Below are 115,343 nucleotides of genomic sequence, written 5' to 3'. Positions count from 1 at the left end.
ATTGGAAACAGGAAAAATGTCATTTTGGTTGGGCATAGTATGGCAGGGCTTGTGATCAGCCAGGTTGCTGAAGAGATCCCCGGACAAATTCAAAAACTGATTTATCTGGCCGCGTATCTGCCACAGAATGGTGAAAGCCTGCTGGCACTTGCCAATACAGATGCCGACAGCCACGTATCAAAATATCTTCAGATCGATGAGAAAAACGGATCGGCAGCAATTGCCAAAGCGGGTGTAACCGACGTATTCGCCGCGGATGCTCCGGCAGAAGTTGCAACTTACATTGCTGATCATATTCAACCTGAGCCACTTGCACCACTTGCCACTCCGGTAAAATTAACCGCAGCAAATTTCGGTAAAGTATCTAAAGTATATATTTATACCGTTAATGACCATACCGTTGGCCCTAAACTACAGCACATAATGGTAGAAAAGGCCAGAGTTTCGAAAACGTATTCGCTTGAAAGCAGTCACACTCCTTTTGTTTCTATGCCAGGTAAAGTAGCAGATATTATCATAAAGGAATCAAAATAATTGGGCCACAAATTAAGTATACTTAACAGCTTTACAATAGCTATTAAGTATTCAGCCGGTACATCAAATCAGTTAGATTGAAATAAATGACCTAATGGTCATTTATGTCAATCTCAGGTCAGTTTCTTTCTCCTGTTATATAAATGACTTTTCGGTCATTTATATTTGTGCTCATCATAATTTGAATCAATCATGGAAAGAAGAAACTTCCTCAAACAAGGAACTATCGCAGCAGCGGGAATAGCCTTTTTAAACAGCACCGCAGCATTAGCCTCAACATCTGACGGTTCGCACGCCAATGCTTCAAAAGCACCAACTCAATTTATCACGGCTGGCGGTATAAAATTTGCCTATCGCCGCTTTGGTAAAAAAAACGGACTACCTGTTGTTTTCACAAACTATCTTACCGGGACGATGGATAACTGGGATCCGCTCGTACTTAATGCCATCGCAACAGATCGCGAAGTGATCATCTTTGACAATGCCGGTGTGGCTGCTTCAGAGGGACAGACCCCTGATAACATCGCAGCTATGGCTAACGACGCCTTAAGCTTTATTCATGCGCTGGAGCTTAAAAAAATTGATCTGTTTGGTTTCTCCATCGGAGGTATGGTTGCACAGCAGGTTACGCTGGACGAACCAGAGTTGATCCGGCGTCTGATCCTGGTAGGAACAGGTCCCCGCGGTGGCGAAGGTATGCAGGATTATACACCAGAAGTCTGGGCCATGTTCAAAAAGAAATATGAACATGCAGACGAGCTATTGCTGGATACTTTCTTTACCACCTCAGCATCCAGTCAGAAAGCAGGCCGGGCATATCTTTCACGCATACGGGCCAGGGTAAATAAAGAACCTGAGCTGGCGGCCACAGTGGTTCCTGCACAACTATCTGCGATATTCGGATGGGGAAAAATGCCGGCAGAGAATTACACCTACCTGAGTGCAATTACACAACCGGTGCTTGTGCTGCATGGCGACAAAGATATCATTTGTCCGCCAGTGAACGCATACATACTTAAACAGCACCTCCCTGATGCACAGCTGATTATTTATCCGGATACAAACCACAGTCCCCAGAATCAGATGCCGGTTCTCTTTAACGAGCATGTGAAGGTCTTTCTGGATGCCATATAAAATATTCATAGCAGTTGTATTACTTAACACGGGTGAATGACCTGCAACATCTGTTTGATGAAATTTGCTGAATAGCTATTGCAGTACAAAACACCTGTTTGAATATTAATACAAAAATCATATCATGAAAAATTCGAAAGTAATCCTACTGGCAGAGATACCAGTGTTGCCAGAGTTTCTGGAAGAAGTGAAAGAACTATCAACAGCTACAATTGCACCATCACTGCTGGAACCCGGATGTGAAGCTTTTTACCAAACATCAAAAGAGGATCAGCCAAACACTTTGATTATCTTTGAGATTTTCAGCTCTCAGGAAATGTTCGATGTTCATCTTGCGGCAGACTATACAAAGCATTTCATGGCCGGGATACAAGGAAAACTTGCAGGACCACCCCTGATCACACGTTTGAACAAATTTTAATCTGAATAAAAGGGGCGTCCAGGATTTTGTTGGACGCCCCTTTTATTCATTGTAATTTCCTGCCTGCCAGTTCATAGCCCAGGGTGCCGATGATCCGGGGAAGATCCAATTCCAGCTGACTGGGCTTGCCATAACCGCGGTCGCGCAGGATACCGATCCGTTCTAAGGCTTCCGGACGGGCCAGTGCCGTATTGATCGCCGCAAATGATTCATGGAATTCTGCTGCCAGGGGCAAGCCACTGCGCTTATTAATCAGGGCTTTGTTATCAGCTATAGCTTCTTTGCTGAATCCTGCAATGCGTAGTGCAAGGTGCTCTACAAATGCTTCCAGATTATTTTCCGGTAGAGCCCGGTTGATTAAGCCATACATTTCCGCAGTTTTTGCATCAATGGTATCACCACCCAGGACCAGCTCCAGCGTGCGCGACCTGCCGATAAGCCTTGGCATCCATTCCAAGGCACCACCGCCCGGCACAATACTGAACCCAATTTCTGATTGGGCAAACACAGCGCGTTCCGCACTTGCGAATCTCATATCCAGTGCCAGAATAAATTCCTGCCCAATGCCGCGTACACGTTCCCTGATCAAAGCGATAGTAACTACCGGCGAGTTGGCAAATCCAAGAACCAGGTTGGCCCAGTCCTCAACAATGCTTGCGGCGCCAGGAATATCAGGGATTTCTGATGAACGACTGGAATCCAGATGCGCAATAAAGTGGTCGGGGTTCCCGCTTTCAAGCACTACAACCTTTAAGTCTTTATCGTTATTCATTTTGTCCAGTAATAACCTGAATGCTGCGAATAGCTCGGGGTCCATCACATTCAGTGGTGGATTGTTGATCGTTACCCGCCAGTAGCCGGCATTTACCGCTTTAATCTGAAGCGGTGAGATGATAGTTGTCATAATTTTTTTATGTAAGTGAAGAAGTTGTCCCGTTAGATTTTAATTGCGTTGAGTATGATTTCTATATTTAAAGCCCTTGAAATGGTACAGCCTGCTTTAGCAATTTCAGCCAGCTCAGCAAACTCGGCATCGCTTACTCCATCAACTTTTATTTTTGACGTAATATGAGAAGCTTTGATCTGTAACTTTTCCCTGTCATCTCTTCCAAGTTTAATACTTACTGTCGTGTCAATTGATTCTGTGAGATACCCTTTTTGCCCAAAAATATTGGACAGCGCCTGATTGATACAACCCGCATGGGCAGCGGCAAGTAATTCTTCCGGACCTGCACCCTTCGGATCTTCAAAACGTGTAGCATAGGTATAGGGCTGTTCGTCCAGAACTTTACTGTCCGTAGAAATAGTTCCTGTACCCTGCTTCCAGCTGCCCTTCCACATTGATTTTGCTTTTGATTCCATAATTATATAATGATCGTTATAAAAAACAAATAGAATCAAATTGTTTTTAAGAATATTAATACCACTGTCATTTTAATCTTTAAAAAGACCTTTAATCCTACAGAAATGTAATTAAATCGCTAATTCAATATACAGACTTGTCTACCTTATATTTATTTCTACCTTTGCCAAAACAAGACAGACTTGTCTATCATATTATGGCTTCTGTCTAATACTAATTCATATGCAATGAAAACGACCATGAACGATCAAATCAGGGCAAATGCCCTGGCCAGGTTTTTAGCGGCTGGATTAATCTGCCTCTGGTTTCTGCCGGGAAGTGCAAGCGCACAGCAGAACCTCTCACTGAAAGAAGCCTTAAAAATCTCAATTGAAAACTACGGAACCATTAAGGCGAAGGAAAAGTATGCTGCTGCATCAAAAGCCAGCGTACAGCAGTCGCGACTGGATTATTTGCCGAATGTGAACCTTTCCGCACAGACCGATTACGGCACGGTTAGCGGTCAGAATGGCCCCTCCTATGCTTTTGGATCACCGGGTTTTACCTCCTCAGGCCCCGCGCTTGCACAGCAGAACTGGAACGCTGCATTTGGCGCACTTTATCTGACCAATATCAACTGGGATTTCTTCTCTTTCGGAAGATCAAAAGAGCGGATCAAAACCGCTCAAATGGTAGCCAGCCGGGATAACAACGATACGCAGCAGGAGATCTTTCAGCACGAAATCCGGGTATCGGCCGCATACCTTAATTTGCTGGCTGCCCAGCGCCTGACAGCTTCCTATCAGAAAAACCTGGACAGAGCCGATACCCTCAGAAATATCATTGTCCTCAAGGCAAAGCACGATCTGGTGGCCGGTGTAGACTCCTCGCAGGCAAACGCTGAAGTGTCCAATGCAAAAAGCACCTTAATGAAGATGATGAATGCTGAAGATGAACAATCAAAAAACCTGATTCAGTTTCTGGGAATAAATCCGCAAAAGCTAAATATAGATACTTTCTTCATCTCCCGCTTACCGGCAGCAATTCCTTCATCTCCCGATTCTGTTTCCCCTCAACATCCGGTTCTGCAGTATTATAAAAGCAGAATATCGGTCAGTGAAGAACAGGCAAAGTATTATCATACCTTAAATTACCCTACGTTTTCGCTCGGTGGAGTACTGCAAACAAGGGGATCAGGGTTCAGCAATTCCTATGCAAGCAATCAAAATAACTATACCGGCAACTTATGGCAGGGTATCAAACCAGACCGGTCAAACTACCTGGTCGCCCTTGGCGTAACCTGGAATATCATACAGCCACTTCGGATCAAACAGCAGGTGAAAGCACAGCGGCTCAGCACTGAAGGATTAAAGGACGAGATGAATTTAACCCGACAGCAGCTGACCGCCCAACTGGACCTGTCTGAGAAGAGAATAAAGAATGCCATTGCTGATTATTACGAAACGCCCTTTCAGGTAAAAGCGGCAACAGATGCATACCACCAAAAGGAAATACTGTACCGCAACGGCCTAACCAGTCTCGTAGATGTAACCCAGGCGCTATATGCCCTGGTACGAGCAGAAACAGATCGTGACATTGCTTTTAACAACGTTTGGCAGGCTTTATTATTAAAGGCAGCCTCAAGCGGCGATTTTTCCACCTTCTATAAAAACCTGTAATCATCCATTTTTTTAATCTACATCATTATGAACTTAATCCTGTTCGCCTTAAGAAAACCCATCACCATCATGGTGCTGGTAGCGTCGCTGCTATTTTTTGGGATCAACGCAATACGCTCTATCAAGGTGGATATATTTCCAAAACTGGAACTGCCGGTTTTGTATATCGCACACCCTTTTGGCGGTTATACGCCAAACCAGATGGAAACATTTTTTGCCAAGCCTTACATCAACACCCTGCTGTATGTAAATGGTGTAAAAAGCATCGAAACAAAAAACATTCAGGGCTTATCCCTTTTAAAGCTTACATTTTATCCGGGTACAAATATGGCTACGGCGGCTGCAGAAACTTCCGCAGCAAGTAACCGTGCGCAGGCGCTTTTTCCAAACGGGTCCAACCCTCCCTTTATCATCCGTTTTGACGCTTCCACATTACCCGTTGGGCAGGTGATCATCAGCAGCGCCAGCAGAAGCAACAATGAACTGGCAGATCTGGCCAATGTTTATGTGCGTTCTGCATTTACTACCATCCCCGGCCTGCTGTCGCCGCCGCCTTTTGGTGGAAATATCCGTACAGTAGTGATCAAGGTAGATCCGGCATCCCTGCGGGCACACAATCTTACCCCCGATCAGGTAGTTGCCGCGCTCAGGGTAAATAACCAGACCAGTCCTTCGGGAAATGTACGTATAGGCGACAAAAACTATATCACCCCCACAAATTCTACCATTCACAAGATTATCGACTTTGGCAACATACCCCTCTACAAGGGCGGTGTAAAAAGTCTTTACCTCAGGGATATTGCAACTATTGAAGATGCGGCCGATATTACGGTTGGTTATGCGCTTGTGAACGGTAAGCGCTCTGTTTACCTTAGTATTGCTAAAAATGCTGATGCGTCTACATGGGAAGTTGTGCAGCGCCTAAAAAATGCACTACCTAAAATGCAGGCGCAATTGCCTGCCGACGTACAGTTAACTTACGCCTTTGATCAGTCGGTTTACGTGATCAATTCTGTGAAAAGTTTAATCACAGAAGGTGTGATTGGTGCCGTGCTTACGGGATTAATGGTTTTACTGTTTCTTGGTGATCCCCGCGGGGCGATCATTGTGATCCTCACCATTCCAACATCGATCATTTCCGGGGTATTGTTTTTAAGCCTGTTTGGACAAACGATCAATATCATGACCTTAAGCGGTCTTGCACTGGCCATTGGCATCTTGGTAGATGAAAGTACCGTCACGATAGAAAACATACACCAGCACCTGGATATGGGCAAGCCAAAGCGGCTGGCGATCTGGGATGCATGTAAGGAAATCGCCTTTCCAAAACTGCTGATCCTGTTCTGTATCCTTGCTGTTTTTGCGCCTGCCTTTACGATGGGCGGCATTCCCGGATCACTGTTCCTTCCCCTTGCCCTTGCTATAGGTTTCAGTATGATCGTTTCATATTTCCTGGCCCAGACTTTTGTGCCTGTGATGGCCAACTGGATCATGAAAGACCATCCGCATCAATCTGCGCATACCTTTGATAAACTGCAACAGCCTGCACCAGCAGCTCAACTCAGCAGATTTGACAAATTAAGACTGCGTTTTCTCCGCTTTATGGACCGCATGATGCCTTATCGAAAACCCATAGTGATCTTTTATCTGGCAGGAACCGTTGCACTGGGTGCATTCCTCCTTTTCCTGGTTGGTAAAGATGTGCTGCCCAAGGTAAATGGCAGTCAGTTCCAGGTACGGATCAGGGCCAGCGACGGTACACGCATCGAAAGAACAGAAGAAAAAACCCTGAAGACCATTGAGATTGTAAAAAAGATTGTAGGTAAGGAAAATATCGAAGTAACGTCTGCCTATATCGGGCAGCACCCCTCTTTATTTTCTACAAACCCCATCTTTTTGTGGATGGCCGGCCCGCAGGAAGCCGTATTGCAAGTCGCCTTTAAAGACGGTTACAAAACCAATCTTGACGCCCTGAAGGAAAACATCAGAAACCAGGTGAATGCTTCCATGGCTGATGTAAAACTATCATTTGAACCGATAGAACTCACGGATAAAATATTAAGTCAGGGTTCGCCCACTCCAATCGAAGTAAGGTTTTCCGGACGTAATAAAAAACTCAACGAACAATATGCAATTAAGCTAACCGCAGAGCTGAAAAAGATCAGTTACCTGCGCGACATACAAATGGGCCAGTCTACCAAATATCCCTCTGTCGCTATTGAGGTGGATCGGGTACGCGCTTCACAGCTTGGCGTGGATATGGATGATATCACCCGTTCCTTAACGGCATCAACATCCTCTTCACGCTATACCGATAAAAACATTTGGGTAGATGAGAAGACCGGAAATAGTTACAATGTGCAGGTTCAGGTCCCCGAAAATCAGATGAGCAGCCTCAACGATATCGGCGAAATCCCGCTCCTAAAAAATGAAAACAGGCCTGTATTGTCTGATGTGGCCACAATCAAGCCCGATACCACTTATGGCGAAAATGATAACCTCGGTGCCCTGCCTATCCTGTCTGTTACAGCAAATTTAAATGAGAAAGACTTGGGTGCGGCGTCGGCCGATGTTCAGAAAGCGATTGATCAACTTGGCGAACTGCCGAGGGGTCTTACGGTTGAACGTGTGGGTTTGAGCCAGACGCTTACGGAAACCCTGTTCAGTCTCCAAAGTGGTTTGCTGGTTGCGATCGTCGTAATCTTTCTGATGCTCGCTGCTAACTTCCAGTCCTTCCGGGTTTCGGCAGTCATCCTTGCAACCGTTCCTGCCGTGGTAGTAGGCTCTCTTGCAATGTTGCTGCTTACTGGCTCAACGCTTAACCTGCAATCATACATGGGTATCATCATGTCGGTAGGTGTATCCATTTCAAATGCAGTCCTGCTGGTCACCAATGCAGAACAGCACAGGCTGGAAAACGGCAATGCCCTGCAGTCTGCACGTGAAGCTGCAGCACTGCGTTTACGTCCAATTTTGATGACCGCCCTGGCAATGACAGCAGGGATGTTGCCGATGGCCAGCGGATTGGGCGAAGCGGGCGACCAGACGTCTCCTCTGGGCCGCGCAGTTGTTGGAGGGCTGATCGCTTCAACATTTGCAGCGCTGTTTATTCTGCCGCTTGTGTTTGCCTGGGGACAGGAAAAAGCTTCTCTACAATCTGTCTCACTGGAAGCAAATGATCCCGAAAGCGCTAAATTTTTAAACTCATTAACCCATTAATATGAAAACCATAAACACCCCAAAAATATCGATGATCTGTCTCGGATTGCTGCTCACACTGATTGCTGGCTGCGCTGCGCCATCTGATGAGATGGAAGACACCAAAGCAATACAACCGGCACCGGTACCAACTTTTGTGCTCAGCCGGGATAGTATGCCCTCCAGTTTAAAGATCCCTGCAGAACTTATCGCCTATAAACAGGTTGATATCTTTGCGAAAGTAAGCAGCTATGTAAAAAACCTCAATGCCGATGTGGGTTCAAATGTAAAAGCCGGACAGTTACTGGCCAGCCTTGAAGCGCCTGAGCTGGTTGCCCAGGTAGCCGCAGCAGAATCCAAGTACAGATCGCAGCAAGCAATATTCCAGTCGAGCGACGCCACCTACAAGCGTATTATAGAAACCAGTAAAACCCCGGGTACAATCTCCAAAAATGATGTAGATATCGCAGCTGCAAAAAGAAATTCAGACCTTGCACAGCTGCAGGCCGCCAAGGCCGATTTTGTGGCCAGCAGTACGATCCGGGCCTACCTTACCATACGGGCTCCTTTTGCCGGCGTCATCAGTGCCAGAAATGTAAATCTCGGCGCTTACATCGGTTCTTCCGGCAAAGGTGCCGAACTTCCAATTTTTACCCTGCAGGAGCTCAGCCATCTGAGACTGGTGATTTCGGTCCCTGAAGCGTACAAAAATTATATCAAACTGAACGATATGGTCAGATTTACAGTAAAAGCTTACCCAAATGAGCAATTCTCGGCTAAAATTGCACGCAGGTCTGGTGTTATGGACAGTCAGCTCCGCTCAGAACATATCGAACTGGATGTTTCCAACACTAACCTCAAATTGTCTCCCGGGATGGTTGCCGAAGCTACCATCGCATTTAGTGGTGGCAGCAAATCATTTATCGTGCCAAAAACCGCTGTTGTAAACTCTGCGGAGGGGGTCTTCCTTGTGCAGGACCTTCATGGAAAAGCTGTTAAACTTCCGGTTACCAAAGGCCGCGAAACTGACAGCTTAACCGAAGTTTTTGGTGACCGCTTAGTGAGCGGCACCATCTTTGTAAAAAAAGCGAGCGAGGAAATGCATAATGGAAATCCATTGAATTAACTGACAACCCCTCCCTGAATCAAGTACTCAGGGAGTTTTATCATTATATTTGTGTGATGAAAGAATCAGCAGCAAAAAACAGAATACTTGATGTGGCATCAAGGTTATTTTATGAGCAAGGTTATAACTCTACTGGCATCAATCAAATCATTGAGGAAGCGGAGATAGCCAGGGCTTCGCTGTACAACCACTTCCCCTCAAAAAGAGATCTCCTCACTTCATATATTCAGCGTGCAGAAGATATCTGGTTTGAGGAATTGGAAGCGTTTGTTGGACATATTAAAAATCCAAAGAAAAAATTACTGGCGCTCTTCGATCACCGTATCTCCAGACAGCTGAAATTTAATTTTGGTGGCTGCCGCTTTATTAAAGTAGGTGCGGAATTACCCAATGACGATCTCGCAGCATTCGAACTGATAGACCATCAGAAAAGCCGGCTAAAGGAGTATATTCATCAGTTACTGCTAGAAATTAATCCAAAAAATGAGCTTTTACAGAATCTGGAAATGCTTAATGAAACCATCTTTTTATTGATTGAAGGTGCCACAGTAACTGCCGGTATAACCAAAAATCCAGAAGCACTGCAATCCGCAAAAAAAATCGCGGAAACGCTTTTAGGTCAGTAAAGAACGAGCCGGGAACACAAATCTCGCAGTAGAATACTCTATTTTCACAACATTGCAATAATCTGATATGTCACAAAATAATTCTCTTTAAAATCCAAACAATTTATACCGGAAACACGTCCTTAGCATTGAACTTACTAAACATATTACCATGAGTACTACTTATAATACAACCTTCACAATTGGCGGGGATCTCCGCATCAAAAGAATGGGATATGGTGCTATGCGTATCACCGGAAAAGGAATATGGGGACCGCCCGCAGACAGAGAAGAAGCCATCCGTGTACTTAAACGGACAGCAGAACTTGGTATTAATTTTATTGATACAGCAGACAGCTATGGGCCGGATGTGTCTGAAGAATTAATTGCTGAAGCACTATTCCCCTATGCTGATGATCTGGTCATCGCAACCAAGGGCGGCTTTATGCGCTCAGGGCCAAACCAATGGACACCCAATGGAGACCCCAAACATCTGAAAGAAGTTCTTGAGGGCAGCCTGAAACGTTTAAAACTGGAGCGTATCGACCTCTACCAGCTCCACAGGATAGATGCTAAAGTACCGGCAGAAGAAACCTTCGCGTTTCTAAAACAGGCACAGCAGGAAGGAAAGATACGGCATATCGGTTTATCAGAAGTTACTGTTGACCAGATCAAACATGCGCAGGAATTTTTTGATGTTGTTTCGGTACAGAATAAATATAGCGTAGACAACCGCGACTGGGAGTCTGTACTTGATTACACCGCAGAACAGGGTATAGCCTTTATTCCATGGAACCCGCTCAATGCCGGCAATGTGGCAGCACTGGAAAAACTGCAAAAAATTTCGGAAAAAGTTGGCGCAACCGTACATCAGGTGGCACTAAGCTGGCTGCTGCACCGTTCAGAAAACATCCTGCTCATCCCGGGCACTTCCAGTGTAAAACATTTGGAGGAAAATATGGCCACACTGGATGTTCAGTTTACTGATGATCAGCTTGAAGAGCTGGATAACCTAAGTACCACAGTAAAGTCTGAATAAGATCCTACTGCATACAAAAATCAGGCAGGGCCTGGAAATAACGGCCGCATCCTTAACCTCAATCAGTTCAGTTTAAGGGATGCGGCTGTTTTCATCACATCATATCCGGGATTATTCACTCCATGGAGAGTGGAGGATGCAATCGCAGAAATTCTTACGGTGAAAGTTTGGAATCATAAATGCACATACATCAGCCTTGATATTGCCAAATGTAGTTTCTGTTTTGTGTTCAAAACCACCGAAAAACGTTGGGATAATTTTGTTCTTAAAGTCGTTCCTCGGGTAGGCCGCAATAATTTCTTCACGGTGGGCATCGCTCAGGTTTTCATAGTCCTCCCCCATCACATCAAGCCCTACCCCTGCATACAGCAGCGCCACTTCGGGTTCTTTATGTTCGGCAATTCCAATCGTAGTGTGCAGGGCGATGGTGTCCCATACCAGTTGCAGCGACTCTTTTGGCAGGCCATGTCCTTTTAGAAAATCGCGGGCAGCGTTGGCCCCGTCCACCTCAAAGCGCAGATCAGCACTGCTGTAATGCGGCGTTAAGCCAAGATCGTGAAACATTGCGCTTACGTACAGCAGCTCCGGATCGTAATCCCTTTTGTTGCGTTGTCCGTTGAGAGAGCCGAACAGGAATACACGGAGCGAATGATTGTAGATAAATTCTGTACCGTGCGTTAAAAGCAATTCTGTAGCCTGGGTAGCTATTGCACTGTCGGGAATAGTGATCCCCGCCAGAGATTTTAATTTACTTACTGACATATGTATATTTTTATACAAACTTAGCCCGATCGGGTATTCCCGGGAATGTCAATAAAGGACGATCACATGTCAGTTTTTACCAGTCTGCTCCTGTAATGCTGCGGAGACTGGGAGGCATTCTTTTTAAAGAAATGGCTGAATTGTTCTGGCGTAGAGAACCGGAGCTGGTAGGCTATGTCTTTCACAGGATTGGAAGAGAATTGCAGAAACCGTTTGGCTTCCATCATCAGCTGCCTGTTGATCAGGTCTTTTGCACCTTTACCGCTGTATCGTTTGCACAGTGTTGTCAGTTTTCTTGCTGAGATGTTCAGCAGCGCAGCATAATAATCTACTTCGTGCGATACCATAAAATCCTTACTGATCAAATCATAGAACTGCCGGTACTGCTGATATTCATAACCATCAAATCCTTCTTTTAAGGCGGCAGTAACGTTGGCTATTTTGATCATCATAATTTTAAGGTAGGCCGCCAACACATCAGCTTTATTGATATAATCAGGCTTTTGTTCTTCAGCCCACAGCGCAGTAAACATTGGCTCGATCTCCTGGTAATCACTTGTACCGAGCGGAAGCAGCTGATTTACTGCAGCATTATCAAAAAGCACCGATTTGCAGTTACTGGCACTTGCCGGGGCTTTTTCCCAAAAGAACTCGTCAAAATTTAGTTCGTAACCGCTGATAACCGAACCAGCTGCGATATGGAGAATCTGGTCTGTGGCCATCAGGAAAATCTGGTTTGCAGCAATACTGAACTCAAAATCGTCTATCGTCAGCACACCAGAGCCCTGCCTTACAAACAAAATCCTGTTGTGAAACAGCCTTACGGGCGTTTCCTGCTCAAATTTCTTGTTATCGTGATCGCTTATTGAAAAAGCATAAGGGGATTCATTATCTATCATATCAGATTTTCCGGTGTTAAAGGGGTGGACACAGAAACTATTTTCATGAGTATGCGATCATTAAGGGCCTGCCCATATGAGCAAGCCCTCTTTATCCCTTGCAGGAAAAATTATTTTGCGGCTACCAGCTTTACGCCAATTTCAAAATTGTCGTCAATAGCTTTGTCGCCAATTGTATCAAAAAATGATTTTGAACCATATTTGATATCATATTTTGTGCGGTCAACAATGATCTTGCCTGCAAGTGCAGAAACAGTACCGTCAGCATTTACGGATACAGTTGCCGGAAAAGTTAGCGGTTTGGTAATACCTTTAAGCGTCAGGTTACCGGAAACGATGAAATTAGCACCTGCGCCTGCAACCTTAGTGATCACGAAAGTTGATGTAGGGAACTTCTCAGTACCAAAAAAATCATCAGCTTTCAGGTGGCCTTCCAGCTTCGCACTTCCATCAGCATCTTTAATAGTGGTCATATCAATCACAAATGAACCACCTTTTACACTTTTACCATCCACGATCAGCGATCCTGATTTTAACGCAACAGTACCATTGTGGGCGCCGGTAACTTTTTTAGCTGCCCAGGTGATTGAAGATTTGGCTGCATCAACAGTGTAAGTAACTGGCTTAACACCATTGGTAAAGGCTGAGAGGCCGACTATCGCTATCAGCGCAAGAATTGAGTTCACTTTTAATTTCATTGTCTTTAGATTTTTATTTGATATAAAAATATAAATAACATTGAACAATTCTAAATAATATTTTGGCTCTGCGCCAGGAGTAATTTACGTTCAGCAGAGCAGTTTGTAACCCACGCTTCTGATGCTCATGATCTGTATACCTTCTTCGTCTTTCAGCATCCTCCGCAGATGGGTGATAAAAACATTCATACTGTTTGCATTATAGATGTTATCGTCTCCCCAAATTTTGAGCAGCGCCTCCTGCCGTTCCAGCACATCATTTTTGTGCTGCAGTAAGAGCGAAAGCAAGGCTGCCTCCTTGTAAGACAGATCGTATACAGCGGTACTGGTTTTCAGTTGCTGGTTCACGGTATCCAGTCTGCAATGACCAAATTCAAACACCCTTGCCTGCGCAGGCTGGTCCGGTCCTTTGCCAAAACGGATCAGCAGTGCTTCTATACGCACCATCAGCTCCACAATGCTGAACGGCTTTTTCAGATAATCGTTGCCACCGGTTTTAAAACCTTTCACTACATCTTCATCCAGCGACTTGGCGCTCAGAAAGATAATGGGAATTCCTGCATCAAGGCGCCTGATATCTTCTGCCAGCATATAACCGTCCTTCAGTGGCATCATGATATCCAGCAGGCAGAGATCGGGCTTCACCTCATTGAACAGCTCCAGTGCCTTCATCCCGTCAGCAGCCAGAAAAACATCGTAGCCTTTACCGCTCATGTTATCACAAACGATCTGCGCCAGAAAGGGCTCGTCTTCGGCATACAATATTTTATAGCTCATAAGATATGGCAGGTAAGTAAATGATAAAATTGCTGCCGGATCCCGGCTCACTGTGCAGCGTAATCCTGCCGCCATGTTTCTCAACTACCTGTTTTACATAATTCAAGCCCAGGCCTGTCCCTTTCACGTTATGGATATCTGCGGTACCGGCAGGCACCCTGAAATAGCGGTCGAAAATCTGGTTCTGGTAGATCACAAGAATGCCCGGGCCATTGTCTTTAAAACTAATCAGTAATTCTCCGTTCATCATGTGGCAGCTGATGTCCAGCACTATACCTTTACCCCCATATTTTATTGCATTTTCAATCAGGTTGTAAAACACGTTGGCCAGGTGCACCGGGTCGCCGCTCACAAAACAAGGTTCCTCCAGGGGATGCCAATTCAGCGATGCCGAGGCATTCTGCAATTGCAGCTGCATAGAAGCGAATACCTCCTTTAAGCACAATTGGACGTCAAAGAGCTCTGTACGGAGCCGTTCCTGCCCGTTATCCAGCTGTTCAATGTTCAGCACTTTATCAATCATCAGGTTCAGCCGCTTTAACTCGCTGCGGCTAATGTCCAGGTATTTTCTTAACGTGACCGGATCATTTTCAAGTTTATTTTCGATAATCGATTCCAGGGCAATGGCAACAGTGGCCACCGGTGTCTTCAGCTCATGGGTCATATTGCTCGTAAAAGCCAGCCTTGCCTGTGCATAGAGGCGCTGGTTATGCATCAGCCGCAGGATAAACATAAATACTGCACCAGTAAGCAACAGCATCATCACAGAAGAAATCAGGTAATATCGCATCCGGTATAAAACAAGTCCATCGATTGACGGCACTACCAGCTGGAAGGTATGGAAAAATTTAAGGTTGTAGGCATACTGCTGACTCACAAAGGCTGCGTTTCTCAGCACCTCTTCCGTCAGCTGCCCGGTAATTTTATCGTGGTCATAATCCCTGATCGCATTGTAAGCAGTTAACCGGAACCCTATTTTGGCGATTGCTACTTTCATCAGGCTGTCCATGCGCCGCATATCTCTTCTGTCTTTGGCCTGCGTTACATACAGCGGCTCACCAAAGTCAAAGCGCGATACCCGGTTATGGCTCTTTTTCCGCAGTTTGCCATTGTGAAAGCGCAGGCTGATGTCCACAATAGTACTGTCTCCACGGTACTGATCATTAAAACGGCTGCCAATCTGGTTAAAACGCATATTGGTATAGGCCTGTTTAAACTGCGTCCATTCCGGGGATAGAAAAAACTGCTTAAAGTTAGCGTTCCCTTCATGGCCCGGCACCAGGCTCATAAAGCTGCATACTTTTGCTGCATCAGCAGCCATTTTTTCCAGGTCAATCTTCACCTGTTCACGCTGTGCAAGAAAAAGCTGGTGCAGCCAGGCCACCTGCAAGGCAGTGCTCAGCAAAATCGCAAAGATCACCAGCGGATAAGCGTATCGGTTTGAAAGCCACTTCATAAAACGAAATTGGCAATAATTAACTGTTTATCAGCAGTACGCCTTAAGATTTAATGTTATTTAATGTTTCTTAATATTCGTTAATCTTACGCTGATGTAGGTTTGCTGCATGAAAAAGATCCTCTCTGCCCTGCTGTTTTTATTACCTCTTTTCGTTCATGCACAACAGCAAAAGCCGGCCGATTCTGCCAGCAGCCTCAAACAGCCCCAAACAAAACAACTGGGCGTAGTCAACATCTCTGCCCGCAGGCCGATTATCGAAAGAAAGATCGACCGCATCATTTTCAATGTGGAAAACAGCATTCTTGCTTCGGGCGGAAATGCCTGGGAGGCGCTCGGAAAAGCACCGGGTGTCCAGCTGCGTGCAGACAATACGATTAACGTCAATAAAAAAGATGTGAAGATTTACCTTGACGGCAAGCCCCTGCAGCTCTCAGGCGATGATCTGGCCAGCTATCTCCAGGGGATCCCATCAGATCTGATTTCCCGGGTAGAAGTATTTTCCAACCCTCCGGCGATGTTCGATGCCGCGGGCTCCTCGGTGATCAATATCATTACAAAAAAATCAAAACAACTGGGCTTTAACGGTACACTTGGCAGTGCTTACACCCAGTCCGTTTATGGCAGCTATAACGTCAGCAGTACATTCAATTACCGCAGCAGCAAACTGAATGTTTACGGCAGCTACGGATACCGGGACCAGAACAGGGCGCACGACCAGCAGGAGTATGTTATCTATCAAACTGCAGATAACCATTCATTCTGGGATAGTCCTGGCTATAATAAATTTGAATCGAGGAGCCATAACTACCGGCTTGGGGCAGATTACCAGTTAAGCGAGCAGCAAATACTGGGTTTCCTGATCACCGGCAGCAACCGCAGCGGTACAGTTTTGACCAACACCCCTACCTACGTGACCAACAATTATAAGTCGTTCCCGGATTCGGTATTGCAAACAACCGGGCATACACCAAACCGCGGTAATCTTTATGCCTACAACCTCAATTACAATATCAAACTTGATACGGGCGGCAGCAGCCTGAATCTTGATCTGGATTATTCTCCGTACAGAAGTACCCGCGACCAGTATGTAGATAACCAAACTTTTTTTCCTGACGGAACGATGAGCCTAAGTCCCTATCATATCTTTACCCCCACCATTCAGAACATTGATATCTATTCCGGAAAAACCGAGTACAACGATCAGCTCAGCAAAACATGGACGATCAATTCTGGCATCAAGTACAGCAGTATCAGGAGCACCAACATCTTCGATTTCTATAATAACGGAGGATCCACGCCCCAGCTTGTTACTGGAAACTCCGATCATTTCCAGTATACAGAAAACACGGCTGCGGCCTATGCCAGTGTTAACGGCAGCGTTGGCAAATGGACTTTGCAGGGCGGACTGCGCGGAGAATTAACCAATATCCGGGGATATTCCCAAACCCTGGATTCGCTGAACAAAAGAAGATATTTTAAACTGTTCCCAACCCTCTTTGCCTCCTATAAATTTGATGATGATCATCTGCTGCAGCTCAACTATGGCTACAGGATACAACGTCCGGAATATAGCCGCCTCAACCCAGCCCGGCATTATGCAAATCCTTACAGCTATCTTACAGGCAACCCTGCGCTGCAGCCTGCATTTGTTCATAATATTGAACTGGGTTACACCTATCACAAGGATTTTAATGCTACCGCTTATTATACTGTTACGCACGATGTGTTCAGCAATGTCACCGTTCAGGATAATGTGAACAAGATCTTTTATGATACCCATGCTAATGTGGGCCTCAGCGCCTCCGCCGGTATACGCCTTTCCGCTACGTTTCATCCGGCTTCATGGTGGGACATTACCTTTATGGCCCAGGGCTATCACCAGCAGGAAAAATCAGACTACCAGGGTGGCAGTTATGATTATCACCGCTTCTCGTATGACGGCACTACCACACAATCTGTCAGCCTGTACAAAAAAATCGGACTGAGGGCAGAAATTACCGGCACTTATACATCCCCTGTGATACAAACCATCTTTGCTGTGGATCATAACTATGCTGTGGATGCCGGATTGAAGGCAACGGTGTTAAACGGGCAGGGAACCATCAGACTGGCGGCCTCAGATATTTTTTACAGCAATACCTACCGCATCAGCGTAAACTACCTGAACCAAAATAACGGCTTTTATCAACGGAACGATACCCGCAACGGTACGCTGAGTTTCAGTTACCGTTTTGGTAAAAACATTGCCGCTTCGCGCAAACGCAGTACTTCCAGTGATGAAGAAAAGCAGCGGGCGCAGTAACGAATGGATTATTGAAAAGCCTTGCTGATACTGCTAAGGTAGCCTTGGCGGTTAGAGCGCTTAAAAATAATATCGCGGCAGCCGTTAAACTGGACAAACGCTTTGAGGGCTTCCACAATTTTGCTGATCATCTCAGCACTGAGCTGGATCTCCTCAAAGTGCAGGTTATGGACAATCAGTACCTTTTGTTTCCTGTCTGCTTTTGCATCCATACGCGCCACAAATACATCCCCAACCAATACCGGCAGGGAAAAATAACCATACTTCCGTTTTGGTGCGGGCACAAAACATTCGATCTGGTAATCGAAATCAAAAAAGTCTTTTAAACGATGGCGGAAAACATTCAGGATATCAAAAGGTGAGAGAATAAAAGCCTCGCCAGACAGTTCAATCTCCCTGTCCTGATCAGCCAGCATATACAATGCCGCGCTTTTAAGCCCTTCCACACTGATTATCCGCAGCTCTCCTGCAGCAACCATTTCTTCCAGCTGCTGTTTTACGAGGTTTCCCTTTACCCGGCGTGCGCGCCAGGCCATCTCTTTCAGATAGGATATTCCAAGTGCGCCGAGTGTCCGCCGTATCACAAAGCGCGCAAATTCCGCTGCTGATGGTTCAGTCAGTTCTGTTTCAGCCGGAATCAAATTCATCGGCAGATCATAGCGTTTCTGGAACTTGGCCGTCCGCGTGATCATGAGCTTGCCCTCCAGGTACAGCCTTTCCAGCGCAACCTTTGCCGGCCGCCAGTCCCACCAGCCTGTACTTGCCTCCAGCCTGTCGTCCTCAAAATCGCCTACCATCAGCGGCCCCTCACGTTCCACCCTGTCTAGTACCTCCTTCATGAGCCGCGTTTCTGCCGCGGTAAGCGGCTTGCCATTTTTCGCAAAACTCCCCTTCACCGGCAGTGAAAAACGGAAATCATGCATGGGCAGAAAACCAGCATCCGAGGTAAAATATTCAAAGATCTTGCCCTCTTCCGCCAGTTCCGCCAGCCATTCAGGCTGATAACCAGGTACCCGCGCGGCAAACACATGGTGATGTGCCCGTTCCACTACATAATTGGTATCCAGCTGCACAAAACCCAGGTGATCAATAATCCGGTAAACTGCATCTGCACCATAGCCAAACTGCCCGCTATGCGCAAGTCCTGCTGCATGTAAGATAATCCTGCGTGCTTCTGCTTTAGAAATCAGTAATGGTTCCATCGCAGCAAAATAAGAAATTTAAAAGAAAAGCCAGCTGTACCACTTGCAGTACCCCAAAAATTCAGACAATTATAGGGGCAGGGCAATCAGTGCAACTGGCTTTTTTACCTGCTTAATACGCTAACGCATTAAGCTCCATAAATGCCTTTTAAAAAATCTTTCAGGTCCTGTGGTTTTCTGCCCAGCAACTTTGCCAGATCACTGCGACGGGTATCAAACTGCCCTTCTTTAATGGCTTCACCAAAGCCGGCAAAAAACGCCGCGTCACCCTCAGGAACACCGGCCTGTACCAATGCGCCGATATAAGCTTCTTTATCAGGGCGAAGGTACTGCACATCCTTACCGCTGATCTCAGCAATCATTGCTGCAATCTCGTCAAATGAATAAGCAGTGTCTGCGGTAATCGCATATTCCTTATTTTCATGCCCTTCATTGCTCAGCACCACCGCCGCCGCTTCTGCCATTTCAGCCCTTACTGCAAAAGGTATTTTTCCTTCGCCCGCAGGAAAGAAAAGACCCGTTTCCAAAACTTTTTCACCTGCAAACATCGGTACCAGATCAGCGTATAAGCCATCGTTTAGTAAAGTATAGGGAATACCCGAGGCTTTTAGATAGTCAGCTGTATCACTATGGATCTGGCTAACCCCAGGGATCACAGAATCTTCAAAGCTCCTGATGTCGATGCTGGTATAAGCGATATATTTTACCCCATTCTCCTTCGCAGCATTGATCACATTCTGATGTTGTTTAAGCCGCTCGTTCAGATCATTTGACGAAACCAGCAGGAGTTTATCCACTGCCTTTAAAGCTTCTTTTAATGAATCATAATCATGGTAATCGCCGGTCCTGATCTGAATGCCTTTTGCTTTCAGGTCGGCCGCTTTGTTTTCATCCCTTACCAGTGCGGTAATACCGCTGGCCGGGATACCTTTTTCCAGAAGTGCATTGATTGCTGCTTTTCCAAGGTGGCCCGTTGCCCCTGTTATTAATATCATAGTTGGTTTGATTTAAATGAATAATTATCTTTGTTACGCAAAGAAACTAATAACAATTTCAAAAAGTAACTGGTTACGTAAATGTAACAGTAAAAATAGTGGTAAGCTAAAAGTAACTAATGAAAAATAAACCAGATCAGAACGCATGCCCGGCTACCGCAACGATGGCTTTAATCGGCGGACGGTGGAAAACCATCATTCTTTATATCCTGTCAGATCATACCAGGCGCTTTGGAGAGATTGCCGCAAGAATGCCTACCATTTCGAGAAAGGTGCTCACTGAACAATTAAAGGAACTTGAAGCGGATGGATTGATCAGCCGGACACAGTACAAGGAAATCCCGCCCCGCGTGGATTATGCGATGACAGAGCTTGGCAATAGTCTAACGCCAATCCTGAATGACATTGCGGACTGGGGCAAAGAGAAAGTGCTGGGGCAGACATTATAATTCACCGGCACAGGGAGCTGAAAAACAAATTTGTTTATTTCCGTAATTAGATGGAAATTGCTGCCAAGGTGCAATTGAATAAACATCTAGATGCTTTATCATGAAAAAAGTAACGGGTATTGGCGGCGTTTTCTTTAAATGTGAAGATCCGCAAAAAATGAACGAATGGTATTCAAAACACCTCGGCATTCCTGCAGGCCAATACGGCGCAACTTTCGAATGGCGGCAGGATGAAAACCCTGCGCAAACCGGCTCTACATCCTGGTCTACATTTCCGCAGGACACCAAATACTTCAATCCCTCAACCAAGCCCTTCATGATTAATTATAGGGTAGAGAATCTCGTTTCACTGGTAGCAGAACTAAAGAAAGACAATATTACCATTGTAGACGAGATTGCAGAATTTGACTACGGCAAGTTTATCCATATACTGGATCCCGAGGGCAATATCATAGAACTTTGGGAACCTGCCGCAGAACAGGATGGCGAGGCAGGTTAGTTAATTTTCTGAAGATATCCTATCCTCCGGGGATGAAACCACATCTTTCGGCAGCCAGAAGTCGAACATAACGGTAAGTACTATTGCTACTGCACAACCTGTCAGCAATGAGAATACACTTTGCAGAGGCCCGAACCAATGTATTGTACGTTCCTGTTGCAGCAGGACAATCACCAGTGCCGCCAGTGCAGGTTTAATCATTTCACCAAGGCCAGAGCCGTATCCCAGCACCACCACCAGAATTACACCAAAACTGAGCAGCCAGATTCCAGGTAAAGGCAGCAGCAGGAGAAAAAGCGCTATAGCACATCCCAGTACATTTGATAAAATTGCATCCACAGCCTGCTTCCTGCTGTTTTCAAATGATAATCCAAACAACACCGAAATCATAGCGAGGTCAAACTGATATTTTGGCCAAATGTTATAAAGGAAGTAACAGAGCGCAACTCCACTTCCACACTTGATGATAAAGATGGACTCAGCCATTCGCTCAGTCATTCTTTTTTGTCTTGTTTCTGGCATAAGAAAACGTTAAAGTGTCATCAAATTTCGATCTTCTCAAGCCAGGTTCTTCACAAGGAAACTGATAACTCCTATTACCATTCTAATAAACATCCCGCACATAAAACTGTAACTTTATCGAAAATACTTTTTCGAATCATCCTATGAAATTAAAATTTTTACTGGTGGCTGTGGCTACCCTATTGGCTTGTAAACAGCCGGAAAAACCTGTAATTCCCGCAAGAACATCAAAAACCGATACGATCAAAACCGGTGGCAATAAGCTGATCAGCGTTGATGGCAAGTATAAAGTTTGGACAAAAAAGGTTGGTGATGGAAAAATAAAGGTATTGCTTTTACACGGCGGGCCGGGCTTTTCACACGATTACATGGAATGCTTCGAAGATTTTCTGCCTAAACAAGGTATGGAAATCTATTATTATGATCAGCTGGGCTGCGGGAACTCTGATGTTCCGGCAGATACCTCATTATGGAACATCCCCCGGTATGTAGAGGAAGTTGAGCAGGTTCGCAAGGGCCTCGGGCTGGACAACTTTTATATCCTTGGGCATTCCTGGGGCGGACTGCTCGCTATGGAATACCTGGACAAGTACCAGTCGCACGTAAAAGGCGCAGTTTTTTCAAACATGACTGCGGGTATAAAGGATTTCACAGACTACTCCGAGACCCTGAAATCAAAGCTGTTCACAGCAAAAGATAAAGCTCTTTATGATTCTCTGGACAGGCGTAAAGCTTATTCCTCGCCTTTATATACGGACCTGCTCATGAACAAGCTCTACAGCCAGGTCATTTGCCGCATCCCCATAGCACAATGGCCGGAACCCCTGCTTAGAGGATTTAAAAAAGTGAATACAACGGTTTATATGCAGATGCAGGGCGTCGACGAATTCCATGTCACCGGGAATTTTAAGAACTGGGATTTCTGGAGCAGGCTGCCAAACATTAAGATTCCTGTGCTGGTACTGGGCGGACAATATGATGAGATGAATCCTGCAAGCATGAAAAAAGAGGGGCGGCTATTACCTGACAGCCGGACTTACCTTTGCCCCGAAGGGAGCCACATGGCGATGTACGATGATCAGGAGCGCTACTTCAATGCTCTTACCTCCTTCTTAAAGGAGGTTGATGCCGGAACATTTAAGGCAGATCAGAAATAGATAGTGATCAGTTTGAAGCGTACATTGATCACCACTCAGTGGTAATCAATGTATGCAAAAAACGTCTGCTGATACTCCATTTTAAAATTAGCCGATGTCTAATCCATTTCTGGTTCTGCACCATGGGTACCTTGCCCGGCATTTCTAATGATTTTTACTGGTTTTCCTTCCCTTGCAGACTCGTATATGGCTTCCATCAGCAAATGATCCTTCAAGCCTTCTTCGCCTGGTGTAAATGGCCGCTTGTTATTGATGGTACAATCCGAAAAATGGTCCATTTCTGCCGCGAACTGATTGGTCTCCGCAATCCCGATTTCCTCCTGCTTTTCCATTTTGCCTTCAGCATGGGCCGTTTGCAGCTTCTGGCCTTTGTAGGCATAAGCCTTATCCATATTTAACCATCCCTTTTCGCACAATACGCGGTAATGGCGGCTTTCATGAACATTATAGTCAGAGGATGAACTGGCGATTACCCCACTGGGGAATTTCATCTGCCAGGAAATCAATTCCTCTACTTCTGCAAAAAGCGGATTTCCGGGAGTGCTGTACTGGTAGGCAAAAACCTCCGTAGGTTCTTCTCCCAAAATAAACCTGTTGGTGTTCAGGCAGTATAATCCTATATCCGGCAATGATCCGCCGCCGGCTAAAGCTTTCTTGTGGCGCCAGTGTGCAGGGTTGGCACTGCCCTGAGAATTGGAAGCCTCAATATATTTGACCGCACCAAATGTTTTGTTTTGCACAAGCTCGCGTACTTTCCTGTTGTGTGGCTGGTACTGGATCCGGTAGGCAATCATCAGCTTTACTTTTGCAGCATTACATGCCTCTATCATTTCTTCGCATTCCCTGGAAGAGATGGCCATTGGTTTCTCGCACAGGATATGCTTGCCTGCTTTGGCGCCGCGGATTACATATTCTTTGTGGAGGGCATTTGGCAAAACGATGTAAATGACGTCTACTTCTTTATTGCTTTTCAGCTGATCGTAAGTTTGATAGCTGTAGCAGTTTTCAGTCTTGATACCATACTGTGCCGCTACCTTTTTCATTTTATCGGGGCTGCCGCTCACCAGGGCGGTCAGCTTTGATTTTTTACAGATGCTGAGTGCGGGCAGGATTTCCTCAAGTGCCAGATGGCCCAGTCCTACTACGGCGTATCTTATACGACGAGCCGGAGGCAGCGGCGTTGGGGTTGGGCCCGACTGCTGGTCAACATCTGATTTCCAGGCTTCCAGTACAATCGGTTCTTCTACCCCGGCAGGTATGCTTGCAGGGGGCGAAACCGCTTTTTTAGATGTTTGCGCCAATACATCACTTTGCAGGATCCCGGTCGCGATCAACGAACCGGCTGCGCCTGCAGCGACAGATTTTCCGGTCAGTGATAAAAAGTCTTTGCGGGAAATGTTGCCATCTTTGGTGTTAGTTTCATGCTCTTTCATTAGTCAAATCTTCATAGGTTATAAGTTTAACCAATGTCAGAGTTGAATGTTTTGTTACTGCTGATTTCTATTTTCTCACGGTAGCATGGTTTGATTATAAATTTCGGCTAAGAAAATTATTGAAAAGTCAGTAAGGGTAAAGAAGTTTAGGCGTGTTCTAAAGAAAACATAAAATCGATGAGAACACTTAAATTTAAAAATTTCAGTAATAAAAGTATGCAACTACTTGGTACGGCAGTCCTTTTTATGGCTGCCACAGGTTCAGTAAAAGCACAGTCGAGCCCTGATTTTACTTTCGGAGTTAAATCAGGTATCAATCTGTCTACCCTGGCGAACGGATTAATAGACATGTCTGACAGAAAAGGAAAAGCAGGTTTTAATGCAGGAATATTTGCCAGAGTTGGGAGTAAGATCTACTTTCAGCCAGAGCTTAATTATATTACATTTAGTAACGAATACACTTTCAATTCCAAAACCTACACACCTAAATTCAAAGATTTGAATGTTCCTTTGATGGTAGGCTACAGGATCATAGATAAGGGAGATCTGATTCTACGGGCATCAGCAGGGCCTGACCTGTATTACAACCTAAAAGATCAGGTTTCACCAGTTGATTCCAAGTATAAAAGAACAAGCGTAGGTGGCGTGTTAAATGTAGGTATTGATCTGGGCAAGTTTACTATTGATACGCGTAACAGTATTGGCTTCACTAAGCTCAATAAGGATTTTGGACAAAAACCAAATATTTTTAGCCTTAGCGTAGGATACAAATTTTTGTAAAACCTGCCAAAACAGTAATTCTTCAATTTGCCTTTTCTTGCAATAAAATAATTTGACATTACCGGCATTTGCCTGCACCTTGCCGGTGAGTCCGACCTTAGAGCGAGATGATAGCAAAATAGCTGCGACAAAACCCCTAAAAACTCGCTCTAATACCGCTGGCATCTTGCTCCAACCTTGGACTCACCGGCAAGGTACAGGCAACTAACATCTGTATCAAATAAGAACTGATCAATTAATCGTTATACACTTTTACTATTATTGCCCTTCTTTTTCCTCATTTACCCAAGCTGTAATTGATGCCCGAAGTTCATCCTCCGTTTCAGGTAACTGAACTTTTAAGCTATGCTCAACGCGTGCCTGAACGCTCTCCACGAAAGGTTTAAACTGATCATTGTATATTGCAAAAGCACTTTCGTGATCGTCACTGGCATGAAGTGCCTTGGCAAGTAAGGTTGCGCCCTGCATAGCAAGACTGGTACCCATCCCGGTAAAAAAGCTCGGCGCGTATGCGGCATCACCTATCAGCGCTACCCTCCCCTTTGTCCAGCCCGGCATATGAATCTGACAGGCTTCATCAAAATAAAGATCATCAGCATGAAGCATCGCCTCCAGGATTACCGGGATCTTCCAGTTGTTATTACCAGAAAAATATTCGTGCAAAATCTCCCTTGGTCGTTGGCGATCCCTGTAATGCCAGTCCAGTTTGGGCGCCCGGAAAACAAGGATAGCATTTACCCCATTTTGAAACTGATAGAACACGGCCTGTTTGCCCAGCTCGCGATATACAACACCTGCCGATTCTGCTCTGCCTGTTTGTATCTGATCCGTAGCAGCAAATGCAAAGTAAACACCCAGAAACTTTTTAAAGTCTTCCTCAGGCCCGAAAGCAAGTCTTCTTACCGTAGAATGGGTGCCATCCGCTCCGAATACAAAATCAAATGTTTTAGGTTCACCTTTTTCAAAAGATACCTCCACATGATCCTCGTGCTGGACCAATGTTGATATACTATTTCCAAAAATAATTTCAACTTCATCTTTTGGAATAGCCTTATAGATAATTTTTACCAGATCACCACGGTGAATTTCAATATCGCCCAGATACTCCGGCAAATTATTTATTGCAAATTTAACCAGTGTTTGATCTTCAGCATCCACGATCTCATCTGTATGGACAAATTCATGGGCTTTAATCTGGTCATATATCCCCATTTCCCTGGCAATGTCCAAGGCTTCGCCACGTACATCGATAGGTGACCCGGATATTCTGAGTTCATTGCCCGCTTCTATTACGGTTACGCCATATCCAAATTTGTTCAGCCAGTACGCCAAAGTTAATCCCGCAAAGCTGGCGCCGGATATTAATACCTGTTTTTTCATAAATTCAATTTTATTTGACTGTAATTCATTTGTACAAGGCAAAACTAATTGTAGTTTTACGGGTAAAATATTCGATAAACAATTATTTTTAATCGAAAAAAAAAAATGAATCGACAAGAAGACGAATATGCAAATAGCGATATTCAGCAATTCACCAGCAAACTGGGTTTAGTCTTAGAAAATGTATTGCAACATTTTCAGATTAACTTCTTCAAGGGATTTACCTTTATGCCTGAAATGGCCATGCACTTCGGGTCTTTTTTAACCATAAGCGATTTTACCCGTGTAACAGGCCAGTCTGATATCACAGACGGTATCGGTTTTGTGTTTCACAATATCTTTTTGGATCATGTGCAGGGCGGAAATGATCAGAATAAAACCAGCGCTCCCATGGAGCCGCCTTATGTGCGAATCTTTCCATATGAGATCCGCCAAACGATGCATTTTAAAAAAAACACCCAGGTAACACATGTCTCCATCAGCATCAGTGCAGCGTATTTAAGAAGCTTTTTAAAAGAAGAATCTAAACACTTCGAGTACCTTTTTGATAGTGCTAATAGTTTCTGGATAGAGGAACTGATGAACGATGACATTTTACGCAGCGTAAACGACATCGTAAAAAAGGAAGAGCCGGGCACGATGAGTAGTTTTTATTACAAAATCAAAGCGATGGAATTGCTCTTTCACCTTTTTGAGAGCTTGAAAAAGCGTGAAAATTTCGTTGGCCAGCAACTGAACGCGAAGGAGATTCGGGCTATTTATCAGGTTCGGGACAAAATTGTATCGTCATTGAGCCAGCCAAGTACTATAGCTGAATTAAAGCAAATTGCAGGTATGAATGAATTGAAGCTCCGCAAATTGTTTAAGCAGATATTTGGCATGGGGATCTACGATTATTATCAGCACTTGCGTATGATAGAAGCCGCACGGCTTTTGCGCGAAGAAAATTTATCAGTATCAGAAGCTGGCTTTCAAATGGGTTTCGAGAACCTGGGTCACTTTACGAAAGTATTTGAAAACACATAGGGAATAAGCCAAAAAAATATGCTCAGAGTTTCAGCATTACAAGCCCCCGCGGCCACATCCTGACTAAGCCATCCTGATCGGTTCTCCGATGTCTGCTCAATTGCGCTCAAGATGTATATAACCCCATTTCCTCATTTCACGGATGATGGGATATAAGCTTTTGCCATATTCTGTTAGTGAGTATTCTACCCGCGGAGGCACCTCTCCAAATACCTCACGTGAGATAATCCCATCCTTTTCCAGTTCATCCAGTTGCCTGGATATCATCCGCTCACTAATCGTTGGCAATGTCCGCTTCATTTCACTGAACCTGTTACGGCCTTTTTCGATCATTACAATGATCGTGGTTTTACATTTGCCCTTGATCACCTTTAAAAAGGCATCAGACGGACAGGTCATTTCAACATCATTCAATTCTGTCATAAAATTTTCTCGCTGAGTATCAGTAATACTATACTTTGTTTCCGTAACGGAATATTTTGTAAGCTGTTGCTTATCAACGATAAACTGCACAACTTTACAACAAAAATCATGAATTTAACCTACAAAGCACTGCAAGTTACGGAAGCCGGCGGCCAATACCTAACAAATATCGTGACCCTAAACACCGCAGATCTTCCGAAGGCGGACGTGATTATAAAAGTTGACTATTCCTCCGTTAACTACAAGGACGCGCTTTCTGCTTCAGGCAACAAAGGCATAACCCGATCGTATCCTCATGTTCCCGGTGTGGATGCCGCAGGTACAGTCATATCTTCCAACGCTGCCGGTATAAATACCGGGGATAAAGTTCTGGTAACCGGATTTGACCTGGGCATGAACACACCCGGGGGATTTGGTCAGTATATATCTGTACCTGCCGGATGGGTTGTTCCGCTCCCCCCACATATGACTGAGGAGGAAGCGATGAGCCTGGGTACAGCGGGTTTAACCGCCGCGCTTTCTGTTCAACAACTGCTATTGTGCGGCATCAGGCCCGAGGACGGACCGGTTGTCGTGACCGGTGCCGGCGGTGGTGTCGGCAGCATAGCTATCGCTATTTTGAGTAAACTTGGTTACAGTGTTACGGCAGTGACGGGCAAGCCAGATACTAAGTTTTTTAAAGATCTTCTGGGCGCTACTGAAATCATTTCGCGGGAGCAATTTACCGTGCAGCTCGATAAAAAGCCATTGTCTTCCCCCCTCTTCGCCGGCGGTATTGACACCGTTGGTGGCAGCATCCTGTCCGCGCTGCTCAAATCTATAAAATATGGAGCGACGGTTACCTGCTGTGGGATGGTCGCCTCTGCTGACGTAAATACGAGCATTTTTCCTTTTATATTGAGGGGAATAAAGCTTGCCGGTATCGATTCAGTAGAATTACCACTGCATGCAAGGTTGCCAATCTGGAATAAACTTGCAGATGAATGGAAACCCCTGCAATTGGGACAGTTTACCCGCATTATAGGCATTGAAGAACTGCCGGAAGAATTAGACAGGGCCAGGAATGGAAACGCCAGAGGAAGGGTTCTTGTGCAGCACGCACACTGATGATCTGATAAGGGTTCAGCACCACCAGGGACGCCTCGATTTATGACAGACCTGTGTTGGAAACGAAAAGTAACAAAGCTTAAATTTGAATATAAATGAGATCAAATGGAAGAAACTATTGGCTTGCTGGAAAAAATAAGGCACCATGAAAAAGTATGTATTGCACTCAATGAAAATTGTGCTATAGCCTTGCCCGAAGATGTGATCCGGGTACTCCGAAAACCTCACCGGTTGTCATTCTATTATTTCCAGTACCTCGTTAAAGGTACCGCAACATTCAGTACCGACCTTGATGATTTTACCATCAATGACGGAGAACTGGTTTTCGGCCTGCCAAACCAGATCTTTACCAAATTACCTTATGATAAAGATAAGCCGCAATATGCACTTTCCTTTGATGAGGATACGCTGAAACTGCTACCCGTGTCATATCCGTTTCTGCTAAATCCATATAATGTCAATACCATTAAATTTGATCCGGCTGCTCAGCAGCGGATCAAAAATCTGCTATCCGGGCTTTTCCAGTTGCTTCATGCTCCGGGAAAGCAAAAAAAGGCCGACGTAATCCTGGCACACCTGCACACGCTGCTCACAGAATATGATAATTCCTATTTTGAGCAGTACCAGGTTCAGGGAGCAAATACCGGCTTTAAACTTTCAAAATACATTGCTTTCAAAATAGCGGTAGAAGAAACGCTGACAGAGCAGCATGATGTACAGCACATTGCAGATAAGCTGGCGCTGGCCTCCGGTACACTTTATGGGATTGTCAAAGAATATGCCGGCGTGTCCCCTAAAGAATGGATTACCGGTCGTCTGATGCTGGAAGCTCAGCGAAAGCTCCAATACTCAAAGACCTCCGTAAAGGAACTCGCTTATGAACTGGGTTACAACGACCCTGCATATTTCTCCCGTCTCTTTAAGAAAAGCACCGGCAAGAGCGTGAGCCGCTATCTTGCCGACCTGAACGATTTGTCCAGCAATTAAGAAGATTCGTCCAACTTGACTGTTTCCCGCGATACTACCTTCGCCTTCATCAAATTGATATGGATATGAAAACAGCATTGGTAACAGGAGCCAACAAAGGTATTGGCTTTGAAACAGCAAAAATATTAGCGCAGCAGGGATTTTTTGTTTATTTGGGATGCCGTTCCGCTGAGAACGGACAGGCTGCAGTTCAGCGACTAAAGACCGCTGGCTTAAACAACATTGAAGACATTTTACTCGACGTGACCGATCAGCGATCAGTAGACCAGGCGCGGAGGATCATTGGTGAAAAGACGGGCTGTCTGGATGTATTAGTAAATAATGCCGGTATATCAGGCATTTATGAACAATCAGCCTTAACAACACTGCCTGAGGATTACCTGACAGTCTTTGATACAAACGTTTTTGGTGTAGTTCGGGTTACTGAGGCTTTCATTGATCTGCTCAGGGGAGCGGCTGAACCAAGGATCGTGAATGTAACTACAGCTATGGCGTCGCTTACCTTGGCAGCAGATCTTTACGGGAACAGTTACCCGAAAAGGTATGTCGCCTACCAGTCTTCTAAATCGGCATTAAACATGTATACAGTGAATCTCGCTTATGAGCTTCGCGATACAAATTTTAAAGTGAATGCCGTCTGCCCGGGACATACGCAGACAGATTTTACCAGGCAGCAGGGAACGAGCAGCCCTGAACAGGCAGGCCAGCGTATCGCCAAATTTGCGCTGATCGGTCGTGACGGCCCTACCGGTCAGTTCTTCAGCGAGGAATATTTTCCTGAACCGGCAAACTGCCCCTGGTAAATATCAAAACTGAGTTTGCCTCAGTTGAGATAAGTTTTACAACATCAGGCAGCTAACTTATTGAGGCAAGAGAAGTATTTTCAGGAATGAACTTAGTCTGACTATAATCAGCGTGCCGCTATAATAGGAAACTTACGACTTGAAGGGCTTAAGTGATTCTGTTAATCATGAATGCCTGTGATTTAAGGCATCCAGCAGTTTGATCCTGCTCAGAGATTCGGGTTTAATGCCTAAATATGATGCAATATGATACTGAGGAATGACCTGTTCAATTCCGGGATACTGAATGAGCATATCTCTCATACGTTCCGCAGCGGTTTGCTTAAGAAAGGACATTTCCCGCCTGCATTTACGAATCATGATAAATTCCGCGATATACTTGCCCAATCGCAGCCATTCAGCGTCGGCACTGATCAGTTCCTCATATTGCTGGCGGTTAATGCAAAATACTTCACAGTCGGTCATCGCCTCAAAATAGCTTTGTGTTGGTGTCTGCGTAAGAAAACTTGCGTAGGCGCCCACAAAATACTTCTCAAAATAAAAATCTGTATTGCGCTCGTAATCCCCTCTGATCACAAAGGAGCGCATCAAGCCTGAATTGATGAAGGCCATGAAGTTGCAGACAACACCAGGTGAGATCAGCATCTCTTTCCTGCGTATGATGCTAACGTCCATTATTTCTGTAAAATGCTGAAAGTGACTTTCAGTTAAACCGATCTTGTTGATAAAAATGTCATGAAGATTGTTCATCCTGGTATTCTTTTGATGATTTTTATATTAAATCTGCTTATTACCTAACGGTTGCAATCAATAAACATCTCCTGAGACTAAACGTATATTTAGAAGCTCCATGCTCATGTTCTTTTGCAGCATAAAGTTACCAAAAATAACTTTTACACTCCATGTTTGCCACTGCATCTTTAAGCTTAAAAATTTGCATATGGTAGGAAAAAACTTTTATTGAGGAAAGTGGGTATACGCTTACGTAAAAGGATTTTTAAAAGGATCTGATTTATTAACCGAGGTGCATTAACCATAGCTTCTACGATGATAATTTTGTGTCACTATATAATACTTAATACAATGATTATGAAAAACAAAATTTCTTACTCAGTTGCTTCTGCAATGAAACCTAATTTAAAAGCGCCATGAAAACACGCGGATATATAAAGCTGATGAGTTCAGTTGACAGTAATAAAAACAGTACAATTGAGCTTAATATTCTTCCGGGAGAGAGAACTCCCTGGCATTTCCATACTTTATTCTCAGAGACATTTGCGGTCTTAAAAGGAACCCTGGAAGTAGGCAAAGGTAAAGACATCCTCCATTTAAAGCAGGGAGATCTGGCCACCATAAATCCGGGTGAAAATCATTATTATCATAATGTTTCTAACGAAGAATGTATAGTGACTACAACCGTTGATCCAGGAAATAAAAACTTCGAAAATGCGCTGTTTATTTTAAAAGGACTTGCGAACGATGGACTTGCCACAAATGCGGGAACACCTAAAAACTTTTCCGATTTGGTGTTGTTCGTTTACTTAAGCAATTCCAGAATGGTAGGCTTTCAGAAAATTGCTGAGCCAATATTTAAATTCTTTGCCAGGGCCGCTATTAAAAAAGGGCATCTGAACAAATTAATAGAAGAATATTGCAGTCAGGTCGTTTGAAAATAGCATTAGCCAATTATTTATTATAATGAAACGTTTTAATTTTATAACATTAAAAACTAAAATCATATGGATACTTCAAAACAGCCCCCTATTACAGTAGATCCAAAGGGCGGGAAAATATTATCAGTAGTAGGCGGTAATTACAGGATACTTGTTTCAGGCAAGCAAACCAACGGCGCTTTTTCCACTATCGAGATGCTGGTACCGCCACAAAACGGCCCGGGGCCTCATTCCCATGCTGATTTTTACGAATCTTTCTATATTGTTGATGGCGAAGTAGAAGTTCACTCCGAGGCGGGTACCTATACAGCAAAGAAGGGATCTTTCGTATTAGTGCCGGAAGGAGGAATAGTACATTATTTTAAAAATGTCAGCGATAAGGTAGCTCAATTGCTTTGTACAGTAGTGCCCGCCGGACTTGAGGAGTTCTTCGAAGAAATAGGAGAACCCGTAGCTGCTGGCGAGTTTCTTCCACCGCCACCAATGGACCCGGAATCAGTCAAAAGTTTAGGGTCCATTGCACAAAAGCACGGACAAGTGCTGTATCCGCCAAACTTTCTCGATCACAAATAAATAATCAAAGAGAACATCAAAATTCTTCATTTAAGAAGCTGTCTGTTAATAAAGTGAACCCCAACGTTTTTGTCCAACTTTGGGGTTCCTTCATAACCGGATTTATTTTCAAGGCCTGAATTAGAGTCCGGCCAGGTGTTTTTTTGCTAGTGTAACATAAACGAGCCCTATAACTTTAGGATCGTTTCCAGCTTGGGTGATCACGAACCCACACCAGGAATGGCCAACGAGAACTACATTGCCCATGCCTCTAAGTTTGATATATGAGGACAGGTAATCTTATTTCAGGTGTTTCAATTTTATCCATGAGCGTATGGACCTCGTCAGTTCGGCTTTACGTTCAAGGGTTACCCAGTGTCCTGATGGCTGGTCGGTCACGGTAAGGTCCGGACAAGCCTTTCGCATGGGATCTCCAATTTTACTCACATTTATATTTGAAAATGGTTCATACACATCGTTAATATATAAAACCGGCAGGCTTAGTTTTCCGCCATTGATAGCGGTTTTGGCAAAGGATATATTCGCGGCATCGTTCAGATAATAGGAGTCGCATGGACGAAATCCCGTTTTCCTGAACGCTGCAACCAGCACATCAAAATCAGCTCCAGGCCATAAAGCGGGATCAGGCTTTGCAGCTGGTGCGCGGTGTGCCGCTCCATAGCGCCCGCCCTTGGCAGTTACCATGGCTGAGGGCGACAATTTTCCAACTGATGAAGGGTTACCCTTCGTAAAGATAGATGCCAATGTTGCGGGAACATCAGTATCCATATCGCTAACGGCCTGATCAAAATGGGTGAGGTAAAAACGCCAGTAATCCCATTGCCCGTCAGGGTATTTACTGGCCGGATAAAGCTTCCTGTCAACGAAGGGTATCAAGTTCAGTAATGCCCAGCCATTCGGCAAATAGGGTACAGAGACCAGTACCACGCCCCTGCTCATCTTAGGGTAATGCGCTACAAGCGATGAAACTACAGGGCTTCCCCAATCGTGTCCAACCCAGATAGCGCGTTGCCCCCCCAAGTGGCTGTGGAGCTCTACCATGTCATTAACGATTTCTTTTATAGCGTAAGCTCCTTTTGCTGTGGGCACCGATGAATTGCCAAAACCCCGCAGGTCAGGAGCAATACACCGCCACCCTTCGGAAGCTAAGGCTTCCATTTGTGCCCGCCAGGCTAATCCGATCTCCGGCCAGCCGTGCACAAAGATCATTAATGGGCCGTTGGCTGGCCCGGCTTCCCAGTAATGTGTGGTAATGCGTTTAGAGGTATAAGTATGCGAAGTCAATATCGGTGCTTTTGCCTGTATGACAGGAGAATGAAGGAAGGAGATCAGCACTAATAAAAAGATTCTCTCTAAATTTTTCATAGTTTGGAATTTGTAGATTATAAACCAAATCTATCATCTTCCCGGCAGCATCGTACTTAACCTATGTTAAGAGTTTCAAATTGCCATTTATGCTGGAATGTTATTTATATATTCATCATCCTGTTCTGCAAATTTGTCCAGCAGCAATTTCAAAACATTGGATATGATAGGATTATGATCATCAATTCGCCAGTTGAGGTACAGGGCCGTTTTGAACGGTACCCCGATAAACCGTACGCCCGGGATTTCATGATATTTATAAGAGTCGGGTAATATAGCTATACCCAAACCTTTTCGTACCAAAGCAATAATTGCCAAACCATATTGAGAACTAAAATGAACATCTGGTATCATATCATAAAAGCGAAAAAATTGTTGGATAATATCACTATAGCTACTCCCCTCATCCTTTACAGGCAGGATAAACTTTTGGGTGTTCAGCCTTTCCTTTAAAATATCTTCTATGCTTTGAAAGGAATGGCCTTCGGGTACAACGACTGAAAGACTATCCGTGTATATCTTTTTTGACCGGATATCTTCAGCACTATTAATATCCCTTGTTATGGCCAGATCTATCTTATAATTTCTGAGAGAATCCTGCCGGTCTTCGTCACGCACCTGCACCAGCTCGATTTGTAACTGCGGCAATGCCGAGGAAATATAACTCAGCAGTTCCGGCATCAATGATGCAGAAATCGAATCCGGGTGCGCTATTCGGATCGCTCCGTTTTCACCTGAATGTATCTGCCGGGCAAACTGGTGAATGAATTCCAACTTGTTAAGCTCCACCTCCCACTTTTCCTGCAGAAATTTACCAGCGGGGGTTAGCCTGACATTTCTTTTGTTTCGATCAAACAGTTGCACACCAAGCTCAGTTTCCAGTGCCTGTATCTGACGGGTCAATGCAGATTGCGAAATATTTATCTTTTCTGCCGTATTCCAGAAATGCAACTCATGCGCAAGCGTCAAAAAATATTTAATCTGCTGAAGATCCATTAATGCAATATATGCATCAGTTCATGATAAATTAGCATTTTATTGCATTTATCGATCTTGTAAATTTGCACTATGGAAAATTTAAATATAGTACGCGTAACATCCTCAGATATAGAGCAACTGCAAAAAATTAGCAGAGATACCTTTATTGAAGCTTTTGCGGAGTTGAACAGTGAAGAAAATATGCGACAATACCTGGAAAGCAGCTTTTCGGAAGACAGATTAAACAGAGAAGTTGGAAACCAATCGTCCCAGTTCTATTTCGCGTTGCTGAACGCTGAAGTTGTAGGTTATCTCAAACTGAATACTGGTGAAGCGCAAACCGATTTAAAGGACGCATCTGGCCTTGAAATTGAGCGGATCTATATTCTTAAAGCTTATTATGGTCAGAGTGTGGGCCAGGCACTCTATGAGTGGGCTGTAAAAATTGCTATAGAATTTAACGCGGAATATCTCTGGCTTGGAGTATGGGAACATAATGAACGGGCGATCCGTTTCTACACCAGAAATGGTTTTGAGGAGTTTGATAAACATGTTTTTTATCTGGGAGATGATGAGCAGACAGATATCATGATGAAGAAAAGGAAACCCTTTCAGCAATGATAGATTTCCTTTTCGCCTGCAATTATTGTAACGCTTTTTTCAATTCAGATGCAGCCTGAAAAATGGCAGACTGGGCTGAAGGAATTTGGCTGAATGGATTTAAAAGCGCCCAGTCATGCACCATTCCATTGTACCTTGTAGCGATCACATCCACACCGGCTTCATCCAGCTTCCTGGCATAAGCTTCGCCCTCATCACGCAGCACATCGTTTTCAGCAGTTAGAATTAGCGCCGGGGGAAGTCCCCTGAGCTCTTCTGTTTTAGCACGTAGTGGTGATACATATTTGCCGCCACGTTTTTTAGCATCGGGCAAATAGTTATTCCAAAACCAGATCATCACATTTCTAGTGAGAATTGGGTTTGCAGCAAATTGCCTGTACGATCCTGTTCCAAAATCAGCGTCTGTAATAGGCCACATCAAAACCTGTAATTTCAGTTCCGGGCCTTTTTTAGCTTTTGCCATTAAAGCTACAACCGTTGCCATATTGCCTCCAGAACTGTTACCGGCAACAGCCAGGCGTTTTCCATCTATGCCCACTTCAGAACCATGTTCAGCAATCCATTTGGTTGCCGAATAAGCCTGATTAATGGCTACCGGGTATTGTGCTTCAGGAGAAAGGGCATAGTTAACAAATACAGCAGCAACCCCTGAAAAGACAACCAGGTCCCTAACCAGGCGCTGACTGGTTTGAAAATCTCCCAGCATCCAGCCGCCGCCATGAAAATAAAGGAAAGCTGGCAGAAGGCCTTTGCTGTCTCCGGGTTTAACGATTGTTAGTTTAACAGTCCCGCCATCCTCAGTGATTGTCTTTTCAAAAACGTTCACACCCGAAAGATCAGCTTTTACAGAGGATTGTACCCCGGAGAGAACCATCTGGGCCTCAGCTGCGGTCATTTTTTCCATAGGTTTCACTGCCTTACCTTTTGAAGCATCTAAGAAGGATTGAATATGCCGATCTATATGAGGCGGTTGGGGAGTTTTGTTCACCTGAGATGAAACGGCAGTGCTTAAAAAGATCCCGAAAAGGATAGCCGCACCTTTTTTATAATAATAGCTTTTGTTGTATGTCCACATGATCAATGTAATTTTAATAAAGATCAGCAGACCATGTAAAAAAAGGGTTATAAAAAAGACGATTATAAATACAAAAATCAATCTTTTTTTAGCTGGCGGAATTGATTAGGAGTAAATTTGGACCGGCTCTTGAAAAAAGCAGAAAAATGATTAGGTTCTTCAAAACCCAGGCAACGTGCGATCTCTGAAACTGACCATGTGGTGCCTTTGAGCAGCTGTCCGGCTTCCTGGATCACACGATCATTGATCAGTTGCATTGTTGTTTGCCCGGTCATTGTTTTCAGCACCTTATTTAAGTGATTCACCTGAACATTTAAGGCTCCTGCAAAATCCCTCGCCGACCGTAAGCGGATCGAACGCCTGTTTAATTCAATAGGAAACTGCTGCTCCAGCAAATCCCTAAACTTTATTGCAATCCTTTCGGATGCTTTAGAAGGATCGGTCTTATTTACCTGCAGCGGCCATTTCTTTTGTGCAGTGTGTATCACTTCCATAACAAGGCTTCGCAACAGGTCGTATTTGAATTCATAATCGCCTGTCAGTTCGCTGTATATTTTCTCAAATAGCGCTTTGAACTGAAACTCCTCAGCTGGCGATAATAGCATTACACCATTATCCTTGTTCCGGAACACCGGACAATCCCTGACAGATCCATACCGGTTGAAAAAAGCTTCTGTAAAAATACATACGAAGCCAGTTTGTTTCGCGCCTGTCCTTTCCCAAAAGAAAGGGATCATTGGATTAGTGAAGGCCAGCACTGTCCCCCTGGCCTCCACAGTCCTGTCGGCATAATGAATGTTACCCTCGGCTTTGACGAGGCTTATCTTAAAGAAATCGCGCCGGCTGTAGCTCACCGGTTTATCCTCAGATCCGGTGAGATCTTCCATTCTGAAAATATTAAAATGTCCTGCAGCTGGCTGCAACAGATCCGGTTCCTGATCATGGACCTGATAAAATTTTTTTAGTTCAAATACGGGAATCATCACCTGAATATATAAAAATCAATCCTTAAAAAAAAGGTCGAAGATATTTTACAGCTTTCTTAGCCCCTTCAGTAAAAACGATACTGATAAATGCAGATTTATGGACGTGTAGCCGGGGGACCCAAGATAGTATCTCCAAAATTAGCCACTACTTTATCTGAGAACTGCATATCATGCTGAAAATTAATAGGTTCTACATTTTCATCAGCGATAACACCTGGCGGCCAGGCAGTATATCAGCGTGATATTGATCTTTAAGAGATCAATATCCAGGATTTTGCGTCAGGTTTTTGTTAAGGTCTCTTTCAGCTTGGGGTATAGGCCAAAGTTCATTTCGCCCCGTTACAAATTGACGCTTCTTATAGATAAAATATCCATTGGCATTCACAGGATAATCTCTGTAACCGGATGGATCATTGGTAAGTTTCATTCCGGTAAACTGCTGATTATTTTCTGAGCTAATAATACCCCATCTTAAACAGTCAAAGTATCTGATACCTTCAAAGGCAAATTCTACCCTGCGCTCTCTTCGTACAATTGTTCTGAGGGCAGCAACATCAGTTGTGGTTACAGGGGGCATATGAACCGCACTTCTTCCTCTCACTTTATTAACCGTTGCGTCTAAAAGTCCCTGATCAATACCTGCGCCGCTTTCTAGCCTTGCTTCAAGGTACCCAAGCAGCACTTCGGCATACCTGATGAGCGGAAAATTATTGCCATCATTATTGGTGCTTGCTACGGCAGGATCATCTTCCAGGAATTTATAGATGGCATAGCCGCTCCAAACTCCCGGATACTGATTTAATCTGTCTGGCAGGTTTGTACCTGGCTTTGCTGAATATACTGCCCCTCTGAACGTGCTGCGATCAGAGATCATGATATTAAAGTCGAGCCGCGGGTCTCTGTTATGATACGGATTACTTCTATCAAACAAGGGGGATTCTGAAATTGTCTTTCCATCAGTGCATTCATAAGTTTCAACAAGTTCATTAAACGGCGAATATTGGTGCCATCCACCCCAGGTTTCCGGAGTGAGGTACTGAAGTAATGCATGATTATAGGTATCCCGGATATATTGCATCGACATAGTGATTTCTCTGCTGCTTTCCCCGGCATTCAGGAAGAGCTCACGGTATCTGGGATCTATTGAATAGTAACCATAATCAATGATAGTTTTATAACTCTGTGCTGCATCCGTCCATTTCTTTTCAGCCAGCTGCAAACGTCCCAGAATGGCAAGTGCCGACGCGGAGGTCATATGGCCCAGGCGGTCACCGGATACAGAAACCGGAAGTGCTGCCGCCGCAGATTTCAGCTCAGTTTCACAAAACCCCCAAACTTCTGACTTTGGGTTTCGGGACACTGAATTAGCCTGGTCTACCGTAAGGAGGTGCAACACCAGTGGGACATCTCCGAAATAAAGCGAAAGATTAAAATAGTTGTAAGCCCTGATGGTCTTCACTTCAGCGATCATCACATTCTTCTGTGCCTCATCCATTACCACGGTACCAATATGATCCAAAAAGTTATTGCACCGCCCTATCTGAACATAGGCCTGTGAGTAATATGACCCGACAAAAGAATAAGCTGAATTGAGCTACCATCGGTAAAGTGATCAGGAATAGATTCTTTTTCAGATCCGTTGCCCGCCATTAAGTCCAGGTTGACCATTGAAGTACCTGCCCAAAAATTATATCCTGTATAGCCAGAACCACTGTCATAAACACCATTCAATGCGAGTGTTGCATCTTTTGCAGTATTCCAGAAGGTAGCATCAGAAATCGTAGACAACGGTTGGGTATCCAGGAGGTTTTTTTTGCACCCTGTGGTTGTACCCAGAACACAGATGAACAGGATAATGATGAACTTAAATGTAGGATGATTTTTCATGTGATTTTTCTTTGATGAGTGATAAGTTGTCTTCGATTAAAGTTTCACGTTAATACCGAAAGTGTAAATAGCAGTAAGCGGGTAAAAATTGGGGGAATCTCCTGAGCTCTGACTATTTTCTGGGTCCCATCCTTTGTAAAAGTCGTTGATGGTGATCAGATTCTGGCCGCCGGCAAAGATTCTTACTTTTTCAAGGTTTATTCTTTTGGTAAGCGCAGAAGGCAGTGTATATCCTACCTGAACATTTTTTAATCTGACGAATGTTCCTGATCTGTTCCAGTAGGAATTAGTCTGAACATTGGAACTGCCCTGGCTCAGGTTAGTGATCCTGGGATAGGATGCATTCCGATCCGGATTTTCGGGCGTCCAGGCATTATCATATTGCCATTGCTGGATATTTCCGCCATTATAATAAGCATAGGCCTGATAAGAGCCCATTTGCACGGTATATCCGCCAAGTCCTGAAAACAGCACTGACAAATCAAAACCTTTGTATCCTGCTGTAAGGTTTAAACCAAAATTGGTTCCATATCAATTTAATTTTTGATCACCATTTGATCAGTTCTTTTTGAATGACTGCCTGAATTTCAACGGGGAAAGATTGGTTTCCTTTTTAAAAAGTTTGCTGAACGACTGAGGGTGCTCAAAGCCCAGTTCGTACGCAATCTCACTGATTGATAGGTCCGAGCCACTTAATTTTTCTTTTGCTTTTTCGATCAGTTTTTCATGGATATGCTGCTGAGCGCTCAACCCGGTCAATACCTTTAATAACCTGGTCATATATTTCGGAGAAATATTTAGCTCATCTGCGAGATAATTCACCGTAGGAAGACCATTTGTAATCAGGTCATCGCTATCAAAATAAGAGGATAACAACTCCTCTATCTTGCTCAGCACTTTATGGTTTGCCTTTTTTCGTGTAATAAATTGCCGGTTATAAAAACGCTCCGAGTAATTGAGGAGCGTTTCCAGTTGAGAAATAATGATATTCTGGCTGTAGGCATCAATATTCGCATGGTATTCGTGCCTGATATTTTCGAGGACCCCCTGCATAAAATCCTCCTCCTTTTTTGATACGAAAAGCGCCTCATTGATGGCATAGCCAAAAAAATCGCACTGCCTGATTGATTTGGCAAGCGCCGTGTTCCATAGGAAATCCGGATGTATCAATAACATCCAGCCCGCTTTATCAGCGGGCTCATTCGGATCTCTTTCAACACTGAACACCTGCCCGGGTGCGATAAAAAACATGATACCTTCATCAAAATCATACTCCTGCTGCCCGTATTTGATCATCGCACCTATATTTCTTTTCATAGAAATAAAGTAAAAATCAAACACCCAGCTTTTACCCTGATATTCTGGCAGCATATGAACTTCAGCATAATTAACGACGCTGATCAGCGGATGTTCTGGTGCGGGGAGGTTGCGGGTACGATGAAACTCCGAGATCGTTTTAACCCTTTGGATGTCCTTCATCGTTATTATTCCTGTTTGTATGCTGCTGCAAAGTCTTTAGCAAAATCCTCTAACTTTACTTTACCAAGCCGGGGTTTGTTGCGGTAATAGTCTTCGTACAATTCTCCAGTGCCCTGGCTGTGTTGCATTTCGACGAAACCATCTGCGATTTGGGGATTAAAGCCTATACCTAACCATGTGTTACGTAACTGATCATCTGATATCACAGACCATTGCAGATCAGGTTTCCCAATAGCCTCGCCAAGTGCCTTCGCTGCCTCATTCGGAGAAAATTCGTCACTGGCTACATAAGTCACTGTCCGGTTTTCAAATGGTGTCCCGATGGCATCTGCGATCGCTACAGCAATATCTTTCGGCGAAGCCCAGGGTTCTTTCTGGTCGCCGCCGTAATTTGAAATAATAGCGCCTTTTGATTTGATGTTCCTTACAAAAGAAAGCATGTTGTTATAAAATCCTACCGGACGAACAGTTTTAATGATGACATCAGCAGGGAGCTCTTTTAAGATATTTTCTACATTATGATGGAATATCAGAATACCATTCCCTCTATTCATATGTGCACCAATACTGCTTAAATGAACGATGTTCCTGATACCAGCTCTTTCTACTGCTTTCTTGTAGCTATTGCCAATTCTGTTAATGGTTCCGATAAAGTCCACATTCCGGTCAAACATGTCACCTGCGGCGTCCAGTGTTTCCATGAGATAGACAACGTCAGCACCTTCAAAAATTTCAGCAAGAAATGCTCCATCCTCCATCTCGCCAATGGCTGCGCTGGCACCCAGTGCTTCAATCTCTTCCCGTCTTTCAGCTTTGCTGCTGATTACAGTTACTTCATGTCCGCTATTTACTAAGCCTTGTGTAAGTGGTTTACCAACATTGCTGATAGAACCTGTTAAAATGATTTTCATAATTCTAATTATTTGTTGAGACAAAGTTCAGTATGCGGGCTCAGAGCGATTTAGCCTAATGGTGCCATTTCGTAGCCAAAGGTTATATTTTAGACTTACCGGATGTCCTCGCTTAAACCGGCTGTCCAGTAAGCTGTTGCGCGCAGTTCCTCCCGGGATAACCTCAACTGTTCTGCAGCGTATTTTCGCAACTGTGTAACCATACTGTTTTCACCTGCGATCCAGACACAGCGGGACCCTAACGCAGGATCCGGAAGTTTGATGCTCTTCATTGCATTCCATAGCAGTTCGCTCTTCTCTGCGGGATTACCATCCCTGCTAAACCAGCGTAGCGTTATATTGCTCATGCTCCTGATATTTAAGATATCAGCAACGCTGCCAACTTCCAGCAGAGCGACCCCATGCTTATCCGCTGGCATAGCTTCAAGCATGGATGCAATGGCAGGTAAAGCTGTTTCATCACCGGCTAATAAATACCAGTCTGACCAGAAAAATGATTTCCCGGTTTTAATCGCGATGCCCAACTCGTTACCTGTTACAGCGCGATTTGCCCAGGCCGACGCAGGCCCATTGTCACCGTGCATAACGAATTCAACATCCAGCGTTCCCGAGTCACGATTTATTCGCCTCACTGTATAAGTACGGGCAACAGGTTTGCTGATCATATCAGGCCAGATGGCCCTGCCGGAGGACATATCTGGTTGAATAGCCGCCGCAGATGCATCTTTGGGAATAAATAATTTGAAGTGAGCGCCCGGATTTATGGGGCCGATACTTTTGAAAAGATCATTTTGAAGGCTGATGCAGCGCAGATGTGGTGAAACATCCTTTACAGCACTGACTGTGGTTTTTAAATAAAGCGCTTGTCTTTTAAATCTTGTTGTTTCCATGAAGTAAAGGTCGCTGGCTATATTTTTGAAAACATTGATCGAGATCAAATATTCAGGCTTGAAGCCTGAACCTACCGGGAACTTCCTGGCTGGTAATATTGATAGCGTTTGATTATTATGCAATGAGCTTAGATCTCTTTTCGGTATTCTTCGGCGTTTATTCGGCGGCGGGATGACGATGTTAGTGGCGATCTTTACATTTTATAAACCAGAAATTTGATCCCTCTTAAACTTGAAGACATCTCAAAGCGCTATCTTAGTATCTCAGCATGTCATAAAGATGTTAAGTAAAAGTATTTTAATGTATAACCAGCTAAGTGACTATGTAACCTCCTGCGTTAGCATTAGTGAGGATGATCTAAAGTTGGTCCTCTCCTGCTTTAGGCCATTGTCTGCTAAAAAGAAAGAGTTGATAGAAATAGAAGGGGATCCGGTAAAGCGGATGTACTTTGTGGTGAAGGGATATCTGCGCATCTATTTCTTAAAACCTGACGGAGCCGAAGTAACCCGCAGGTTTGCGTTTGAAAAAAGGTTCTCTACCTGTTTGGTATCCTTCGTCACCGGCGAAACCCTTGTGGAAAGTACGCAGGCTATTGTGGATTCAGAGTTACTTTTTATCAGCCGGAAAGATTTCTATCATCTTGTAGAAACAATTCCGGCCTGGGAAAACTTTTATAGAAAATATTTAGAAGGTGCATATGTGACCAATACCAACCGCCTGCAAAGGTTTATTACACTTGATGCATCACAACGTTATAAGTTGCTGCTTCAGGAGAATCCGGAAGTGATCCTTCGCCTGTCTAATAAGCTTGTAGCAAATTACCTGAACATTTCGCAGGAAGCGCTAAGCAGGATCAAATCAAAAGTTTGACCGAGTTGGATTATATGTTGGATCTCAGCCAAAACGATAAAAAAATGCCTGAATCAAAAAATACCGCAGCAGAGTTAATATTTAAAACTGATATTATTGTGATTGGAGCAGGCCAGGCCGGGCTTTCATCTGCTTATTATCTAAAGCAGCATGGACTTACTGAAGGTCGTCAATTTGTGATTGTAGACCAGTCGCCACAACCCGGAGGAGCCTGGCAATACAGGTGGCCATCGCTCACGCTCAGCACTGTAAATGGTATACACGATTTGCCTGGCCTCTCCTTCTCCAGTACCCTGGACATTCCTGCTTCGGAAGTAAAAGCAAGTACTGCCGTTCCGCATTACTTCACAGCGTATGAAAAGAAATTTGATTTTCATGTATACCGGCCGGTCAAAACCAATCTTGTCTGCAACCAGGCTGACCGGTTTCGCATAGAGACCGATCACGGACTGTTTTCTGCAAGAGGCATTATCAATGCAACCGGCAGCTGGGAGGCTCCGTATATTCCTCATTACCCCGGATCAGAGTTCTTTAAAGGCATCCAGCTACATACTAAAGATTATCAAACTGCTCAGGACTTTCTGGGCAAACATGTGATCATTGTAGGCGGGGGTATATCTGCGATCCAGCTGCTTGATGAAATTTCCAGGTTGACCACAACGACCTGGGTAACGCGCAGTGAGCCCAACTTCCGTGAAGGACCATGGCTGGAAGAATACGGACGGGCCGCCGTACAAAAAGTAGAGGACCGTGTAAGACAAGGGCTTCCACCCGGATCAATCGTATCAGTCACTGGCCTTCCTCTTACTCCTGCAATTGAGCAGATGAAAGCCCGGGGCGTGCTCCAGCGCCAGCCGATGTTCAGCGAAATTACTTCAGACGGAGTGCGATGGGCTGATGGCCGTCACATTGCCGCCGATGTTATTTTATGGTGCACAGGCTTTCGCAGCGGCTTGGATCACCTGGCACCTTTAATGCTTCGTGAAGACAACGATGGAATTCTCATGGGAGGAAGATTAGCCACACAAGTGATGAAAGATCCACGGGTTCATCTGGTAGGTTATGGCCCTTCAGCCTCAACCATCGGTGCCAACAGAGCAGGAAGAGCCGCCGCCACAGAGCTGATTGCTCATCTTGGATTATAACTCCTTCACCATCCAGATCGTACATGCAAAGTGACCTGAATTTCCCAAAGCACCATCCAGGGCTTTAAAGCCTGCCTTTTCATAAAGGCTTACCGCTTTGGCCAGCTGGGGGAATGATTCCAGGTACAAATGCGTGTAACCCATTTCCTTTGCGGCTTCATAACATTTATCCATCATCATTTTACCGATGCCTCTGCCGCGCGTAGCGTTGGTAAGATATAGTTTTACGAGTTCTGCATAACCTGAAGGCAATCCCGCCGTTGGAAATATGCCGCAACCACCGATTAATACGCCATCTTCTTCAGCTACAAAGTAGCAACTGCCGGGCGTCTCTTCAAACAATTGGAAAAGCCTATCGGTATCAGGGTCAGAATATACGGTACCGATCTTAGGCACATCAAACTCTACCAGTGATGCGCGGATAATACGCGCCAGTTCTTCATTATCTTCTTTTTTTATACTTCTTAAGGTAACTGACATATTTATTTTGATAATTAGTATTTGTAAAGATTATTTTCTCGACTCATCCGCGGCCATAATAACTTTGGCGCGCTGGTAAAAACTCTGTACTTCCATCTGCTGCTCCACTTCTGCCATGGCTTTCATCAGGTTATTTTCAGTTTCGGTCAGCTGCTCTGCGGCGGCGATCATTACTTCCCAAACAGGCTCCATCCGTTTGATCAGCGATCTTCCTTTTTCGGTTAACTGAATCATGCGTTTTCGCTCATCGGATTTGTCCTTCCCGGATTTGATCAGTTTTTGTTTTTCGAGTTCTTTCAGTAAACTGATCGTAGAGGGATGTGAGTAGCCAATTTCTGCGGACACTTCAACAACACTCAGTATTGGTTTAACATGCAGCGTGTACATGACGGGAAACCATTTGGGTTCAAAATCGATACCATTTGCCTTATAAATCAGCACACCATCTTTTCTTATCTGCTCAGCAAGACGCTGCAGGCGTGCGGCAATGGCCAAAATGCCTAATTCGTTGATAATATTCATTGTACGGCTGATTGATCCTGGTGTATTTGATAAAACATGTTGTCGGTAAGCATCAAAGGAAAATATGGCGGCAACTCACTGACAGTGATCGGCGTAAAACCATTGCGTTCATAAAATCGATGTGCTGCTTTTAACTGGTGTACCGTACCTAAATAGATGTGCATGATCTCTTTTTCATGGCAGAACTGAAGTAACGTATTCAGCAACAGCTGGGCTGTGCCCAACTCCTTTCCACGGTATTCCTTTTTAACGAACATCTTGCGGATGCAGCCCGATTGGTGGCCACTGTTGATCAATGCAATTGTCCCCACTAACTCATCTCCTAAAAAAGCACCCCAGAAATTGCCGCCCCCCTGGTGGTAGTTGGTTTCAATATCCAGTAAATCGAGCTGCTGATTGATGGTAATGGTCAGGTTAAACTCTTTTTGCTGGATGGATAAAATCAGGTCAATGATCTGATCACAATGATCGTTAAAAATGGGTTTGATGTTCAGCGTATTTTTCATACAATTCTATTTACGTTCAAATATATGTATCTGACTACACATATTCTAACGTTTTATATTTTCTTACATAAGAATGAGATTGCTCCAATTAATCAGCCATAAGCACCTTAGGAGACAGAAAACATTATGCGCAACTCGCTTTTTGGATAATCTATTCAGAGAAATGGACTATCGGCTGTTCAGGTAGTTCCCCACTTTTGTACAGTTAACAAGATATTCAATAAACTGGTTAGCATGTTTCATTCAAACCTATTCATACAAAAATCAAGGCAGAACAACTTAGAGAAACGGTAGCGCTCATTACCGGAGCGTCCAGTGGAATTGGACAGGCAACTGCAATTCGTTTGGCCGCAGCAGGTGCACAGGTAGTACTGGTTGCACGGCGTAAGTCACGTTTAGAGCAGTTAGAGCAAAAAATTAAGGCAGCAGGCGGAACAGCTTATTCCATAGTGGCTGACTTAACATCAGCTGCTGAAGCATCTGAAGTGATAGAAAAAACTATAGCGCAGTTTGGAAGACTGGATACACTCGTGAACGCAGCTGGGGTAATGATGAACGGCCCATCTATAGCATCTCCACTAGATGAATGGGATCAAATGGTCAACATAAACTTGCGCGGCTTGATGTATATCACTAAGGCCGCTTTACCGCAGCTTTTGGCTGCTGTGGGTACAAGCCAACGAAAAGTTGCCGACGTTGTGAATATTTCATCAGTGTCTGGTCGGGTAGCGGCGCCTGCAGTGGCTATCTATACCGCAACTAAATTTGCGGTCACCGCTGCAACCGAGGCCTGGAGGCAGGAATTCACAAAACAGTCTTTACGATTCTCAGTGATTGAACCTGGCGCTACCGTTTCAGAACTTTTTGATGCAAAGGACGGTCAGTGGGAAGGGTTTAGATCCATGTTCGGTGAAGTGGAACGTTTACACGCTGAAGACATCGCAGAGGCTGTTACATTCATTGTAACCAATCCAAGACGTGTTGCCATTAACGAAGTGCTGATCCGTCCTACCGATCAGGCCTAGCTTATCCTGCGTTTTAGACATCGAATGGCAAGCTAAACCAGCTGGTTTGTTTGCCATTTTTTCTTTGATCACATCACTGAGTATGCAGAAAACCTGATCACATTTTGTAACTTAACAAAAGTATAACCGGGCACCAGAATTTGCTGCAAATAGATTGTACAAATAAAATATAAATCATGAAAAACCAACAAGGTCCCTATCTGATAAAATCCATCAGGGAACTGCACCAGTTCTGGGGCTTGCCAAAACCCAGAAATCCATTGGTGAGTGTGTTTCAGCTGGAAGATACTGTTCCTACACATACATTACCGGAAATACACATGTTCGACTTTTATGCGATTTCCATCAAAAAAAATTTTGAGGGCAGCATGAAATATGGACAGAAATACTACGATTTTGATTCAGGTGTCATGTCCTTTGTATCGCCGTATCAGGTCATGTCACATCAGCAGGGGGATTCTTCACCAAAGGAAGGCATAAGCCTGGTTTTCCATCCGGACTTTCTGGCCGGTTTTACTTTAGCCCGCCTGATCAGAAACTGTGGTTTCTTTTCTTATCAGCTAAGTGAAGCCCTTCATCTTTCAGACGAGGAAGAGCAAATAGTGGGAACTATTCAAAAAAACATTGAAACAGAGTACAAGTCCAACATTGATAATTATAGTCAAAAGGTAATTATCGCTCAGATCGAGCTGCTGCTGCAGTACGCTGATCGGTTTTATAATCGCCAGTTTATCACCAGAAAAGTTGCCAACGACGATATATTAGTGCGACTGGAAGAGATCCTTTCGGGTTATTTCAATACAGATGCTCCATTACAAAATGGCTTGTTGACTGTGCATTACATATCGGATCAGTTGAATATCTCAACCAACTATTTAAGCGACATGCTTAGAAGTATAACCGGCCAGAGCACGCAACAACACATACACAATAAGCTGATCGATAAAGCCAAGGAACTGCTGACAACTACCAATTTGTCAGCGAGAGAAATTGCTTATCAGCTGGGATTTGAATACCCTCAATCTTTTAATAAGTTGTTTAAGAAGAAAACGGACTTGTCTCCGCTTGAATTCAGACAAACATTCAACTAACAAGATTTAATTTCAGCTGTGCTGCCAGCAATATCCACCGCCTTTAACCATCCGCTTGCATCTGGCACCTTTTTTTGTTGTGCCTTTGCATTGTGAACTGGTGGCACTGATACTTCGTGACCTGGGCGCAGCGTAGGCCTTAACGGCAGAACTTGCATGACCAGAGCTGCCGGAAGAGCAAACTCCGCAGATTCCTCCTGAATTACAATGGCCGCAATAATTACATGATGAGCAAGCGCTGCAGTTTGCACTTCCTCTGCAGGTAGCATGACGTTTATCAATTGTTGTCTTTGCTTTCTTAGCCGAGGAGCTGGTAAAAGTCAAAAGACTGCAAAAAAGTATTACAAGACCAATATTCTTCATAAGCAGTATAAGATTTTAATTGTAAGACAAAATAATGATTATTCTTGAATTATTCTGAAATCCATTAGGATATCGTACAGATGCAACTTATCTTGACAACGCGCCATCACCCGGCAATTTATTCACGTTATTAGCAATCCATCATGAACGCAATTGTAATCTCCCGTCCGGGAGCAGCAGAAGTATTAGAGCTACGGCAATATCCCACCCCTGTGCCTGCAGCAGATGAAATTTTGATCAGAGTAAAAGCAGCAGGACTTAACCGTGCCGACCTGGCGCAACGTGAAGGTAATTATCCGCCTCCGGCTGGTGTCCCACAGGATATCCCGGGTATGGAGGTTGCTGGAATCGTAGAAAAATGCGGACCTGAAGTTACACTATGGAAAGAGGGCGACCATGTATGTGCCCTGATTGCCGGTGGAGGTTATGCTGAATATGTGGCCGTAAAAGAAGGGCAATGCTTGCCGGTTCCTGTTAATTTCTCCTTTGCAGAAGCAGCCAGCCTGCCGGAAACTGTATTTACAGTATGGTCAAATATTTTTGAGCGGGGAAGCCTGAAGCCAGGTGATACCCTGCTCATACATGGGGGAAACAGTGGCATAGGCATCACAGCCATACAGCTTGCCAAATTGTTTGGTGCTAAAGTATGGGTCACAGTAGGTTCTGAAGAAAAAGGCACACAATGTATCAACCTTGGTGCAGATGCATATGTAAATTACAAAAGCTCCGATTTTGAAGAAATATTAAAGGATGAAGGCGTCGACGTAATATTAGATATGATTGGCGGGGATTATTTCGCAAAAAATATCAATATACTTCGCCCGGAGGGAAGGTTGGTGTATATCAATTCCGTCGGCGGTAAAAACGTGCCCTTAAATATTACTCAAGTGATGACCAAAAGGCTAACCGTTACGGGTAGTACGCTAAGAAGCAGAGATTATGCATTTAAAAAAGCCCTGACGTCGGCCATACTCGAAAAGGTTTGGCCTTTAATGAACGGCGGCAAGTTCAAACCCGTAATCTACAAGACATTTCCTTTAGCGCGGGCAGCGGATGCGCACAGATCGCTGGAAGAAGGCAGTCACACAGGGAAAATAATTCTACTGAGCAATTGAAGAATCTAAACAATTCCAGCTCATCCTTCGTAAAATCACGATATATCGGTATTTTTGTTACTGTCCTGTTTCCCTAAAATATTATATATTAACGGAATAACCAATGGCCTGAAAGTTGAATAAGTATACCATTTCATCCTATCCGGCATTAGCTTAAATATCATATGCACTACAGACTTTTACAATATCTCTTGCTTCTTTCGGCTGCATTTTTACTGATCCTGCTGGCACGTCGTGTGAAGATCGCATATCCCATATTTCTGGTGCTTGCCGGTCTTGCCATCAGTTTCATTCCCGGCATGCCGGTTATCAATATAGAGCTGGACCTGATCTTCCTGATTTTCCTGCCGCCTTTATTGTATGAAGCAGCCTGGTGGACCTCCTGGAATGACTTCTGGAAATGGAAAAGACCAATTGCGCTGCTTGCATTTGGACTGGTATTTTTCACCTCTACTGTTGTAGCATACCTGACTTCAAGCTTTATTCCCGGTTTTACCCTGGCAACAGGATTCCTGCTGGGCGGCATCATCTCCCCTCCTGATGCCATAGCGGCATCCTCGGTGTTGAAAGGAATAAAGGTACCTAAACGCATTACAACCATTCTGGAAGGAGAAAGCCTTGTAAATGACGCATCAAGTTTAACTGTATTCCGTTTTGCACTGGCGGCGGTGGTCACTGCCGGTGGTTTTTCTTTTCAGGAAGCAGCCATCAGTTTTGTCACGGTGACGGTCATGGGAATAGTGGTAGGTTTGGTGGTCGCACATATCGTTTATCTGATTCACCGCTTCTTACCAACCACAGCAAGTATAGATTCTGCTTTTACCATCATCTCGCCCTATCTGATGTACCTGGCAGCAGAGGAATTTCATTTTTCAGGCGTAATGGCCGTGGTTAGCGGGGGACTCTTTCTTTCCTATCGCTCTCACGAAATCTTTTCAGACGGCCAGAGCCGCCTGCAGACCATCAATGTCTGGGCCACCCTTTCCATTATTCTCAACGGACTGGTCTTTGTAATGATCGGCCTTGGATTGCCCACAATTGTAGCAGGGCTTGGTGATTACTCCCTTGCACAAGCCTGGACATATGGCTTACTGGTCAGTGCGCTTGTGATCCTCATCAGGCTGATTTGGATTTATCCGGGTACCTTTATTCCCCGCTGGCTGTTTAAAAAAGTGCGTAAGAATGAAGCACCGCCGGGATGGAAAGGCGTTTTTGTAATCGGCTGGGCCGGGATGCGTGGTGTGGTTTCTCTTGTTGCAGCGCTTTCACTTCCGCTTACGCTGGATAACGGACAGCCGATGCCGGAAAGAAACCTGATTATCTTCATCACCTTCGTGGTCATACTCGTTACGCTGGTTTTCCAGGGCCTGACCTTGCCATTTATTATTAAGGCATTGAAAATTAAAGAAATAGACCCAATGATGCCGGAAGAGCAGCAGGAAACAGAAATTCGGTTAAGGCTAACAAAAGTGGCGCTGAAACAGCTCGAGGATAAACATCAGGCTGAACTGGAACAGAATGCACTGTTGCTGGGAGTAAAAGTCGATCTTGAAAATCATCTGAAGCATAATCATCTGAAACTGGACTGTATGGATTGTGCCGTAAGAGATCAACAGGAACTACATGTTTACAAGCGTGTACTCAAAGACATTTATCATGTGCAACGTTCTGAACTTTTCCATATTCGAAAGGAAAAGAACTACTCTGATGAAGCAATACGGAGCGAAGAAATGCAGGTTGATATTGCTGAGGTAAAGATCTCAGACAGGCAATAAATGAATATTTGTCAAAAAAACAGCTCATAATTGAAATATGAACCTCTCGTAGCTGATGATTCAAGGTGTTGTAACTCATCATTCAAATTGCGCATGATTGGGGCAAAAGTTAAAGATAAAATGAGGGTGCACATAAGTTTATGGTACACCCTCTGATATAACCTGGTCCTCAAATATTGTCTTACTGAGCAGGATCGCTAAGTGAAAATGGTTTATCATTTTCAGCCAGTCCGCGCTTAAGCGCTGGCTGCGCCGTCATTTCCAGCTTCAACGTTCCCCCATTAACAATATCTCCATGTGTAATGTAATTGTGCGTAAAAGCCTTTCCGTTTAAGGTTGCAGCTTTGATATATACATTTTCCCTGCTGTTGGAGGGGGCTTCAATGATAAACTTTTTACCGTTTTCCAGGTTCAGCGTGATCTTCTTAAAGACCGGGCTTCCCAGCACATACTGATCTGTTCCCGGGGTAACGCTATAGATCCCCATTGCACTCAGCACATACCATGAACTGGTCTGCCCCTGATCTTCATCGCCCGGATAGCCATTCTCGGTAGCGTTGTACAATCTGCTCATGATCTCCCGCGTATGAAACTGTGTTTTCCAGGGCTGCCCTGCATAGGTATACAGGTATGCCATGTGTTGTATCGGCTGGTTCCCATGCGCATACTGCCCCATATTGGCCATCACCATCTCTGTCATTTCATGGATCATGCCCCTGTAACTCCCAACATTTACCCTGCTGGGCTCAGAAAAAACAGAATCCAGTTTTGCGGTAAAGTTGGCATTGCCGCCCATCAAACCGATCAGGCCATGGATATCCTGGAATACAGACCACTGCCAGTGCCATGCATTGCCTTCAGTAAAAGGGCCGCCCCACTCTACAGGATCAAAACCGGGAGCCCAGTTGCCTGCGGCATCTTTCCCGCGCATAAACCTTGTTGAAGGATCGTATACATTTTTATAATTATACATCGGCTTTTTAAAAATCTCTGCATAACCAGGTTTCCCCGTCATTTGAGCCAGGTGGTATCCGCAGAAATCATCATAGGCATATTCCAGGGTTTTTGCCGTAGCTTCCCGGAACTGCGGATAAGGCACATATCCCAGTGCATCGTATTCCTTCCATCCGTCGCGACCGTTAGCCGGGCCCCATGGACCTTTATTTTTAGCTTCATGCAAATACGCTTTTAGCGCCAATTCAGGATCAAAAGTATGGATACCTTTTGCCCAGGCATCCGCCAGTAAGGATATTGCATGATTGCCAATCATACTACCTGCCTCACTTGGGAACGACCAGGAGGGCAGCCAGCCGCATTGCTGGTAGGCATCCAGCAGGGCATTCATATACCGGCCATGCATTTCTGGCTGCAAGAGAGTGTTCAGCGGGAACTGGGCCCTGAAGGTATCCCAGAAGCCTGTATCCGTAAACATATACCCATCGTGTATTTTGGCATCATAGGGACTGAAATAATACGGTTTCCCGTCCTTGCCCAGCTCATAAAATTTCCTTGAAAACAGGCTTGCCCTAAAAAAACAGGAATAGAAAGTAGCTTTATCTTCTTCAGATCCTCCTTCAACAAGGATCTTTCCAAGCGACCGGTTCCAGACGGCTGCGGCTTTTGCTTTGGTGTCTTCCAGCGTTTGATCCTTGCCCAGCTCAGTGCTTAGATTAAGTGCCGCCTGTTCATCACTGATATAGGAAGAAGCTACTTTTACCTGTACTCTGACTCCTGCCTCAAACTCAATGTAAGCACCTTTCCCCTCCCCTTCGGCGGCAAGGGCTTTTTCCTGCACCGTATTCTTTCGGTTTTCCCAGGTTCCGAAAGATTTAAAAGGCTGGTCAAATACAGCAACAAAGAAATTCCGGAAACCTTTTTTAAAACCTTCGCCATTATGTACATAGCCGCTGATCTTATGCTCCGCAGGATAGATCTGCACACCGCTGAGCCCTGTATAACCATCCAGCACCAGAAAGCTTTTCTTGCCTTTGGGATAGCTGAAACGCAGATGAGCCCCGCGTTCTGAAGGAGAGATCTCCGTTGTGATCTGATTTGCAAAACGCACTTTATAATAATTGGGTTTCGCGGTTTCATCAGCATGGCTGAATTGCGCTTCACGTTCATTCTCATTTACAGTGAGCTGATCTGTCATTGGCATAAAGGAAAATACCGCGTAATCCCGCGTCCATGAACTGCACTGATGTGCCTGCTGAAAGCCACGGATACGATCTTTGTGGTACTGGTACTTCCAGCCATCCCCGTTTTTTCCGGTTTGAGGACTCCAGGTATGCATACCAAAAGGCAGTGCAGTAGTCGGATAAGTATTGCCCCTGGTCAGTTCGTGCCGGGAGTTTGTGCCCTGCAGGGTATTGACGTAGCTTACCAGATCTTTTTGCTGGGCAAAGGCAGCAGAACTGTATAACATGATAAAAATGACCGGCTTGAGTTTCGTTAGCATATATCTGTATTTAAGGCAGGTTAAATCTTACCAGCCAGGATTCTGAACCAAAAGATTATCTGAATTTACATCTTTTGACGGGATTGGAAATAAATAATGTCGTTTATTGAAAACCCTTGTTTCAAATGGTACAACCTGTAAAAAATCCGGCAGATCGGCACCGATATTTAAGCCTGTGATGGGGCCGTTATCCGTTTGCTCGGCAATTTTCCAGCGGCGTGTATCAAAAAAACGAACGTTCTCAAAGCATAGTTCTACCCTGCGTTCTTTCCTGATCGCCAAACGCATGGCCGCCTGGTCGCCCGGAGCAGAAAGACCTGCCGAACCGTATTGCGGGATACCTGCCCTTTCCCGGATCAGGTTCAGATACCTGAGGATATCCGGATCACCCGGAGTGGATTCATTCAGGGCCTCCGCATAATCCAGGTAAACATTAGCCAGTCGGTACAGTATCACCGGGCGGTTGTTTTCGTCCCATTTGCCCAGTCCCATCGCCTTGCGCACTACATATCCGGTAGGGCAATAATCACCTCCCCCTGTTTTTTTACCTGAGTTACCGGTATTGTACAATCTTGTGGTAATCAAACCATTGTTTACGTTTAACCAGATGCTGTTGTCGTAGGTAATATTTACATAAAAGCGTGGCTCGCGGTTCACCCACTGGTTATACGTGCTTCTCGCTTCAGGCGCACCAACTGGTTTATAATCTGTATAACCCGAGGTCACATAACCTGATGAAGCATCATCAATGCTTTTACCGTTGGCCATAAAAAACGCATCTACCTGCACCTGTGTGGCACCCAGTGCTCCCGAGGCACGGGAATCCGAGTTAAAGCCGCTGTGATAGGGTGTCATTTCATACTGGCGCGGCCCGATCGAAGAGCCGGGGCGTGCAAAGATTACCTCCGAATTCCATTGTACCAGGAAAACATTTCTGCAGGACAGGTAAGCAGCCAGTGCAGGGTCTGCATTGCTTTCTTTGTACAGGCTGTAGGTACTGCCAAACTGGGCAAGGTATTCTTTATACGCATCACTGGCTTTCTTCCATTTGCTGGCATCAAAGGTGCTGCTCAGCAGTTGTTTGCCATCTTTATTCTGCAGCGAAGAGAGATCACTGTTTCCGTTATAAAGCGGACTGGCATTTAACAGCAGTGCCTGTGCCCTGAAAGCCATGGCTATGCCTTTGGTGATACGACCGTAATTATTGTCATTCACAGGAACAACCGGCAGGTCCGCAGCAGCAGCCTGCAGCTCAGTAGTGATATAGCTGATACACTCATCAAAGGTATTACGGGGCAAACGGAAGCTGTCTGCGGGGGCGTCAGGCTCAATCACATTTTCACCAAGGATCACCACCGGCCCGTATAAACGTACCAGGTAAAAGTAATAGATGGCCCTCAGTGCGCGCGCTTCAGCCTTGTACTGGGTGATGATCGCCGGGGTAATATCCTGGTTCACCTTATCAATATTGGCCATAAAGAAACTGGCAGAGCGGATGGACTTATAGAAATTGTTCCAGTACCCGCTCACAAACCCTGAGTTTGAATCCCAGTTGCCCAGGTTCATGCTGTTGCTTTGTACAAAACTCCAGAGGAATTCGGCTTCGTCAGATCCGCCGGTCCACATCCCTGCATTGGACTCGCCCGCAGGGTTCCTCTGCCCAAATTCATCAGGGACACTGGAATATACATTATTGAGGAACTTCTCCGCGGTAGCACGCGTGGTAAAGGTTTGATCAAGGGTTAACCTGTCATCAGGAACCTGATCCAGAAATCCCTTTTTACAGGAAGTTGCCACAGTGAGGCACAGTATTACAGCGGTATAAATATATCTTTTCATATCAGTAGCATTAAAATTTAACATTGAGACCGAGTGACAGGGTAGCATTGATCGGATATTTGGAACCATCAGCGGTATTGTTGCTGTTATTGGTATTCAGTTCAGGGTCCCAAAGTTTGAAGCCGCTCCAGGTAAACAGATTGGCCCCGATCAGGTAGATTGCCGTGTTGCCCACATGCAGTTTTTTTGAAAGGTCTTTTGGCAGGTTATAGCTCAGCTGTGCCGATTTCAGGCGGATAAAATCTACTTTTTTGATCCACCACGAACTGTTCTGTGTATTATTGAAATTCTGGTCCTGCCCAAAGGCTAAACGCGGATAAAAGGCATCCTGCCGTGGATTTTCCGGTGTCCAGCGGTCTGAAATAATCGCATAGGCATTGCTCAGCCCGCCGTTACCGTTAAAGGGCTGTATGGCAGATCCGCCGAGGGCGATATCAGCACCGCTGATCCCCTGGAAGAAAGTGCTGAGCCCAAAGCCCTTGTATCCTACATTAAACCCAAACCCGTAAACTTTATTGGGCACATCGCCTCGTCCGATCTTGGTCTGGTCAAAGGAGTTGATCAGTCCATCCCCGTTCAGGTCGGCATATTTGATATCCCCCGGTTTAATGAGTGATTTTGATCCGGGAACCGGACTGGCGTCAATTTCTGCCTGACTGCTAAACAGTCCCAGTGCCTGATAGCCATATCTTGCCAGGATGTTATTGCCCCGGTGGTTCAGCCATGGATAAGGCTGCGGAGGCAGGTCATCTTCAATCAGTTTATCCCTGGTATAGGTGAAGGTTCCGTGAAAACCTACGTCTACCTGCCCCAGTTTGGCATTATAATCTAAAGTAAGGTCAATGCCCCGGTTATCTACGATACCAAGGTTTCCGTATGGCTGCGATACCAGTCCCACATAACCCGGAATGGACTGCCGCTGCAGGAAGATCCCTGTTCTGTTCTCCTTAAAAAGATCCACGATCAGGCTCAGGTTGTTGTTCAGCGTCTTGATCTCCATGCCCAGGTCCTGCTTGCGCGATTCAGCCCAGCGGATATCCACACCATAATCGCTTACCTGGATACCGCCCGGGTTATTGAAATTCTTGCCCAGCTGGTATCCCGTAGCCCCGTCAGATACGAGGGTAAGGTAGGCAAAGCGCCGTCCTACAAGACTGGAATTTGCAATCCTGCCAATCCCGGTTTTCCCGTCAGAATACCTGAATTTCAGGAAATTGATGACATTTTTTAAAGGCTTAAAGAACTCCTCATTGGAAGGCACCCAGCCTACGCCAAATGCGGGGAATGTGCCATACCTGTTCTGTGGTGAGAACAACTCGGTACCATTATAGCCGATGTTCAGCTCTGCAAAATATCTGTCATCATAGGAATAGGTGGTACGGGCGGCAAGGCCGATCTGCCGGAAAGGAATAGAAGAAGTAAAATCTCCTGCAAAAGGATAAGTCTGATCGATCGAATAACCCAGCACCAATCCGCCAAGGCGGTGTTTTCCATAAGTCCGGTCGTAATTCACCGCCGCCTCATTATAAAACTGGCGGTTACCATCTCTTGAAGGATCATATCCCAGATAATTCTGCGTGCTGGTATAAGTTTGCTGCAGGTTTAGTGTCCCATCCGGTTTATAAGGTGAATCCGTGCCCGGTACATTTACCGGGAAGAAGGTGCTCTGGCGTTTAGACCGGTTTACATCGTTGCTGTTTTTTGAATCAAATGCCAGCATGGCTGTTGCAGTCAGCCCTTCGGTGATAAACTTCAGGTCCTGTGTGAGCCTTAAATTTGTGTTGAGCAAACTCTCAAATTCTGTTCTGTAGCCACGGGTGGTTAAATCTGCATAGGGATTCCTGAATCCTCCGTTGGAGGATTGCCCGGGAACAAATCCACCGGGATACATGATCGGATAAGCTACCGGTGAAGCGTCCAGCGCAGAACGGAATATATCTGCCGTGTTGATCGAGGGGTAGTTTCCGGTAGAAACATAGCCCTGGATACCCAGATCTAACTTTGTAGTCCCTGTTAATTTAAGGTTCAGGTTGCTCGTAAAATTATAGCGTTTAAAATTCAGGTCTGAATTGTACTGGGAAAGGTCGTCAGTTTTGAGGTAGCCCGTTTCGTTGTAATAGGCCAGGGAAACATAATACTGAGCGTTATCTACCCCGCCCGAAGCATTCAGGTTAGCCCTCCTGGTATGACTGTATTTGTTAAACAGAGCATCAATCCAGTCTACATTCGGATATAACAGCGGATCTGCGCCCGAGGCCGTTTTGTTGATATAATCCTGCGTATAGGCTGCCGGCAAGCCCCGGCCAAGACTGGCCTCGTTGGCGAGGTTCATATAGGTAATCCCATCGGCCAGTTCAGGGCGCTTGGTAAAGGTAGTCACCCCCTCATTGTAGTCGAACAGGATTTGTGGTTTGCCCACTTTACCTACTTTGGTTTTTACGATGATCACCCCATTTGCGCCCCTTACACCATATACTGCTGTGCCCGAAGCATCTTTCAGTACGGTGAAGGATTCGATATCCTCAGGATCAATGTTATCAATGGATCTTTCAACCCCGTCCACCAGTACCAGCGGACTGCTTGAATTCCCGCCAAAAGTGGCGATCCCGCGGATAAAGATATCAGCAGTAGTCCTGCCCGGCTCGCCGCTCCGCTGTACTCCTACTACGCCGGCAAGCCTTCCTGCCAGGGACTGTGTTACACTTGCTACCGGCTGTTTAAGTTCGGTTCCGCTGATGGTAGACTGGGCACCGATCAGCGACACTTTGCGCTGTACACCAAAGCCCACTACGGCAACCTCTTCCAGTGCATTGTTGTCTGGTTTAAGCTGCACAGCGATGGTCTTCTGCGTGCCTACCGTAATTTCGCTGCTCTGGTATCCCACATAGGTGATCACCAGTACCGAAGCCTGGGAAGGTACAGTAATGCTGAAGCTGCCGTTTACATCTGTGGCCGCTACGAGCTGTGTTCCCTTTACTCTTACACTCGCTCCGGGAATGGCCACGCCACCCTCATCCTTCACAATACCACGGACAACAATATCAGCGGCTTTTGCGGCATAACCCGCGTTTTTAGACAGCAGAATCGTTTTATCAATAATATTATAAGTAACATCCAATGGCCTGAGACAGGAGGATAAAGCCTCTTCAAGCGTAGCGTTGCTCAGGTTAACGGATACTATTTCTGTGGCCGGGTCAAAATCATTGCTGAGGAAAACATATCCGGTCTGACTTTTGATGCTTTTTAAAGCTGCAGAAAGCGGCTGGTTACGCTGTTTAAGGTTTATTCTTTGCGCCACAACGGAAGCGCTTGCCTGTACAAGGGCTATCATGAGAATGAAAGTTGTAAGTTTCATGATCAATAGCAGTTTAGGGCATATCTTTAGTTTAGACACACCGGGGTAAAAAGCATTTATTTTCATACTTTTGAATGGGTTTGGGTTAATGCAGGAAATTCAGGTTTTTATTTCCGGTTCGTAACCGGATGGGATTAGCTCAAATCTTTTGCCGGGCAATGGTTCCAAGCATTGTCCGGCCTTCTTTAAGTCCCGCGCAGGTTTAACTACAACATCGTAGATGTATTCTCATGTTCATACTGGTTTGAAGGTTTATAATTTGGTTAGTTTAAATTTAATCAGTTGATCAGGGCATTTTCTGTTGCTGTGTGATGACAATTTTCTTTCTTCCCTGGTGGTTCAGCGGTGTTTCCAGCCTGAAGTTAATTCTGGCGAGGCTCAGGATCCTGAATGCCTTTGAGGCGTCCATATTGCGGTATACTTCGCCATTAAACTTGTTTTCCGGCGCTTTCCCCCGGTATTCTACATCGAGATCATACCATCTCGATAACTGGTTCATGACGGTATATATATCTGCATGATCAAACTTAAAGATCCCGTTCTTCCAGGCTACAGCAGTGCTGGTATCAGCCCTGCTGATCTTTATCCCCTCATTAACTATGGCCTGCTCGCCCGGAGCGATCACCGCTGCAAAAGCACCTGCCCGGCTTACACGCACACTGCCCTCCAGCAATGTGGTCACCGCAGCTTTTTCTTCTTTGTAGGTATTGATATTGAAATGCGTTCCCAATACCTCCACTTCCTGTCCGCTGCTTTTGACCAGGAAGGGCAACCTGCCCCTGCCACGGTTTATTTTTGCAACTTCAAAATAGGCTTCGCCACTGAGCTCAACCCTGCGTTCTTTCAGTGCCGCAAATGAGACAGGGTATTTTAAAGAAGATGCTGCATTGAGCCAGACACGGGTTCCATCTGGCAAAAGAACCTGGTACTGGCCGCCTGCAGGTGTCGAGACAATATTATACTGAGGTTCGTTTTCCGCGTTGGTTTGAACCTTATTTTCAGGAGCTGTGATTTCATAGATGATGCGGCCCTCAGCCGATTTCCTGATGCGCACGTTTCCCTGCTGGGCAAGTTTTCCGTTTGCAGCATCACTGAGGCATAGTTTTGTGCCATCGTTAAGTGTTAAAGTAGCTTTATTTCCACCGGGTTTCAGTTCTCCCTTGTACTCTGTATATGTGATGGGTGTTTCCCTTTTTGGTCTGCTGATAAAAAATACTGCAGCAGAAAGAGTGATCAGGACAATAGCGGCACCAAGCATTTTCCGCCATAAAGGGAAGGATTGCACTGCGCCCGGCAGCGGCAAAGGAACAGATGTTTCAGCAGCTGCAGTTACAGGTTCTGGTGCCTTAAAAATCTCCTGAAGAATACCGGTTTTCTGCTCTTCATTGAGGCCATTGCTGAATGTTGTTTCTATCAGGTACTGGTCCATCAGCTGATGAAAAACTGCCTTATATTTTGCATCGTTCAGGAGCAAAAAAAATTCAACAGTTTCATCCGGAGTGGCCTCGCCACTCACATACCGGCTGAACAGAAATTGTATCCTCGTATCTGTATTCATTTACGTTACTGTCTCTTTTATTACCTGACGCATCAAAAGAGAAACAGGGGTAAGAGAATAAAAAATAATTTTCACAAACCAGGTAATCACCTCTTAATAAAGAAGATAAAAATGAGAATTGTGGCATCCATATCATGAAAATAGGTTCTGATGGATTTGAGCGCCAGTTTCATATGTTTATGAACCGTTCCCGGCGAGATGTTCAGTTTAGCAGCAACCTCTTCATATTTGAGGCCCTGCTCATGGCACATTTCATAAACCAGTTTCCGCTGGGGTGGTAATATGTCCACTGCCGTTTGCAGTATTTTAGCAGATTCGTTGTATAACAACCTGTGCTCAGCATCACTTGGGCCCGCCATCTCAGGTTCTGCAAGTTCCACTGTCCTCAGTGTTTCTGCGGCGATTTTGCGCAGGGCGGTATAACTATAATTTCTCGCCATGCGGTTGATGTAGGCAGCCAGATTCTGGATGCGCTCTATCTCCGCCCTGTTTACCCATAATTTGATAAAAACATCCTGTACGATCTCCTCTCCCCGGGATTTTGAACGTGTTAACCTGAGCGCAAAATCATAAACTAAAGTCTGATGCTGTTCAAACAGTTCGGTAAATGCCTTCTGGTCACCCAAGGCAACTTTGTGTAAAAGTTCTCTTTCCGGGCTATCATGGTTTGGTTGCTCTGCGTACATGCTATTTGGTCGTAATAGTTATCGAAGATAACCAAAACATTCTTTACGTCTGTCAGTTTATCTTTGGAAATTATTACAGCAATATGCCGACCAGACAACTATACCATTACCAGGAAAAGGATATCCACACACTTTTTGAAAAACTTGAACAGCGCGGAAGCAAGTGCCGGCTGCTTTACCAATTGCCTACCGGCGGCGGGAAAACAATGATCTTTTCAGAAATTGCCGGCAGGTATATTCAAAAATATCAAAAGAAAGTTATTGTGCTCACGCACCGTACCGAACTGTGCAGGCAAACTTCTGCTGCACTGCAAATGCTGGGCATCACCAATAAAGTGATCAACAGTGCAGTAAAAAGGATATCCCGAAAAGAAGCTTATCCCTGTTATGTGGCGATGGTAGAGACTTTGAAAAACCGTATCAGTGATGGCCTGATCGACACCAGTACGATTGGGCTGATCATCGTTGATGAAGCGCATCATAACTCTTTCCAGAAGCTGCTGGGTAAATTTACAAATGCAGCGATCATCGGGGTAACCGCCACTCCCCTGAGCTCAGACATCAATCTGCCGATGCATAAAAACTATGATGAACTGATCATAGGCGAGCAGATCGGATCGTTAATCAGTCAGGGTTATCTGGCCAGGCCAACCACATGGCGCTACGATGTTGAACTGAACACCCTTAAGACAGGCTTGCATGGTGATTTTACGGTAAGCACATCTGATGAGCTTTACAGCTCGCAGGCAATGGTAGACTTGCTGGTACATGCCTATGAATCGCACGCTAAAAACAAAAAAACACTGATTTTTAACAATGGTATTTTTACATCGAGGAAGGTATACGAAGTGTTCTCAGCGCTGGGCTACCCTATCCGCCATCTGGACAATCAAACCAGTCCGGCAGAAAGGACAGAGATTCTGAAATGGTTTAAGAAAACAAGAGGCGCAATACTTACTTCGGTTTCTATCCTCACCACAGGCTTTGATGAGCCCACAATACAAACAGTCATCCTCAATAGGGCTACCACGTCTATTACTTTATATCACCAGATGATCGGACGCGGTTCAAGGCGGCTGCCGCAGAAAAAGACTTTTACGATCATCGACCTCGGAAATAATACCGACCGCTTTGGTGAGTGGAATGCGGAGATCGACTGGAGCTTTGTTTTTGAAAACCCGGAAGCATTTTATGCAAGCCTGAATACCCAGACAAGTTACCAGGCGCACCAGATTTCATCAGACATGCGTTCCCTGTTTCCAAACAGTTTGGAGGTATCATTTGATATACAGGCGGCACACCAGTCTGCAATGGACAATGGTCTTAAAGCAAAAATTGTGATACGCGACTCTATCCGTCAGCATGCGCTGATGTGTGCAGATAACAGCAGCAGTATTGCGGAGGCGATTGAACTGACCACTGCGCTATCACGCGAGATCGACTGGCGTATTAAACAGTATGCCAAATGCCTGGGACGTGTAACCAAAAATTACACGGAGTGGTTACGGGAAGATTATGAAGCAAAACTGCAACTGCTGATCCGCAAGATCATGGGCAGAAGAATGCTGTTAAAAACCGCGGTTTAACGGCATTCTTATTTGTTTTTAACTGCCTTTAAAACCAGTGCACTGTCGTTGATGTCAAAATCAAAGTTTTTGAGCATCATCAGCATTTCTGCGCCTGCCAGTAAGACAGGGCCGTAGCCATGCGCAGCATGTACGCTAACAGGACGATAATAATAGAATGCCGGATCGAAGCCCATGCCTGTGCCTACGCAGGTACCTTCTACCTGCCCCATGGCATTTACCTTGGTGCTTACCGCATTCCAGGCCAGCATGGCTACCGGGGCAAAGGCATGCTGGTCTACATAACCATGATTGACAGCTCTCCCTATCGCGTAAGCATACATCGCGGTAGCAGAGGTTTCCAGATAGGAATCATTGCGGTCAAGCAACTGGTGCCAGAAACCGGTACCGTCCTGATAAGACGCGAGTCCCTGAAAATGCAACTGTAACTGCTTAACCACGGTAGCATAGCCTGCATGAGTTTTTGGAAGCACATCCAGCAGTTCTACCATTGCGATTACCGCCCAGCCATTGGCGCGTGCCCAGTGATATTGCTGATGATAAGTCATCCCCTGTATCCAGCCGTGCATGTAAACGCCTTTTTCTTTATTGAACATCCTTTCTGAGAACTGGAGGATCTGTTTAACTGCGTCATCGTAATACTTTTGATCACCAGTCAGTTTTCCCATCTGTGCCAGTGCAGGCACACTCATGTAGAGGTCGTCCAGCCAGAGTGATTGAGCTGCAGGCCGGTTTCTGGACAGTGTTCCATCAGGGAACCTGTACTGCTTGCTGCTGATGTAAGTGATGAAATTATCGATCAGCGGTCGGAGCGCCTTTGTATTCCCGCCCAGCAGGGACCTGATCATCGCTGCACAAAGTGCCCCGGAATCATCCAGCGCATGAGGCTGCAGCACCGTCCTTACAGCTGAAGCTGCCTTCGGATCTGATTTCAAAAGCGCTGCGAAATAAGGAGCAATATCCGCAATCAGTTTGAGCCGCTGTGTGGTATACTCCGTAAAACGCTGATCTCCGGTGGCCAGGCCGGCATTGATCATTCCTGAGTAGGTTACGCCCCATTCATAGCTCGTGAGCCTAAAGTCGCCCGGAGCAAATACCGCATCTGCATTGAGTTTCTTCCAATCGGTGATTTCAGCCCCGCTCTTACTGTTAATTACCTTTGCCGGTGTTACGGAATCAAGATATTTCCATACCCGCATCAGCACGGCCGTAATTTCTTTTGCCTCAGGTTTTCCATAAGGCACAGGATATTCCGGCTTCATCAGGTGCAATGGTGCAGTAACATCGTTCTGAGGAACTTTCTGTTGCGCCGCAAGGGGACAAACATAAGTTAACGACTGTGCGAGAAGAATGAGTACAATAATTTTTTTCGGTTTCATATCTGATATTTGGCTTTTTAAATATCAGAAATTTTGTTGTAATTAAATACACAAAAACCATTGCTGCCATTTTTCAGGCCGCAATGGTTAGCTACTAAAGGTTGGATGTCTAGTGACTATTCATGAGCAGCACCGCATTCTCGGGAGAGGCCAGCATGGCCTGGTATATATTTTCCGTCATGCCGCTTCTGATATAGAATTCATCTGTCAATACCGCTGCAACCAGGTCGTTTGCAACCACTTCGGGTGCAATTTTCACAATATCAAGTCCGGCAGTCATGTCTGTATCCACCAGTGGAGGGAATACCTCAAAAATTTTAATATTGATACTTTCTTTTTCGAGCTGCATCCTCAGCGACTGTGAGTACGAACGCAGTGCTGCTTTAGAGGCGGAATATGTGGAGGCATTGATAGATGGTGCATATACCAGTATGGATTCCAGATTGATAATGGCAGCAGCCTCTCTTTGTTTGAGCACCGGCAAAAATTTGTTGATCAGATTTAATACAGCAAAGAAATTGATATCCATTTCTTCTTTTGCCTTTTCATGGTAATCATCACCCAATAACGCCGGAAGATAGTTTGCAACCCCTGCATTATTGATCAGGATATCGATTCCACCGTCCCTGGTAACGGTTTCAACCAATCTCTGTACATCATCCGTATTGCCTACATCCGCGGCGATATATGTTGCATTTTTGAGCGAAGCTGCAGAAATCTTCAGTCTTTCTTCATTGCGGCCAACCAAAATCACCTCTGCGCCAGCCTCTGAAAATGCTTTGGCAATGCTAAAGCCGATACCGGATCCTCCACCGGTGATCAGCGTTTTTTTGTTTTGAATATCCATTATTTTTGGGTTAGTGTTAGTTCTTTTTTGACACACCGATAATATACCTATCGGTATAATCCAAAGGTATATTTATTTTTTATATGGAATATCCGTAATTATATACCAATCAGTATTATTACTTTTCTGTGATTGAGGAACTCAGTTTTATTGCAGGGAGATCATTATAAAGATATCAAGCGTTCAGGTTTGTGATCACCCACGGCTGAGTAGAAATCAGGAAAACATCCTGTCTCCTCCCCATCGGCGATGAGGGTAACCACGCACTCCGCAGGGCTGCGCCCATTCATGGCCGTAGTTTCTCCGCGCAGAAGCAGGATGTTTTTTTCTTTTGACAACTTTGCCAGACGGCGGCCGATTTCATTGTCCAGCTGAAGCGCAATTTCGTTCTCGTCAAAAAAGCACATCGCAGTTACGTTCAGCTGATGCTTACCGTTCTCAAGTTCCGGTAAAATGTTATAGATCAGCCTGGATATTCCGGCTGCGGGCGACATAAAAAAATAGGCTATTTTCATGGAGTAGATTTGTTCAAACCTACCAAACCCCAATTGCTAAAAAGTTCACCTAGGTTAACAAATTGCTATATATCAAGAATTGCCGATGCTCCTAAAGATGAAATAAAATCTCAATATACCAATTGGTATAATTACTTTTGCCTGATGTCTGATTTCTGTAAACCCCTGCTCGATTATATCAGTTCTGTTGTAGACCTGGACGGCCCTGCTACAGACAACATCGTAGCACATGCCAGGGAAGTAAGCTTTCCGCGCGGGAGCATGCTGTTTACTACCGGCGAAACAGCACGGCATGCTTATTTCATAGTTTCCGGACACGCCCGGTCGTACTATACCGATTATACAGGCAAAACGGTCACCTGGTTATTTCATTTTAATGAACCCTTCAGCCATATCAAGAACCTTTTTGTAGTAGATTATAAAAGCTTTCTGACGGATACGCCCGGCACCATGTCTATCGAAGCCCTCAGCGATATCAAAATGATCAGGCTGGGCAGGCATATGTTCGACAATGAAAATCAGCAGGCCCCGGCACTGGAGACATTTATGCGCATCCTCAATGAAAAAGCATTCGTTGTACTGTATGACAAGATTTATACCCTTATAACCAAGTCGGCCACACAACGCTACCTTAAGATCCTGAAAGAAGAACCCTTTCTGACCCAGATGTTTTCCAATCATTACCTGGCATCCTATCTGGGCATAGCACCGCAGTCCTTAAGCAGGATCCGTGCCCGCCTCATGCATACGTCGGCTTAACGTTAGTATTTACGTCATACTCAAAATAGTTGTATTAGTTAACCCGGGTGAATGACCAGCATCTTCTGATTCCTGAGATTTGGTAAAAAAATACATCAATGAACAAGTACCAGGAATTATTAAACAGACAAAAATCTTATTTCAACACCAGTATCACCAAATCACTGGAATGGCGCATAGGGCAACTGGACAGAATGGCCGGCATGCTCAAAGAAAACATGAATGAATTTTACCAGACGGTAAGCCAGGATTTTAAAACTGCAATTTCAGAGCAGGTTTTTGAGGTAAACGCCCCGCTTGGCATTATCGAACTTGTAAAGTCAGAATTAAAAAACTGGCTGAAACCCATTCCTGCTGCTGTACCAAAATTTCTTGCAGATGCGGGCTACAGCGGTGCAATCCAGCGCGACCCATTTGGCTCAACATTGATCATCGGCCCTTTTAACGGACCTATCCTCTTATTGCTCTACCCTGCGATCACGGCTATTTCTGCAGGAAACACTGTAGTGCTCAAAACAAGTGTAGATACACCGGCAACGAGCGCATTGCTGGATAAACTGATTCCACAATATTTTGAGCCGGAGGCAGTAGCCGTAGTATCAGGTGGAGTTGAAGAGGTCACAGAACTCCTAAAACTTCCTTTTGATTTCATCTTCTTCACCGGCAGTGCAAGGGTAGGCAAAATCATACTCAGGGCAGCAGCTGAACATCTTACACCGGTGGTCCTCGAACTGGGCGGACATAACCCGGCGGTAATTGATGAAACGGCTGACATCGCCGATGCAGCAAAAAAAATTGTCTGGGGAGCTACAACCTGGGCAGGACAGTTTTGTGCATCCCCGGGTTACGCCTATGTGCATGAATCTGTAGCAGAAGAATTTGTTAAAGAAGCTAAAAAAGCCGTGGTTGAACTCTATGGCGATGATCCTAAAAATAATCCGGACTACTCTTCTATCATAAACGCAGGTCATGTAAAAAGACTGGCAGGGCTAATCGATCAGAGTAAAGTAGTAGCAGGCGGCGAAAGTAGCGAAGCAGAAAGATATGTGGCGCCGACCCTGCTCTATCCGGTAGCCTGGGAAGATAAAATTATGGAAGACGAGATATTCGGGCCTATCCTTCCTATTCTTACCTACACAAATCTGGACAAGGCCATCAGCAACATTAATAATGCACCAAAACCTTTGGCCACCTATGTATTCAGCACCGATAAAACCAATACAGATAAATTGCTGAAATCGCTCTCTTTCGGTGGAGGAGGCGTAAATATCGTTAACGTACAACTGTTTGTGGCCACGCTTCCCTTTGGCGGCGTGGGCAGTTCGGGCATGGGGAATTATGTAGGAAAATTTGGTTTCGACTCGCTGACCAATCCAAAGTCTATCCTCATTTCTCCCGCAGGTGCCGCGATAGATCATCTGTATCCGCCTTATACAATGGACAAATTACAGGCTTTAAATAACTGGTTTGAATACTAAATATGAGAAAAGCACTTTGGCTGTTTCTTCCGTTATTACAATTTTCAGCAGGGGTATCCGCGCAGCAGCGGCCCCTTCCTGTTATCGACATGCACCTTCATGCCTTAAGTGTAACGGAACTGGGCCCGCCTCCATTAAAACTCGGTGCGCCCTTCAAATACTGGGGAGGCAATGATCCTCAGCACGACTTTGGCGAGGTGTATCAGCGGGTGCAAAAAACCGCTGAATGGAACGACAAATCGGTAACTTCGGCGCTAACGGATCATGAACTGGAAGCGTCTACACTTCATATTCTGCGCAAAAGAAATATCTATGGGGTTTTGAGCGGAAGCATCAACAGGGTAAGAAAGTGGAAGGCTGCAGAACCAAAACATATCATTAATGCCGTTTACTGGGATTTTAGTCATATACAGTCGGAGAAGCTGGATGCAGATTCACTGAGGAGGCTTTTCAAATCCGGGGAGTTTAAAGTATTCTCAGAAATTGCCATTCAGTACGAGGGCATAACCCCTTCAGACAGTGTGTTTGAACCCTATTTACAAATGGCTGAAGATCTGGACATCCCCATTGGCATTCATATTGGCCCTGGCCCGCCCGGGGCACCATTCCAGGGCGCAGTAAAATACAGGGCACGCATGCACAGCGCGCTGGTATTGGAACAAGCGATGATCAGGCATCCCAAACTACGGGTATATGCCATGCACGCTGGCTGGCCGATGATCGATGATATGATCGCAATGCTTTATACCTACCCTCAGCTGTATGTTGATCTTGGGGTGATTGATTACATCCTGCCGAAAAAAGAATTTTATGGTTATCTGAAGCGCCTTGTTGACGCCGGTTTTGGAAAGAGGATCATGTACGGTTCAGACCAGATGGTCTGGCCCAAGGCAATGGAGATCAGCATTGACAATATCCAGCATGCGCCTTTCCTTACTGCAGCACAAAAACGGGATATCTTTTTTAACAACGCTGCCCGGTTTTTAAGACTAAGCAGGAAACAAATACGCGAAATGAGATAAAGCCAGCACAATACCAGCATGGACAAGGATGGCCCATACAGGAATAAAACCTATCTTTCCTGTACAACCAGTATATTCCATATGACCAGATTCAAGATCTCCACTCTGATTGCCATTTTTTGTGCTTTTTCAATAACCGTAGCCTTTACAAACAGTGAAAGCGTATCTCATGACCCCCTGCCAGTAGTAATGCAAGATTTGATTCAGGTTAAGGCTCCTTTTACGATGCCTGCCATCCAGGTACCTAATTTCAGTAAATGTGATTCTTTTGTGGTCACTTCCTTTGGTGCAAAAGCGGGCGACCAGCTGAAAACAACTAACGCCATTGCGCAGGCAATCAAAAAAGCGAGTGCCGCTGGCGGCGGTGTGGTGGTTATCCCCCGCGGAGAATGGTTAACAGGAAAGATACACCTGCGCAGCAATGTCAACCTCCACCTGGCCAAAGGCGCCGTGCTTCTGTTTTCCGGAAACCCATCGGATTATCTTCCTGCCGTATCATCAAGCTGGGAAGGTATGGAATGCCTTAATTATTCGCCATTGATTTACGCATACCAGTGCAAAAATGTTGCGCTGTCCGGTGAGGGAGAAATTAAAGCCAAAATGGAGGTTTGGGAAAAATGGTTTGCCCGCCCCAAAGCGCATATGGAGAGTATTAAACGGCTGTACAATCTTGCCTGGAAAAGGACGCCCCTGAAAGAAAGGCAGATGGTAAACGACACCGCACATCTGCGCCCGCAGTTTATCCAATTTAACCGCTGTGAAAATGTTGTGATTGAAGGAATTACCATTACCAACAGCCCTTTCTGGACGATCCACCCCTACCTGTCAAAAAATGTGCTGATTAGAAATGTAAAAGTATATGCCCATGGACACAACAACGATGGAGTTGACCCAGAAATGAGCCAGAACGTGCTGATTGAAAACTGTACGTTCGATCAGGGGGATGACGCAATTGCGATCAAATCCGGCAGGAATCCTGAAGGCTGGATCTATAAGACGCCTGCAAAAAATGTGGTGATCCGCAACTGCACTGTCAAAAACGGGCATCAGCTGGTAGCAATCGGCAGCGAATTGTCTGGTGGGATTGAAAATGTGTTCATCGATCACTGTCAGGTTTTAGAGGGAGCTAAACTGGACCACCTCATCTTTATTAAAACGAATGAAAGAATGGGCGGATTTGTGAAAAATATCTATGCCAGCAATATTACATCAGGTAAAATCGACCTCGGTATACTTGGGATAGAAACCGATGTCTTATACCAGTGGCGTACGCTTGTCCCAACTTATGAAAAGAAACTGACACCTATACAGGATGTGTTCCTGGAACATATCACCGCAGCGGATGTGAAATTTGTATCCAGGATCCTTGCACAAAAAGAACTGCCGGTAAAAAACGTTGTACTTACAGATGTTAATGCTGCAAGCGTTAAGGGCGAAAAATATATCCAGGAGAATGTTGAGGGCTTCAAAGTAAATTAAAGCACAGGAGTACTTACTGAAATATCTGTCGGAACTTTAAGGGCGACATCTGTGTCTTTTTCCTGAAAAGCGTACTAAAGGATTGCGCATGCTCAAAGCCCAGGGCAAAGGCAATTTCGCTGACTGTCAGCTTTGTTGCAGAGAGCTGCTCCTTCGCTTTTTCGATTAATTTTTCGTGAATGTGCTGCTGGGTATTCTGCCCGGTATGCACCCGCAACAGGTCACTCAAATAATTGGGAGACAAGTTCATCTGGTCTGCAATATGCTGTACGGTTAAAAGGCCCGACTGCGCTGTCTGGTTGCTCTGAAAATAATGATCTGCAAGCTGCTCAAATTTTGCCAGCAATTCGTAGTTATTGTTTTTGCGGGTAATAAACTGGCGCTCATAAAACCTGTTGGAATAGCTGAGCAGCAGTTCAATCTGCGACAAGATAATTTCCTGTGTATGCTTGTCAATATGTTCACATTCCTTGTGGATCTTATCAAGAATTGTAATCAGGTCATCTTCTTCCTCAGCAGAAAGGTGCAGCGCTTCATTTACCGCATAAGAGAAAAAACCATAGTTACCGATGCTGCCTGCCAGTGGATGTTTCAATAAAAAATCAGGGTGGAAAATCAGCAGATAGCCAGAACCGCATTCCATATTATGGATATCCAGGTACTGTACCTGATTAGGTGCTGTAAAACTTAAAACACCTTTATCATAATCATAGTGCTGCTGCCCGTATCTGATTTTGCCTGTAGCCTCTCTCTTCAGCGCAACGCAATAAAACCTGTTTACAAATCCTTTCCAGACTTCATCTTCTAGAAATATCGATTGTGACAGGTTAATCACGCTGACCAGGGGATGCCGTGGAGAAGGCAGCGACAGCAGCCGGTGAAATTCAGAAACTGATTTGATAGCGTTCATGATACAAAAGTATTTTTAAAAATTATAGTAGAAATTCAGATTGGCTGTTGTGCCAATGCCCCTTACATATTCCGCATCCACAGCGCGGTATTGGCTCACGACAGGGTAGTAAGATTTATTGAACAAATTCTCTACGCCCAGCCCTGTTGAAAATTTACTACTGAATTTATAGTTCGCCGCAAGGTTAAAAAGATGAACAGAGGTAACCGGCCCTTCACTGTTGGCGTACAGCCCATTTGTTCTCACATCAAAACGGTCCCTGCTGCCTGTATAAACCCAGAAAAGCTTCATATCAAAAGCGCCTGACGGACGGAAGCCCAAATAACCAGTTGCTTTTGGCGGAGCGATACGCAGGCCATTGAGGTAAACTTTTGTGCCATTGCTCTGTTTGGATTTACCCTCAACATAGGCATAGCTCCCGCCAATGGTCCATACCTTACTGAGCAGCAGGTCGGCCGTAAGTTCGTAACCATGAATATTTTCAGGTTCCCTCTGGGCTACCAGTACACCGCTCCCGTTATCTACCAGATTGGCGCCCAGATTGGAGGTGCTTACATAATAAGATGCCGTGATATTCAGCTTTCCGAGTGTACTGCTAAATCCAGCTTCATAATTATTTGTGATAATCGGATCTGTAGCAATACTTTCCAGATTAGTACTTGTGGCACTTCGTAATATCCTGCCAAGCTCATTGATCGCAAAGCCCTGTGAGAAACTCACAAAAGGATTAAAAAAGTCATATTTATTGTAGCGCAAGCCTGCATTGAAAGTAGTGGCATTGTAAGGGATCTTTCCGCCCGTCACCGCTATACTGCCCTGGTTGTTTGGCCCCTTGGCGATCGTATTGTAATCTTTGACTTTTACGTTTGCATTCTCATAGCGGATACCCGCCTTTAGGATAAAATTACTAAGCAGGTCCAGCTTCATTTGTGCATACGGCGCAAGATTTACCATATTCATATCCGGAATATATACCCGTCCGTCGGTAAGCACCTGGTTGGTACGGTCATTGAGCAGATCAAGTCCGTAGGTAACCTCACCTTCGCCCAGTGCGCCCATCTTCCATGGGGTATTTAAAGTAAGCCTGACGCCCTTTTTAAAGGACTGGATCTTGGTTTGTCCCGGCCCATACCAGGCGGTTCCCTGCGCTACATACCGGTTCATGGATATAAAGCCATTGTAATAAGCCGAGAGATCCAGGCTGGTATTTAGCGGGAGTGCCTTTTTACTGTAGGTAACCAGGACGTTGTGGTTATATGGAGTTCCCGCAGGCTCTCCGGGATCATCGCCTTTCTGGCCTACCGATGGATTTACCCCATATTTGCCTGTTACATTTACGTAATCACTGTTCTGGGTACTGCGGAAAAGGTTGTATGATGCAGTAATATCACTGTTATCGTTGATATGGTAACCCAGTTTTACAAAGGTGTTGTAAAGAGAATTTTCTCCGAGGCCATCCGGCTGGGCATTCACATTCCCTTTGGCGTCGCGCTGTACACCTGTATAATTATATGTGCCGTTCAGGACATAGGAAAACCGCTTGATTGTACCTGCAAAGGACTGCGACACACGGTATCCAAGGGTATTGGAAGGATTGGCAAGGTTGCCGCTCATGCCCACACTTGAAGTACCTGAAAACACCTTACCGGCCTCCGGCTTTTTCGTGATAAAGTTGATAATACCCCCAGCCGAGCCATTACCATAGATAGAGGTTGCCCCTTTGATGACCTCTACCCTTTCAATCACTGCCGGGTCTATCGTACGGATATCCCTGCTGCCATTCATTAGCGGTGTGGATTGCGGAATACCATCAACCAGTACCAGCACCTGCCGCCCCCGGAGGGTCTGGCCAGAATTGGTGGCTTTATTTGTGGCCGTACCTAAGCCTGGGATTAAATTACCTAAAATAGATGCGATGGAAGGGTTCACATTGAGTTGTTCGCTTACCTGCCGGGCATTCAGAATGCTCACCGAGGAAGGAACATCCCTGATACTCTCCGCTTTCCGTCCTGCAGTAACTACCACCTCAGACAGTGCATTTTCTTCCTGCATTTGCAGGGATAGATCTGTAACCTGATCAGCGGCCAGCGTAACATCCTTTTTTATCGTGTGATAGCCAACAATACTTACCGTGATTTGGTGCAAACCGGCACTGAGGCCCTTAAAGCTGAAAATGCCCCGTTCATCCGTATGGCTCTTTCCACCACCGGAAATGGCAACGGTTGCATAGGGAAGCGGTTGCCCTCCCGCATCGGTAATCATACCCGTTACAGCAGCGGTTTCTGTACCTGAACTTTGGGCTGAAATAATCAGTGGATTGATCAGGAATAGTATGGTGATGATATAGATCAGTTTGATAAACAATGGCGGTCGTTCCGTCCGAGTGGGTAATGTAAAAAGTTGCATATTGGATGATGAATAATAATTGGACGAATATAGATTATTTAGACCAATTCCAAAGAGGTGTTAAAAACTATTTAAGTCAGGTATAAAAAATTATCCGCTAAAATTTCCCGCAGCTCAATTTCCCTTAGTTGTTATTTCAGGAATACTAAGGATTACGATTAACACGTTGTATAAATATTAACATAAAGTTTAAGTAAAATAACAACAACTATAATATGACAGCATACCCCACAAGCGAAAACATCTACCTCATTGGCAATGGTGTTATCGCAAAAGCATTAGCCGTGACCCTTACTTTAAATGGAAAAAACGTGATCCTGCTGAGAGGCAGTGTTGACAACCAGCCCGACTACACAGAAACCATTGAGGTAGAAACCGGAGAGCAGACCTTAAAGGCAGAAGTAGTTATCAGTACCCTGAGCAGCCATTCTGATATGGACGGGATCATCCTGCTGACAAATAAATCTTTTGGAAATGAAAAATTAGCAGAAAAATTAAAAAATAAAGCCCGCCACTGCCCTGTTGTATTTTTGCAAAATGGCCTGAATATCGAAAACAGCTTTATCGAGCGGGGTTTTAAAGAACTTTACCGGTGCGTACTTTTCGTAACAAGCCAATCTGTTTCGGAAACAAATGTGAGGTTCAGGCGGGCCGCGACCTCCCCGGTGGGTATTGTTACTGGTTCATCTGAAGGACTGCAACATATTATCAGCCAGATATCAACTGATGTTTTCCCTTTTATTGCTGAAGAAAATATTCAGGAAGTGCTCTGGAAAAAAGTGATCATCAATTGTGTTGCCAATTCCATTTGTCCATTGCTGGAAATTGACAACGGTATATTTCATCGGAATGAAAGTGCCCGTGCGATTGCCAGGACTGTCATCCGGGAATGCGTTGCCGTTGCTGCCCAGCAGGGTGTTCACTTGGAAGAAGATGATGTCCTAGACTATATGGTCAACATCAGTAAGATCTCGGATGGCCAGAAAATATCCACTTATCAGGATATCCTGAATGGCCATGAAACGGAAATTGAAACATTGAATCTTGCCATCAGCAAAATAGCAAAGGCATCCGGAAACCTGGAAGTCCCTATCACTACTTTACTGGGCGAGATGATAAAAATTAAGGCAGATTTATTCAGAAAATAAAGTTTCCCCCTTCAGCCATGGATTGAAGGGGGAAAACTTTTGGGATTCTGTGATATTAATTGAGCTTAAGCCCCTCCTCTATCTCATCATTAGCCTCAGCGATGACCTGGTCACCATTTTTCAGGTCTCCCGCAACAGTCACTTTATTTTGGAATTCTATTCCCGTCGAAACATCAACCTTCATCGTTTCTCCGCCTCGTATGGCAATCACGTATTTTCTTTCTGTTGAAGTTACTACTGCGGCTTTAGGAACAACAAGATCCTCCGGACTGCCTTTTACCTTCATAATTACATCTGCGTACATACCAGGTGATAACTTTCCGTTTCTGTTATCCACATCCAGTTCTACACGTTCAGACCGGTACTGAATATTTACATTTCCGGCTTTGCGGCTGATCGTTGCTGTCATCTTTTTGCCTGGCAATGCCGACAGGTAAAAGCTGATCTTATCCCCGGTTTTAAGTGCGGCCGCCAATCCCTCAGGAACCTCTACCTGCAGGCGAAGGTGATCAACCTGCTTTAACTCCAGCATAGGTTTACTGTCTTTAGAGCCCGCGCTGGCAAGGTCTCCCGGATGTGTATTTCTGTCGGTGATCACACCGCTGAATGGTGCCGTTACCCGAAGATATCCCATCAGCACTTTCTGCATTTGCCAGCTTGCCTTTTCGGCATTGCTCAATGCGCTGTCAGATTGCATTTTGGACTTGTAGGTGGCCAGTTCCATCGGTGATATCGCGCCGGGAGTTCGGGAGGCAATCCGCAGCCTTTCATAATTCTCCCTGTTCAGGTTAAAATCTGATTGTGAACGCGCATATTTTTCCTTTGCCTGCAATGCCGATTGCAGGATCTCTGGCGCCTCAAGTGTCATCAGCAGCTGCCCTTTTGTGACTTTGGAACCGATATCTACCAGAACGCTCTTTACATAACCGTTTACTTTTGGAAAAACACTCACTTCCTGATAGGCTGCCAGTTGTGCAGGAAGTTTAACCGTTTGTTCCATACCGGCACGCTGTACACTGGTAACGCGGTAGTGGGGCTTACTTGCTTCCACTTCTTTTTCTTTCGGTTTTGGCGAAGAACATGCTGCTGATAAAACAAGGATGCAGGCAATTACTATATATTTTACTTTCATGATGATTTGGTTTAATAGGCTATGATTGGGATTCGTTTTTGAGTTCTGTGTCTGCCAGCATTGAGACATCTTTGTAAGATGCGTTTTGTTGTATCCATGCATAAACCAGAGGTACTACATATAAAGCAGCTATAGTTGAGGTGATCAGGCCACCAATTACGGCTCTGCCCAGTGGTGCCGACTGGTCGCCGGATTCTCCCAGACCGCTGGCCATAGGTATCATTCCGGCGATCATTGCCATACTGGTCATCAGGATAGGCCTCAGCCTGATGCTCGCTGCTACAGTTGCTGCTTTAAATGGATCCCTGTACTCAAGCCTGAGGCTTTCTGCATTGTTAACGATCAGAATCGCGTTAGACACAGAGACCCCTACAGACATGATAATCCCCATATAAGATTGCAGGTTCAAAGTTGAGCCTGTCAACAACAGCATACCTATAGAGCCAAAGAGTACAGCAGGCACGGTAGATATAATAGAGGTTGCCAGACCAAAAGACTGATAATTGGCAGTTAAAAGTAGCAGGATCACGATAATGGCTGCTATTAAACCATTTTGCAAAGAGTCCAGCGTTTCTGTTAAAAGGGAAGACATCCCCTTTACCTGAGCAACAAGGCCCGCAGGCGGAGTACCCATTTCGTCAACTGCCTCCTGAACCGCCGCAGTAGCAGTGCCCAGATCTTTCTTGTAAATATTGGCATTGATCGTAAGAAACCTGCGGGGGCCCGACCTGTCATATTCTCCTGGTACAGAATCTACTGTAAGGGTAGCAATATCTGATAAAAGCGGGCGCATTTTACCTGGTATAATGGGAGTTGCCAGCAATTGTTCTAGATTATTCATCATATATTCCGGAACCTGTACTTCTGTATTATAAGTATATTGTTTTTTCTTATCCAGCCACAGGTTTTTCAGGGTATAACGGCTGGAAGCTGTCACATCAGAAATAGTTTTGGATACATTGTCTATACTTAATCCCAGTTGGGAAAGCTTCTGCCTGTCCAGTTTGATATTAATGGTTGGAAATTTCAAAGGCTGTGCAATCTGCACATCCCGGAGATAGGGTATCTTCTGCAGGCGTGCGACCAACCGGTGTGAATAAGCTGCAAGGTCGCCCATATCTTTTGCAGCCACCCTAACTTCTACCGGCGTTGAAGAACCCTGCGACATTAATTTTTCTGTCAGCTCGATAGGCTCAAAGGACAAGTTCACCCGCGGATACTTTGCCCTGATGGCCGCCCGGATCTGATCTTTGAGTACGTCCATATCAGCTTTGAAATCTTCATCCAGCTGCACCTGGATCACTGCCTCGTGCGAACCGCTGTTAAAGACATATAAATTACTGTGCCCATAATTTGCGGATACCGGGCCCACAAACGCAGAACTGATAGAAACTTTTCCATGTACGGTAGAATCAACAATACTTAAGATTTTTTTTACGGTACGTTCAGTGATCTCCAGTCGCGTGCCGTCAGGTTCACGGACTCTCAGCTGCATCTGTGCGGCATTTGAATGCGGAAGCATGTCTTTCCCGATCATCACAAAACCTAATGCTGTTAAGAGCAGTACTACTACCAGATAGAAAACAACGATGGGTTTCCGTTTAGGAATCCACTTGTTCAGCTGATTAAGCAAGCCAACCTTAATCCGCTGGAAAAAGTCGTTCTCCTCAGGATGCTTCAGATCTTCTTCATTATGCAACGCTATCTCTTCCCCTTCCTGTTTGTTCAGGTCAAGTCCCGCATGAGCGTGGAAATCAGCATGGTGATACTCATACATCTCAGCTTTCAGAATCCAGTTGGACATAATAGGAACAAGGGTCTGCGCTGCGATATAAGAGATGATCATTGCAAATGCAATCGATAACGACAGGGGAAGGAACATTGCCTTTGGCACTCCGTTCATCACAAAAGAAGGAGCAAACACCGCCAGGATACAAAGCAGGATCAGTAATAATGGAAACGATATCTCTGTACAGGCATCCTGTATGGCCTGCTTTTTACTTTTACCCATTTCAAAGTGCTGATGGATATTTTCAATGGTAACAGTAGCCTGGTCAACCAGAATACCGATTGCCAGCGCCAGCCCGCTGAGGGTCATCATGTTGATGGTCTGACCCGCCATCTTTAAGCAGAAAACAGTGCTGAGTATAGCCACGGGAATAGTGATGATCACTACAAGACTGCTTCGCCAGTCGCGCAGAAACAGCAGCACCATCAAGCCCGTGAGCACTGCTCCGAGAATACCTTCAGTCATTAAACTTTTTGCCGAGTTCATTACGAACACACTCTGGTCAAACTCGTAACTGATGTGTACGTCCTTGCCAAGCAAGCTTTGCATCTCAGGGATTTCTTTACGGAGGTTCTGTACCACATCCCATGTAGAAGCACTTGCCGTTTTTACAATTGGAAAATATACAGAGCGTTTGCCGTTCACCAGCGCGTAATCCACCACGATGTCTGAAGCATCCTCTACTTTGGCTACATCCTTCACAAAAATCGTATGGCCGCCGTTACTTACTATAGGTATATCGGCAAAATCCTTTACCTTTTCTTCCTGTGAATTCACAGATGAAATATACATCGTACTATCTATACGCACATTCCCGGAGGGCGTCATCGCATTATTTTTAGCCAGGGCCTCTACTACCTGCTCGGGGGTAATATTGTACTCGCGCAGCCTTTGTGGATCTGCCTTGAGTATAATGGAACGGGCATTTGATCCAAAGGCCGGGGGAGCAGAAAGTCCGGGAACCTTTCCAAACAGTGGCCTGATGATGGTACCTGCCATATCAAAGATATCGTTCAATGACTTTGTTTTGCTGCTGAATACCAGCTCTCCGATAGGCAGAGAGGACGCATCAAACCGCACTACTTCCGGAGGTAGCGCCCCGGGCGGGAAGAAAGACAGGCAGCGGTTTACCTGGATGGCGATTTCTGCCGATGCTTCGGCCATATCTGTACCTTCGTAAAAAGAAAGTTTAATCAGGGTCAATCCCTGGATATTTTTACTTTCGATATTCTTTAAACCGTCTACATACAAAAAATGATCCTGCATTTTTGTGGAAAAGAAACCTTCCATCTGCTGTGCACTCATTCCTCCATACTGCTGGATCACATACACTGTGGGGGAATTCAGCGAAGGGAATATATCAATAGGTACGGTACGTAGAGAAAGAATCGAAAACATTAAGAGACCCACAAATAGCACCAGGATGGTGATTGGTCTTTTTAGTGCTGCTTTTACCATTTGTTTATCTTTTAATAGTTTGAATAAATTGATCCAGGTTGCCAGTTGAGGCTGCCTTTTCCAGATTGGCCTGGTACCATTCGTTTAAGGTTTCCACGTAGTCCAGCTGCGACGTATACAGCAGAAAAGACGCATTTGTAAGATCAATCAGGTCTATGACACCGGCTTTATACTGTGCTACTTTCTGGCTGTATACAGCTTGTGCTGCCTTAAGCTGTTGAGGCAGCTCGCGGAGGTTATTTTCTGCGGTAGACACTGCAATCACAGCTTCGGCAGTAGCAGAGCTGATGGCCTGTTTTTGCTGTCGGAGTTGAAATTCTGCCGCCTGAGTTTGAAAATGACTGACTGAAAGTTTGTTGCGCCGGTGTACGATGTTAAATAGATCATATGTAACGGCAATTCCACCGCCATAGGTAAACCTTTGATAACCTAAACCTGCGTCCAGCGATCGATAATTTGAATTCTGAATACTTGATCCGCGTTCCCAGACACCTCCTGCAAGGATAATCTTAGGGAGATAGCTTTTTCTTACAAGCTTTTCTGCCGATTTGTACAGCAGATGCTGCTGGTTGTAATAACTAATCAACGGATTAGAGACGGTATCGTTCATGTTTCCGTAAAACCGGCCTGCCGTAATTTCATTGTCTTTTCTGATCGTGTCCAGATTGATCTCCGAAGCGCTGATACCAGTTAAAAAACTAAGTTGCTGCTGTAGCTTCTTCACCGCCCCTTCATGTGTATTGTAGCTGATCTGTACCTTGGACAGTTCAGCGCGGGCCATTGAAGAGTCTACTCCAGGTTTGATTCCGCTGCCGGATAATGCATTGACAATAGTCATCACGGACTGGTACCTGCGGATATTCTCCTGGTCGATATGTAGTTGGTACGTATTTTTAAGAATATTAAAATACAGCTTCGATAGCTGCAACTTAAGAACATACAGTTCTTTATTGAAATCTGCCTGCTGCAGATTTGCGCTGGCAACGGCATTGCCTACTTTGGCACCGCGCAGGCCAAAATTCACCAGATCGTATTCCGCAAAGGCAGATGCAATATTGCCAGTCTGGGCCTTCAGGTTATTTTCAGCGTTAATGCCCCTGATGTGGCGTGGATAATGCCCCCGATAGGTAAATAAGTACCGGTAAGATCATTTGCTGCACCAATAGACAGCTCATCTCCTACCGTCATTTTTGGCAGAAAAGAGTTTCTGGCATCGTCAATGCCAGCTTTTGCACTATTTATCAGTGCCTGTTTCTGCAACAATACAGGCAGGTGCTGCTGTGCAGAATCTATGAGATCGGTTAGAGAATAGGTGGATTTCTGCTGTGCCACAAGCGGACCGGAAGACAACAGCATAGCCCACAAGGCAGCAAATCGTGCTACGTTGTTAATGAGATAGGATTTCATGGGACTGTTAAATAGAACAGGATAAATAATTAATTGATACGTGCAGAACAGAAAGCTGCGCCGATATACGCCTTTAACGGCAATAGTATCTACAAGAAATTATTGGAATCTCAGATCTGAAGTCTGGATATGAACTGAAAATACTGATTGGATGGACAGACCATAAAGATCGTGTTCATTTTCCAGTTAACAGAAACGGCACCAAGTAAAGAAAACAGCCATGCAATCTGACGGCGGATCAGGGCCAGGAAAATAACAGGAAGAATAATTTCTGCATCAGTGGCCCGGCTTAGCTCTGCAGCCTCCATTACATCTGATACAGGATTATCCTTCTTCTTCACAACCCGCTGGAACATGCTCATCAGCCTGACCTTTTCATTTAAAAAAACGCCATTGCTTGATAAATGATAGGACATAAACGGCCGCAACAGGAACATCATCACCAGAAAGGTGTAAAAAGTGATGGTATGTGATAACCTGTAGTTCATATCCCTTACAATGAGTGGTGAGCGTGCATTCCTGTTTACCAAACATATTGAATGGATTTTATAAAATCACCAAATCTCCGTCTGTAATTAAAATTTTACCTGTGATAAGGCATGAGCGTAATATTAGTCGATCAGTCCCATGCTAAACTCATCATATGGTTTTCCGGTATCCGTACCCAGCGGCACAATGCTTTCCAGTTTTGCCAGATCATCCCCGCTCAACACGATTGCGTCTGCCAGCAGGTTCTGTTCCAGGTATTTTCTCCGTTTTGTACCCGGGATAGGAAGGATTCCCTTGCTCATTACCCAGGCTATGGCCAGCTGTGAAGAGGTCACATTTTTTTCTTCAGACAAGGCTTCGATCGCTTTGACCAGCTCAATATTCTTATAGAAGTACTCCTCCTGAAAGCGCGGGATTGCCCGCCGAAAATCATCTTCGGGCAAATCATCGATACTGCGGATCTGACCGGCTAAGAAACCACGGCCCAGCGGCGAATAAGCCACAAAGCCTATTCCCAGGTCATTTAACGTTTCCAGTACTCCCCGCTCTTCTGCGCTGCGCTCAAATAATGAATACTCGCTTTGCACTGCGGTAACAGGATGCACAGCATGAGCCCTCTTTACAGTTTCTGATGATACTTCAGACAGGCCGATGTAACCCACCTTGCCCTCTTTCACCAGATCACTCATTGCCTGCACGGTTTCTTCAATCGGGGTATTTTTGTCCAGCCGGTGCATGTAATATAAGTCGATGTAATCTGTATTCAGATTTTTTAGCGAACGTTCCACTGATTTTTTCACATATTCCTTTGTGCCATTGATGGCCCAGGTTAAGTTATTGCTGTCGTCGATCTCCCAGCCAAATTTTGTGGCGATAATGTATTTGTCGCGATTACCTGCAATTGCTTTGGCAATCAGCCTTTCATTTTCAAAAGGCCCGTACAGGTCTGCCGTATCCAGGAGGTTGCCTCCCAGTTCCAAAGACCTGTGGATAGTGGCAATGGCTTCCTGAGCATCTGCTTTGCCATACATGTTTCCTTCCTGGAAGCCTGTCATGCCCATACATCCCAATCCGATTCCAGGGACAAGCAGTCCCTGACTTCCCAATTTTATTTTCCTGATTTCCATAACTCTGATTTGATGATTCAAAGTTCGCTTGCCTCGGAAGGACAACAGTATGCAAAACCCCGAATGTTGTATGCAAACCCCTGAGGCCATTCAGTCCGGAGATGGTAAAAACAGTTACACATTCCGTTATTTCGGTTTATCCGCCACTGCTGATAAGCACCATCTTTGAATCAGCAATCCCAGAGTGAAGAATTGTGGTCTCATTAAAAATAAAAGAAATGGATATAGAAAGATTTATCGAAGAATGGATTTCGGTCAGCAACAGTTACGATACAGATCAGTACCTGCAATTTTTCACAGAAACTGCGGTCCTGGATGACCCTTCTGTTGGCCGGAAATTCACAGGAAAACAGGGTATAAAAGAATATTTTGTAAACTACTTTATTGGCTACCAAACGCAGACCAGAAAGGTAAGCCTGGTTGTAAAAGACGGCCGCCGGGCACATCTGGAAGTTGAGTTTTCAGGGGATTTCCCCGAAGGCAGGATTGGCGGCACCTTTGATTTTGAGTTCATAGACGGGAAGATTGCATTTGTATCAGCAGATTTGATTTCATAAAGATCAGGTGACAACCACCCTTAACGCGCTTTTTTAGGTTTAGGAAACACCTGGTGCGTATTTGCCCATTTGTTCCATAAGCTATCCAGCTGCTTTACTACTTCAGGAAAATCAGCAGCCAGGTCTTTAGTCTCCGTCCTGTCCTGCGCCAGATTGAATAACTGCCAGTGCCGGTCATCACCTTTAGCCACCACTTTCCAGTCGCCTGAACGTGCATAGCGCGCGCCGAAATGCTCGTTGAAAAGCATACTGTGACCAGTACTTTTGCTGCCACGGAACGAAGGCACCATACTGAGGCCCGTTGTAGGAAACACCTTGTTTCCCCGGAAAGTTGTGGGATATTTAGCTCCTGAAAGCTCAACAAACGTGGGCATCAGATCCATCACATGCCCTACCCTAGCGCGGTTAATCTCGCCTCCTTTGGTACGGATACCTTTTGGCCAGAAGGCGATCATGGGTGTATGCACTCCGCCCTCATAGCTTTCAGCTTTCCAGAACTGGAAAGGCGTATTCGCCACGTTGGCCCAGCGGGGGCCGATAGAGGCATACGACAGTTCGTTGCCGGGAAGTATTTGTTTCTTCATATCGTAGGCAATCGGCCGCCCGTCCCTGGTTTGATTGGGACGGTCAAATCCCGGTCCGTAGGCGGTACAGTTTTCAGGGCTTGCACCATTGTCAGACAAAAATATGATCAGCGTATTGTCCAGCTCTTTGGTAGCCCGCAAGGCATCGATAATCCTGCCGATACCCTGGTCCATACAGTCGATCATTGCTGCATGCACGGCCATCGCCCTTGCGTCCCAGTCCTTGTCGGGATTATCTGCCCATGCAAGGTCGTCTTTCCAGCGTTTTGGAAGCGGTGTCTGCGCTGTATCGATAATTCCGGACTTGCTCATTCGCCGATACCTTTCCCGGCGGATCGCATCCCAGCCTGCTTTGTAGGTCTCTTCGTATTTGGCAATATCTTTAGGTTTTGCCATGAGCGGCCAGTGCGGCGCTGTTTGGGCAATGTACAGGAAAAATGGCTTGGTATACTTTGCAAAATTCCGTATATAGGCTACAGCAGTATCGTTTATAGCATCTGTATGATAGTAATCAGCAGGTACATTCTTTACCGGCTTTGTGCCGTTTACCAGGCTAAAGGGATCAAAAAAGTCGACAACGCCCCAGATGTTACCAAAATATTTATCAAAACCGCGGCTGGTAGGATACTGATCAAGCGGAGAAAAATTGCCAAAATCTTTCTGATGGTTTAACCACTGAAGCTGCTCTTCAGGCGATTTCTGGCCATTTGTATTGGAAACATGCCATTTACCGGTCATTCCGGTATTATATCCTGCGGATTTCAGCACTTCGGCAAGCGTAACCGTATTCTTGGTGATATAGCCCTGATACCCGGGCGCATCTTCCGCATCGGTCATATTGCCAATTCCCGCCTGATGATTGTATAATCCCGTGAGCAAGGATGCACGTGTAGGACAACATCTGGATGTGTTATAAAACTGGGTCTAACGCGTACCGTGCCCGGCAAGATAATCGAGATTAGGTGTATGGATCTCACTGCCATAAGCGCCGATATCTGAAAAACCCAGGTCATCTGCCAGGATCACAACAATGTTTGGCCGCGGTGCTGCGGCTTTCAGTTTAACCTGTGCCGGTGATTTTATCCATGAGACAAGCAACAAAGCAATCAGCGCGTTCAAACTACAAAGTCTAATTCTCATTATTTCTTCGGTTAAAAATTGGTAAATGATGTAGGGCAGTAAATGCAAATTTCTGTTAAGGTAATAAATTTGGAACACAGGCAACTGAAATTTGACCTGATTTTATCGGTTTAGCTGGTTTTCTACGGGTTATATTTGATCAGGCCAGCTCATACACAACCTGCGTGACTGCTGATTATTAACCATTTACAACCAAAGTATGAATAAAAAATTTACGAATCTGAAACATTCCTATGAAAGTTTTGTAAGCCAGGGCCTGCAGTGCTCCCGGGCATATTTCATCGCGAAACTCAGCACAATGATACTGCTTGTCAGTATTGGAGCTACCCAGGCCGCAGTCACAAACATTCCTCAGCCTCCACGAACCATCACCGGAAAAATTACTGATGAAACAGGCGGCCCACTTCCCGGAGTAAGTATTAAACTGAAAGGTACCACGGCAGCTGCCATCACAAATAACAACGGCTCATTCTCCATACAGATACCGGAAAGCACACAGGATGGAATACTGGTATTCAGTTTTGTGGGGTACAAAGTCCAGGAGCTTCCCATTCCGGCCAGTTCGGTCTTAAACGTAAAGATGGTGCCAGACTCAAAAAATTTAAATGAGCTGGTTGTAATCGGGTATGGTACGCAGAAGCGGGGAGATATATCAAGTGCCATCTCATCTGTAAATAAGGAGAAAATGGATAAAATACCTACGGCAAATCTCAGCACTGCCTTGCAGGGACAGGCACCGGGAGTAGTTGCTACGCCAGGGAATTTTAAACCCGGTTCAGGGGCTTCGATCCGCATCAGGGGCAGCCGCTCCCTAAGTGCAACAAATGATCCGCTGTTTGTGGTTGACGGCGTACCTGTATCCTACAGCATAGACGACATCAACCCGCTGGACATTGAATCGATAGACATCCTTAAAGACGCCTCTGCAACAGCAATTTACGGATCAAGGGGAGCCAATGGCGTAATCCAGATTGTTACCAAGAAGGGCAAAGCCGGAAAAGTGACAATCGATTACAGTGCAAGCACTTCTGTGGAAGAAATTTTACGCAAACTGGATGTATTTGACGGCCCTGAATATGCACAGTTCAAACGTGACGCATACATTGGTGGCAAAGCCTATAATACCGGCTTAAGCAATACCAGTACTGCACAGCGGTATTTCCCCGATGCTGCAACAGACTATAAACTTTTCAGCGCAGACGCAAATATGCTCAGTAAGGTACTCGCGGGTTACACCTTTACCAAATATGACCCCGCGAACAACATATTTGATGTGCTTACCCGTCCCACCACAGCTGAAGAAAAAACACTGCTCACGAGCCTTGGTTACCCGGTCCTGGATAATGTAGCTGTATATGATCCTTCAAAGGTATCAACATTCGACTGGCAGAAAGAAGGTTTGCGCAAGGGAACAACGCAGAGCCATAACCTGTCCGTTACCGCTGGCTCAGAGAAATTCAGCGATGCCTTTTCTCTGGGGTATTTTAATCAGAAAGGTATTATTCCTGGTCAGGACTACACCAGGTACAGCGTATCAAACAGCGCAAGCTTCAGGCCTGCAGCATTTTTAAATATCGGAGGAAACCTCACCTATACCAATGCGATACAAAACGCCGGAACAGATGTTTATGGCGGGGCATCTTTTCAGCTGCCCCTGGCACAGCCCTATGACGCCAACGGCACATTTATTTTAAACCCGGGCAATGATGCGAACATCATCAATCCGCTAAATGATGAAAACAGCATGCTCAATGAACGGAAGATCAGCCATTTTCTCGGAAACGTATTTGCCTCGCTCAACTTATACAAAGGGCTTAATTTCAAAAGTACTTTTGGTGCCGATGTCTACGATTCACGCAATGGCATATTCAACGGCAGTATCTCTTCTTCCAGACAGGGAAATCCTGCCAGCGCATCCTATGCTACAAATTCAAACCTGAGCTGGACCTTACAGAACCAGCTGTCTTACGCCCTCAAACTGGGCCAGAAGCACGACATCAGCATCATCGCTGTGCAGGAGCTTGTAAAAAACCGGTCTGATACCACCAACGCCTCGGCAACAGGCCTCAGTTACGAAAGCCAGAAATGGTATTCGCTGCAAAATAACGTGACAGGAGTAGTAACCTACGCGGGCAGTTTTTCTCAAAATCAGCTGGCCTCTTTTTTGGGCCGCGTCACTTATTCCTACAATGGCAGATATGTGCTGACAATTGCAGAACGGTATGATGGCTCTTCGGTACTGTCCGCAGAAAATCAGGGGAAATCATTCCCCTCGGGCTCCGTAGCCTGGCGCCTCGACCAGGAGGACTTTATAAAGAAGTTTACGTTTATCGACCAGCTGAAGCTTCGCGGAGGGGTCGGCGCTGTCGGCAACTCTGGCATCCGTCCCTATTTAACCAACGGCACACTGGGTATTACCTATTACAATTTTGGCTCTACCCCCGCCAAAGGTTATGCACCTAACGGCTTACCACTGCCGCAACTTGCCTGGGAAAAAACCGTAACCAAAAACCTGGGACTGGACTTTAGTGTCTTCAAGGGCAAGGTTACGGGTTCTGTGGATGTATATGAATCCAATACCAACGTGATCCAGCCACAGAAACTTCCTGATGCCTCGGGCTACAGCAATATCACTGTCAACCTGGGCGAGGTGCGTAACCGGGGAGTTGAAATTGCATTGTCTACAGAAAACTATAACAAAAATGGATTCAAATGGACCACCGATTTTGTGTTCTCAAAAAATAAAGAAGCGATCACCAAGCTTGACGGATCGGGAAACAATAACATCACCAGCGGCTGGTTTATCGGACAGCCCGTCCGCTCTTATTACGACTATCAGGCACAGGGAATTTTCCAGAACAGTGATGCCCAGCCGGGCGGGATACTCTACGAATACTACTGGAAAAAAGCCGGAAACAGAACAAACACAGCACTGCAGCCGGGACGGATCCGCGTTCAGGACACCAATGCCGATACGGTAATAACCGAGGCAGACAAAGTGGTACTGGGCTCTCCTAATCCCGACTGGACGGGCAGCATCAATACCACGTTCAGCTACAAGGGTTTTGAACTCAGTGCGTTTCTCTACATCAGCCATGGTGGCCTGGTGCGCGATCCGCGGCCCTCGCTTGTCGGGCGCTTCCAGTATCTGGATGTGAACTACTGGACACCCACAAATCCATCAAATGAGTACCCGCAGCCCAATCTTACGAGCGACATACCGCTCTACTGGCAGGCCAGCGGTTTCAGGGACGCGTCTTTTGCACGTATACGCAGCATCCTCCTATCCTACCGACTTCCGGCATCCTTTCTGGAAAAAATTAAACTGCGCAACCTGACCATATCCCTCAATGCACTGAATCCTTTCCTGTTTAGTAAATACAAAACGTATGACCCTGAAACCGTAGCCTATCTCAGCTCGTACCCCTCAAGCAGTACGAATACCCCGGTACCTACTTCATACAGCTACCGTAGCCTCGTGTTTGGCCTGAAGGCTGGTTTTTAAATCTATTTGGCATCTTAAAAAGATAAAAATGAAAAAATATATCATGTTGATCATTGCACTGTCACTGACCGCCGGCGTAAGTTCATGCAAGAAATACCTCAAAGAAGAATTGGTAAGCACGCTCACGAATGATTACTATAATACAGATCAGGGCCTGGAAGATCTCGTAAAATCTGCTTATACGCCACTGAGAAATAAGTTTGAAGGTGAGCAGGCCTATGCACTCTATAATTTCGGAACAGATGAATTTATTGAAGGCGATCAGTTTAACTATGAATACTACAATAGTTATTCGGCCAGCCTTAACTCTGCTGAAGGGCTGCTGAACGGTTTGTGGGTAAACAATTACCAAGGCATAGGCCGCTGCAATATTGGCCTGCAGCAGCTACCGCTGTTTAAAAGTACCACCTCAAAAACCCTCGGCACGCCAGCACAAGTTAGTCAGCGCATAGCCGAGCTGCATTTTTTAAGGGGCTATTACTACTTTCAGATGGTACAGCAGTTTGCCGGCGTTCCACTGGTGCTGGCTCCGGCGGTGGGTAAACAGACAGACTTCCCCAGAGCTTCGGTGGCACAGGTTTACCAGCAGATTATTGCAGACCTGAGGATGGCGGCAGAGGGACTCAGCGTAACAAATGTAGATCAGGGACGCGCAACGCAGGGAGCGGCCAACCATTTCCTTGCAAAAGTATATCTCACACGCGGCAGCGCAGTTACCGACGCAAGGGGCCAGAAAGCGGGCGACATAGACAGTGCAGCCTATTATGCCAATCTGGTTATTAATAGTTCATCCTTTGCTTTGGAACCCGATTACATGAATATCTGGAATGGTGTGTATCCTGCGGCATACCCTAAAGTACTCAGCCCTTCCATTGGGCAGAACGGCAATGGGCCTGCAGGAGATATCGGTAAGTTCCAGACCGCTCAGGCCAGTAAAGAGATTATCTTTGCTGCCCAGTTTATAAAAGACCTTTCACTTGACGGAACATCGGGTAACCGTACCCACGAATTTTACATTCCCCAGTATGATGTGGGAATACCAGGGCTCACCAGAAATGCCGACAATTTTAATGGGCGCCCCTTTCGCCGGCTGGGCCCCTCTGACTATACGCTTGATATCTTCGACCGGAAAAATGATTCGCGTTTTTATAAAAGTTTTAAGTCGGTATACTATTCAAATTCCAATACGAATACACCTAAGTTTACTGCAGCCAATGCGCCACAGCCCTCACTGATCGGCGCGCTGCAGTTTGGTATTGGCGATACCGCTGCGCTATTTATTACCAATAGCAGAAGCAACCCGCTTACCGCTGCCCAAATAGCAAGGTACCGCTATACCGTCTTCGCCCGCTATTACACGGCAACAGCAGGCGGGCCAATACTGCAGGGCTATAACAACAACAAATTCCTTACACTGGTAAAAATGCTGGACCCGGTACGCCTCACCAGTGATTATAACGAGGAAAGAGGTATCCGAAACGGAATTCTGGCGCGACTTGCAGAAACCTATCTGATTGCCGCAGAAGCTTATGGTCGTAAGGGCGATTACGGTACAGCGCTGACGTACATCAACAAATTGCGACAGCGCGCAGCCTATCATGCCGGTGAATTTAAGAACCCGCAGATCTATATGTTTGATGGCGGAACGCCCAATGATGTTGCTGATACTTATCCGCAACTAATGGCCACCACAGAATTGTTCACGAGCAACGCCCCCAGCGAACTGTATCCTCCAACAGTGGTCTCAACGGCAGACCGCTTTATCCACTTTATCCTCAATGAAAGGACCCGAGAGCTCTGCGGCGAGTTTTACCGCTGGGAAGATCTGGTACGTACCGAAACCTTGTACGACCGCACCAGGCTGTTTAACAAAGACGCTACCAGCATCAGCCCCCGCGTAAAATTAAGGCCGATTCCGCAGGTACAGATCGATGCGACCACTGTTAACGGCGGAGCGATGACACCCGATCAGAGTAAGAGTTATCAAAACCCTGGCTGGTAGTGATCTTCATCAACCGGGAGGCTTCGGCCTCCTGGTTCATCTTACCAAGCTGCTGTTTGGTATAAGCTGTAGGCGCAAGGCCAAAGTGTGCCTTAAAGCACTTCCTGAAATAGTCACTGTTGGTAAAACCCACCATGTAACATACTTCATTGATGTGAAATTTCCTGGCTTGTAATAACTCCCGCGCCCGCTGAAGACGGATCTGTTTGATCAGTTCTGCCATACTCAGATCTGTCATAGCTTTCATTTTGCGGTAGAGCTGTGTACGGCTTAGACCAATCTTATCGCAAATTTCATCAATATGAAGATCAGAATCATCTATCCTTTCTTCTACATACTCCAGTACTCTTTTAAGCAGACGCTCATCAGCTGATACGGGACTGGCCCTGGAAGTGTTTAAGCTTACCTTGTTTGTATACTTTTCAAAAAGATCATGATGTATGTTGCCTTCCTGCGGGATGTCTGGAGATGGTTCTGTATTTGCCTGAAGTATTCCAGTTTCCTCCTGCTGCTGGAGCCCGTGTTCAGGTCTACGATTTGTTTTTAATTTTACAGGCCGGAGCAGATGGTCATACAATGCATAGAGGAAAGCCAGTAACATCATACCATAAAGCACACAAGCAATGGCACTCGCCCACCATTGTGGAGTATTTACGATTGTCAGGTTAGCAGGAACGGCATTCCATACGCCTTCCCTGCCGGGGGCTTTAACCTTAACCCATAAAATATGCGCGTGATCATCCAGGTACAGGTCAGTGACATAAGGATCGTTGTTAATATTCCAGCGGTAGCTCTGATAGTTATTTCTGAAGCCCGGATCAGATACCCGGGCAGAGGCAAACTTGCTGACAAGCAATAACAAAAGGACATTGCGAAAAACTTTCTTTAACGTCATATCAAACTGTCATATTTGGTAAAGCCGGACACTATACTGCGCGCATAGAAATCAACTTAACCAAATATACAATTTTCTTCCGTGTTAACAATATTTGTTTTAGCAAGAGCTTTAGCAGATTTTTTAAACATGAGGATGACCGCTATTAACGCAGGTGAAATGTCCGGTTTGAAAATTTTCCTGTTGCTCTGTTACCTCATATACCATTACCTTGTGCTCTGCCTGGCACCTTATCCAGAAACACATGCAATGAACGTATTTTGCCTTTTTCCAGAATAATCAGGTCCATTCCCTGTATGAGCTTTGGGTCTGATGCAGGTCCGAAGTTCCAATAATAACGTACAACATTATAACTGTTATCAATTTTCGCCAAGCTGAACTTAAAGCCGGAGAATTTATGCTGCAGCACAGTAATGCGGTCGTTTAAATCTTTTATTCCATTAACAATTCCGTCGTGATCAAAAAATGTAACATCATGCTGATATATTTCAGTCATGCCAGTCAGCCGCCTCTTTGAATCAACATTATTCCATACATGAATTTGTTTGTTTACAAGTGTTACCAGGTTTGCTTTAGGTATCGGGGTACTGGTTAATTCAACAAGCGAAGATGAAGCTGACTGCGCTTTGGAAGATGTAGCGGACGTGATTGAAGTCAGCACAATCAGAGAAGTTGTGATTCCCATGATCAGCCCATGATTTGTGTGATTGAATGATTTCATATGATTTACAGTTAGGGTAAAAATTCAATAGCAGCTGATACTGCTATTGATCATCTTTAAAAAATACTTAAGCAGTGTAGGCTGCCAGCCATTTAGTTTTGATTGCCGCCCTGGATTCGATAAACTCTTTATCTGTACCAAGCGCGATTGCATCCAGCGGTTTACGGAGAGGTCTTGTCCCGGCAGGCATTTCTATCAGCTCAAGGATACCGTCGGCAATCACCTGCGGATCCATATTAAACGACTGCATTTTACCAAAAAGCGCAGTACCTATCGCATTAAATTTTTCCGTTGCGCTATCTCCATAAGCTGCAGTAATATCTGGTCTGTCTGCATTAACCCCTGCTTTTTGTCCCGTGTTCATTTCTGTCGGATACACCCCCGGTTGAATGCTCACATTATCAATACCAAATTCAGCAAGTTCATCCTGCAGACCTTCAGTAATACTTTCAACACCAAATTTTGAAGCAAGATAGGGAATCATGAAAGGCAGGGTATGCCCGCTGGCTCCTGAAGTAATATTAATGATCAGTCCGCTTTTTGCTGCACGCATCGAAGGAAGCACAGCCTGATAGGTACGAATAACACCATAAAAATTTACTTCGAACATGTGACGGATCTGTTCAATATTGTAGGCCTCCATTAAACCGAAACCGGCTACGGCCGCATTGTTGACCAGTACATCAATGTGGCCATATTTAGCCAGCATATTGGCGAAGGCATTTTTTACGGATCCATCATTGGTAATGTCGATTTCCACAACATCTACATTAGGTAACTGTGATAATTCATCCGCTACGGCGGAATTTTTTCCGTCTATATCCCGCATACCGGCAATTACCTTGTAACCTACTTTTGCCAGTGTAATGGTGGTTAGTTTTCCAAAACCACTGCTTGTTCCTGTGATAAAAATTACTTTTGACATGATATTTTTGTTTTGATTAATATTGTTTTTGATATCACAAAGTTGCAGCAGAGAAGCCTGCGGGAAATTGATCTGGAATAAATAATAACGTTGATAAATGTCAACGATTTTCCTGAGTGGCTTTAGGCCTGGGTCAGATTTGCAGCTAAAACATAATTTCGGTAATCCGCGACATTTCGGTAATCGAAGAGATCCGAAAATCCTATCTTTCTGATTATCAAAGCATAAAAAAGCAGGCATAGCTTTCGACTAACGGTCAGGACTAATCGAAATTCTATGTATAGCAACCGTAATTCAAGCCCGATCAATTATCCTGGATGTCCTGCCCAGCAGATGCATTATCCTCAAGTGGGCTTTACACAGCTAAAAGCCCTCAATGACCAATCTTACCGGCCTTTTTTCAGACAGGCAGAACTGAACACAGGACAAATATTCGGCGAAGCTGACAAAGAGATTTTTATCGACCATGCAAAGATCAAGCGGCTTCGGAAGCGCCAATATTTTCTGCAGGAAACTGATATCTGCAGGTACATCGGGTTCATTACAAAGGGAGCAACCAAAACTTATTCTATCAACGAACGTGGTCAGGAAACCATCCTTTGCTTTCGCATGGAAAATGATTGGGTAACCGACATGGAAAGTTTTCTTGACTATAAAGAATCGGGTTACCATATCGAAGCTTTGGAAGACCTAGAAATGATTATCATGGACAGGAACCAACTTTATGCACTTATGGCATTGATCCCGGCCATGCACGAGCTCGTCCATCGTTTTCAGTTCAGACAACTGATAGAGTCGCAACAAAGAATTACTGCAGCTTTAAGTATGACAGCCGAAGAAAGGTATGCAAATATGCTGCTGACAAAACCTCACTATATTCACCGGTTTTCACAAAATATGCTCGCCTGCTATCTCGGAGTCAAACCAGAAACACTAAGCAGGATCAGGAAACATTAACCCGGGATCGGTCCATTAACCCTTGATGCCGGAACTTCTATATCAATATGCCGCGTTGATAAAAGTCAATGCCGGATTCTATCAAAAGTCAACAATTAGCATTCTCCTATTCATAATCTTTGTCTAAATTAAATATTAATCTTATGAAAACCCCAGGTAATTCAGAAAATGAAAAAGTTATCCGTGAACTCTATCACGTCGCAGAAATCCAGGACAGTAAAGCCTTTGCGGCCTTATTCACAGCAGAAGGATACTTCTGGGATGTCTCAGCAGGTACCAAATATTACGGGAAAGAAGTTGGCAACGTGGTAGAAATTTATGCCACAGCCTTCCCCGATATGCACCGCGAGTTGTATGACTTCTACGTTAGTGCTGACGAAAATGTTGTTGTTGTCGAACTATCATTGAACGGCACACACCAGGGTCCGCTCCGTTTACCGGCGGGCACCATTCCGGCCACTGGTAAATCCATTAATGCACCATGCTGTGACGTGTTCCATCTGGAGAACGGAAAAGTGAAATCTTTTCATTGCTATACAGCAGGAACGATTCTGCTGGGACAGCTGGGTGTGTTCGGAAATTTGAGTGCTGTACTCCAATAGCTCCGCCCCTGATCAAACAGGCAGCTGCTACATGGCTGCCTGTACTGAACAAACTCTATAATAGCCCTGCCTCAATTACTGCAATATTTTCGCTAATCTGCGATATATCGCAAGTTTCAAAACACCTTCATTATTAACTACCTCAATATCAAAAGCTGCCACGCAGGCATTGGAATTGTACAGATCAGTTCAGGATGTTTTACAGTGCCGATATAGTACGATGGATATGACATCAACCTTTCACATTTTGTATTTTGCCCTGATTATGCTTCTGATGACTCTTTGTGTTCAGGTTTGCGGAACGATTAAATTCCGGCAACGTAAAGAACTACGTATTAAAACGTTGCTAAAGGATATTGTAAGCCTTAGAGATAACACAAAGGAACTGGCGATGCGGAATGAATGGCTGATTACTGAGATGCACCACCGGGTAAAGAACAACCTGCAGATTTTGAGCAGCCTGACCAATGCACAGCTTTCGTTCATCACGGACAAGATCGGCAGGGACGCTTTATTTAGCAGCAAACACCGGTTGTATGCCCTATCCCTGGTACATCAAAGGCTTGTAAATAATGCCACAGCTTCAACCATCGAGATGACCTGCTGCATAAAAGATCTGGTGGCGTATCTTCGTAATGAATTTGAAGCAGGCAGCCGTGTGAAATTTAAGCTCGATCTGGTTCCGTTAAGCCTAGACATGTCATTTGCCATACCTTTTGAACTCATTTTAAATGAACTGATAACCAACTCCCTGAAATATGCCTTTCCGGAGGACAGAAGGGGAAATATAAATATCTCCCTCAGCGTCGCAGAACTTGACAATTTTCAGCTGGTATATGCCGATGATGGGGTTGGCCTGCCTGAAGAAACAGCTTTTCTTTCGGGCAGATCGCTCGGAAGAAGTTTGATTATGGGACTTGCTCATCAGATCCGCGGACAGATAACGGTAAACCGCAGCGAAGGACTGATGATTACAATTGATTTTAAACTAAGCAGAACTGATAATCTTTTGTAGAATGACCTTAAATGATTAATTTAACGATATGAATGAGAAGCTGCTGATCGTAGAAGACGAATTTATTGTAGCCAATGATTTAACGATTATTTTAGAGAATGCAGGCTATCAGGTTTGTGGCACCGCCGATACAGTAGAATCAGCAAAAGCCGCCGTAGACAGGTTCCGGCCCACCTGGGTAATACTGGACATCTTTTTGCAGGATGACTCTATGGGAACTGACCTCACGCCCTACTTGCAGGAAAGAGGTATTGGTTACATTTATCTTTCTGCCAACACCAATCAAAGTATTTTGGAGGTAGCTAAGGCTACCCAGCCCTATGGTTTTTTAGTAAAACCTTTCAGGGAAAAAGATTTACTGATCATGCTTGATATTGCGCGGAGCAAACATGAAAGCAGTTTACAATTTGCTGCACAGCGCGAAACACTGCTGCAACAGCAGATGAGAAGTCTTTCAGAAGAAGCCCTTTCTTATGAGCACAAACTGCAAAAAATCCCGGCCGTATTTCAGTCCCTGATTCCATTCGACTACCTCGCCTTCCGATACGAAAGTACCGATAGCAGCATGATAAAATCAGGAGCTTTTTACCGGGTTGGATTTAATGAATATAGTGTCATAGCTCCCCTTGATGAGCAAGGTCTTGACGATATCTTCTTTCCTGAGACCGGGCAGGTTAACAGTATTGAGCATACATCAGCAAAAATATTTCAAGGTAGAACCTGTAATGAACCGACAGACCAACAGCCGTTACTTAAAACCGGCCCGCGTCAGTATGAATTGAATGCTTCGCTGCAGTTCTTATCTATTACAAGGGAAGGGTTACTTCAACTCAATTTCTGTAATAAAAACTTAGACGCTTTTGACCAGTCACACATCAATCTTCTCTGTAAGACCCGGCATACTGTTTTTAAATTATTTAGCCTGCTACCTGGTCCTACAGAAACTGCAGGGAAGATTTTTAGAAAGGCAAGTAGGCTTCAGTCAGCTAAGCCAGTATCTAAATTTGAGGGTATATATGGAAAAAGTGCAGCCCTGCTTCATGTATTGGACAATATTGAACTTGTTGCTCCTACACCCGTTTCCGTCCTCATACTTGGAGAAAGCGGAACCGGAAAAGAAAGCGTGGCAAGAAATATACATCTGCTTTCCCAAAGAAGGTATGCTCCATTTATAACTGTTAACTGCGCAGCATTGCCTGCCGATTTGATCGAATCAGAATTATTTGGCCATGAAAAAGGCGCTTTCACAGGAGCTGTTGAAAAACGCATCGGGAAATTCGAGATGGCACAGGAAGGTACAGTATTTCTCGATGAGATTGGAGAGATGCCACTGGAATCACAGGTAAAATTACTCCGTGTATTACAGGAAAAACAATTTGAACGGGTAGGCAGCGGTAAGACGATCAAAGTTGATGTGAGGATTGTCGCGGCGACTAACCGTAATCTGGAAAAGGAAGTTGCCGAAGGCCGCTTCCGGCTTGATTTATTTTACCGTCTCAATGTTTATCCGATACAGGTGCCACCATTACGGGAACGGAAAGAGGATATTCCCTTACTTGCACAACATTTTTTAGTCCTCAGTGCCGCAAATATGGAACGTGCAGAAGTGCCTGAATTAACTGCTACCGCTCTGAACCAACTTACAGACTATCACTGGCCGGGCAATATCCGGGAACTGGAACATTTGATGCAGCGTACGCTGATAAAAACCAAAGCCGCGCTGATCGGGCAAGTAGAACTGCCGGTACTGAGCAATCCCCGGTCCCAAGTATACCCGGCTGCAGGTAGCCGGAAAACGCTGGAACAAATTGAAACCGAACATATTCTTACCGTTCTCAGAAGCTGCAGCGGAAAGCTGACCGGCATGGGTGGTGCCGCAGAGATTCTGGGATTGCCACCAAGTACGCTTACCTCAAGAATGAAAAAGCTCGGAATTAAAAAAGAATTATACCATGGGATTTAGTTATTAAATTGGCATCTTTCAACCATCCGTCATCGGGCAAAAAAAACTAAATGGCAATCGAAATTTTTTTAAACTATATTCAGGAGAAAACCTCATTAACAGCGGAGGAACTGCAACAGGTTACATCAGTTTGTCAGCTTAAAAAACTGAGAAAGCGCCAATATCTTTTGCAGGAAGGAGATGTCTGGAAATACAATGCTTTTATTGCCAAAGGCTGTGTGAGAACGTACACCCTGGATGAGAAAGGCAATGAACATATCGTAAATTTCGCAATTGAGAACTGGTGGACAGGCGACCGTGAAAGCCTCACGACTGGAGAACCTTCCATTTTCAACATTGATGCACTGGAAAATTCTGAAGTCGTCCTGATCACAAAAACTGCCTTTGATAAATTATGTGCAGATATCCCGGCCTTCAACGCAATGGTAAACGCTATCCTGCAAAAGAGTTTTATTGTGTCCCAGGGCCGGATCCATACATTCATCAGCCTGACAGCAGAACAAAAATACCTCAGGTTCCTCGAACAATACCCTCAATTATCAATACGGGTACCGCAAGGCATGATTGCATCTTATCTCGGAATTACACCGGAAACGCTGAGCCGCATCAGGAACCAGACGGCAAGAAAAAAATAGCAAATTTGATCAAAAAGCGCCTAAATCAATTTATAATTTATTTTTAATCAACATTTTAAAAGTTGCATCATATGATCTTTGTAACAGCATCCCATTCTTGGGACAGCATAGGAAAAGATGAGTATGAAAAATATAAGCAGGAACAAAAAAATAGCTGTTAAAGCCGGGACTTTAGACGGCGAATTATATAAAGCAATCTTAGAAACGGAACCAGGAGTAAAGAAAATGTTGATTGAACCTGGTTTGACGGCATACCTAAGCAGCGATGGTACCACGATTGAGATTTATAGTTCCGGATTTTGCTGTCCCGATTACCTCTTTGCCCACAGCAATATTGTTGTCAGCTTTCAAGTTACAAGTATCAGTCAGACGCTCACCTCGCTGATTGAAAAGGGGGCTGTACTGCTTGGTGAAGTACATACCGTTTGCAGCTCGCACAGCTATTGCCATCTGCTTACACCAGAGAAAACTGTGATCGGTGTTTATGAACTGAACTACTGACAAATGTCAATCAATTTGCAGGCGGGCTTCTCTTTATGATGTCATTTTAACTGCAGAAAGCAGGGATAGCAATTTAAACTCTATAGTAACTGTTACTCCCGGGCCACTGGAAATATTAAAACACCCCTTTAACTGTTTGCTTAAGCCCTTCATCAATTGCATCCCGAGTGATTTGCTGGTGGCAAGGTCAAAATCTGAAGGTAATCCCCTGCCCTTGTCGGCAATAATAAGGAGGGCATTTGCACCTTCCATACAGCGAAAAGTGATGGTAATATCCACTCCGCTTTCATTAGCTCCATATTTGAGGGAATTGGTGATTGCTTCGTTAAGTATAAGCCCAATAGGCACTGCCTGGGCAAGATCCAGATGGATCGGCTCTACCGACTGCTGTACCTTCACTTTTTTGTCTGGGGTCTGCAGGCCGTCTGTAAGATGATTGACCAGATCGGCTACATACGCAGGCATACTAACGCTGGCCACGTTTTCTGTACTGTAAAGCTTCTGATGAATGAGTGCAATTGCCTGAACCCTATTTTCACTGTCCATGATGGCATCTTTGGCATCTTCATTTTTGAGGTGCGCCAACTGCGTCCTGAGCAGGCTCATAATGATCTGCAGGTTGTTCTTCACGCGGTGATGGACCTCCTTCAACAGCCAGTCTTTCTCCTTCAGCAGCCCGTCCTTTTCGTCAAGGAGTTCATCTTTTTCATTAAGAAAATCATCCTTCTGCATCAATAGTGTTTGCAGCGCAGCATTTTGCACATTGATTTCGTTTTGCTGCAGCTGCAGCTGTCGGTTACTCCTTTGTTTATCGCGGTAGCCCAGGTACGCAGATGAGGCCAGAAGTAATAACAGGACGGATGCGCCAATAGTGAAGTTCCTGATCGTATCCGCTTTCTGAACAGCAGCAAGTTGAAGTTTTTGTTTGTTCTCTAACAGCCTGATATCTTTGGTTTTTTCTGCAGTTTCATATTGAATATTCAAAGCAGAGATCTTGTTAGCGGTTTCCACATTGTTGATGGAATCTGCCATTGCTTTGTGGCGTTCAAAATATCTGATGGCCGAGACATAATTAGCTAGCGCAGAATCTACTTTGAAGAGCAGCTTGTAGGTATCAAATTCCTGATCTTTATCACCATAATGAGGATTGTCCAGCGATTTGATTAGATAAGATCTGGATTGTTTATACCGGCCCCGTTCAACATAAAATTTGCCCATAAGGTAATATGCATAACCTCCTGTCATAGTGAAATGATGCCCAATTCTTTCACCATTTTCCCGGTTTGCCGCCTCTTCAAGGCTCATCATTTGCCGGTAATACCTGTCTGCTTCCGCATAATTGCCGAGCGCATTGTATATCGTTCCATAACATGAAGCATAAATCTGCTGATAACTGATAGAAGAAAGTGAATGAGCTGCTAAAAATTTATTCAAAAAAAGAAGCGCCTGTCCGGCATTTCCACCCGCTGTCAGGAAGGTTACAACCCGGTAACAGGATAGAAACATATTGGGCGAGTTCCTTTCTGCATCATAATCGAATGCAATTTTAGAGTATTTAACCGCATTTTTATAATCCTTTAAAAAACCATAGGTAGTTCCCAGCGCCCTCGCAGGGTTAATCCGTTTATCCAGGTTATCGCCTGCGGCCTTAAGACCTCCTAGTGCATATGACAAGGCAAGATCGTATTTGCCCGTAATCTGATAATATTCACTGAGCTGGAAATATGTTGTAGGGCTAAGTTGCTCATGAATCTCCTTGAATAAACTGAGCATTTTCATCTGATCCTGTCCGGCCTGCGCTGTCTGATTAAAGTTAGTGCGTATGAGAGCCAGATCCCTTAGTGAATAGCCGGCTTCTTTTTTGTTCCCCGCCAACAAATAGTAGTAAACAGCCCGCTCATAACTATGGATCATTTCGGTGTACGTTTTGTTGTTTTCAGGCATATATTCGGCAAGCCTCGACCAATATTTCGCCTCATTGTTATAATCCTTTAAATGATGATAATTATTAATGATATCCATAAAATAATGTTTACCAAGCACAACGTCTCCCTTGTTAAAGTATAGTTTCGCAAGCAGGTTTAAACACTCGTTTGTCCATCTCAGAGAATGCGCCTGAGCACTTAATTTCACAGCTTTTTCAATCAGGGGCATTGCTTTGGCAAATTCCTTGTCACTGGGTGGCTGATGAAAGACATAGGGTTCAGCAATGATCAGCAGCAAACGCACTTTTTCCTCACCATAAACTTCATCAGCTAACTTAAGGGCCTGATCAATATGTGCGCGCTCCAGCAATACCTTACAGATTAAAAAGACAGCTTCATTATGGCCTTCAGTAAAATTGATATCCCTGCTCAGTGCATATGCCCGCCGGGCGAATAACAGGGTACTATCTACAGCATGGTTTTCCACTGTCCTTTGGTACCAGCAAATGCGGGCTATCTTGCAGAGCAGGTTAACCTTATTTGTATCTCTGACACTGGATTGAAGTTGGGAAGCAAACGGAGCAGGATCATTTTCGGCCTCGCGCTGAACTGCTAAATCACCCTGGGTGTTTTGGGCAGATGCAGCGATAGAGAATAGCAATAAGGAGAAAATAAAAAGGGATCTTGTCATGCTATCTGTTTAAGCTATTATCAACGCCATAAAAATACTATATAATTGAAAAGGACGCCCGTATTACAGGCACCCTTTTTAGCAAAACACAACAAAATGATAATTATTTTTTGATTCCGCCTTTACCGGAAGCATTTTTAGGAGACCATAACAATGTGTATGGCTTATTTTTCTCATAGCCTTTTCCGTTTGGATAAGAAACCAGTTCTAACTTTGATCCCCATGGGGTTAGAAAGTAAACAAATGTTTCCCCCTGGGTATCACCAGATGGCATTGTAAATGGTTCAGCCAAAAATTTTACATCCTTAGATCTCAGGTAGGCGACCGCGGCTTTGATATCACTGGTATAAAAAGCAATGTGCGAGGCACCAATGTCATCGGCTCCCGGCTGTTGTGTATTGCCTTTGCTGTCCTTATATTCAAACAACTCAATATTGGCACCGAAACCTGCGCGCACCATTTTAATGGTTACCGGCCCTGTACCGCTTTGCATATGGTTTGCCTCTTTCCATGCCGCTTCCAGTGAAACGGGACCTATACTGGTTACTGCCCTGAAGCCAAGGACATCAGAGAAGAAAGCTACAGCTTGTTTAAGATCAGGAACATTGATGCCGATGTGGTCGACCCCTAAAAGTTGTGCCTGCTGCTGGGCAAATGTGCGGTTGGTACTGAAAGTTAATAATACGACAGCCATCACAATAACAGATGATGACTTGAACAGGTTATTTTCCTGAGTTTTAATTTTTGTTTTCACGATTATTGATCTTGATTTTAGCTTATAGTAATCCCTTTGATATCCCTGAGTACCGGCACTGTATTTAAAGCTTCGCGGAGCAGTTTGATTTTACCGTTCTCTGCTACCAGCCTGCCCATGTAATGCTGCGCATATGCTTTGCCATTAGAGCCAATTGTTGCTGTCGCTTCATACTCTCCGAAAGCTTGATCTGGTGTGTCAATATGAATTTGGATGTTTTTAAACCTGAAACCAGGTAAAGTATTGGGCAGGTTTCCAAGGAAAGTATGAAGTGTATCTTTCCCTTCCCATCGGGCGGGCATACCAAGACTGGCCAGGTATGGCAATTCAATGGCCGCATCATCGGCAAACAGTTCTATCTGGATGTCGGGGTTGCCAATGTTTTCTAAATAATCCATCAAAAGTTCTTTTGCAGTTTTCATGTTTTTTACGTTTAATTGTCCTGTAAAACATCACAAAGTTGCTGCATCAGCTATTGCTGGCTATTGACTTTTAATAAGAAATTTCATTGACAAAAATCATCGTTCCAGCATTAAACCGGCACAATTGATCCATCGCGGGCATCGCACGGAGCAAATTTCTTAAATCACTACCCTGAAAGTTAAATTTACCCTTGCATTCATTGGCCGTGTGGATTTGGCAATCCTGTGCTCCCAGTCCTGTTGCAGATTGCCTTTCATGATCATCAGCGATCCACTTTCCAGTCTGATAGAATATTTTTCACTGTGATCTTCTTTGAAACGGATATCGAAACTGCGCACCTGACCAAAACTTACAGACGCAATTACCGGATATTTACCCAGCGCATTTTCATTGTCACTATGCCAGGCCACCGAGTCATTGCCATCACGATAATAGTTGAGCAGGACACTGTTAAACTTAACCTTTGCAATCTTTTCTACTTTCAGCTTAATTGCCATGAGTTCCGGTGTCCACTTATTTGGAGCCGACCTTCTGAGAGAGGTATAATCATAAGTCTCCTGATCAGCATACCAGGCACACAATCTGGGTGTGACCACTTCTTTATCGTACATTCTGACAACTTTCTGCTGCCAGGGGGATTGAATAATAAATTTTTGCAACAGCAGCCCGCATTCTTTTTCTGTAAAAAGACCAGGATGATATTCCAGCAATTCAACTGGTAGACCGGGTGTCTGGCCAGCTTCCGGGAAAAAACTTAATTGCTCCATTTTCCTGTCAAATATAAACTAATTTAAAAAGTATTTTAAAAATAAATGCTAGTTTTAATAGTAATATTATTTTCCGAAAACCTTTTTTACGTCTAAGCGTTATTTCAATATTCATAAAATCATAAAGCCATGTCAACTGAAATCAATCAAATCCAGTCTTTAGAGAAAATGCAAAATGCGAAATTTGGTACTCCCAGCTATTACTTTCATCCTGATGAAGATTTTAGAGAGGATTTTGATTGGGGGAAAGGTTCAGATAATGATGTTGAGGATTTAGAGGCTTAGTCCTTGTACTTCTTTTCCATCACTTTGGGGAGTTTGCTTGGCAGCAGCAAATTTTTCGAGAACAGAATGCTATTCGAAAACTGAATACTTAGTCCTGGTTTTCTTTGAGGCGTCATTTCAGGCAGGCCTGTAGGTAATGATATCTTTATCAGCCAGCATCCTTAGCGCACTTTCTACCATCCCGACGGCCCCTTCTACGATTTTGTGACGGGCCGCAACAACCGCAGAAGCCTGTTGCCTTCTCAACATGGGGTGGAATGTTTCGAGAATGCATCTTCCCAACGCATTTGAAAATGACTTTCCCCTCACATAATCTTTAAAGGTGATTGTTACCTTAGGTGGGCAATTTGATTACAAAACATATGAAAAAAATAGGATTCCTGTCCTTCGGCCATTGGTCTGATCATCCTTCGTACAGGGCGCGAACAGCAAGCGACACCTTGCTTCAGTCGATCGATCTGGCTGTTGCTGCAGAAGAAATTGGTGTAGATGGCGCATATTTCAGAGTGCACCATTTTGCAAGTCAGCTGGCCTCACCCTTTCCCTTATTATCGGCCATAGGCGCTAAAACAAGTAAAATTGAAATAGGGACCGGTGTAATCGATATGAGATATGAAAACCCTTTATACATGGTTGAAGACGCCGGAGCGGCCGATCTGATCTCAGGCGGACGATTACAACTGGGCCTTAGCAGAGGATCACCGGAACAAGTAATCGAAGGTTGGCGCAATTTCGGCTACCAGCCAGCCGAGGGCGAGACAGACGCGGAGATGGGACGCCGTAAGACCATGGAATTTCTGGATAAACTGACTGGAGAAGGTTTTGCTGAACCTAATCCTTACCCAATGTTCCCTAATCCTCCTGGTTTATTACGTTTAGAACCCTATTCAGAAGGACTGCGGGAAAGGATCTGGTGGGGCGCCGCGTCTAACGCAACGGCAGTATGGGCTGCTGAAAACAGGATGCACTTACAAAGTTCTACCCTGAAATTTGACGAAAGCGGTAAACCGTTCCACATCCAACAAGCTGAGCAGATCAGGCTGTATAAGGATGCCTGGAAAAAAGCAGGTCATGATGGTGAACCAAGGGTATCTGTGAGCCGCTCGATTTTCGCATTGTTAAATGATCAGGACAGATATTTGTTTGGGCGTGAAGCCGGGCAATCTGACAAAATTGGATATATCGAAAGTGACAAGCGTGCAATATTCGGAAGAAGCTATGCCGCAGAACCTGACCAGCTGATCAAAGAGCTGGCAGAGGACGAAGCGATCCAGGAAGCTGATACACTTCTTTTAACTATACCCAACACCTTGGGAGTGGACTATAATGTACACGTGCTGTCTTCAATTTTAAAGCACGTTGCACCGGCCTTAGGCTGGCGATAAGCTATAAAAAGGTTAAGTCGCCAAAAAATTGATATGATGATGCCGGTTACACTCGGCTTCATCATATCAATTCTTAATTTTCAGTATGATTTTTAAATCATCTCGGCAGGTATGTTACTGTTTTTGATTCCAGTCCCTGCGAACTGATCGTTACTTTTACAGTTCCTGATCCTCTATTTGTCTGGATGTAGGCCAGTAATTTCCCATGATAGGCTTTTCGTATGTCTGACTGATAACTTTCATGACTTGCCAGGTCACCACTTTCCAGACCCAGCAATTTTGCAGGCCCTTCTACGCTAAGCTCAATCGGGTTATCGGCCGAATACACCAGATTTCCATCCTTGTCCTTCAGAGAAATTTCAATGATAGCCATTCCAGGATCATCCGCAGCAAATTTCTCCCTGTTGATCAGCGCATCAATGGTTTTGGCTTCTCCCGTTGTTGCCAGCCGATAAGAAACTACTTCAGTACCCTTAGCATAGCCTTTCATGATCAGTTCTCCCTGCTGGTAAGCCACATTCCAGAATAATGCCGGCTCTTTGTTACCCGCCTTCTTTCTGCCCAGCGATTTCCCATTGAGGAAAAGCTCAGCTTCCTCAGTATTCGTAATTCCCAGCACCTTCAGCTTGTCCCCTTCCTGCCAGTTCCATGTTGGTGCAGAATTCCAGATAAACCGGATCTCATCATCCTGATCACTTTTTGAGGCCATCAGATAGGCCATCGGTTTCTCCGTCCAGAGGGCCTGGCGCAAATAGAAATCATTTTTCGGAAAGCCTGCCATATCCAGCAGACCGGCGCCGCTACTTCTTACCGGCCATCCATGAGCCTCGCCCACAAAGTCAAAACCAGTCCAGAGAAATTGTCCGAAAATATATTTGTTACTGTCTACCGCGAGCCACTCCCTGCGGCCCTTGCCGTTCTCACTTCCGTAAATAATGCGTTTCGGATACTGTTTGTGATCTTCTGCGTACCGGTATTCCTGATAGTTATATCCCACCAGATCCAAAAGCCCGGGATAATCGGTTAGGTTTGACATCACCACACCAGCCAGGGCCGCAGTTACCGGCCGTGTAGTATCGTTGTCCTTTACCACTTTCACCAGCCTCCGGGCAATCGGCCCCATTTCACTTGCCGGTGGACTCTTGGCAGAGTATCCCCTGCCATAGATCTGTGGATTACGTCCGGTATTCAACACTTCGTGAGAATAAGGATCATTAGGATAATCGATTTCATTACCAATGCTCCACATTACAATGGATGGATGGTTGCGGTTCCGCAGTACCACATCCCTGAGATCGCGTTCCGCCCATTCTTTAAAATATTCATTGTAACCATCACGGGTAGGTGTGCCCTTGTTCCATCCTGCCACCCATTTATTCTTTCCGTGCTCCCATTCATCAAATGCCTCGTCCATCACCAGAAAACCCATCTGATCACAAAGTTTGTACAAATAATCCTGATGCGGATAATGGCTCATCCTGATTGCATTAACACCTGCCTCCTTGAGCTTGCGCAAGCGCCAGGCCCATATTTCAGCAGGTACCGCAGCACCCAGCGCACCGGCATCGTGATGCACACATACACCTTTCATTTTTATATTTTTCCCGTTGAGGAAAAAGCCTTCATCAGCGGTATACCTGATCTCCCTTAAGCCTACCTTCTGTACTTGCTGATCAACAGCTTTTCCATTCAGCAGCAGAGAAACTTTGAGCTGATAAAGTGTGGGATCATCTACTGACCACAATTTTGGCTCAGGCACAGTAAAGTTCAGTTCTGCTGCGCCTGTAGCGGAAGCTGCCACTTTCATGGACTGTGTTGCACTGGCGGCAACCTTACCATTCCTATCCGTGAGCCCAACTTTTACAACAATAACAGCCGGTTGCTGCATCGTATTGCTTACGTTTACCTTAAGTTTTGCAGAAACCTTTGTCGCACTAACCTGTGGTGTACTGAAAGCCAGTCCCCAGGTAGGGATGTATATGGGATTTTTAACGATCAGGTATACGTTGCGATAAATTCCTGAACCCGGATACCACCGCGAATCTGCAAATTTGCTATGGTCAACTTTTACAGCAAGTGTATTGGAGCCAGTCTTGTTCAGGTACTTGCTCAACTCATACTGAAAGGCGACATAACCATTCGGCCTCCTGCCCAGGTAATGTCCATTGATCCAGACCTCGCTGTTTTTATATACGCCATCGAAGTATATGAATGTTTTTTCTCCCGCTGCAGCCTTTTTCAGCGTAAAGGTTTTGCGGTACCATCCTATCCCTGCGGGCAGGTAGCCAGTACTGCTGGCCCATTTCTCATCAAATGGCCCTTCAATACTCCAGTCGTGGGGCAAGGTCACACGGCGCCAGCTGTGGTCGTCATAGAATGGACGTTCCGCCCCTGCTGGCTCTCCTTTCATAAATTTCCAGCCATTGTTAAACAGGATGTTCTGTTCGCTATCCTGCGCGGCTGCCAGCAAAGGGCAGCAGAAACAGCACAGCATGAACAGTAGTATACTTTTAATTTTCGTCAGTCGCGTTATTATATTCATATCAATCGTCCTATTCCTGTCAATCTTCGTATCGTATTATTTGTTTTTGTAAACTCCAGGTTTTCAGGTCAAAACCCTGGGCATGTAATTCATTAGTATCCCGGGTTTTGCTCCAGCTGATTGTTAGAAGATAAAATTTCCGTGCGTGGGATAGGCAGCCAGTAATGCTTCGTTTCAAACTTGCGCCCGTCCAATGCTACCTTTGGTGTGTAAGTAAATGTTCCGTCTGCATTTTTAGTAATAATAACACCCATTGCCGGTTGGTTTTCAGTCACTTCAGCAATTTTCCATCTCCGAACATCATAAAAACGATGCTCCTCAAATGCTAGCTCTACCTGCCGCTCATAGCGGATTGCCGTGCGCATATCCGTCTGATTGATTCCTGCCGGGATTGCCGGCATATTTACCCCCTGTCTCCCCCTGATCATATTTACGGCCTGTACAGCAGTCATGGTTGCACCTGGGCCTATTCCCTGAGGCCCATAAGCTTCATTGCTGGCTTCAGCATAATTGAGCAGTACTTCCGCATAGCGGATATAGATCCATGGCTGGAAGCCGGCAAAGCCCCATGGATTTTGCAGCGGATAGGCATCATTCATAAACTTCTTCAGGTAATAGCCTGTCTTGGTGGTATTCCAGTTGTCCTGCCCGTCTTTGCTGTCCAGTCCTCCCGGGATAAAGGTTTCTACATTCCGGCCGCGGTAAGCTGCACCGTTGTATAGAATAGTTGCCGCAAAGCGCGGATCACGGTTGGCATAAGGCATTGCCGCATTGTATAAGGGGTTGCTACTGTTTGCCGGCAACCCATTGGTCATCTGATATACATCTACAAGGTTCTGCATGGGCGTATTTCCGGCCCAGCCGCCATAACCGTTGGGCCCGTTGGCAATTTCCAGATGTGTGTGGTTGGCATTTTTGGTAAACAGACGCTCAAAAATAGCCTCATTGGTTTCATTGATCAGAAACATATTTGCATATCCGCCCTGGTAGATACCATAAAGGTTCAGGGCAATCACCTCTTGCGAGGCGGCTGCAGCATCTGTCCAGCTGCCTGTAGCGTAGAGTGGGCTTGCCGCGTACAACAATAAACGTCCTCTAAGTGCCAGCGCAGCCCCTCTGGTTGCCCTGCCCAGCACCCAGGTTCCGCTATTCGTCAGTGGCAGTTTAGCCGCCGCTGCAGCAAATTCTGCCGCAGCATAGTCTATACCCGCTTTGATGGTTTCACGTTTAAACAAGGCAGGATCCTGAAGATTGTCAGTCAGCCCCAGCACTTTGTCGCCCACCAGCACTACACGTCCATAATTGCGGATCAGGTCCAGGTAGCGGAAAGCCCTGATAAAGCGCAGTTCACCTTCCAGCATATTCTTGTGCCCCGTACTCATACCAATGGTTTGGAGCACACTCAGGGCGTAATTGCACTCACGGATACTGCGGTAACTCCTTGCCCAGAAGACCCCCATGGCACCCAGATTTTCCGGCGCCATCTGACCGCGCTGGATCAGCCAGGTATTATCGTCATTGTTGTAAACCGATTCATCGGTCATCGAACTCACCATACTGTATTCAAAACCGCGCCCGAAACCTGGGTTACTGCCATCGGCTTCTTTGTCCTGCAGCCTGGTACCTATGTATTCATTGGTTACATAAGCCTCAAAAACTGCGGTATCTGAAGTAAGGGTATTGGTAGGGATCCTGTCCGTAGCGGTCGTTTCCAAAAAGTTTTTCTTACATGCGCTCAGTGCCAACAGACTACTGATCGCGATAAAAACAGCTGATTTATAATTGTTTTTCATCTTCGTTCTTCTTAAAATTTCACGTTTGCACCTAAATTGATTATCCGCTGCTGCGGGTAGAACTGTCCGCTTTCGCTGCTTCCCTCAGGATCATAGTCTTTCACTTTTGTGATTGTGAAGAGGTTAAAAGCGCTGGCAAAAACGCGTACGCCGGATACTTTGATTTTAGACAGGAAATCCGTTTTCAGGTTATAGGCCAGCTCTACATTTTTCAATCGCAGAAATGCAGAATTGTTAAGCCAGAAAGTATTCCTGTACTGTCCTCCGCTGATCGCATTGGAAGCCCTTTCAGTTACACGGGGATATGTGCCTTCGGTGTTTGTTGGGCTAAACCTGTTGTCGGCCCAGCTACTGTAGAAATTACCCACCGTTCCTGATTCAGGTAATACATACTGGCTCACTTTTGCCTGTCCGGCGAATAAAACCGACAGGTCAAAGTTGTGATAGGATACATTGAAATTAAACCCATAGGTAACCTGCGGGATATTGCCATATTTGGATCTGGTCATGTCATCAGCATTGATTACCCCGTCTCCATTGTAATCTTCATACTTCAGGTCACCCACCTTTGCACCCGTTACATGCGGATAGGCATCCAGGTCGGCCTGTGTACGGAACATGCCAATGCTGTTATACAACAGGTAAGTCCCGAGCGGCTGCCCGGTCTGGCGCTGGTATCCAAGCGTACCGGCTGCTTCGTCAATAAATACGATCTTACTTTTTGCGTAAGTAAGGTTCCCGGACACTCCCCATCTCCATTCTGTACCGGTATGGTTGTAACCTAAGGTACCTTCAAAACCCTTGCTGTTTACCTTACCAATATTCTCCGAAGGTACCAGTGGGTTGTAATTTACGGAGCCATCGTTATAAGGGTTAACAATACCGGAAGAGCCTGGCAGGGATGCATTTCTGGCGGCGAGGATGCTGGAGCGTTTTTGCTCAAAATAGATTCCCTCGAAGGTGAAATTCTTGAGGAAAGTAGCATTGATACCGATGTCGAGTTTTTTGGCTACCTCCCAGGTAATTCCCGGATTGGCAAGTTTAGACAAAGCTACTCCCGGCTGGATAGTGGGTACCCCACCCGGCGATTGAGCCACAAAGCCATTGCCTACCAGGGTATAGTTGTCATAATACTGGAAGCCATTCACGTTATCATTACCCAATGATCCATAGGATGCCCGCAGTTTCAGGTCGTCAAAAAAGTGTACACTGTTGTTAAACCATGCTTCCTTGCTGATCCTCCATCCGGCAGAGACCGAAGGGAAAGTTCCCCATTGGTTGCCTGCAGCGAAGATAGACGATCCATCACGGCGCAGCTGACCTTCAAAAAGGTACTTCTCATCATAAGTATAGGCCAGCCTGCTGATGATACTGCGGCGGGTATAGTTGGTACTGTAACCCGAGTTCAGAAAGTCTGTGGCTGCTGTTCCACCCTGTGATAATTCCGGCAGTTGCGTAGAGAGATAATTGAAACGCTGTGCATCAAAGTACTCAAGATTGTTCTTACTCTGCTCATAACCTACGAAAGCATTGATATCATGCTTACCAAAACGTCGTGCATAATTCAGTTTAATGTTGGAAGTTAGGAGTGATTCCCGACGCTGAGACTCTGTCAGTGTAGCCTTTGAATTGCTGCCCCCAACGATGTTTGGATTGTAGACGCCCGTTGAGGCTATGTAATTGTAGAGCACATATGGCTTATTAAAACTTTTGCTAAAGGCATTTGATTTGTCAGCAGAAAAGAAACCATCGACAGACATTCCCTCAATGCCGGGAATCTGGTAGCTGCCACGCAGGATGGCATTCAGGACCTGGTTTGGATTATTGGTATTACCCCCCAGGTCTGTGGCCAATACGGCAGGATTGGCGTTTTCGATTCCTGTAGTAGCTAAACCATTGGGATAAAAGGGTGCGATAATTGGTTTGGAGCGGTACAGTGAACGAAACAGGTCGGCAGCACTCGTGATCGGGTATTTGCGGTCCTCTTCCCTGCCCGAGAGCGACAGGCCTACTTTTAAGCGCTTACTGATATTGGCCTCCAGGTTGGTCCGGAAATTATACTGATTGTATTTTGTGGCACCATTTTTAAAAAGTCCCGACTGGCTGATGGTCCCGACCGACATATAATATTTTACATCGTCCGTTCCCCCGTTCACCGAAAGACTGTGCTGCTGTTGTGTCGCAACACTTTTCAGCACTGTCTTCGCCCAGTCGGTATTCGGATAGTTTAAAGGATCAGAACCGTCCCTGAACTTCTGGATCTGGTCCGCACTGTACGACTGGTTAAGCCCTCCTGCCGGATTGGAATCGTAGTTGATCTCATTCATGATCTGCGCGTAGGTAGCTGCATCTGCCAGTTCCGGCAGACGTGTAGGCGAGCTAAAGCCCTGGTTAAATGAATAATTGATCTGTGGTTTCCCCGATTTTCCTTTTTTGGTGGTCACCAGGATTACGCCGTTTGCAGCACGGTTACCATAAATCGCTGCAGAAGCGTCTTTCAGTACAGAAACGCTTTCAATATCGTTCGGATCTAAACGCTCCAGTCCGCCGATCTGCCCTGGAACACCGTCTACCACCACCAGCACGGTGTTGCTGCCTGTAGTTGCCAGTCCGCGTATCCTGATATCAGATCCGTCTGCCCCCGGCTCGCCACCGCGGTTATTGATAACCACACCGGAGAATCTTCCGGCCAGTGAATTGGAAAGGTTGGGCTGCGGGCTTTTTACCAGGTCGGCACCTTTCACCTGCGAAATGGATCCCGTTACCGTTTCTTTCTTTTGGGTACCGTAACCTACTACAACAATCTCGCTCAGCGCCTGATCATTGCTTACCAGGGCGATATTGACAGTTGTACGGCCCCTAACCGCTACTTCCTGAGAGGTATACCCCACAGAAGAAAACTGCAGGATGGCATTGTTATCCGCAAGGCTGATCTGGAAGTTGCCCTGACCATCGGTACTGGTTCCCGTAGTTGCGTTTTTAACCCTTACACTTACACCTGGCACCGGCTGATTGTTACTGTCTGTTACTTTTCCGCGCAGCACCTGCTGAGCAAAAGCGTTGGAAGAGATGAGCAGGAAAATGAACATTCCTGTCATGGATAGAATACTCCTTTGGAGAGCAGCTTTATAATACATGATAATGATTTTTAGGTGGACACATGAAGAATTTAAACCCTGGATATTAGCCAGCGGTCACGTGCACCCGGAAAGATTTTTTTGTAGATTTCGTTTCATACGATAATATTTGGTTTGTTACATACTGATCACCCCAGCATTTGGAGCGGGGATGAATGGTACTAAAGTCGATATATTCCAGCTTCGGCGTGAGGGGTAAACTCCCAAAAAAGCAGGGAGATTTGAACAAAAAATAGGCTATTTAGGCTGTTTTACAGTTAACAATGATTTATTAACCGTATACCTGCTGCTAAATGTCTTTCTGTATTTTTTGATGTAATCTGAAGGGTTAAGGTTAAACAGTTTGAAAAACTGCTCCCTGAAATAGCGGTTATCACGGATACCTATTTTCAGAATAGTTTCCTGAATGGTGAGGTCTGTATTAATAAAAATCTCGGCTGCTTTGCGCAGGCGGATAAAGCGGATAAAGCTGTTGGCCGACTGGCCCGAGATGGACTTGATTTTCGTATAGAGGTTGGAACGGCTCATGCCTATTTCGTCGGCCAGGGTGCTGATCCCGAAATCAGGGTCTGTAATATGCTTCTCCACAATCTCTATACAGCGGTCAAGGAAATCCTTATACTCCGCAGAGATCTTCATATTGGCAGATTTTAAAGTGATCTTATTGTAGAAGTACGTCTGCAGGTTGTTCCTGCTTTTCAGCAGTCCCTCCACCCTGGCCATCAAAAGTTCTTTTTCAAAAGGCTTACTGATATAATCGTCGGCACCGCACTCTATCCCGCGCAGCCTGATCTCTGAGGAAGTGCTTGCGGTAAGCAAGATCAGGGGGATATGATTCAGCGCCGGATCCGCTTTTACCAGGCGGCAAAGTTCTATCCCATTGAGGTTCTGCATCAGTACGTCACAGATGATTACATCCGGGAGGTGACGGTTAATCAGCCGTAACCCTTCCTCTCCGTTTGCTGCGCTCAACAGCTTAAACCGGTCCCTGAAGATTTTTTCAATGTAATGCCTCAGTTCTTCATTGTCGTCAATGATCAGCATAGTGAGCATGTCGGAGGAAAGTCCCTCTGCTATGGTCCGGCGATCCTTTTCCACAGCTACTGCAGAATTCAGTTCCTTGTCTGCCTCCATGTTTTCATCAAAACCATTTAGCTCATCCAGCATCAGGGAACTTTCCGGCTGATCATCATGGATCGGGTAAGCTGCAAAATGTTCTTTACCCTTCAGCAGGCTGACTGAAAATGTAGTTCCCTGCCCGGGCAGGCTCTTAAAATCCACCTGCCCGGAATGGCTCTCCACAAAGTTTTTTACCAGGAACAGTCCTATACCAAATCCACCCCTCGAGCTATTCTGATCCGGTACTTTGTAAAAGCGCTCGAAAACCTTATGCCCGATCTCCGCAGGTATTCCTGATCCGGTATCGATCACTCGTATGCAAACGCCCTCTTGGTCTTCAGCAATATCGAGTGTGACCTTTCCTCCTTCAGGCGTATGCCGCAGCGCATTGGAAATCAGGTTAAATAAGGCAATCTCTATTTTTTCACGGTCGCCATAGATTTCTGCTTCCGGATAATTCTCTGTGAAAAGATAAGTGATACCTTTTTTTGCTGCGAGGTAGGTAAAACACAGGAACACTTCCTCACATAAGCTGATCAGGTTAATCCTTGCAATAGTGAGCCTGTCGGCAGATGTATCGGCCTTTCCAAAAAGCAGCAGCTGATCAACCAGGCTCAGCATTCTTTTTGCGTTGCGGTATACGATCGTCAGGTTTTCGAGGTTATCCGGTGTTCCATGTTCCTTGATCATCTCCTTTACAGGGTTTACAATCAGTGTAAGCGGACTGCGGAATTCATGCGAGATATTGGTAAAGAATGAGATTTTGTTCTCGTGCAATTCGCGTTCCTGCTCTGCCTCAAGACTCGCGATCTTGATCCGGTACCGCAGCTGGGTCTGCTTGGCTTTATAATGGATCAGCAGGTAGATCAGCAGCGCTGCCACAGCAATGTACACTGTACATGCCCACCAACTCTTGTACCAGGGTGGCAATATGAGGATGTCGACTGAGGCATAATGATCCTGCCATACATCATCCTCATTGGTTGCTTTTACTTTGAACGTATATCTGCCGGGCTGCAGGTAGCGATAAGTGGCGGAGCGCTGTGATTTCACATAATTCCAGTCCTTATCCAAACCCTCCATTTTATAGGCAAACTGCGCATCCCGGGGATAAACAAAGTTGAGTGCCGCATATTGAATTGAGAATACCGACTGGCTAGCCTGCAAAATGATCCCGCGGTCCTGGCTGATATGTTTGAGGTCGCCTTTATCGTTTTCCTCGCGGCCATATAGCTGAAGTCCCGTAATCCTGATCTGCGGTTTGTATGTACTGGGCCTGATCTCCCTGGGGTGAAACATGTTCCATCCCTCTGTACCCCCAAAGCACATCAGGTTGCCATTTTCGGCAACAATGGCTGATCCCGAATTGAATTGTTTTCCCTGCAGTCCGTCGGTACTGTTAAAATTATAGATTTTATGTTTAGCCAGGTCCACCTTGGAAATGCCGTCATTGGTTGTCACCCAGATGTTCCCCGCACTTTCCTCCAGGATGGCGTATACGGTATTGTCTGCCATACCATCCTTTTCACTCAACCGGCGTACCGTATTCTTATTGGTATAGCAGACCAGCAAGCCTTCGCCTTCCGAGCCTATCCAAAGGCGTTTTTGCTGATCCATGTGCAGT

The 115,343-nt window shown here is 45.2% G+C and carries 99 protein-coding genes and 1 pseudogene (2 of these 100 running past the window's edge); 43 read left to right on the top strand and 57 right to left on the bottom strand.

Annotated features, from left to right (window positions below; genetic code table 11):
• From FN831_RS05500 to FN831_RS05490, 3 genes are all read left to right on the top strand, one after another.
• Positions 1-534 carry the 3' portion of an alpha/beta fold hydrolase gene (locus FN831_RS05500; RefSeq protein ID WP_142527197.1) on the top strand. Its footprint begins 255 nt before the window's first position, so the window shows 534 of its 789 coding nt (coding positions 256-789); the start codon falls outside the window, past its left edge; it ends in the stop codon at positions 532-534.
• A 192-nt stretch (positions 535-726) separates the two neighbouring features.
• The gene (locus FN831_RS05495) at positions 727-1,668 is read left to right on the top strand and encodes an alpha/beta fold hydrolase (RefSeq protein ID WP_142527196.1); all 942 of its coding nucleotides are present in this window, start codon (positions 727-729) and stop codon (positions 1,666-1,668) included.
• 124 nt (positions 1,669-1,792) lie between these two features.
• Positions 1,793-2,089 carry a putative quinol monooxygenase gene (locus tag FN831_RS05490; RefSeq protein WP_142527195.1) on the top strand — a complete coding sequence of 99 codons (297 nt, stop codon included), beginning with the start codon at positions 1,793-1,795 and terminating at the stop codon, positions 2,087-2,089.
• Positions 2,090-2,135: 46 nt separating this feature from the next.
• On the opposite strand, the gene FN831_RS05485 is transcribed toward FN831_RS05490, so the two are convergent.
• A complete protein-coding gene (locus tag FN831_RS05485; protein ID WP_142527194.1) occupies positions 2,136-2,993 on the bottom strand; it encodes an enoyl-CoA hydratase/isomerase family protein in 858 nt (285 codons plus the stop codon).
• A gap of 32 nt (positions 2,994-3,025) precedes the next feature.
• Positions 3,026-3,451 carry an OsmC family peroxiredoxin gene (locus FN831_RS05480; RefSeq protein ID WP_142527193.1) on the bottom strand — a complete coding sequence of 142 codons (426 nt, stop codon included), beginning with the start codon at positions 3,449-3,451 and terminating at the stop codon, positions 3,026-3,028.
• A 228-nt stretch (positions 3,452-3,679) separates the two neighbouring features.
• Here FN831_RS05480 and FN831_RS05475 point away from each other — a divergent pair, with 228 nt between their 5' ends.
• From FN831_RS05475 to FN831_RS05455, 5 genes are all read left to right on the top strand, one after another.
• The gene (locus FN831_RS05475; protein WP_246101351.1) at positions 3,680-5,110 is read left to right on the top strand and encodes a TolC family protein; all 1,431 of its coding nucleotides are present in this window, start codon (positions 3,680-3,682) and stop codon (positions 5,108-5,110) included.
• 27 nt (positions 5,111-5,137) lie between these two features.
• Positions 5,138-8,329, top strand: coding sequence for an efflux RND transporter permease subunit (locus tag FN831_RS05470; RefSeq protein ID WP_142527192.1), 3,192 nt, complete (start codon positions 5,138-5,140; stop codon positions 8,327-8,329).
• 1 nt (position 8,330) lies between these two features.
• Positions 8,331-9,434, top strand: a complete 1,104-nt coding sequence (locus FN831_RS05465; RefSeq protein WP_142527191.1) for an efflux RND transporter periplasmic adaptor subunit — start codon at positions 8,331-8,333, stop codon at positions 9,432-9,434.
• Between the two features lie 56 nt (positions 9,435-9,490).
• Complete coding sequence (locus FN831_RS05460; protein ID WP_142527190.1) at positions 9,491-10,060, top strand: TetR/AcrR family transcriptional regulator; 570 nt, start codon at positions 9,491-9,493, stop codon at positions 10,058-10,060.
• Positions 10,061-10,211: 151 nt separating this feature from the next.
• Entirely contained in the window at positions 10,212-11,078 is an 867-nt protein-coding gene (locus FN831_RS05455) for an aldo/keto reductase (protein WP_142527189.1), read from the top strand.
• A 111-nt stretch (positions 11,079-11,189) separates the two neighbouring features.
• On the opposite strand, the gene FN831_RS05450 is transcribed toward FN831_RS05455, so the two are convergent.
• The 5 genes from FN831_RS05450 to FN831_RS05430 form a co-directional block, all read right to left on the bottom strand.
• Entirely contained in the window at positions 11,190-11,840 is a 651-nt protein-coding gene (locus tag FN831_RS05450; protein WP_142527188.1) for an HD domain-containing protein, read from the bottom strand.
• 62 nt (positions 11,841-11,902) lie between these two features.
• On the bottom strand, positions 11,903-12,739 hold the full coding sequence (locus FN831_RS05445; protein ID WP_142527187.1) for a helix-turn-helix domain-containing protein: 837 nt from the start codon (positions 12,737-12,739) through the stop codon (positions 11,903-11,905).
• Positions 12,740-12,849: 110 nt separating this feature from the next.
• A complete protein-coding gene (locus tag FN831_RS05440; protein ID WP_142527186.1) occupies positions 12,850-13,437 on the bottom strand; it encodes a YceI family protein in 588 nt (195 codons plus the stop codon).
• Positions 13,438-13,527: 90 nt separating this feature from the next.
• Positions 13,528-14,214, bottom strand: coding sequence for a response regulator transcription factor (locus FN831_RS05435; RefSeq protein ID WP_142527185.1), 687 nt, complete (start codon positions 14,212-14,214; stop codon positions 13,528-13,530).
• Positions 14,204-15,670, bottom strand: coding sequence for a sensor histidine kinase (locus FN831_RS05430; protein WP_142527184.1), 1,467 nt, complete (start codon positions 15,668-15,670; stop codon positions 14,204-14,206). The genes FN831_RS05435 and FN831_RS05430 overlap by 11 nt, the downstream gene beginning before the upstream one ends.
• A gap of 109 nt (positions 15,671-15,779) precedes the next feature.
• Here FN831_RS05430 and FN831_RS05425 point away from each other — a divergent pair, with 109 nt between their 5' ends.
• A complete protein-coding gene (locus FN831_RS05425) occupies positions 15,780-17,975 on the top strand; it encodes an outer membrane beta-barrel family protein (RefSeq protein WP_142527183.1) in 2,196 nt (731 codons plus the stop codon).
• Positions 17,976-17,983: 8 nt separating this feature from the next.
• Here the strand turns inward: FN831_RS05425 and FN831_RS05420 are convergent, their stop codons facing one another.
• Together FN831_RS05420 and FN831_RS05415 are read right to left on the bottom strand one after the other, a co-directional pair.
• On the bottom strand, positions 17,984-19,177 hold the full coding sequence (locus FN831_RS05420) for a winged helix-turn-helix domain-containing protein (RefSeq protein WP_142527182.1): 1,194 nt from the start codon (positions 19,175-19,177) through the stop codon (positions 17,984-17,986).
• 128 nt (positions 19,178-19,305) lie between these two features.
• Positions 19,306-20,172: an SDR family oxidoreductase gene (locus tag FN831_RS05415; protein ID WP_142527181.1), complete on the bottom strand. Its 867-nt coding sequence runs from the start codon at positions 20,170-20,172 to the stop codon at positions 19,306-19,308.
• 119 nt (positions 20,173-20,291) lie between these two features.
• On the opposite strand from FN831_RS05415, the gene FN831_RS05410 reads away from it, so the two are divergent.
• Together FN831_RS05410 and FN831_RS05405 are read left to right on the top strand one after the other, a co-directional pair.
• On the top strand, positions 20,292-20,621 hold the full coding sequence (locus FN831_RS05410) for a winged helix-turn-helix transcriptional regulator (protein WP_142527180.1): 330 nt from the start codon (positions 20,292-20,294) through the stop codon (positions 20,619-20,621).
• Between the two features lie 100 nt (positions 20,622-20,721).
• Positions 20,722-21,120, top strand: a complete 399-nt coding sequence (locus tag FN831_RS05405; RefSeq protein ID WP_142527179.1) for a VOC family protein — start codon at positions 20,722-20,724, stop codon at positions 21,118-21,120.
• On the opposite strand, the gene FN831_RS05400 is transcribed toward FN831_RS05405, so the two are convergent.
• Positions 21,121-21,642, bottom strand: coding sequence for an aromatic acid exporter family protein (locus FN831_RS05400; protein WP_142527178.1), 522 nt, complete (start codon positions 21,640-21,642; stop codon positions 21,121-21,123).
• 143 nt (positions 21,643-21,785) lie between these two features.
• Here FN831_RS05400 and FN831_RS05395 point away from each other — a divergent pair, with 143 nt between their 5' ends.
• Positions 21,786-22,799: a proline iminopeptidase-family hydrolase gene (locus FN831_RS05395; RefSeq protein ID WP_142527177.1), complete on the top strand. Its 1,014-nt coding sequence runs from the start codon at positions 21,786-21,788 to the stop codon at positions 22,797-22,799.
• 98 nt (positions 22,800-22,897) lie between these two features.
• On the opposite strand, the gene FN831_RS05390 is transcribed toward FN831_RS05395, so the two are convergent.
• Positions 22,898-24,232 (bottom strand): Gfo/Idh/MocA family protein, encoded by a 1,335-nt coding sequence (locus FN831_RS05390; protein ID WP_142527176.1) that lies wholly within the window; start codon positions 24,230-24,232, stop codon positions 22,898-22,900.
• 177 nt (positions 24,233-24,409) lie between these two features.
• On the opposite strand from FN831_RS05390, the gene FN831_RS05385 reads away from it, so the two are divergent.
• Complete coding sequence (locus FN831_RS05385; protein ID WP_142527175.1) at positions 24,410-25,012, top strand: porin family protein; 603 nt, start codon at positions 24,410-24,412, stop codon at positions 25,010-25,012.
• A 258-nt stretch (positions 25,013-25,270) separates the two neighbouring features.
• Here FN831_RS05385 and FN831_RS05380 read toward each other — a convergent pair whose 3' ends face one another.
• Positions 25,271-26,392: an FAD-dependent monooxygenase gene (locus FN831_RS05380; protein ID WP_142527174.1), complete on the bottom strand. Its 1,122-nt coding sequence runs from the start codon at positions 26,390-26,392 to the stop codon at positions 25,271-25,273.
• Positions 26,393-26,497: 105 nt separating this feature from the next.
• Here FN831_RS05380 and FN831_RS05375 point away from each other — a divergent pair, with 105 nt between their 5' ends.
• Positions 26,498-27,418 carry a helix-turn-helix transcriptional regulator gene (locus FN831_RS05375; protein WP_221931276.1) on the top strand — a complete coding sequence of 307 codons (921 nt, stop codon included), beginning with the start codon at positions 26,498-26,500 and terminating at the stop codon, positions 27,416-27,418.
• A 96-nt stretch (positions 27,419-27,514) separates the two neighbouring features.
• Here the strand turns inward: FN831_RS05375 and FN831_RS05370 are convergent, their stop codons facing one another.
• The gene (locus FN831_RS05370) at positions 27,515-27,841 is read right to left on the bottom strand and encodes a winged helix-turn-helix transcriptional regulator (RefSeq protein ID WP_142527173.1); all 327 of its coding nucleotides are present in this window, start codon (positions 27,839-27,841) and stop codon (positions 27,515-27,517) included.
• Positions 27,842-27,949: 108 nt separating this feature from the next.
• Between FN831_RS05370 and FN831_RS05365 the strand changes: the two genes are divergently transcribed.
• The 3 genes from FN831_RS05365 to FN831_RS05355 all read left to right on the top strand — a co-directional run bounded on the left by FN831_RS05365 (position 27,950) and on the right by FN831_RS05355 (position 30,738).
• Positions 27,950-28,948: a YhdH/YhfP family quinone oxidoreductase gene (locus FN831_RS05365; protein ID WP_142527172.1), complete on the top strand. Its 999-nt coding sequence runs from the start codon at positions 27,950-27,952 to the stop codon at positions 28,946-28,948.
• A gap of 105 nt (positions 28,949-29,053) precedes the next feature.
• Positions 29,054-29,935 (top strand): helix-turn-helix domain-containing protein, encoded by an 882-nt coding sequence (locus tag FN831_RS05360; protein WP_142527171.1) that lies wholly within the window; start codon positions 29,054-29,056, stop codon positions 29,933-29,935.
• Between the two features lie 65 nt (positions 29,936-30,000).
• Positions 30,001-30,738, top strand: a complete 738-nt coding sequence (locus tag FN831_RS05355) for an SDR family oxidoreductase (RefSeq protein WP_142527170.1) — start codon at positions 30,001-30,003, stop codon at positions 30,736-30,738.
• A 165-nt stretch (positions 30,739-30,903) separates the two neighbouring features.
• Here FN831_RS05355 and FN831_RS05350 read toward each other — a convergent pair whose 3' ends face one another.
• Positions 30,904-31,488: a Crp/Fnr family transcriptional regulator gene (locus tag FN831_RS05350; protein ID WP_142527169.1), complete on the bottom strand. Its 585-nt coding sequence runs from the start codon at positions 31,486-31,488 to the stop codon at positions 30,904-30,906.
• A 398-nt stretch (positions 31,489-31,886) separates the two neighbouring features.
• On the opposite strand from FN831_RS05350, the gene FN831_RS05345 reads away from it, so the two are divergent.
• Together FN831_RS05345 and FN831_RS05340 are read left to right on the top strand one after the other, a co-directional pair.
• A complete protein-coding gene (locus FN831_RS05345; protein ID WP_142527168.1) occupies positions 31,887-32,408 on the top strand; it encodes a cupin domain-containing protein in 522 nt (173 codons plus the stop codon).
• A 69-nt stretch (positions 32,409-32,477) separates the two neighbouring features.
• Positions 32,478-32,984 (top strand): cupin domain-containing protein, encoded by a 507-nt coding sequence (locus tag FN831_RS05340; RefSeq protein ID WP_142527167.1) that lies wholly within the window; start codon positions 32,478-32,480, stop codon positions 32,982-32,984.
• A gap of 279 nt (positions 32,985-33,263) precedes the next feature.
• Here the strand turns inward: FN831_RS05340 and FN831_RS05330 are convergent, their stop codons facing one another.
• Together FN831_RS05330 and FN831_RS05325 are read right to left on the bottom strand one after the other, a co-directional pair.
• A complete protein-coding gene (locus FN831_RS05330; protein WP_142527166.1) occupies positions 33,264-34,349 on the bottom strand; it encodes an alpha/beta hydrolase in 1,086 nt (361 codons plus the stop codon).
• Positions 34,350-34,436: 87 nt separating this feature from the next.
• Positions 34,437-35,345: a LysR family transcriptional regulator gene (locus FN831_RS05325; RefSeq protein ID WP_142527165.1), complete on the bottom strand. Its 909-nt coding sequence runs from the start codon at positions 35,343-35,345 to the stop codon at positions 34,437-34,439.
• Positions 35,346-35,417: 72 nt separating this feature from the next.
• Here FN831_RS05325 and FN831_RS05320 point away from each other — a divergent pair, with 72 nt between their 5' ends.
• The gene (locus tag FN831_RS05320) at positions 35,418-35,948 is read left to right on the top strand and encodes a GNAT family N-acetyltransferase (protein WP_142527164.1); all 531 of its coding nucleotides are present in this window, start codon (positions 35,418-35,420) and stop codon (positions 35,946-35,948) included.
• Positions 35,949-35,970: 22 nt separating this feature from the next.
• On the opposite strand, the gene FN831_RS05315 is transcribed toward FN831_RS05320, so the two are convergent.
• The 8 genes from FN831_RS05315 to FN831_RS05280 form a co-directional block, all read right to left on the bottom strand.
• Positions 35,971-37,023: an alpha/beta hydrolase gene (locus tag FN831_RS05315; RefSeq protein WP_142527163.1), complete on the bottom strand. Its 1,053-nt coding sequence runs from the start codon at positions 37,021-37,023 to the stop codon at positions 35,971-35,973.
• Positions 37,024-37,100: 77 nt separating this feature from the next.
• On the bottom strand, positions 37,101-37,910 hold the full coding sequence (locus FN831_RS05310; RefSeq protein ID WP_221931275.1) for a helix-turn-helix domain-containing protein: 810 nt from the start codon (positions 37,908-37,910) through the stop codon (positions 37,101-37,103).
• A 358-nt stretch (positions 37,911-38,268) separates the two neighbouring features.
• Positions 38,269-39,528, bottom strand: coding sequence for a RagB/SusD family nutrient uptake outer membrane protein (locus tag FN831_RS05305; protein WP_246101349.1), 1,260 nt, complete (start codon positions 39,526-39,528; stop codon positions 38,269-38,271).
• A 17-nt stretch (positions 39,529-39,545) separates the two neighbouring features.
• Entirely contained in the window at positions 39,546-39,896 is a 351-nt protein-coding gene (locus FN831_RS05300; RefSeq protein ID WP_142527160.1) for a RagB/SusD family nutrient uptake outer membrane protein, read from the bottom strand.
• 36 nt (positions 39,897-39,932) lie between these two features.
• Positions 39,933-40,376: a hypothetical protein gene (locus FN831_RS05295; protein ID WP_142527159.1), complete on the bottom strand. Its 444-nt coding sequence runs from the start codon at positions 40,374-40,376 to the stop codon at positions 39,933-39,935.
• 78 nt (positions 40,377-40,454) lie between these two features.
• Positions 40,455-41,375: a helix-turn-helix domain-containing protein gene (locus FN831_RS05290; RefSeq protein WP_142527158.1), complete on the bottom strand. Its 921-nt coding sequence runs from the start codon at positions 41,373-41,375 to the stop codon at positions 40,455-40,457.
• Positions 41,376-41,380: 5 nt separating this feature from the next.
• On the bottom strand, positions 41,381-42,286 hold the full coding sequence (locus FN831_RS05285) for an SDR family oxidoreductase (RefSeq protein WP_142527157.1): 906 nt from the start codon (positions 42,284-42,286) through the stop codon (positions 41,381-41,383).
• A 95-nt stretch (positions 42,287-42,381) separates the two neighbouring features.
• Entirely contained in the window at positions 42,382-43,176 is a 795-nt protein-coding gene (locus tag FN831_RS05280; protein WP_142527156.1) for a siderophore-interacting protein, read from the bottom strand.
• A gap of 301 nt (positions 43,177-43,477) precedes the next feature.
• Here FN831_RS05280 and FN831_RS05275 point away from each other — a divergent pair, with 301 nt between their 5' ends.
• The gene (locus tag FN831_RS05275) at positions 43,478-44,047 is read left to right on the top strand and encodes a Crp/Fnr family transcriptional regulator (protein WP_142527155.1); all 570 of its coding nucleotides are present in this window, start codon (positions 43,478-43,480) and stop codon (positions 44,045-44,047) included.
• 44 nt (positions 44,048-44,091) lie between these two features.
• Complete coding sequence (locus tag FN831_RS05270) at positions 44,092-45,192, top strand: NAD(P)-binding domain-containing protein (protein ID WP_221931274.1); 1,101 nt, start codon at positions 44,092-44,094, stop codon at positions 45,190-45,192.
• Here the strand turns inward: FN831_RS05270 and FN831_RS05265 are convergent.
• The 3 genes from FN831_RS05265 to FN831_RS05255 are packed head-to-tail and all read right to left on the bottom strand — an operon-like array spanning position 45,187 to position 46,700.
• On the bottom strand, positions 45,187-45,672 hold the full coding sequence (locus FN831_RS05265; RefSeq protein ID WP_142527153.1) for a GNAT family N-acetyltransferase: 486 nt from the start codon (positions 45,670-45,672) through the stop codon (positions 45,187-45,189). The two genes, FN831_RS05270 and FN831_RS05265, sit on opposite strands and share 6 nt — an antisense overlap.
• Positions 45,673-45,702: 30 nt before the next feature.
• On the bottom strand, positions 45,703-46,194 hold the full coding sequence (locus tag FN831_RS05260; protein WP_142527152.1) for a MarR family winged helix-turn-helix transcriptional regulator: 492 nt from the start codon (positions 46,192-46,194) through the stop codon (positions 45,703-45,705).
• Positions 46,191-46,700, bottom strand: coding sequence for a GNAT family N-acetyltransferase (locus FN831_RS05255; RefSeq protein WP_142527151.1), 510 nt, complete (start codon positions 46,698-46,700; stop codon positions 46,191-46,193). The genes FN831_RS05260 and FN831_RS05255 overlap by 4 nt, the downstream gene beginning before the upstream one ends.
• Before the next feature lie 251 nt (positions 46,701-46,951).
• Between FN831_RS05255 and FN831_RS05250 the strand changes: the two genes are divergently transcribed.
• Entirely contained in the window at positions 46,952-47,725 is a 774-nt protein-coding gene (locus tag FN831_RS05250; RefSeq protein WP_317132077.1) for an SDR family NAD(P)-dependent oxidoreductase, read from the top strand.
• Between the two features lie 176 nt (positions 47,726-47,901).
• Positions 47,902-48,816, top strand: a complete 915-nt coding sequence (locus tag FN831_RS05245) for a helix-turn-helix domain-containing protein (protein ID WP_142527149.1) — start codon at positions 47,902-47,904, stop codon at positions 48,814-48,816.
• Positions 48,817-48,828: 12 nt separating this feature from the next.
• Here FN831_RS05245 and FN831_RS27625 read toward each other — a convergent pair whose 3' ends face one another.
• Entirely contained in the window at positions 48,829-49,179 is a 351-nt protein-coding gene (locus tag FN831_RS27625; protein ID WP_221931272.1) for a DUF5763 domain-containing protein, read from the bottom strand.
• A gap of 143 nt (positions 49,180-49,322) precedes the next feature.
• Between FN831_RS27625 and FN831_RS05235 the strand changes: the two genes are divergently transcribed.
• Complete coding sequence (locus tag FN831_RS05235; protein ID WP_142527148.1) at positions 49,323-50,294, top strand: NAD(P)H-quinone oxidoreductase; 972 nt, start codon at positions 49,323-49,325, stop codon at positions 50,292-50,294.
• A 164-nt stretch (positions 50,295-50,458) separates the two neighbouring features.
• Positions 50,459-52,069, top strand: a complete 1,611-nt coding sequence (locus tag FN831_RS05230) for a Na+/H+ antiporter (RefSeq protein ID WP_142527147.1) — start codon at positions 50,459-50,461, stop codon at positions 52,067-52,069.
• A 181-nt stretch (positions 52,070-52,250) separates the two neighbouring features.
• Here the strand turns inward: FN831_RS05230 and FN831_RS05225 are convergent, their stop codons facing one another.
• The 5 genes from FN831_RS05225 to FN831_RS05205 form a co-directional block, all read right to left on the bottom strand.
• Positions 52,251-54,527, bottom strand: a complete 2,277-nt coding sequence (locus FN831_RS05225) for a GH92 family glycosyl hydrolase (protein WP_142527146.1) — start codon at positions 54,525-54,527, stop codon at positions 52,251-52,253.
• Positions 54,528-54,554: 27 nt separating this feature from the next.
• Positions 54,555-56,366, bottom strand: coding sequence for a RagB/SusD family nutrient uptake outer membrane protein (locus FN831_RS05220; protein WP_142527145.1), 1,812 nt, complete (start codon positions 56,364-56,366; stop codon positions 54,555-54,557).
• Between the two features lie 10 nt (positions 56,367-56,376).
• Positions 56,377-59,721, bottom strand: a complete 3,345-nt coding sequence (locus FN831_RS05215; protein WP_221931271.1) for a TonB-dependent receptor — start codon at positions 59,719-59,721, stop codon at positions 56,377-56,379.
• 286 nt (positions 59,722-60,007) lie between these two features.
• Positions 60,008-61,279 carry a FecR family protein gene (locus tag FN831_RS05210; RefSeq protein WP_142527143.1) on the bottom strand — a complete coding sequence of 424 codons (1,272 nt, stop codon included), beginning with the start codon at positions 61,277-61,279 and terminating at the stop codon, positions 60,008-60,010.
• Between the two features lie 86 nt (positions 61,280-61,365).
• On the bottom strand, positions 61,366-61,965 hold the full coding sequence (locus FN831_RS05205) for an RNA polymerase sigma factor (RefSeq protein ID WP_142527142.1): 600 nt from the start codon (positions 61,963-61,965) through the stop codon (positions 61,366-61,368).
• A gap of 83 nt (positions 61,966-62,048) precedes the next feature.
• Between FN831_RS05205 and FN831_RS05200 the strand changes: the two genes are divergently transcribed.
• Positions 62,049-63,551, top strand: a complete 1,503-nt coding sequence (locus FN831_RS05200; protein WP_142527141.1) for a DEAD/DEAH box helicase — start codon at positions 62,049-62,051, stop codon at positions 63,549-63,551.
• Between the two features lie 8 nt (positions 63,552-63,559).
• Here FN831_RS05200 and FN831_RS05195 read toward each other — a convergent pair whose 3' ends face one another.
• The 3 genes from FN831_RS05195 to FN831_RS05185 form a co-directional block, all read right to left on the bottom strand.
• Entirely contained in the window at positions 63,560-64,930 is a 1,371-nt protein-coding gene (locus tag FN831_RS05195; RefSeq protein ID WP_142527140.1) for a glycoside hydrolase family 88/105 protein, read from the bottom strand.
• Between the two features lie 109 nt (positions 64,931-65,039).
• Positions 65,040-65,777: an SDR family NAD(P)-dependent oxidoreductase gene (locus tag FN831_RS05190; protein ID WP_142527139.1), complete on the bottom strand. Its 738-nt coding sequence runs from the start codon at positions 65,775-65,777 to the stop codon at positions 65,040-65,042.
• A 164-nt stretch (positions 65,778-65,941) separates the two neighbouring features.
• Positions 65,942-66,292 (bottom strand): hypothetical protein, encoded by a 351-nt coding sequence (locus tag FN831_RS05185; protein WP_142527138.1) that lies wholly within the window; start codon positions 66,290-66,292, stop codon positions 65,942-65,944.
• A gap of 144 nt (positions 66,293-66,436) precedes the next feature.
• On the opposite strand from FN831_RS05185, the gene FN831_RS05180 reads away from it, so the two are divergent.
• The 4 genes from FN831_RS05180 to FN831_RS05165 all read left to right on the top strand — a co-directional run bounded on the left by FN831_RS05180 (position 66,437) and on the right by FN831_RS05165 (position 71,030).
• Complete coding sequence (locus tag FN831_RS05180; RefSeq protein ID WP_142527137.1) at positions 66,437-67,051, top strand: Crp/Fnr family transcriptional regulator; 615 nt, start codon at positions 66,437-66,439, stop codon at positions 67,049-67,051.
• Positions 67,052-67,149: 98 nt separating this feature from the next.
• Positions 67,150-68,529: an aldehyde dehydrogenase family protein gene (locus FN831_RS05175; protein ID WP_142527136.1), complete on the top strand. Its 1,380-nt coding sequence runs from the start codon at positions 67,150-67,152 to the stop codon at positions 68,527-68,529.
• 2 nt (positions 68,530-68,531) lie between these two features.
• A complete protein-coding gene (locus FN831_RS05170; RefSeq protein ID WP_142527135.1) occupies positions 68,532-69,551 on the top strand; it encodes an amidohydrolase family protein in 1,020 nt (339 codons plus the stop codon).
• Positions 69,552-69,740: 189 nt separating this feature from the next.
• Positions 69,741-71,030, top strand: coding sequence for a glycoside hydrolase family 28 protein (locus FN831_RS05165; RefSeq protein WP_221931270.1), 1,290 nt, complete (start codon positions 69,741-69,743; stop codon positions 71,028-71,030).
• 13 nt (positions 71,031-71,043) lie between these two features.
• On the opposite strand, the gene FN831_RS05160 is transcribed toward FN831_RS05165, so the two are convergent.
• Both FN831_RS05160 and FN831_RS05155 read right to left on the bottom strand, forming a co-directional pair.
• Positions 71,044-71,940, bottom strand: coding sequence for a helix-turn-helix domain-containing protein (locus FN831_RS05160; RefSeq protein WP_142527133.1), 897 nt, complete (start codon positions 71,938-71,940; stop codon positions 71,044-71,046).
• A gap of 15 nt (positions 71,941-71,955) precedes the next feature.
• Positions 71,956-74,346, bottom strand: coding sequence for a TonB-dependent receptor (locus FN831_RS05155; protein ID WP_185960389.1), 2,391 nt, complete (start codon positions 74,344-74,346; stop codon positions 71,956-71,958).
• A 215-nt stretch (positions 74,347-74,561) separates the two neighbouring features.
• Between FN831_RS05155 and FN831_RS05150 the strand changes: the two genes are divergently transcribed.
• The gene (locus FN831_RS05150) at positions 74,562-75,494 is read left to right on the top strand and encodes a ketopantoate reductase family protein (RefSeq protein ID WP_142527132.1); all 933 of its coding nucleotides are present in this window, start codon (positions 74,562-74,564) and stop codon (positions 75,492-75,494) included.
• 55 nt (positions 75,495-75,549) lie between these two features.
• Here the strand turns inward: FN831_RS05150 and FN831_RS05145 are convergent, their stop codons facing one another.
• From FN831_RS05145 to FN831_RS05120, 6 genes are all read right to left on the bottom strand, one after another.
• The gene (locus FN831_RS05145; protein WP_185960388.1) at positions 75,550-76,626 is read right to left on the bottom strand and encodes an efflux RND transporter periplasmic adaptor subunit; all 1,077 of its coding nucleotides are present in this window, start codon (positions 76,624-76,626) and stop codon (positions 75,550-75,552) included.
• A gap of 19 nt (positions 76,627-76,645) precedes the next feature.
• A complete protein-coding gene (locus FN831_RS05140; RefSeq protein ID WP_142527130.1) occupies positions 76,646-79,873 on the bottom strand; it encodes an efflux RND transporter permease subunit in 3,228 nt (1,075 codons plus the stop codon).
• Positions 79,874-79,877: 4 nt separating this feature from the next.
• A complete protein-coding gene (locus FN831_RS05135) occupies positions 79,878-80,897 on the bottom strand; it encodes a TolC family protein (protein ID WP_142527129.1) in 1,020 nt (339 codons plus the stop codon).
• Positions 80,898-80,944: 47 nt separating this feature from the next.
• Positions 80,945-81,280 (bottom strand): TolC family protein, encoded by a 336-nt coding sequence (locus FN831_RS05130; protein ID WP_142527128.1) that lies wholly within the window; start codon positions 81,278-81,280, stop codon positions 80,945-80,947.
• A 110-nt stretch (positions 81,281-81,390) separates the two neighbouring features.
• Positions 81,391-81,768: a hypothetical protein gene (locus tag FN831_RS05125; protein ID WP_142527127.1), complete on the bottom strand. Its 378-nt coding sequence runs from the start codon at positions 81,766-81,768 to the stop codon at positions 81,391-81,393.
• 123 nt (positions 81,769-81,891) lie between these two features.
• Positions 81,892-82,896, bottom strand: a complete 1,005-nt coding sequence (locus FN831_RS05120; RefSeq protein WP_142527126.1) for an aldo/keto reductase — start codon at positions 82,894-82,896, stop codon at positions 81,892-81,894.
• A gap of 218 nt (positions 82,897-83,114) precedes the next feature.
• Here FN831_RS05120 and FN831_RS05115 point away from each other — a divergent pair, with 218 nt between their 5' ends.
• Positions 83,115-83,453, top strand: coding sequence for a nuclear transport factor 2 family protein (locus FN831_RS05115; protein ID WP_142527125.1), 339 nt, complete (start codon positions 83,115-83,117; stop codon positions 83,451-83,453).
• A 20-nt stretch (positions 83,454-83,473) separates the two neighbouring features.
• On the opposite strand, the pseudogene FN831_RS05110 reads toward FN831_RS05115, so the two are convergent.
• Positions 83,474-85,177: pseudogene (locus FN831_RS05110) on the bottom strand (arylsulfatase).
• Positions 85,178-85,376: 199 nt separating this feature from the next.
• Between FN831_RS05110 and FN831_RS05105 the strand changes: the two are divergent.
• A complete protein-coding gene (locus FN831_RS05105) occupies positions 85,377-88,682 on the top strand; it encodes a SusC/RagA family TonB-linked outer membrane protein (RefSeq protein WP_142527124.1) in 3,306 nt (1,101 codons plus the stop codon).
• A 28-nt stretch (positions 88,683-88,710) separates the two neighbouring features.
• Positions 88,711-90,684: a RagB/SusD family nutrient uptake outer membrane protein gene (locus FN831_RS05100; protein ID WP_142527123.1), complete on the top strand. Its 1,974-nt coding sequence runs from the start codon at positions 88,711-88,713 to the stop codon at positions 90,682-90,684.
• Here the strand turns inward: FN831_RS05100 and FN831_RS05095 are convergent.
• From FN831_RS05095 to FN831_RS05085, 3 genes are all read right to left on the bottom strand, one after another.
• The gene (locus tag FN831_RS05095) at positions 90,626-91,579 is read right to left on the bottom strand and encodes a helix-turn-helix domain-containing protein (protein WP_142527122.1); all 954 of its coding nucleotides are present in this window, start codon (positions 91,577-91,579) and stop codon (positions 90,626-90,628) included. The genes FN831_RS05100 and FN831_RS05095 overlap by 59 nt on opposite strands.
• A gap of 196 nt (positions 91,580-91,775) precedes the next feature.
• A complete protein-coding gene (locus tag FN831_RS05090; RefSeq protein ID WP_142527121.1) occupies positions 91,776-92,300 on the bottom strand; it encodes a hypothetical protein in 525 nt (174 codons plus the stop codon).
• A gap of 67 nt (positions 92,301-92,367) precedes the next feature.
• Positions 92,368-93,225, bottom strand: coding sequence for an SDR family oxidoreductase (locus FN831_RS05085; RefSeq protein ID WP_142527120.1), 858 nt, complete (start codon positions 93,223-93,225; stop codon positions 92,368-92,370).
• Positions 93,226-93,501: 276 nt separating this feature from the next.
• On the opposite strand from FN831_RS05085, the gene FN831_RS05080 reads away from it, so the two are divergent.
• The 6 genes from FN831_RS05080 (at position 93,502) to FN831_RS05055 (ending at position 98,898) form a co-directional block, all read left to right on the top strand.
• Positions 93,502-94,182, top strand: a complete 681-nt coding sequence (locus tag FN831_RS05080) for a Crp/Fnr family transcriptional regulator (RefSeq protein WP_142527119.1) — start codon at positions 93,502-93,504, stop codon at positions 94,180-94,182.
• A gap of 143 nt (positions 94,183-94,325) precedes the next feature.
• Entirely contained in the window at positions 94,326-94,784 is a 459-nt protein-coding gene (locus FN831_RS05075) for a nuclear transport factor 2 family protein (RefSeq protein WP_142527118.1), read from the top strand.
• Positions 94,785-95,010: 226 nt separating this feature from the next.
• Positions 95,011-95,799: a sensor histidine kinase gene (locus FN831_RS05070; protein ID WP_185960387.1), complete on the top strand. Its 789-nt coding sequence runs from the start codon at positions 95,011-95,013 to the stop codon at positions 95,797-95,799.
• A 28-nt stretch (positions 95,800-95,827) separates the two neighbouring features.
• Positions 95,828-97,762 carry a sigma-54 dependent transcriptional regulator gene (locus tag FN831_RS28340; RefSeq protein ID WP_142527116.1) on the top strand — a complete coding sequence of 645 codons (1,935 nt, stop codon included), beginning with the start codon at positions 95,828-95,830 and terminating at the stop codon, positions 97,760-97,762.
• 50 nt (positions 97,763-97,812) lie between these two features.
• Positions 97,813-98,397: a Crp/Fnr family transcriptional regulator gene (locus FN831_RS05060; RefSeq protein WP_142527115.1), complete on the top strand. Its 585-nt coding sequence runs from the start codon at positions 97,813-97,815 to the stop codon at positions 98,395-98,397.
• A gap of 123 nt (positions 98,398-98,520) precedes the next feature.
• Positions 98,521-98,898, top strand: a complete 378-nt coding sequence (locus FN831_RS05055; RefSeq protein ID WP_142527114.1) for a hypothetical protein — start codon at positions 98,521-98,523, stop codon at positions 98,896-98,898.
• A gap of 33 nt (positions 98,899-98,931) precedes the next feature.
• Here the strand turns inward: FN831_RS05055 and FN831_RS05050 are convergent, their stop codons facing one another.
• The 4 genes from FN831_RS05050 to FN831_RS05035 all read right to left on the bottom strand — a co-directional run bounded on the left by FN831_RS05050 (position 98,932) and on the right by FN831_RS05035 (position 103,458).
• Positions 98,932-101,514 carry a tetratricopeptide repeat-containing sensor histidine kinase gene (locus tag FN831_RS05050; protein WP_142527113.1) on the bottom strand — a complete coding sequence of 861 codons (2,583 nt, stop codon included), beginning with the start codon at positions 101,512-101,514 and terminating at the stop codon, positions 98,932-98,934.
• Between the two features lie 103 nt (positions 101,515-101,617).
• Positions 101,618-102,268 carry a VOC family protein gene (locus FN831_RS05045; RefSeq protein ID WP_221931268.1) on the bottom strand — a complete coding sequence of 217 codons (651 nt, stop codon included), beginning with the start codon at positions 102,266-102,268 and terminating at the stop codon, positions 101,618-101,620.
• A 17-nt stretch (positions 102,269-102,285) separates the two neighbouring features.
• The gene (locus FN831_RS05040) at positions 102,286-102,690 is read right to left on the bottom strand and encodes a nuclear transport factor 2 family protein (protein WP_142527112.1); all 405 of its coding nucleotides are present in this window, start codon (positions 102,688-102,690) and stop codon (positions 102,286-102,288) included.
• Between the two features lie 159 nt (positions 102,691-102,849).
• Positions 102,850-103,458: an alpha-ketoglutarate-dependent dioxygenase AlkB family protein gene (locus FN831_RS05035; protein ID WP_142527111.1), complete on the bottom strand. Its 609-nt coding sequence runs from the start codon at positions 103,456-103,458 to the stop codon at positions 102,850-102,852.
• Between the two features lie 129 nt (positions 103,459-103,587).
• On the opposite strand from FN831_RS05035, the gene FN831_RS27620 reads away from it, so the two are divergent.
• Positions 103,588-103,743 (top strand): hypothetical protein, encoded by a 156-nt coding sequence (locus tag FN831_RS27620; RefSeq protein ID WP_185960386.1) that lies wholly within the window; start codon positions 103,588-103,590, stop codon positions 103,741-103,743.
• 117 nt (positions 103,744-103,860) lie between these two features.
• On the opposite strand, the gene FN831_RS28250 is transcribed toward FN831_RS27620, so the two are convergent.
• Complete coding sequence (locus FN831_RS28250) at positions 103,861-103,992, bottom strand: hypothetical protein (protein ID WP_262711871.1); 132 nt, start codon at positions 103,990-103,992, stop codon at positions 103,861-103,863.
• Positions 103,993-104,105: 113 nt separating this feature from the next.
• On the opposite strand from FN831_RS28250, the gene FN831_RS05025 reads away from it, so the two are divergent.
• Positions 104,106-105,128, top strand: a complete 1,023-nt coding sequence (locus FN831_RS05025; protein ID WP_142527110.1) for an LLM class flavin-dependent oxidoreductase — start codon at positions 104,106-104,108, stop codon at positions 105,126-105,128.
• Positions 105,129-105,225: 97 nt separating this feature from the next.
• On the opposite strand, the gene FN831_RS05020 is transcribed toward FN831_RS05025, so the two are convergent.
• From FN831_RS05020 to FN831_RS05005, 4 genes are all read right to left on the bottom strand, one after another.
• Entirely contained in the window at positions 105,226-107,670 is a 2,445-nt protein-coding gene (locus tag FN831_RS05020) for a glycoside hydrolase family 2 TIM barrel-domain containing protein (RefSeq protein ID WP_142527109.1), read from the bottom strand.
• A gap of 92 nt (positions 107,671-107,762) precedes the next feature.
• Positions 107,763-109,463, bottom strand: a complete 1,701-nt coding sequence (locus FN831_RS05015) for a RagB/SusD family nutrient uptake outer membrane protein (protein ID WP_142527108.1) — start codon at positions 109,461-109,463, stop codon at positions 107,763-107,765.
• A gap of 11 nt (positions 109,464-109,474) precedes the next feature.
• Positions 109,475-112,600: a SusC/RagA family TonB-linked outer membrane protein gene (locus FN831_RS05010; RefSeq protein ID WP_142527107.1), complete on the bottom strand. Its 3,126-nt coding sequence runs from the start codon at positions 112,598-112,600 to the stop codon at positions 109,475-109,477.
• Between the two features lie 237 nt (positions 112,601-112,837).
• Positions 112,838-115,343, bottom strand: the 3' portion of a protein-coding gene (locus tag FN831_RS05005) for a hybrid sensor histidine kinase/response regulator transcription factor (RefSeq protein WP_185960385.1). It continues 1,637 nt past the right edge of the window; only the last 2,506 of its 4,143 coding nucleotides appear in the window; its start codon lies beyond the right edge, outside the window; its stop codon occupies positions 112,838-112,840.

Origin of the sequence: Pedobacter westerhofensis (genome assembly GCF_900182595.1) — a bacterium.
GTDB lineage: Bacteria > Bacteroidota > Bacteroidia > Sphingobacteriales > Sphingobacteriaceae > Pedobacter > Pedobacter westerhofensis.
Note: the sequence above shows the minus strand (reverse complement) of the source record. Positions and strands in the feature narration are given on the sequence as shown.

Coding starts and splice junctions, on each gene's coding strand:
- FN831_RS05495 (WP_142527196.1), top strand. CDS start 727: ATGGAAAGAAGAAACTTCCTCAAACAAGGAACTATCGCAGCAGCGGGA.
- FN831_RS05490 (WP_142527195.1), top strand. CDS start 1,793: ATGAAAAATTCGAAAGTAATCCTACTGGCAGAGATACCAGTGTTGCCA.
- FN831_RS05485 (WP_142527194.1), bottom strand. CDS start 2,993: ATGACAACTATCATCTCACCGCTTCAGATTAAAGCGGTAAATGCCGGC.
- FN831_RS05480 (WP_142527193.1), bottom strand. CDS start 3,451: ATGGAATCAAAAGCAAAATCAATGTGGAAGGGCAGCTGGAAGCAGGGT.
- FN831_RS05475 (WP_246101351.1), top strand. CDS start 3,680: ATGAAAACGACCATGAACGATCAAATCAGGGCAAATGCCCTGGCCAGG.
- FN831_RS05470 (WP_142527192.1), top strand. CDS start 5,138: ATGAACTTAATCCTGTTCGCCTTAAGAAAACCCATCACCATCATGGTG.
- FN831_RS05465 (WP_142527191.1), top strand. CDS start 8,331: ATGAAAACCATAAACACCCCAAAAATATCGATGATCTGTCTCGGATTG.
- FN831_RS05460 (WP_142527190.1), top strand. CDS start 9,491: ATGAAAGAATCAGCAGCAAAAAACAGAATACTTGATGTGGCATCAAGG.
- FN831_RS05455 (WP_142527189.1), top strand. CDS start 10,212: ATGAGTACTACTTATAATACAACCTTCACAATTGGCGGGGATCTCCGC.
- FN831_RS05450 (WP_142527188.1), bottom strand. CDS start 11,840: ATGTCAGTAAGTAAATTAAAATCTCTGGCGGGGATCACTATTCCCGAC.
- FN831_RS05445 (WP_142527187.1), bottom strand. CDS start 12,739: ATGATAGATAATGAATCCCCTTATGCTTTTTCAATAAGCGATCACGAT.
- FN831_RS05440 (WP_142527186.1), bottom strand. CDS start 13,437: ATGAAATTAAAAGTGAACTCAATTCTTGCGCTGATAGCGATAGTCGGC.
- FN831_RS05435 (WP_142527185.1), bottom strand. CDS start 14,214: ATGAGCTATAAAATATTGTATGCCGAAGACGAGCCCTTTCTGGCGCAG.
- FN831_RS05430 (WP_142527184.1), bottom strand. CDS start 15,670: ATGAAGTGGCTTTCAAACCGATACGCTTATCCGCTGGTGATCTTTGCG.
- FN831_RS05425 (WP_142527183.1), top strand. CDS start 15,780: ATGAAAAAGATCCTCTCTGCCCTGCTGTTTTTATTACCTCTTTTCGTT.
- FN831_RS05420 (WP_142527182.1), bottom strand. CDS start 19,177: ATGGAACCATTACTGATTTCTAAAGCAGAAGCACGCAGGATTATCTTA.
- FN831_RS05415 (WP_142527181.1), bottom strand. CDS start 20,172: ATGATATTAATAACAGGGGCAACGGGCCACCTTGGAAAAGCAGCAATC.
- FN831_RS05410 (WP_142527180.1), top strand. CDS start 20,292: ATGAAAAATAAACCAGATCAGAACGCATGCCCGGCTACCGCAACGATG.
- FN831_RS05405 (WP_142527179.1), top strand. CDS start 20,722: ATGAAAAAAGTAACGGGTATTGGCGGCGTTTTCTTTAAATGTGAAGAT.
- FN831_RS05400 (WP_142527178.1), bottom strand. CDS start 21,642: ATGCCAGAAACAAGACAAAAAAGAATGACTGAGCGAATGGCTGAGTCC.
- FN831_RS05395 (WP_142527177.1), top strand. CDS start 21,786: ATGAAATTAAAATTTTTACTGGTGGCTGTGGCTACCCTATTGGCTTGT.
- FN831_RS05390 (WP_142527176.1), bottom strand. CDS start 24,232: ATGAAAGAGCATGAAACTAACACCAAAGATGGCAACATTTCCCGCAAA.
- FN831_RS05385 (WP_142527175.1), top strand. CDS start 24,410: ATGAGAACACTTAAATTTAAAAATTTCAGTAATAAAAGTATGCAACTA.
- FN831_RS05380 (WP_142527174.1), bottom strand. CDS start 26,392: ATGAAAAAACAGGTATTAATATCCGGCGCCAGCTTTGCGGGATTAACT.
- FN831_RS05375 (WP_221931276.1), top strand. CDS start 26,498: ATGAATCGACAAGAAGACGAATATGCAAATAGCGATATTCAGCAATTC.
- FN831_RS05370 (WP_142527173.1), bottom strand. CDS start 27,841: ATGACAGAATTGAATGATGTTGAAATGACCTGTCCGTCTGATGCCTTT.
- FN831_RS05365 (WP_142527172.1), top strand. CDS start 27,950: ATGAATTTAACCTACAAAGCACTGCAAGTTACGGAAGCCGGCGGCCAA.
- FN831_RS05360 (WP_142527171.1), top strand. CDS start 29,054: ATGGAAGAAACTATTGGCTTGCTGGAAAAAATAAGGCACCATGAAAAA.
- FN831_RS05355 (WP_142527170.1), top strand. CDS start 30,001: ATGAAAACAGCATTGGTAACAGGAGCCAACAAAGGTATTGGCTTTGAA.
- FN831_RS05350 (WP_142527169.1), bottom strand. CDS start 31,488: ATGAACAATCTTCATGACATTTTTATCAACAAGATCGGTTTAACTGAA.
- FN831_RS05345 (WP_142527168.1), top strand. CDS start 31,887: ATGAAAACACGCGGATATATAAAGCTGATGAGTTCAGTTGACAGTAAT.
- FN831_RS05340 (WP_142527167.1), top strand. CDS start 32,478: ATGGATACTTCAAAACAGCCCCCTATTACAGTAGATCCAAAGGGCGGG.
- FN831_RS05330 (WP_142527166.1), bottom strand. CDS start 34,349: ATGAAAAATTTAGAGAGAATCTTTTTATTAGTGCTGATCTCCTTCCTT.
- FN831_RS05325 (WP_142527165.1), bottom strand. CDS start 35,345: ATGGATCTTCAGCAGATTAAATATTTTTTGACGCTTGCGCATGAGTTG.
- FN831_RS05320 (WP_142527164.1), top strand. CDS start 35,418: ATGGAAAATTTAAATATAGTACGCGTAACATCCTCAGATATAGAGCAA.
- FN831_RS05315 (WP_142527163.1), bottom strand. CDS start 37,023: ATGTGGACATACAACAAAAGCTATTATTATAAAAAAGGTGCGGCTATC.
- FN831_RS05310 (WP_221931275.1), bottom strand. CDS start 37,910: ATGGAAGATCTCACCGGATCTGAGGATAAACCGGTGAGCTACAGCCGG.
- FN831_RS05300 (WP_142527160.1), bottom strand. CDS start 39,896: ATGAAAAATCATCCTACATTTAAGTTCATCATTATCCTGTTCATCTGT.
- FN831_RS05290 (WP_142527158.1), bottom strand. CDS start 41,375: ATGAAGGACATCCAAAGGGTTAAAACGATCTCGGAGTTTCATCGTACC.
- FN831_RS05285 (WP_142527157.1), bottom strand. CDS start 42,286: ATGAAAATCATTTTAACAGGTTCTATCAGCAATGTTGGTAAACCACTT.
- FN831_RS05280 (WP_142527156.1), bottom strand. CDS start 43,176: ATGGAAACAACAAGATTTAAAAGACAAGCGCTTTATTTAAAAACCACA.
- FN831_RS05275 (WP_142527155.1), top strand. CDS start 43,478: ATGTATAACCAGCTAAGTGACTATGTAACCTCCTGCGTTAGCATTAGT.
- FN831_RS05270 (WP_221931274.1), top strand. CDS start 44,092: ATGCCTGAATCAAAAAATACCGCAGCAGAGTTAATATTTAAAACTGAT.
- FN831_RS05265 (WP_142527153.1), bottom strand. CDS start 45,672: ATGTCAGTTACCTTAAGAAGTATAAAAAAAGAAGATAATGAAGAACTG.
- FN831_RS05260 (WP_142527152.1), bottom strand. CDS start 46,194: ATGAATATTATCAACGAATTAGGCATTTTGGCCATTGCCGCACGCCTG.
- FN831_RS05255 (WP_142527151.1), bottom strand. CDS start 46,700: ATGAAAAATACGCTGAACATCAAACCCATTTTTAACGATCATTGTGAT.
- FN831_RS05245 (WP_142527149.1), top strand. CDS start 47,902: ATGAAAAACCAACAAGGTCCCTATCTGATAAAATCCATCAGGGAACTG.
- FN831_RS27625 (WP_221931272.1), bottom strand. CDS start 49,179: ATGAAGAATATTGGTCTTGTAATACTTTTTTGCAGTCTTTTGACTTTT.
- FN831_RS05235 (WP_142527148.1), top strand. CDS start 49,323: ATGAACGCAATTGTAATCTCCCGTCCGGGAGCAGCAGAAGTATTAGAG.
- FN831_RS05230 (WP_142527147.1), top strand. CDS start 50,459: ATGCACTACAGACTTTTACAATATCTCTTGCTTCTTTCGGCTGCATTT.
- FN831_RS05225 (WP_142527146.1), bottom strand. CDS start 54,527: ATGCTAACGAAACTCAAGCCGGTCATTTTTATCATGTTATACAGTTCT.
- FN831_RS05220 (WP_142527145.1), bottom strand. CDS start 56,366: ATGAAAAGATATATTTATACCGCTGTAATACTGTGCCTCACTGTGGCA.
- FN831_RS05215 (WP_221931271.1), bottom strand. CDS start 59,721: ATGAAACTTACAACTTTCATTCTCATGATAGCCCTTGTACAGGCAAGC.
- FN831_RS05210 (WP_142527143.1), bottom strand. CDS start 61,279: ATGAATACAGATACGAGGATACAATTTCTGTTCAGCCGGTATGTGAGT.
- FN831_RS05205 (WP_142527142.1), bottom strand. CDS start 61,965: ATGTACGCAGAGCAACCAAACCATGATAGCCCGGAAAGAGAACTTTTA.
- FN831_RS05200 (WP_142527141.1), top strand. CDS start 62,049: ATGCCGACCAGACAACTATACCATTACCAGGAAAAGGATATCCACACA.
- FN831_RS05195 (WP_142527140.1), bottom strand. CDS start 64,930: ATGAAACCGAAAAAAATTATTGTACTCATTCTTCTCGCACAGTCGTTA.
- FN831_RS05190 (WP_142527139.1), bottom strand. CDS start 65,777: ATGGATATTCAAAACAAAAAAACGCTGATCACCGGTGGAGGATCCGGT.
- FN831_RS05185 (WP_142527138.1), bottom strand. CDS start 66,292: ATGAAAATAGCCTATTTTTTTATGTCGCCCGCAGCCGGAATATCCAGG.
- FN831_RS05180 (WP_142527137.1), top strand. CDS start 66,437: ATGTCTGATTTCTGTAAACCCCTGCTCGATTATATCAGTTCTGTTGTA.
- FN831_RS05175 (WP_142527136.1), top strand. CDS start 67,150: ATGAACAAGTACCAGGAATTATTAAACAGACAAAAATCTTATTTCAAC.
- FN831_RS05170 (WP_142527135.1), top strand. CDS start 68,532: ATGAGAAAAGCACTTTGGCTGTTTCTTCCGTTATTACAATTTTCAGCA.
- FN831_RS05165 (WP_221931270.1), top strand. CDS start 69,741: ATGCAAGATTTGATTCAGGTTAAGGCTCCTTTTACGATGCCTGCCATC.
- FN831_RS05160 (WP_142527133.1), bottom strand. CDS start 71,940: ATGAACGCTATCAAATCAGTTTCTGAATTTCACCGGCTGCTGTCGCTG.
- FN831_RS05155 (WP_185960389.1), bottom strand. CDS start 74,346: ATGCAACTTTTTACATTACCCACTCGGACGGAACGACCGCCATTGTTT.
- FN831_RS05150 (WP_142527132.1), top strand. CDS start 74,562: ATGACAGCATACCCCACAAGCGAAAACATCTACCTCATTGGCAATGGT.
- FN831_RS05145 (WP_185960388.1), bottom strand. CDS start 76,626: ATGAAAGTAAAATATATAGTAATTGCCTGCATCCTTGTTTTATCAGCA.
- FN831_RS05140 (WP_142527130.1), bottom strand. CDS start 79,873: ATGGTAAAAGCAGCACTAAAAAGACCAATCACCATCCTGGTGCTATTT.
- FN831_RS05130 (WP_142527128.1), bottom strand. CDS start 81,280: ATGAAATCCTATCTCATTAACAACGTAGCACGATTTGCTGCCTTGTGG.
- FN831_RS05125 (WP_142527127.1), bottom strand. CDS start 81,768: ATGAACTACAGGTTATCACATACCATCACTTTTTACACCTTTCTGGTG.
- FN831_RS05120 (WP_142527126.1), bottom strand. CDS start 82,896: ATGGAAATCAGGAAAATAAAATTGGGAAGTCAGGGACTGCTTGTCCCT.
- FN831_RS05115 (WP_142527125.1), top strand. CDS start 83,115: ATGGATATAGAAAGATTTATCGAAGAATGGATTTCGGTCAGCAACAGT.
- FN831_RS05105 (WP_142527124.1), top strand. CDS start 85,377: ATGAATAAAAAATTTACGAATCTGAAACATTCCTATGAAAGTTTTGTA.
- FN831_RS05100 (WP_142527123.1), top strand. CDS start 88,711: ATGAAAAAATATATCATGTTGATCATTGCACTGTCACTGACCGCCGGC.
- FN831_RS05095 (WP_142527122.1), bottom strand. CDS start 91,579: ATGACGTTAAAGAAAGTTTTTCGCAATGTCCTTTTGTTATTGCTTGTC.
- FN831_RS05090 (WP_142527121.1), bottom strand. CDS start 92,300: ATGAAATCATTCAATCACACAAATCATGGGCTGATCATGGGAATCACA.
- FN831_RS05085 (WP_142527120.1), bottom strand. CDS start 93,225: ATGTCAAAAGTAATTTTTATCACAGGAACAAGCAGTGGTTTTGGAAAA.
- FN831_RS05080 (WP_142527119.1), top strand. CDS start 93,502: ATGTATAGCAACCGTAATTCAAGCCCGATCAATTATCCTGGATGTCCT.
- FN831_RS05075 (WP_142527118.1), top strand. CDS start 94,326: ATGAAAACCCCAGGTAATTCAGAAAATGAAAAAGTTATCCGTGAACTC.
- FN831_RS05070 (WP_185960387.1), top strand. CDS start 95,011: ATGACATCAACCTTTCACATTTTGTATTTTGCCCTGATTATGCTTCTG.
- FN831_RS28340 (WP_142527116.1), top strand. CDS start 95,828: ATGAATGAGAAGCTGCTGATCGTAGAAGACGAATTTATTGTAGCCAAT.
- FN831_RS05060 (WP_142527115.1), top strand. CDS start 97,813: ATGGCAATCGAAATTTTTTTAAACTATATTCAGGAGAAAACCTCATTA.
- FN831_RS05055 (WP_142527114.1), top strand. CDS start 98,521: ATGAAAAATATAAGCAGGAACAAAAAAATAGCTGTTAAAGCCGGGACT.
- FN831_RS05050 (WP_142527113.1), bottom strand. CDS start 101,514: ATGACAAGATCCCTTTTTATTTTCTCCTTATTGCTATTCTCTATCGCT.
- FN831_RS05040 (WP_142527112.1), bottom strand. CDS start 102,690: ATGAAAACTGCAAAAGAACTTTTGATGGATTATTTAGAAAACATTGGC.
- FN831_RS05035 (WP_142527111.1), bottom strand. CDS start 103,458: ATGGAGCAATTAAGTTTTTTCCCGGAAGCTGGCCAGACACCCGGTCTA.
- FN831_RS27620 (WP_185960386.1), top strand. CDS start 103,588: ATGTCAACTGAAATCAATCAAATCCAGTCTTTAGAGAAAATGCAAAAT.
- FN831_RS28250 (WP_262711871.1), bottom strand. CDS start 103,992: ATGTTGAGAAGGCAACAGGCTTCTGCGGTTGTTGCGGCCCGTCACAAA.
- FN831_RS05025 (WP_142527110.1), top strand. CDS start 104,106: ATGAAAAAAATAGGATTCCTGTCCTTCGGCCATTGGTCTGATCATCCT.
- FN831_RS05020 (WP_142527109.1), bottom strand. CDS start 107,670: ATGAATATAATAACGCGACTGACGAAAATTAAAAGTATACTACTGTTC.
- FN831_RS05015 (WP_142527108.1), bottom strand. CDS start 109,463: ATGAAAAACAATTATAAATCAGCTGTTTTTATCGCGATCAGTAGTCTG.
- FN831_RS05010 (WP_142527107.1), bottom strand. CDS start 112,600: ATGTATTATAAAGCTGCTCTCCAAAGGAGTATTCTATCCATGACAGGA.